This is a genomic window from Xanthomonas arboricola pv. populi, from assembly GCF_002939945.1.
Lineage (GTDB): Bacteria > Pseudomonadota > Gammaproteobacteria > Xanthomonadales > Xanthomonadaceae > Xanthomonas > Xanthomonas arboricola_A.
Genome location: NZ_MDEB01000001.1, coordinates 1,068,623 through 1,181,719, shown reverse-complemented (window position 1 = coordinate 1,181,719; position 113,097 = coordinate 1,068,623). Strand labels below are relative to the sequence as shown.

Here is a 113,097-nt window from a genome sequence, read left to right as displayed (position 1 = left end):
TCAACATCGCGGTGGCCCGGTGGCAGCGATGTTGCGGCCAGGGCCGGACTACTTTGCGCAGTTGCGCGCTGCGTTGCAGCTGCTGCACGAGGTGCCGTTATCGTATTCGTTGTCCGGCCTGGAGATGACCGACGATCCGGACTGGTTGCAGACCTTGCTGCAGACCTTGACGACGACGCCCACCGGACCACGCGTGGAGCAGCGCGTGCTGTACAGCAATGGCGCCGGCTTTGCGCGCGCGCAGGGAGCGCAGTTGCTCGATGCCCTGGTCGACTTCGGCCTGTCGTGGATCGAGCTGTCGCGTCACCACCCGCTGCAGGCCGGCAACGACGCGATCATGCGCTTTCGTCCCGGTGAGCCCATTGCCGATGCGGCCGTTTTCGCGCGTACGGCGCAACGCATCGCAGCGCGCCTGCCGGTGCGGCTGGTCTGCATCGTGCAGCGGGGCGGGGTGGACACTGCCGATGCCGTGGCGCAGTACCTCGCGTGGGCACGCAGCTGTGGCGCCACGCAGGTGATCTTTCGCGAGTTGTCGCGTCTGGACGATGCGTACCGCAGCAATGGCACCTGGCGCTATATCGTGCAGCATCGCATCGGCATGGAAAGCCTGTTGGCGGACTGCATGCAGCAGCCGTGGTGGTCGCGCTGGCAGGCGGACGGCATGACCGAGGGCTATTACTTCTGGAATCTGCGCATGCGCAGCGAAGACGGCCTGGACGTGGTGTTCGAAAGTGCCGACTACGCAGCCATGCACGCACGCCACGCGACCGGCGACCTTTACAAGCTGGTGTTCTTCGCCAACGGCCGCCTGTGCGCGGGCTGGGATCCGGATGCCGATGTGCTGTGGGAACCGGCCGATGGATGAACTCGATCAGCGCAGCTGGTGGATGCCGACACCGGATGAACCGTCCTGGACATTGCCCGAGGACCTGCGCGCGGCCGATCCGCTTGGCGGGCGCGACTGTGGCTGGGTCAACCAGATGCGCCCGTTCGTGCGGCACTTCAGCGTGCCGGGCGCGCAGGTATTCGACCCGTTCTGTGGATTCGGCAGCACGCTGCTGGCGGCGACGCTGGAAGGGCGTTGCGCGCATGGCATGGAGATCGATGCCGCACGTGCGCAACTGGCACGCACGCGCCTGCAACGGCACGGCATGCAGGCGCCGGTCGTGGTCGGCACGCTGGTCGACACCGCGCCCGCTGCGGCGATCGATCTGTGCCTGACCAACGTGCCGTATTTCGGTTGCCACTGGCGCGGTGAGGCGTTGCCGGGGCAGCTGTATGCCAGTGCCGATTACGCAGGCTATCTGTCCGGCATGCGCGCGGTGTTGCATGCGTTGCGCAAGCGGATGCGATCGGATGGCTTCGGCGTGGCGATGGTGGAAAACCTCGTCGTCGGCGGGCGGGTGATCCCGCAGGCGTGGGATGTGGGGCGGATCCTTGCCAGCCTGTTCACCCTGCGCGAGGAGCGGGTGCTGTGCTACCAGCGGCCGGGCGCAGCGCTGGCGCCGGCAGGCACGCACAGCAATCGCAGCCACGAGTACGCACTGATCTTCCAGCACTGCCGCGCGCGGTTGGACCTGCAGCAGGCAGCGCAGCTGCTGCAGGCGCTACGCGCAAACGGCCTGCCGGTGGATGTGCACGGCAGCTACGCTCGCTGGCTGCAGGCGCCGGCGTCGGTGCCTGAGGGGCCGGCGGATCTGGATCTGATCCTGCAGGCCGAGCAGCCGCCCTGGGACCGTCTCACTGCCTGGCTGCAGGCGCAGGGATTTGCCTTGAGCCTGTGGGGCGAGCCGTGCCGGGCGCCGGTTGCGCTGGCGGCGGTGCGTGCGCATCACTATCTGCGCGCCGAGCGCATCGGCGCAGACGGCAGCCGCCTGCAGCTGGACCTGCAGCTGCCAGCGGATGAACCGCCGCCGCCCTGAGCCGGCGGCGCGACGCCGCGCGCACATGGGTAGCGGCTATGCTCTATGCCGGTTTTGGATGCCGGAATGTCTCCATGTCTTGTTCTTCCCTGATTGCGCGCGGTGCCCTGCTTGGTGCGCTGGCAACCCTGGCCGGCTGCGGCGGCAGCAAGGGCGACACGATGCTGATGCGCGAGTCGTTCGATTCCGACGACACCTACTCGCGCAGCGTGGCGTCCACCTCGCCGCAGGCCTGCGAGGCCGCGCGCCGGGTGTTGTTGAGCCAGGGCTATGCGGTGACGCGTGCCGATGGCGCTGCGGTGGAAGGCAGCAAGAACTTCCAGCTCAAGGAAGCCGACCAGAGCGAACAACTCAATCTGCGCATTTCCTGCGCCACGCAGGACGGCGGCAAGGCGCAGGTGTTCGTCAGCGCCTTGCAGGACCGTTACGCGCTGAAGAAGAGTTCGACCTCGGCCAGCGTCGGTGTCGGCGTGCTCGGCTCGCTGTCGGTGCCGGTCGGCAGTAGCGGCGATTCGCTGGTGCGCGTGTCCAGTACCACGGTGCAGGACGCGGCCTTCTACAAGCGGTTCTTCGAGCGTCTGAATTCGTATCTGCCCAGGGTCACCGAGGCGGTGCCTGCAGCTGCTGCGCCGCCGCCAGCCCATGCGGTGTCATCTGCGCCGGCGACCTCCGTGCCCGCGGCAGCCGCGGGCGCTCAGACGGGCGAGGCGATCACGGCGCCCGCCACGCCGGCCACGGCGCCGCAACCGGCTTCAACACCGCTCGTGCAGCCACCGGTGGCACCGTTGCCGGCGGAAGCGCAAGACCCACCGCCGACGCCAGCCAAGGTGCCGCAAACCGAACCTGCAACATAGCCGTGACGGAGCGATTCAGGCTGCGCTCCAGAGCCTGAATAGCCGTTTGCGCGCTTCACGTTGCGTTCTCGAACGAGTGGTGAAAGTGGGGCCATGACTCGCCGAAGGGGCGAGATGGAGACTGACGATGAAGATGCGCAATTCCCTTGTGGGTATGTCCCTGATCGTGTTGATGGCGACGAGCACCTTGGCGCAGGCGCAAACGCGGTCGCATCAGCAGCGTTATACCGAGGCAGATGAAGGCCGCAAGTTCGGCGACGGTACGCGCGTGCGCTGCCGCAATGTCGAAGTGCAGAAGAACTCGACCGACCCCAATCGCATCGGCGGCACGGTGGCCGGCGCTGCCATCGGTGGCCTGCTGGGCAATCAGGTCGGCGGCGGTAACGGCAAGAAGCTGGCAACCGTGGCCGGTGCGGTCGCTGGTGGTGCAGCGGGCCGCACCATCCAGGGCAACCGCCAGCAAGCCAATGGCAATCGTCAGGTTGAACGCGTCTGCGAACGTCGCTGAAACTGATGCATTGAATCCTGCGAGCCCCGGTCATTCCGGGGCTTTCTACGTCTGAGGATGCAGCGCCTTGCTGCCGATCTGCATCACCTTGCATCGATGAGTGTTGTTCAGAGCTACCGCATGCGACTGCGGGCGGGATCCATACGGCTTGCCTCCGCATCTGCACCTGCCGCTGCGTCGCACAGACCGCGCGGCCGCATCTCGGTGCGTCTATGCGCCACGGCGTTGCTCGCTGTGCAGCTGCTGCAGGCCGCCTCGGCCACGCCGAGCGAGGCCGCGCGCGAGGCGTCGGTGGACTGCGTCGACGCCTTGCTGCGGCAGTTGGGTTGGGATATCCGCAACGCAGCGGCGAGTGCGCCGGCGATCCAGCGCGGCGAGCCCTGCACGCGCGCTTCGCTGGCTCAGGCGCGCGCGGCCGGCGATCTGCGGCTGACGCTGCCGGCCAGCTGGAACGCGCAACAACGCGCTGCCACGCTCGTGGCCTTGCTGGACGACACGGCCACGCAGTGCGCGTACGCGTTCGAAGTCGGTGCGGCCACGCGGCGTGCAGCCACACGGCTGCAGAACAACCCCGGTTATCGGTTTTCGGCGCTGCAACTGGGCTGGATCGGATTCGGCTGGCGTGGCGCGGCATCGCAGGGCTGGGGCGGCTTTCGCAGTTTCGGGCGTGGTTATCAGCCGCGTGGCAGCAATGCGCAGGCGCTGGACGCGTTCTATCGCGGCCAGGTGCGCTCCGAATGCGGTGTGGGGCGGCAGGTGGCCCAACTGGCCACGCAGCGTGAACTGTACGGCGATGCGGGGTTCGACCGGGTGTTCACCTCGGGCGAGTTGTCGATCGGCACGTTTCTGACCCTGCACGACACCGACAGCATCCTGCTGGGGACGCATGCCGGCGATTTCTTCGCCGACGGCAAGGCGGTCAGGACCGCGCAGTTGGGGCGGCAGGCCTTTGTCGGTGCGCCGGGGTTTATCGCGCATGTGTTCGACAAGTCGTCCCTGGACGACATCCACAACCAGGCCGAAAACTTCGTGGTGGTGGACGTCAGCGATGCGGCTGCGCAGGCGCTGGCGCTGCACGGCGGCTTTGCGCATTACGACGCGCGCAACCGGCAGATCTGGGAGCTGGCCAGGGACCTGCGCGGGCCGGGCAAGCGGCGCTTCGAGCGGCTGCTGTACGAACGCGATGCGCAGCTGCGCGCCACGCTCGACCCGCAGCAGCAGGCACGCCTGCAAACGCTGCAAGGCCTGTTGGATGACCCGTTCTACCAGGGCTTTCTGGTGTACGTGCATCCCAAAGGCATCAAGCCGATCGGGTACCACGTGGCACGCCTGCTCGATCGCAATCCGCGCACGCCGTATGCCATCGATATGACCTTGCACAATCTGCGCAGCACCTTGTACTGGCGCTGGATCGACTGGCAGCTGCAGCAGTGCGGCGCCGGCACCGCCGCGGAACAATCCATTGAGAATTCCGCCATGCCAGCGTATGCCGGGCGTGGCACCCTGCACTGATCAGATCATGAGGAGCGATTATGGAACTGGGTATGGTGGGTTTGGGCCGCATGGGCGCCAACATGGCCGAGCGCCTGGTGCACGGCGGACACCGCGTGCATGGCTACGATCCGGGCGAAGGCGCGCGTCGCAGTGCGCAGGCCAAGGGTATTGTCACCGCCGATGCGCTGGCCTCGCTGGTGTCCGCGCTGCCGAGCCCGCGCGTGGTGTGGTTGATGGTGCCGGCGGGCAAGATCGTCGACGACACCCTGGCGCAGTTGCTGCCGCTGTTGCAGGCTGGCGACATCGTCATCGACGGCGGCAATTCGTATTACAAGGATTCGCAACGCCGCGCCGCGTTGCTGCATGCCAGTGGTATCGCCTTTGTCGATTGCGGCACCAGCGGCGGCGTCTGGGGCCTGCAGGAAGGCTACAGCCTGATGGTCGGCGGCGACGAAGCGGCGGTGACCACGCTGCATCCGGTACTGGCCACGCTGGCGCCGGCAGCGGACAAGGGCTGGGGCCGCGTCGGCCCGAGCGGCGCCGGCCACTTCACCAAGATGGTCCACAACGGCATCGAGTACGGAATGATGCAGGCTTATGCCGAAGGCTTCGCGCTGATGCAGCACAAGAGCGACTTTGCGCTGGATCTGCACCAGGTCGCCGAGATCTGGCGCGATGGCAGCGTAGTGCGTTCGTGGTTGCTGGATCTCACTGCCGATGCGCTGGCGCACAATCCCACCATGGCCGGTATCGCTCCGTTCGTGGCCGACTCGGGCGAAGGGCGCTGGACGGTGGCCGAGGCGATCGATCTGGAAGTGTCGGCGCCGATCATCACCTTGTCGCTGATGGAGCGGCTGCGTTCGCGCGACAAGGATTCGTTCACCGACAAATTGCTGGCCGCGATGCGCAACCAGTTCGGTGGTCATGCGGTCAAGACCACGACAGGCGCAGCGCCGACGATCGGCAGCAAGGACGTCTGAGCGGTTGCGCCGACTCCTGCGCGCCTGTATGGCGGGCGCGCAGCGACGTGTCTTTCCATCGACTGCTGGCGTGCCCGCTGACGATGGCGGGCGCATCGATCCAGTGCCTGTACATGGCGCCGCAGGATGCGAGCACGCCATGCCGATGCCGAACATCGGCCCGGCGCCTGACACCGGCGCCCAGTCGTGCATCAGCCATGCATCAGCCGCGTGAGGCCGCGCTCGCGCCTTCCAGCCATTGCACCTGGCCCGAAGCCGCGCTGCGCTGCGCCAGCTCCAGCAGCTCCATCACCTGCACCGCTTCGGCGCCGCTGACCGGTGCCGGGCCGGCACCTGCCATGGCATCGCGAAACGCGGCGTAGCACTGACGGTAGTCGCCCGGCGTGGTATCGGGTTGATGGGTGTGCACGCGGCCTTCGTCGTCGACGCGGGTCAGCGTGCCCGGAAGCGGGTCCACGCCCCAACCGGCGGTACCCGGGCGGCGTCCGGCGCGTAGCTGGTCTTCCTGCGTATCCAGCCCGTGCTTGAGGTAGCTGCCACGGGTGCCGTGCACGGCAAAGCGCAGGCCACTGTCGGCCACCAGCGAGCCGGCATGCAGGATCACGCGCAGCCGCGGGTAACGCAGGGTGACGTGGAAATAGTCGTCGCTGCGCGCTTGGTTGCGCTGACGCTGCAGGTCTGCGTCGATCGCCTGCGGCGCGCCGAACAGCTGCAGCGCCTGATCGAGCAGATGTGGCCCCAGGTCGTACCAGAGGCCGGCGCCGGGGATGTCGCTTTCGCGCCAGCGGTCGCGCACCTGCGGCCGGAAACGGTCGAAATGCGAATGGAATTCCACCACCTCGCCCAACTGGCCTTCTTCGATCAGCCGGCGCACGGTCAGGAAGTCCGCATCCCAGCGCCGGTTCTGAAACACGCTGACGATGCGCCCGGCCGCTGCGGCGGCAGCCACCACCTCGCGCGCCTGCGTCGCGTCCAGCGCAAAAGGTTTGTCGACCAGCACATGCTTGCCGGCTGCCAGGGCCTGCAACGCGAACGGTGCGTGGGTCTGGTTGGGTGTGGCCAGCACCACCGCATCCAGCGCGGGATCGGCCAGTGCAGTCTCCAGATCGGCCAGCACGGCCACATCGGGGAAGTCGGCCTGTACCTGTTGGGGCTTGGACGACACGACGCTGTGCAGGGCCAGGCCCGGGGTGCCGACGAGCAGCGGGGCATGGAAGGTGCGGCCGACATAGCCATAGCCGACGACGGCCAGATTGAACGGTTTAGGCATTGAAAACGGTTCATCGCAACGATGGAGGACGCCTGCATGGTATTGCACACGCCCGTGTGCGCCGGGTTCACAGTCTCTGCATCCGGCAGTCACGCCTGCACGACGAGCGCGGCCGCAGACTTCAGCCACATTCAACTGGAGGAATATCGGATGAAGAACATGACGCAGGTACGTAAGTTGCTGGCCGTGGCGCTGTCGCTGGGTCTGACCGTGGGCGCTTCGCAGGCATTCGCCGCGCCGCAGGAACACACCGATCACAAGGATCATGCCGCCGGCATGAACGAGTCCAAGAAGCCTGTGACCGACACCTGGATCACCACCAAGGTGAAGGCCGATCTGCTGGCGACCGACAACGTGTCAGGCACCGACGTCAAGGTCGAGACCAAGAACGGCATCGTCACGCTGACCGGCACGGTTGCGACCAAGGCCGAGCACGACAAGGCCGTGGCGATTGCCAAGGGCATCGAAGGCGTCAAGAGCGTCAAGTCCACCGGCCTGAAGGTCGTTGCTGCGAAGATGTAATTGCAGCGGTAGCGAATGCCGGGCCAGCCGAGGCGAGGCGGCTGATCCGAGCACGAGGCGCACCCCCTGGGTGCGCCTTTTTTATTGCATGCGCAACGCAAGCGGGCCGACGGGCGGCGGGAGCTCGCGTTGTTTTCACATTTGCCGCATTTATCATATGCCCATTCAGCTATGTCGCCGTGGGAGTGATCCGGCTGAATCGTTAATCTCATCCTGAGCCTGATCGGAGACAATGCCGACTTGCCTTCGGGGCTTTGGCAGCGAGCGGATACAGACCTAGCAATGCAGACAACGGTCCAAGAAGACAGATGGGATCGCTGGCGCCTGCCATTACTGGCAGTTGCCGTGTTTCTGATTGTGGTGGTGCCGTCGTTGCTGTTGCAGCAGATGGCGCACAACGCCAACCAGGCTGCGATGTGGGTGTCGCATAGCCAGGAAGTGCAGGAGACCGCCCAGCGTCTGGAAGCGGCGATGCGCGATACCGAATCGGCGGCCTTGATGCGCTCGCACGGGGTGCAACGCCCGGCCTTGCTGGAGCGCATGCGGCGTGGCCGGCACGAGTCGCTGGCTGCGGTGCAGAGGTTGATCGTGCTGACCAAGGACAACCCCGCACAGCAGGTGCGGATGGGGCGCATCCAGAGCACGATCGAGCGGCGCCTGCTGCTGGCCGAGCGGATTGCGGTAACTACCGCGCCGGAGCAGATCCGTGTGCTGATCAACGACATGACCTTGAACAACCCGATCCGCGTGCTGATCGACGAGTTGCAGGATGCCGAAGGTAAGCTGCTGGAGCTGCGCAACGCGCGTGCCGACACCGAGCGCGCGCACTACACGGTGCTGAGCTGGGCCACGTTGGTGGTGCAGTTGCTGCTGCTGGGCACGGTGACCTGGTTGCTGCAGCGGCAGATCCGTCGCCGCCTGGCGGCCGAGCAGGAATACCTGCGCGCCAACGGCCGCGCGTCGTCGGTGCTGCAGACCGTGCGCGAGCCGATCGTGCTGCTGGACTCCAGTCAGCGCATCCTGCTGCATAACCCGGCGTTCGCCGAGTTGTACGGGCTGGAGGAGCGGGGCAACGAATCGATGGCGCTGGAGGACGTGGGCGAAGGGGTGTGGCGCGATGCGCAGATCCATCAGCGGCTGGCCGATGTGCTGCTGCGCGGCCGCGAGTTGTGGGATTACGAACACGAGCAGCGCGCCGCCGATGGCGTGCTGCGCACCATGTTGATCAACGCGCGGCGGATGCCGCTGCCGGACACCAGCGACGAAGACGTGGTACTGATGACGGTCAGCGACATCAGCCTGCAGAAGGCCTCGCAGCTGCGCATCCAGGAGCTCAACCGGCAGATGGAAGGCAAGGTGGAGCAGGTGTCGGAGGTCAATCGCGAGCTGGAGGCCTTCAGCTACTCGGTCTCGCACGACCTGCGCGCGCCGCTGCGCCATGTGGCCGGATTCTCCGACAAGCTGGCGCGCCATCTGGGCGATGCGGCGGACGAAAAGTCGCGTCACTACATGGAAGTGATCAGCAGCTCGGCGCGGCGCATGGCGTCGCTGATCGACGATCTGCTGGTGTACTCGCGCCTGGGCCGCAGCGCGCTGCGGTTGCAGGCGGTGGACATGCAGTCGCTGGTGTCGGAAACCCGCGCGATCCTGGATTCCAACGTGCAGAGCGAGAACACCGGCCACCGTGTGGACTGGCACATCGCGCCGTTGCCGGTGCTGGTGGCCGACGAGAACATGATGCGCCAGCTGTGGATGAACCTGCTCGGCAATGCGGTGAAATACAGCGCCAAGCGCGAAGTGGCCAGGATCGAGGTCACCTATACGCCGATGGCCGACGGCGGCCATCAGTTCAGCGTCCGCGACAACGGCGCCGGCTTCGACATGGAATACAGCGCCAAGTTGTTCGGTGTGTTCCAGCGCCTGCACAAGGCCAGCGAATACGCAGGCACCGGCATCGGCCTGGCCAGCGTGCGGCGCGTGCTGACGCGCCACGGCGGCCGGGTCTGGGCCGAAGGCGCAGTCGACGAAGGCGCCACGTTCTATTTTGTGCTTCCCCCTGCGCTTGAAGCGCCCAACCAAGAGTTCAGTGTATGACCGCCATCCGTACCATTCTTCTGGCAGAAGACAGCCCGGCCGATGCGGAAATGGCCGTCGATGCCTTGCGCGAAGCCCGCCTGGCCAATCCCATCGTGCACGTCGAGGACGGCGTGGAAACCATGGACTATCTGTTGCGTCGGGGCATCTTCGCCGATCGCGAGGAAGGCCTGCCGGCGGTGTTGCTGCTGGACATCAAGATGCCGCGCCTGGACGGGTTGGAAGTACTCAAGCAGATCCGCAGCGAGGAGTCGCTCAAGCGCCTGCCGGTGGTGATCCTGTCGTCCTCGCGCGAAGAGAGCGACCTGGCCCGCAGCTGGGACCTGGGCGTGAACGCCTATGTGGTCAAGCCGGTGGACGTGGATCAGTTCTTCAACGCAGTCAAGACGCTCGGTACCTTCTGGGCGGTCATCAATCAGGCACCGGAGCTGGACTGACCCATGCTGCATGAGGGGGGCAAACTGCAGCAGCTGAAGATCCTTCTGGTGGAAGATTCACCGGAAGACGCCGAGCTGTTGTCCGATCAGCTGCTCGATGCCGGGCTGGATGCGGCGTTCGAGCGCGTGGACAGCGAGCCGTCGCTGCGTGCGGCACTGGATGCATTCCAGCCGGACATCGTGCTGTCGGATCTGAGCATGCCCGGTTTTTCCGGTCATCAGGCGCTGCGTCTGGTGCGCCAGAGCGGCGCCACGCCCTTCATTTTCGTCTCCGGCACCATGGGCGAGGAGACCGCGGTCAAGGCGCTGCAGGATGGCGCCAACGACTACATCATCAAGCACAACCCGACCCGCCTGCCGAGCGCGGTGATCCGCGCGATCCGCGAGGCGCGGGCGGACCTGGAGCGGCAGCGCGTGGAGAGCGAGCTGATGCGCGCGCAGCGGCTGGAAAGCCTGGCGATGCTGGCGGCCGGGTTGAGCCACGACCTGCGCAATATCCTGCAGCCGTTGCTGATCGTGCCCGACCTGCTGGCCGGACGCACCGACGATCCGCAGCTGCGCCAGCTGGCCAACGTGGTGGCCGAGTGCGGCCGGCGCGGGCATGAGATGGCCGAGTCGATGCTCTCGTTCGTGCGTGGCTCCAACAAGCCGCGCGAGCAGGTGTCGATCGCCAGCCTGTTCCAGGCGGTGCAGATGTTGCTCAAGAGCAGCCTGCCCGATGGCGTGCGCCTGCAGATGGACACGATCCCGCTGGATCTGACCATCGAGGCCAACTACACCGAGCTGCAGCAGTGCCTGCTCAACCTGGGCTTGAACGCGATCCAGGCGATGCCGGGTGGCGGGATGTTGACCCTGTCGGCCGATCGCCACGACGGCACGCGCGTGCGCATGAGCGTGGCCGATACCGGCGTGGGCATGAGCGAGGACACCCGCGCACGCCTGTTCAGTCCCTTCTTCACCACCAAGGCCGATGGCACCGGCCTGGGGCTGATTTCCTGCAAGCGCATCGTGGAAAGCTACGGCGGCAACATCGTGGTCGACAGCCGCCTGGGCGAGGGCACGCGTTTCGACATGATCGTGCCGATGCGTGGGGCCGCGGTGACGGTTGCCGACACCGAGCCACCGCTGGCGTTGGGGCATGGGCAGCGCATCCTGCTGGTGGATGGCGAGGCCACACGCCTGTCGCTGCTGGGCAACGCCTTGTCCAGCCAGGGTTATCAACCGCAGCTGGCCACCGATGGTGCGGCGGCGCTGCAGCTGGTGCAGCAGCACGCGATGCCGGACCTGGTGATCATCGACAGCGACATCATCCAGCTCTCGGCAGTGAGCGTGTTGTTGAGCATGCAGGAGCTGGGCTATCACGGCCCGGCGATCGTGCTCGAAGATGTCGGCGCGCCGCTGCAACGTTCGCACTTCCCGCCGGATATCCCGGTGCATGTGCTGCGCAAACCGCTGGAGATGCGCCGGGTGTTCCGCGCTGTGGCGCATGCGCTGGAAGTGGCCTGAAGCCAGGGTTTGGCGCGCTGCGGGCGGGGGGCTCAGGTGCGGCACGATTGCAACAGTTGACGCCCACGCTGGCCGCATGCGCGAATACCGCATGACCACCGTGCTTCTCAGCCTCGGCAGCAACGTCCAGCCGACCCACTACCTGCGCCTGGCCGTCGACGCCTTGCGCGCGCGCTTTGGCCAACTTGCCATCTCCCCGGCGTATCGCACGCCGGCGGTAGGCTTCGACGGGCCGGACTTCGTCAACAACGCCGTGGCGCTGGACACGGACATGGACCTGGCTGCGCTGGACCACTGGCTACATGCGCTGGAAGATGCGCACGGCCGCGATCGCAGCGGCCCGCGTTTCAGCGACCGTACCCTGGATGTGGATGTGGTGTTCTTCGGCGATTGCATCGTCGAAGGCCCCGGGCATCTGCGCATCCCGCGGCCCGAGCTCAAGCATGCCTTCGTGTTGAAGCCGCTGGCCGATATCGCGCCCGACTTTGTCGACCCGCTGAGCGGGCAGACCCTGGCCGCGTTATGGCAGGCGCATCCGCAGTACGGCATCGCGTTTACGACGGTGGCGCTGGATGCGGCCCAGGCGCTGGATGTGGCGCGGTAGCGTCGTTGCAGCTCAACTGAGCTGGCGGCCGCCGTCCACATGCAGGGTGTGGCCGGTAACGAAGCCGGCGTCGTCCAGCAGCCAGCGCACCGCCTCGGCGATTTCCTCTGGCGTTCCGATGCGTGCCAGCGGCGTGCGCGCGAGCAGTGCCTGCTTGGCATCTGCGGATTTGCCCTCTTCCGGCCACAGAATCGCACCGGGCGCGACCGCGTTGACGCGGACCTCCGGTGCCAGCTCCAGTGCGAGCGAGCGGGTGAGCATTTCCAGCGCGCTCTTGGATGCGCCATACAGCGGGTGATTGCGCATCGGCTGCTGCGCGTGCAGGTCGGTGAGGTTGACGATGGCGCCGTGGTGCTGACGCAGCTGCGCGGCGGCGGCCTGGGCGATGAAAAACGGCGCGCGCGCGTTGACTGCGAACAACTCGTCCCACTGCGCCGCTGTCGCTGCGCCGAGCGCGGTGGGATAGAACGCGCAGGCATTGTTGACCACGCCATCCAGGCGGCCGAACGCGGCGATGCAGTCGGCAACCAGCTGCACCGGCGCCTCCGGCAAGCGCAGATCGGCATGCAAGGCCTGTGCGCTACCGGCGCGCTGGGCACACAACTGGGCTACGCGCGTGCCGATCGCCTCGCCGGAGCGGTGCGCGTGCAGGGCAACGCGGTAGCCGGCCGCATGCAGCGTGGTGGCGATCTGCGCGCCGATACGGCGACCTGCACCGGTGATCAACACCACCTTGGAACTGTCTGTCATGGCGTACTCGCTCGGCGTTGCAAAGGGCTCGGCTATCCTGTGCATTGTCCCCGCAACCGGTGCCCGCATGCACGCCGATCTTCCTACTCCCGATCCGGACGCCCTGGCGCACAGCGACCGGCTGGCCGCGCATCTGCGCGCCGAGATTGCCGCCGCCGGTGGTGCGATTCCGTTTTCGCGTTTCATGGAGCTGGCGTTGTATGCGCCAGGTCTGGGCTATTACAGCGCCGGCTCCAGCAAGTTCGGCGAGGCTGGCGATTTCGTCACCGCACCGGAGCTGGGCCCCTTGTTCGCGGCCACCGTGTCCGGCGCGCTGGCGCCGGTGCTGCAGCAGCTCGGGCCGCAGGCGCGCGTGCTGGAAGTGGGCGGCGGCAGCGGCGCATTCGCCGAAGTCACGCTCAAGCGCCTGCTCGAGCTGGATGCGTTACCGGAGCGTTACGCGATCCTGGAACCCAGCGCCGACCTGCGCGAGCGTCAGCGCGAGCGGTTGGGACGCAGCCTGATTCCGCCGGTCTTCGATCTGGTCGAGTGGCTGGATGGTCCGTTCCCGGACGATTGGGATGGCGTGCTGTTCGCCAACGAAGTGATCGATGCATTGCCCACGCCGCGCTTCACGCTGCGCGATGGCGAGGTGTATGAGGAAACCGTGGTGCTGGATGCCCAGCAGCAATTCGCGCGCGGCGAGCAGCCGGCCGATGCATTGCTGGGCGCGGCGGTGCGGCATCTGGGACGCTATCTGGAGCAGCCCTTCGCCGATGGTTATCGCTCCGAGTTGCTGCCGCAGTTGCCCTACTGGATCCAGGCAGTGGCTGGCGGTCTGAAGCGCGGTGCGATGTTGTTCGTCGACTACGGTTACCCGCGTGGCGAGTTCTATCGTGCGCAGCGCGAGGACGGCACCTTGCGCGCGTTCTATCGCCATCGCATGCATGAGGATGTGTATCGCTGGCCGGGCCTGCAGGATCTGACTGCATCGGTGGACTTCACCGCGTTGGCCGAGGCCGGCACCGGGGCCGGTTTCGAGCTGGCCGGCTACTGCACGCAAGCGAGTTTTCTGCTCGGCAACGGACTGGATGCGTTGCTGGCGCAGGCCGACACGCGCACCGACGAAGTAGGGCGCATGCGGTTGCGTGAGCAGATCAAGCGGCTGACCTTGCCCAGCGAAATGGGCGAGCGCTTCCAGGTGATGGGTTTTGCGCGCGATGTCGATTTTGCGCCGGCATTTCTGGCGGGCGATCTCACATGGCGGTTGTGAGCCCGGCGCTGCGTCCATTCCAGCGACCATGGTTGTGGCTAGGCCTGTGGATCGCCGCAATCCTGGCGGTGATTGCGGTGTGCATGGGGCCGCCGCCGGAGTTTCCGGAACTACCGTCCAACAGCGACAAGGCCGAGCATTTTTTGACGTTCGCGTTGTTGTGCTGGGGGGCGGTGCAGCTGTTCGCCACCCGCCGCGCGCTGTTGTCTGCAGCGTTCGGATTGGTGCTGCTGGGGATCGGCATCGAGATCGCGCAAGGCGCACTGACCACCAATCGCAGTGCGGATCCTTATGATGCGCTGGCCGATACGTTGGGCATCCTCGCCGGCCTGTGCCTGGCGTGGACGCCACTACGATTGGTGATGTTGCGGATGGACAAGCGCATGTTTGGGACGCGCTGGTAGATCTGTTGTAGAGCGGCTGGTCTGCGGCTTGGTTGCAGGGCCCGCCCGCCACCCTGGCAGGACACGCCGCAAGTACGTCCCTGTGGGCGCTTACGCGGCATCCATGCCGCGTAAGGTCCCGCGACGGTGAGCGGGCAAGGACCAGTCGAGATGGTCGGCGCGCGTGGTTTTCAACGAAACAACCGGCAACTGTCCGACGCTGTGTCCTCGCTGGTTGCAGGACTCTTGGCGGCATGGATGTCGCCACGGAGCCTCCAGCGCAAGTGCGGCTGGGTGTCGCTGCCAGCGTTGTCCGGATGTGGTGCTCGTCATTCAGGCCAGCGCAGACGTCCGACGTCCTGCCGCGCCAGCGGGGTGCAGTGCGGCGAGTGCGTGGTTGGCGTTCAACGGCGGTGAACGAAGGACGCATCGGCGGTACTGGTCCCTACGGCCAGGTCTTTTCAGCCAGCGATGTGGTGAACGCAGACCCAGGTCGCGCACAGGCTTGCGATGGTGCCCTCTCCCCGCTGCCTGCCAGGTCGCGGCCCGTCTGCGTGTTCGATGGCGCCCTCAGCTGGCAGCTTGCTCCGCTTCCCGGGAGCAGCAGTTAATGCGCTGTGGGAAAATTGGTACTATATTGGACCTAACGAATCCAAGTCGGTCCGGAGGACAGGCAATGGCCAAACCGAAAACCGAAGCCAGGACGGACACCGACCCCCGGATGGACGCGCTGGCGCTGGATGCCTCCGCGCCGACACCACTGTATCTGCAATTGGCGAGCAAGCTGGACGAGCAGATCCGCGGCGCGCAGTGGAAGGCCGGCGAAGCACTGCCGGCCGAGCGCCAGCTGTGCGAGCGGCTGCAGATCTCGCGGGTGACCCTGCGCCAGGCGGTGGACGTGCTGGTCGAACAGGGCCTGGTCTCGCGTCGGCAGGGCGCCGGCACCTTCGTCACCACGCAGATCCAGCACCAGCTCAGCGGCCTGACCAGTTTCAGCGAGACGCTGCGCATCAAGGGCTACGAGCCCGGCACGCGCTGGCTGGAGCGGCGGCTGCGCCCGGCACATGGCGAAGAGATCCTGCGGCTGGGGTTGTCGCCGGACGCGGCGGTCGCCTCGCTGACGCGCCTGCGCAGCGCCGACGCCCGGGTCATGGCCTACGAGCATGCGGTGTTGCCGCAGCGCATCGTCGCCGACCCGCAGCAGATCGGCGATTCGCTCTACAGCTATCTGGATGCGCAGGGCACCCCGGTGGTGCGCGCGCTCCAGTATTTCCGCGCGATCAATCTGCCCGCGCGCCTGGCCGAACACCTGCGCATGAAGACCGGCGAGGCGATCCTGCATGTGGTGCGCGTGGGCTATGCGCGCGACGGCAGCGCGATCGAATTGACCGACACCTATTGCCACAACGATTTCTACGATTTCGTCGCCGAACTGCGTCGCTGATCCAGCGCGGCGCCCCCCAACCGACAACTCAAGAGCCAGCCGATCCATGACTACCGCCAGGCCCGCAAATCCCGTTGTCTCGATCGCCATCGTCGGCGTGCTGTTCTTCATCATCGGCTTCTTCACCTGGATCAACGGGCCGCTGATCACCTTCGTGCGGCTGGCGTTCGACCTCAACGAGGTCAATGCCTTCCTGGTGCTGATGGTGTTCTACCTGTCGTATTTCTTCCTGGCGCTGCCGTCGTCGTGGATCCTCAAGCGCACCGGCATGAAGAAGGGGCTGGCGCTGAGTCTGGTGGTGATGGCGGTGGGCGCGGCCGGCTTCGGCCAGTTCGCCACCCAGCGCTGGTATCCAGGCGCATTGGGCGGGCTGTTCGTGATCGGCAGCGGCCTGGCGCTGCTGCAGACGGCGATCAATCCGTACATCAGCATTCTCGGGCCGATCGAAAGTGCCGCGCGGCGGATCGCGCTGATGGGCATCTGCAACAAGATCGCCGGCATCCTGGCGCCGATCCTGATCGGCACGCTGGTGCTGCACGGCATCGGCGATCTGTCCGCGCAGGTGGCCAGCGCCGATGCCGGCACCAAGGAACAACTGCTCACCGCCTTCGCCGCCAAGATCCACGCACCGTATCTGGTGATGTCCGGCGTGCTGCTGTTGCTGGCGATCGGCGTGCTGTTCTCGCCACTGCCGGAGCTGCGAGCGTCCGAGGCCAATGCCACGCCAGGCAGCGCGGCCGGCGTGCAGAAGTCCAGCATCTTCCAGTTCCCGCATCTGTGGCTTGGCGTGTTGTGCCTGTTCGTCTACGTGGGCGTGGAAGTGATGGCCGGCGATGCGATCGGCACCTACGGGCACGGTTTCGACCTGCCGCTGGACAGCACCAAGATCTTCACCTCCTACACGCTGGGCGCGATGCTGCTGGGCTATCTCGCCGGCCTGGTGCTGATCCCGCGGGTGATCTCGCAGGCGCGCTACCTGAGCGTGTCGGCGGTGCTGGGTGTGCTGTTCTCGCTGGGCGCGCTGCTGACCCACGGCTATGTGTCGGTGGGCTTCGTGGCCGCGCTCGGGTTTGCCAACGCGATGATGTGGCCGGCGATCTTTCCGCTGGCCATTCGCGGGCTCGGCCGCTTCACCGAGATCGGTTCGGCATTGCTGGTCATGGGCATTGCCGGCGGCGCGATCATTCCGCAGCTGTTCGCCATTCTCAAACAGCACTACGACTTCCAGGTCGTGTTCGCTGCGCTGATGGTGCCGTGCTATCTGTACATCCTGTTCTATTCGCTGCGCGGTTACCGTGTGGGCCTGCCGGCCCATGCCAAGTGAACCAGGCAGCATGATGCGTTCCGACGAACAAGGCATACCCATGCGCAGGCCCACCATCAAAGATGTCGCCGAGCGCGCCAAGGTCTCGTTGAAGACCGTGTCGCGCGTGATCAACAACGAACCTTCGGTGATGCAGGCCACGCGCGCGCGCGTGCTGCGCGCCATCGCCGATCTGGACTACGAACCCGACCCGTCCGCGCGCAACCTGCGCAGCGGCACGCCGTTCGTGATCGGTCTGGTCTACGACAATCCCAACCCGTATCACATCATCGGCATCCAGAACGGCGTGCTGGCCGCCTGCCGCGAGACCGGCTTCGGGCTGCAGATCCATCCCTGCGATTCCACCTCGCCATTGCTGGCCGACGAACTGGCCGAATGGGTGCAGCGCTCGCGGCTGGCCGGCGTGGTGCTGACCGCACCGATGTCCGAGCGCCCCGAGCTGATGGCCGGCCTGGCTGCGCGCGGCATCAAGAGCGTGCGCATCATCGCCGCCACCGACGATCCGGGCGATGGCCCCTGCGTGTATATCGACGACCGCGCTGCCGCCTACGAAATCACCGAGCATCTGGTGCAGTTGGGCCATCAGCGCATCGGGTTCCTGTGGGGCGGCCCGCAGCACCGCTCCAGCGGCGAGCGCTACGCCGGTTACGAAGCCGCGTTGAAGGACTACGGCATCACCCTGGACAAGCACCTGGTGATTCCCGGCGATTACACCTTCGACGACGGCTTCCGTGGCGCGCGCCGGCTGCTGTCGTTGCGCGAGCCGCCGACCGCCATCTTCGGCAGCAACGATGAAATCGCCGCAGGCGTGCTGGCGGCGGCCAAGTCCACCGGCATGAACGTGCCGTATCAATTGTCGATCGCCGGCTTCGAAGACAGCCCGTTCTCGCGCCAGTCGTGGCCGGCACTGACCACCGCCAAGCAGGCCACCGACGACATCGCGCGGCATGCCGCACGCCTGTTGATCAGCCAGTTGCGCAGCGATGCCTACGACGACCAGCCTGCGCAATTGCAGAACCGCGGCTTCGTGCCGCAGCTGGTGGTGCGCGGTTCCACTGCACCGGCGCAGACGCCGTCGGCCAAATCCCTTCCTCCCGAATCCGCCTGAGCCTGATGAGCCTTCCCACCGAAACCGAGACCTTGATGTTCCGCGAGGCGGCGCAGACCGCCGACGTGGTCGCCGCACAGTTCGCCCGTAACGCCGACACCGTCGCCGCCCTCGCGCAGTCGCTGCGCGACACGCCGCCGCCGTTCGTGGTGACCTGCGCGCGCGGCAGTTCCGATCACGCAGCGACCTACGCCAAGTATCTGTTCGAAACACAACTCGGCATCGTGACCGCCTCTGCATCGCCGTCGGTGGGTTCGGTCTACGCAGCGCCGCTGCAGTTGCGCGGCGCGCTGTACATCGTGATTTCGCAATCGGGCAAGAGCCCGGACCTGTTGCGCAATGCCGAGGCCGCCAAGGCGGCCGGCGCGCGCGTGGTCGCCCTGGTCAATGTGGAGGATTCGCCGCTGGCGCAACTGGCCGAGGTGGTGATTCCCCTGGGCGCAGGCCCGGAAAAAAGCGTCGCTGCCACCAAGAGTTATCTCGCCTCGCTGGCTGCGCTGCTGCACCTGGGCGCGGTGTGGAAGAACGACCCGGGCCTGCTCGCGGCGGTGGATGCATTGCCGCAACAGTTGCGCAACGCCTGGCAGGCCGACTGGTCCGCACTCACCACCGGCCTGGCGCCCGCGCACAACCTGTTCGTGCTCGGTCGCGGCCTGGGCCTGGGCGCCGCGCAGGAAGCGGCCCTGAAGTTCAAGGAAACCTGCGGCCTGCATGCCGAAGCCTACAGTTCGGCCGAGGTCAAACACGGCCCGATGGCACTGGTGGGACCGGGCTTCCCGGTGCTGGTGTTTGCGCAGCCGGATGAAACCGGCGCGGGCACGCGCGCGCTGGCCGAAGAGTTCCGCGCACGCGGCGCGCAGGTGTGGCTGGCCGCGCCCGACGGCGATCTGCCGCTTGTGGATGCGGCGCATCCGGCCAGCGCGCCGCTGTTGACCGTGCAGAGCTTCTATCGCGCGATCAACGCGCTGGCCCTGCAACGTGGCAACAATCCCGATCTGCCGCCGCATTTGAACAAGGTCACGGAAACCGTTTGAACATGGATGCTTCCCCGATTCAAGCGTTGTGCAATGCACGCGTGCTCACCGACGACGGCCTGCAGGATGGACTGGTCGTCCTGCTGGCCGGCACGCAGATCCACGCGGTGGTGACGGCCGACGATGCGCGCGTTGCGCAGGCGCATACGCGCATGGATCTGGGCGGCGCCATCTTGCTGCCCGGCTTCATCGACATCCAGGTCAATGGCGGTGGCGGCGTGTTGTTCAACAACGCGCGCGACCCGCAGGCACTGGCCACCATTGCTGCTGCACATCGCCGCTACGGCACCACCGGCATGCTGCCGACGCTGATCAGCGACACGGCCGAGGTCATGGCCGAGGCGATCGACGCCACGCGGCAGGCCATCGCGCAAGGCGTGCCCGGCGTGCTCGGCATCCATCTGGAAGGCCCGTACCTGAGCCCGGCGCGCAAGGGCACGCACGACGCGCACAAGTTCCGCCTGCCCGACGCGCACGAGATTGCGGTCGATACCTCGCTGGACAACGGCGTCACCCTGATCACGCTCGCGCCCGAGCGCGTGCCGCTGGACGACATCCGCGCCTTCGTCGCCGGTGGCGCAATCGTGTTTGCCGGCCACACCGCAGCCAGCTACGAGCAGGCACGCGACGGCATTGCCGCCGGCGTCAGCGGGTTCACCCATCTGTACAACGCGATGTCGCAACTAAGCGGGCGCGAGCCCAGCGCGGTGGGCGCCGCATTGGAAGACCCTGCTGTGTGGTGCGGCATCATCGTCGACGGCGTGCACGTGCATCCGGCCAGCCTGCGCCTGGCGCTGGCCGCCAAGCCGCGCGGCAAGCTGTTGCTGGTCACCGACGCCATGCCGATGGTCGGTGCCGACAGCCCCAGTTTCGACCTGTATGGCGAAACCATCACCGCCGTCGATGGCGTGGTGCGCAATGCCGACGGCGCCCTGGCCGGCTCGGCGCTGGACATGGCCACGGCCGTGCGCAACAGCGTGCAGTGGCTGGGCGTGGACCTGGCCGAAGCTGCACGCATGGCATCGACCTATCCTGCGCAATGCATCGGACTGGGTGAGCGGCTGGGGCGTATTGCACCGGGCTATCAGGCCGACCTGGTGCTGGTGGATGCCGATGTGCAGGTGCTTGGCACCTGGGTAGCCGGGCAGCGCGAGTAAGTCCGCACGCCGCCGCACGAACCCGTTCGTGCGGCGCGATGCGTTTGAAGCTTTGTTTGCATATTGCCAGCAGTGAACCGACATCGTCAGTGCGGTGACGCGTGACCGTGCGTGCGCGAGTGCAGGGCGTGCTTTCGCCAAGTTCCGGAAAGGAATCAGTGTCGAACGATGGAGCGGCCAAGAAGAACTCGGGCGCTTCCGACGTCACGCAACGCGTGGTGCAACCGACGCGCCGCCCGTTGCAGTAAACGCCCGGCGGCGACTGCAGCCGCATGCGCTTGCAGCACGTTCGCAGTGCAATCGCAGTCGTTTGGCAAGGCGTTGCGTACACCGTTCACCACATCAAAGCCTGCAACACACCCTGCATCGCAACATCCGGCTGCGCAACCTTGTGGCATCAGGTCGCTACGCGCAGTGGTCTGCTCATCGAAGCAAATGAATGCGGTCGCGATCGCGCTGTCATTCCAATATCTGCATCGAAGCTGCGGTTTCAGGCATAAAACCGGCGATGTGTGGCAGCGAGTTGACAGCCCCGGCCGCGAAAGGCACCTTCGCTGATAACGTTGTCAGCGAGCAGGAGCCACTTCTGAATTCTTGAAAACGTTGTCGTCCGGCCGCTGGCCGGACCGGCGCTGACCCGCATGCCGCCACGTCGGTGCGGGACGCTGCTCGCATCCGGCACAGGGGACGGAGTGCGGGCATGTCACGCGCATCGCGCGTTGTCGTGCAACCACCTGGTTGCCACCTGACATCCGTCAAGAGGTCTACGCAATGCCGTCTTCCCGTGTGTTCGAGTTGTCCCGTCACGTGTTCTGCCATGCGCATCCGCTACGTCGCACGCCGCTGAGTGCTGCAGTCCGCAGCCTGTTGATCGGTGGCGCTGCCCTGGCAGGTATTGCCGCGTTGCCTGCAGGTGCGCAGGAGCAGGCTGCAGCCTCGCAAGAACAGGCACCCGCGCAAACCAATCCCTCGGTGTCCACGCTGGACGAGGTCAAGGTCGTCGGCTATCAGGCCAGCCTCGGCAAGGCACTCAACGTCAAGCGTAATGCCGATGCGATCGTCGATGCGATCAGTGCCGAAGACATCGGCAAATTCCCCGATACCAACGTCGCCGAGTCGCTGTCGCGCCTGTCCGGCATCACCGTGGACCGGCAATTCGGTGAAGGCGAGAAGGTCAGCATCCTCGGCACCGATCCGGCGCTCAATCGTGTGCTGCTCAACGGCCAGACCATTGCCTCCACCAGTTGGGGTGGCGACCCCAACGACCCGGACAGCCGCTCGTTCAACTACAGCACGCTGGCGCCGGAAGTGGTCGGCCTGATGGAGGTCTACAAGACACCGGAGGCGCGCATCGACGAAGGTTCGATCGGCGGCACCGTAATCGTACACACGCGCAAGCCGCTGGATCTCGAGCGCAATACGCTGACCGGCACGGTGAGCTACGGCTACAACGACCGTTCCGACGAAGGCAAGCCGAACGCGTCAGCGCTATACAGCTGGAAGAACCAGGATGAAACGTTCGGTGTACTCACCTCGGTGATGCATTCGCAGCGCGTGCTGCGTCGCGATGGCGTGGAGATCTTCGGCTACGACGATGTGCAAGGTGCAGGGTTTCCGCCGGCCGTGATCGGCAATAACACCGGTGTGTTTCCAACCTCGATCAATACCGCCTTGTTTCAGCAGACGCGCAAACGCGATGGTGTCAGTGCCGCGTTGCAGTGGAAGCCGGATGCCGATTTCGAGCTCAACCTGACCGGCCTGTACGTCAAGGAAAGTTTCGACAACTACAACCAGAGCCGCTACGGGTACTGGGGCTCCAACCCTGGCGATGCGCAGGCGCTGGGCTTCGAGAACGGCGTGGCGACCTCGGGCACCTTCGGCGATCAGTCCACCACATTCCTGGATGGCTACCTGCGCAACAGCGATGTCAGCACCGGCAGCATCCATCTGCGTGCCGACTGGCACGGCGACGGCTGGAATGCGTCCAGCCAGGTGGGCTACACCAGTTCGCAAGGCGGCGCCGAGCGCATCTACGGCATCCAGTTCCGCAACCTGGCCGGTTACAGCTACAACATCGACGGGCGCCGCACCGCGATGGACTACAGCACCGACCCCACCAACGCGGCGGCGATGCAACTCAACAACGCCTCCGCCAGCCACAGCCCGCAGTACGACAAGGAGCGCTACCTGCAGCTGGACTTCGACCATGCGGTGGAGTGGGGGCCGTTCACGCAGATCCTGACCGGTATCAAGCTCACCAATCACGCCACCGGGCAGTCGGCGTACAGCCGCACCTGGACCCCGAACGACGGCAGCACGCTGGCCGCGTTCTCGCCGGGAACCACGCCGTCGGGCTATCTGGACGGCTTGTCGACCAGCGCCGACATGCAGCGCTGGTCGACCATCAACAGCGGCGCCATCAGCCAGTACATCGGCGGCCTGGAAGGCGATGACGGCTTGCCGATCAGCTACGCCGGCAACTACAGCATCGAGGAGCAGAACCGTGCCTGGTTCCTGCAGGGCAATTTCTCCGGCGAGCGCTATCGCGGCAACATCGGCGTGCGTTACGTGCACACGCGCGATTCCACCGATGGTTTCAGCTACGCGCCCGGCGGCGGCTACACGCCGGTCAACTTCCTCAACAGTTACGGCAAGTGGCTGCCGTCCTTCAACATCGCCTACGACCTGCGCGACGATCTGATGCTGCGCTTTGCTGCCTCCAAGGTGATCGCACGGCCGCGCTATACCAACATGACCCCGTACGTGGCCACCGACGACACCACGCTCACCGCGTCCACGGGTAATCCTGGATTGAGTCCGTACGAGTCCACCAACCTGGGCGCATCGCTGGAGTGGTACTTCTCCGACAGCAGCCTGCTCAGCGGCGAATTCTTCTCGCGCGATATCTCCAACTACATCCTGACTACCGTGGAAGACCGGGTGTTCTTCAACAATGCCACCGGCGGCTCCAGTACCTACCAGACCTCCGTGCCGACCAACGCCGGCGATGCCAAGGTGCGCGGCGTGGCGCTCAACCTGCAGCACAACTTCGGCAACGGCTTCGGCGTGGTGGCCAACTACACCTATTCCGATTCTAAAACCGATGGCGATTACAGCCTGCCGTACAACTCGCGCAACGCCTACAACATCAGCCCGTACTACGAGCAGGGCAAATGGAGTGCACGGGTGAACCTGGGCTGGCGCTCGGAATACTTCACCCAGATCGGCCGCCTCAACGGGCAGCAGATGACCGACGCGTTCACCCAGGTCGATGCCTCGTTCGGCTATCAGGCCACCGAGCGGCTGCGTGTGGCGCTGGAAGCCACCAATCTGCTGGACGAAACCTACTTCAGCTATATCGGCAACAAGAACCAGCCGTACTACATCTACAAGAACGGCCGCTCTTTCATGCTGAGTCTGAATTTCAAGCTGTGACGCCTGGCCGGGCGGCTGCTCGCGTGCAGCCGCCTTGTTGAATGGCAAACACCCCACGTGTGCCCTGCATCCCTGACGTCGCCCGGGATGGGTGTTCGCCAGCCCGGAGCGGTGCAGTCATATTTGCCTGGCGCTCTCGCATCTACGTTGCGTTGCTACAACGGTATGCGCGACGCCTCGGCTACGCGCTGGTCTTGCGCGCAGCCGCAATCGCCGCAATCCGTGCCTTCGCCAGTGCCTCGCCGATCTGCGGGCCTTGCAGGCCTTCTGCGGCCAGGTCGCGCGCATTGATGGCCAGCGCAGCCGCATGCAGGCGTTTGAGTTGTTCGCCCTGTGGATATGCGGCCTCTTCGCTGCCCAGCCGGCCACGCTTGTCGGCTTCGCAGACCAGCGCGAGTTGTGCGATGCGCTCGGGGCGGCGGAACGCGTCGCAGCGCACCAGCAGCTCGTGCACGGTGCGGTCGCGCAGTTCGGCCAGGCGGTGCACGTTCAGATGTTCGCGGCAGGCGGTGATGGCAAGATGGCGATAATCCTGCGGCACCTTGAGGCGCTCGCACAATGCCTGCAGCGGGGCGACACCGCGCTGTTCGTGCATGATGTGGCGCGGCCACTCCTCCGGCGGCGTGAGCGCCTTGCCCAGGTCGTGGGTCAGTGCGGCAAAGCCCGCCAGCGCATCGCCGGGCGCCAGTCGCGCGGCCATGTCGCTGACCATCTCCTGGTGAATGCCGGTATCCACCTCCGGATGGAACTCGGCACGTTGCGGCACGCCATACAGCGCGTCGATTTCGGGCAGGATGACACGCAACGCATCGGTGTCGTGCAGCGTGCGCAGAAATGCCGACGGCTGCGCACTCTCCAAAACGCGGCGTAATTCCTGCCACACACGTTCGGGGACCAGGCTGTCCAGTTCGCCGCTGGCGGCCATCTGACGCATCAGTGCTGCGGTCTCTGGCGCAATAGTGAAACCAAGCGGCGCCAGCCGCGCCATGAAGCGGGCAGCGCGCAACACACGCACGGGATCTTCGACAAAGGCCGGACCCACGTGCCGCAGCACGCGCGCTTGCAGATCGCGCGCGCCACCATACGGATCGAACAACTCGCCGGTGTCCTCGTCGCGCGCAATCGCATTGATGGTGAAGTCGCGGCGCAGCAGGTCTTCTTCCAGCGTCACCGACGGATCGGCATCCACCACAAAGCCGCGATAGCCGCGCCCGGACTTGCGCTCGGTACGCGCCAACGCATATTCCTCGCCGCTACGCGGGTGCAGGAACACCGGGAAATCTTTCCCCACCGGTTTGAAGCCCAGGCGTTCCATCTGCGCCTGACCGGCACCGACCACGACCCAGTCGCGGTCGCCAGCGGGTTGGCCAAGCAGGGCATCGCGGACTGCGCCGCCAACGAGATAGATCTTCATCGCAACATGATGCCCGATGCGGTGCGCGGGTCGAAACACCATGCATCAATTGCTGTGGGATTTCCGCGCAGCGTTTTGGAATGCCAGGTGACGCCAACATGCAAATCTCGGCAGCTGGTCCCGATTGGTCAATGCGGGTCATTCAGTCGTAGCGCTGAGAGCGGCGTATCTGCGGCTTGGCTGCAGGGCCCTCGCCCGCCCACCATCGCGGGACACGCCGTGAATCCGTCCATGGAGGCTCTTACGCGGCATCCATGCCGCGTAAGGTCCCGCGACGGTGGGCGGGCAAGGACCAGTCGAGATGGTCGGTGTGCATGGGGCAAGCACTGCCTGGAACGCGTTGTTCGGTAATGGCGCGCCCACCCAGCTCTCGCACCCGTGGCCGAGCGACAACCACCCCCAACCGCGCAAGCGCTACCACCTCATCCGGCGGTGGTGCTTGTCGGCTGACTTGAAGCTCAGTCCTGCGCCGCGTTAGTGGTCGTCTGGCCTGCCGTGCAGACCGGCTTCAGGCGCTTGTCCACCAGCTTGCCCATCAGGCGATCGCTCAGCGGCAGCATGTCGCCGTTGAGTTGCCAGTCGTAGATCACGCTGAAAGCCAGCACGCGTGCGACGTACTCGCGGGTTTCCTTGTAGCTGATGGTCTCGATCCAGAAATCCGGCTCGAAGTTGGGCCGTTGCGATTGCCAGCGCCCGGTCGGCCCCGGGCCGGCGTTGTAGGCGGCGATGGTGAGGTAGGGCACGCCGTAGGTATTGAGCAACTGGCGTAGATAAGCGGTGCCGATGGCGATGTTGGTGTCCGGCTCGTACAGGCTGTTTGCGCCCGCGTAACCCGGCAGGGCGATGCCCTTCGCCACGGCCGCGCCGGTGCCCGGCAAGACCTGCATCAGGCCCATCGCGTTGGCAGGCGAACGCGCGCGTGGATTGAAGATGCTTTCGGCACGGATCTCTGCTGCCACCCAGGCCGGATCGATCGCGTTCTTGGCCGCTTCGCGGCGAATGCTGTCGTCGTGATGCAGCGGAAAGCGCAGCGCATACAGGCGTTGTTCGTCCGGCTGCTTGCCGAGCGCGAACACTGCGCGATCGAACCAGCCGTTTTCGCTGGCCACCTGCACCGCCAGCCGCCGCTGGGTGTCGTCGAAGCGGCTCGCGGCATCGTTCCACTCGGCCACGGCCCAACCGGGGCGGTCGATCTGGAACAAGGCGATCGCGCGGATCAACGCCGGATCGCGCGCGACGGCGGCCTTGGCCTGCGGGTTGTCCTTGGGCTCCCACGGACACAGCCGATAGGGCTGCTGCAGGCGATCGGCGGCCAGGAAGCCGTGGAAGGTCGGCGATTGCGCGGCTGCGCGATACAGCGGCTGTGCGGCTGCGGCCGCGCCGGTCTTCTCGGCCAGGCGCGCTTCGAAATACTGCCAGCGCGAATCGCTGCGCTGGGTGGCCGGCATCTTGCGGATCGCCGCCAATGCAGCCGGCCAGTCGCCACGCGACATCGCTTCGCGCGCACGCCATTCGTGCAGGCGCTCGTCGTATGAGGCATCGGGGACCGCATTGAGGCGACGCGCCGAATCCGGCAGATACGAGGCCACCGTCCATAGCGCGATCTGGTACAGCACCTGCCCGCGCTGCGCCTCGCTGAAGCCGAGCGCGCTGGCCAGCTGCGGCAACTGCTGCTCGGCCGCGTCCGGATCGCTCTTGGCCAGCTTGGCCAGGCCGTCGACCACGATGCGACGGCTGCGCTCGGTCTTGGGCCAGCTCGATGCACGTGGATGCACCTTGTCCAGAAACGCGGCGTAATCGTTAGCCAGGGCCAGATCGGCCGCCGGCAGGCCGCGCGCGGCCGTGCGCATCACCGCAGGAAGCTGTGCATCGGCGGCCGCCTCCACGCGTTCCCAGCGCAGCGCCGGGGTGAGTTCGCCCCGCGCTTCCAGCCCGGCGACCACCGGATCGCAGGCGTCGGGCAGGCCCTTGCCGCCACGCCATAACGTCAACGCATCGCGGCTCCACTGTGCATCCAGCTTGCCGGTCGCCTGGCGCGCGGTCAGCTGCGCGCAGCGCAGGCCCAGGTTGTCGGTGGGCTTCCAGTTGGCCAGCAACGTGTTCCAGTCCTGGCGGCGCGCAACCGCCGGCAACCAGGTGCTGCGGAAGCTCTCGGCCACCGGCTGGCCCGCATAACGCTGCAGAAATCCCTGCGCCTGCGTGTTGGAGACGTTGTCGATGTTGCGCTTGAGCGTGGCAAATTCCAGCCAGCCGTAGAGCGGGTGGCGGTTCAACGCGCCGAGCTGACCGGCATCGGACTGCCCGCGCTCTGCAGCAGCGATGGCATCGCGCATGGCGGTCAATTGCGGGTCGAGGCTTTGGGCATGCAGCGCCGTGCTGCCAAGGCACAGCAGGCCGACGAAAACAGTGGCAAGACGGGGGGCGTAAGTCATTGCGCGATGATACCGAAGCGCGCCTGCGCGCCTGAGTGAATGCGCACCAGATCGGTACCAACCGACGCTGCCGGCAGCGACGGGCGTGCAATGCGATGCAAGTGCGTACCGCGCATGCGCACCCGTGGCCTGCCGCCGCAGCGCAATGCGGACCACTTCCCACTGCGGCAAGGCCGGCTTGCGGGGCGTTAAGGCTTCGTTTAAAAGTGGGGGCGGACCGCGGGGCACGGGGGCGTGCGGACACTCAAGAATCCTTCTGGAGAGAGAAAGGATGAAGCGTCTGATTGGCCCACCTCGGTCATGCCTGGCCGTGCCGTTGTCGTTGTGTCTGGTTCCCACACTCGCCTGGGCGCAACAGCCCGAGCCTGCCTCGAGTACGCGCACGCTCGACAGCGTGCAGGTCACCGGCACGCGCATCAAGACCGCAGAGTTGCAGGGCCAGGTGCCGATCCAGACGCTCAACCGCGCCGACATCGAACGCACCGGCCTGACCTCCATCGGCGAGGTGCTGCAGGAACTCACTGCATCGGGGTCGGCGCTCAACGCCAAGTTCAACTCGTCCGGCAACTTCGGCTTTCCGCCCGATGGCGGTGGTGTGGGCGCCGGCTCGGCGCAGGTGGATCTGCGCCATCTCGGCTCCAAGCGCGTGCTGGTCCTGGTGGATGGCATCCGCTGGGTGAACGAATCCTCGGCCTCCGGCGTGGGTTCCTCGACCGACCTCAACACCATTCCATTGGCCATCGTGGAGCGCATCGAGGTGCTCGAAGATGGCGCCTCGTCGCTGTACGGCTCTGATGCGATCGCCGGCGTGGTCAACATCATCACCCGGCGCAGCTTCGACGGTGCGCAGGTCACGCTCAACTACGGGCAATACGGCAAGGGCGACGGCGCCAACCAGGGCATGGATCTGGCCTGGGGCACCAGCGGCGAGGATTTCAGCCTGTTTCTGGGCGCCAGCTACGTCAAGCAGGAACCAATCTATGCGCGCGATCGCGCGCAGGCCCGCTTCCCGATACCGGGTACCGGGTTGACCTTCGCCAGCTCGGCAACGCCGGATGGTCGCTTCCAGTTCGTCGACCCCAATACCGGCGTGCGCCAGAACCTCACGCCCAACGCCGGCGTCGGCGCGCCGCAATACGACGGCAGTGCCGGCTGTACACGCAGCGACGATTACCACTGCTTCGGCACCGCGGACCGCTACAACTTTGCAGAACAGAATCTGTTGCTGACGCCGTCCGAGCGCAAGGGCGTGTTTGCGCAGTTCCGCTATTACTTCAACGACGACGTGCAGTGGTACGTCAAGGCGCTGGGCAACCGGCGCGAGTCGACCAACCAGGCAGCGCCGGAGCCGATCTTTCTCGGCCCCGATGCCGGTACCGGCAATCCGCTGGCCGACAACATCGTGATTTCCGCGCTCAATCCGTTCAATCCGTTCGGCTTTGAGTTGAATTCGGCCACCAACCTGATCCAGATCGGCCGCCGCCCGGTGGAAGGCGGGGCGCGCCGCTTCGAGCAACAGGTCGACACGCAGTATTTCGGCACCGGTCTGGTGGGCACCTTCGAAGGCGCGGCGCGCACCTGGTTCTGGGACATCAACGGCATGTACAGCAAGAACAAGGCCGAACAGACCAACTACGGCAGCTACAACCTCTACAACATCAATCTGGGCCTGGGCGATCCGGCCGCGTGTGCGGCGGTGGCCGGCTGCGTGCCGCTGGATATCTTCAGCGGCACCGGCAGCATCACGCCGGAGATGTTGCGCTGGATCCAGCCGGTGGTGCGCGACCGCAGCCAGAACGAGTTGAGCCTGTTCACCGCCAACCTGAGCAGCGAGTTGTTCCAGCTGCCCGGCGGTGCGGTGTCGTTCGCCACCGGCTACGAGTACCGCAAGTACGAAGGGTCGTACCAACCCGATCCGCTCACCGTGGCGGGACGCTACAACGGTGTGCCGTCGTTGCCGACCTCGGGCAGCTACGACGTCAACGAGGCCTATCTCGAACTCAATATCCCGATCTTCGCCAATTCGTCGTTGGGCGGCAGACTCGACCTGAACATCGCTGGCCGCTATTCGGACTACTCCACGTTCGGTGGCGAGTTCACGCCCAAATACGGCTTGCGTTGGCAGGTCACCGATGAGTTGGTGCTGCGCACCAGTTACGCGGAAGGCTTCCGTGCGCCGACCATCGGCGAGTTGTTCGGTTCGGCGGCGCGCGCCGATCTGCAGTTGTCCGATCCATGCTCGATCGGGTTGGGCGGCACCGCGCCGCGCGGCAGCGCCGCCAACTGCGCATCGCTCGGCGTACCGGCCGGGTATCAACAGGCCAACCAGCAGATCTCGGTCACCACCGGCGGCAATGAGCAACTGGATCCGGAGCGCTCGCGCAGCTTCAGCGCGGGCTTCGTGTTCAGCCCGGGCTTCGCCAGCAATGCCAGCTGGTCCGACCGCCTCGATCTGGAGATGACGTTCTATCGGCACCATGTCGATGGCGCGATCCAGGCGATCAATGCGCAAACGCAGCTGGACCTGTGCGTGGATACCTTGGACACGCTGTATTGCAATGGCATCGGGCGCGCGTCTACCGGCGGCATCAATGCGTTCAACAATCGGTTGACCAACCTGGGCTCGATCAAGACCGATGGTTGGGATGTGGATCTGTTCTGGACGTTGCCGGAGACGGCGTTTGGCCGTTTCACGTTGTCTTGGCAGAACACCTTCGTGGGCCGTTACGAGGCGCTCGGTGCGGCAGGACAGCGTCAGCCGCAGGGGCCAGGCATCGAAGTGGTCGACAGCGCAATTCCCGAATGGACCAGCAATGCAGTGCTGGATTGGTCGCTGGGTAATTGGACCGCCTCGTGGACGGCGCGCCACATTTCCAAACTCACCGAGCAATGCGGCGATGCGGTGGAATTCGCAGTGTGTTCCGATGCGACCGTGGGCACCAATCGCCTGGATGCGATCACTTATCACGATGCGCAGGTGGGTTATCGCGTCGATTGGCTCAAGGGTCTGCAACTCACGGCCGGTTTGAACAACGTGTTCGACAAGGATCCGCCGCTGTGCCTATCGTGCTCACTCAACGGCTATGACGCATCCACTTACGACATTCCCGGTGGGCGCTTCTGGTATGCGCGGGTGGATTTGAAGTTTTAGTCCATCAGGTCGGGTCGGTCGTAAAGCGGAGAGCGGCTGATCTGTGGCTTGGCTGCAGGGCCCTTGCCCGCCCACCATCGCGGGACACGCTGCAAGTACGTCCCTGTAAGCTCTTATGCGGCATCCATGTCGCATAAGGTCCCGCGACGGTGGGCGGGCAAGGACCAGTCGAGTTGGTCGGTGTGCATGGTTTTCAATAAAGCACCGACTAACTTCCTGGTGCGGTGTCCTTGCCGGTTGCGGGACCGTGTGGCGGCACGGATGCCGCCACCGAGCCCCCATGGACGGGTTTACGGCGTGTCCCGCAAGCGGTGAGGGCGCCGCGCCCTCGACGCTGCGCGTTGGCTGCGGGGCCCTTGCCCGCCCACCATCGCAGGACACGCCGCAAGTACGTCCTTGCAGGCTCTTACGCGGCATCCATGCCGCGTAAGGTCCCGCGACGGTGAGCGGGCAAGGACCATCGAAGATGGTCGGTGTGCATGGCTGCAAGCAGTGCATGACGTGCGTTGTTCGGTAATGGCGCATCCGATCAGCTCCGCAACGCAACGGGATCAGAAGACAGGCTTTCAATAAACAACCTGCAAACTTTCTGGTGCGGTGTCCTCACCGATTGCGGGACCGTGTGGCGGCATGGATGCCGCCACCGAGCCTACAAGGACGTCCTTGCGGCGTGTCCCGCGAGCGGTGAGGGCACCGCGCACTCGACTCAGGGTGGCGCACCGTGTTTTCTAGCATCACCCACGCACAGGCGCATCGCCAGCCACGTAGTAGTCCGCCGTGCTGCGCGGCAGTGGCGTGCGGCCGCGCATGCGATCGGCGATCTTCTCGGCGATCATGATGGTGGTGGCGTTGAGGTTGCCGGTGATGATGCGCGGCATGATCGATGCATCGATCACACGCAGGCCCTCCATGCCGTGCACACGGCCCTGTCCGTCGACCACCGCCATGTCATCGCTGCCCATCGCACAGGAGCAGGACGGGTGATACGCCGTCTCTGCGCGTGCGCGCACGAAGGCGTCCAGCTCGGCATCGGTCTTGCAGTCTGCGCTCGGGCTGATTTCTCGGCCGCGGTAGGCGTCCAGTGCGGGTTGGGCGATGATCTCGCGGGTGATGCGGATCGCATCGCGGAATTCCTGCCAGTCCTGATCGGTGGACTGGTAGTTGAACAGGATCGACGGATGCTGGCGCGGGTCGCGCGACTTGGCATGCACGCGCCCGCGGCTGGGGGTGCGCATCGACCCCACATGCGCCTGGAAGCCGTGTTCCTTCACCGCATTGCTGCCGTTGTAATTGATCGCAACGGGGAGGAAGTGGTACTGGATATTGGGCCAGTCGAATTCTTCGCGCGTGCGGATGAAGCCGCCGGCCTCGAACTGATTGCTGGCGCCGGTGCCGGTGCCGGCGAACAACCACTGCGCACCGATGGCCGGCTGGTTCCACCATTGCAGTGCCGGATACAACGACACCGGCTTGGTGCAGGCGTACTGGATGTAGACCTCCAGGTGATCCTGCAGGTTCTGGCCAACGCCGGGCAGGTCGTGCACCAACTGCACATCCAGTGCGCGCAATAGATCCGGCGCGCCGACACCGGAGCGTTGCAGCAGCTGCGGCGAGGCGATCGCGCCAGCGCACACCAGCACCTCGCGGCGCGCATGCGCATCGATGCCTTCGCTGCTGTTGCCGACCAGGTAGTGCACGCCGATCGCGCGCTTGCCGGCAAACAGGATGCGATCGGTGGTGGCATGGGTGACGATGTGCAGGCCATCGCGTGGACGCGCCATGTCCAGATAGCCGCGCGCCGTGCTTGCGCGACGCCCGTGCGGCGTCACCGTGCGATCCATCGGCCCGAAGCCTTCCTGCTGATAGCCATTGAGATCGTCGGTACGCGGGTAACCGGCCTGCACGCCGGCATCCACCATTGCATGGAACAGCACGTTGTTGTCGTTCTTCGGCGTGGCGACGCTGACCGGGCCTTCGCCGCCGTGATAATCGTTGGCACCGATGTCGCGCGTCTCGGCCTTGCGGAAATACGGCAACACATCGCGGTAGCTCCAGTCTTCCAGGCCCGGCCGCCTGGCCCAGTGGTCGAAATCCAGCGCGTTGCCGCGGATGTAGCACATGCCGTTGATCAACGACGAGCCGCCCAGCCCCTTGCCGCGCCCGCATTCCATGCGCCGGTTGTCCATATGCGGCTCCGGCTCGGTCTCGTAGGCCCAGTTGTAGCGACGGCCCTGCAGCGGGAAGGCCAGCGCCGCCGGCATCTGGGTGCGGAAGTCCAGCCGATAATCCGGTCCGCCCGCTTCCAGCAGCAACACGCTGACGCCCGGATCTTCGGTCAGGCGCGCGGCCAGCACGTTACCTGCCGAGCCGGCGCCGATGATGATGTAGTCGTATTCGCGTTGCATGAGTTTCTCCTTGTTGCGGTGCCGGTCGAAGCGGCTTCAAAACGATTGCGCAGTGGGCCGGCGGTCTTTGTTCGAAACGGCAGCCGTCGATCCGACAGCACGATTCGCAGGTAGCGGCTCGCGCGTGTTGCCGGTGGCGCTGTGCGACTGCCTGTCAGGGGGCGTCAGCCAGTCAGAATACCGACGCGTAGCGTTCCAGTTCGACCTGGATGGATTTGGTGCGGGTATAGGCCTGCAGCGTGGCCAGGCCGTTCTCGCGACCCACGCCGGATTGCTTGTAGCCGCCCACCGGCATCGGTGCTGGTGACTCGCCCCAGGTGTTGATCCAGCAGATGCCGGCTTGCAGGCGATGGATCAGGCGATGCGCGCGCGCCAGGTCCGGCGTCACCACACCTGCGGCCAGGCCGTACGTGGTGGCATTGGCACGCGCGATCGCTTCGTCTTCGTCGTCGTAGGTGAGCAGGCTCAGCACCGGCCCGAAGATCTCCTCGCGCACGATGGCCATCACGTCGGTGCAATCGCTGAAGATGGTCGGTGCGATATAGCAGCCCTGTGCCAGTGCGCCGTCGCGCAGACGTTCGCCGCCGCACAGCAGGCGTGCGCCCTCCGCCTTGCCCTGTTCGATGTAGTCGAGCACGCGTTGCATGTGCGCGGCGCTGACCATCGGGCCGAAGGTGGTGCGCTCGTCCAGCGGGTCGCCGATGTGGATGCGTTGCACGCGTGCCAGCAGCCGCGCCTCGAAGGCGTTGCGCAGCGCGCGTGGAACGAACACGCGCGTACCGTTGGTGCACACCTGCCCGGAGCTGTAGAAGTTGGCCATCATCGCGATGTCGGCGGCCAGATCCAGGTCGGCGTCGGCACAGACGATCAAGGGCGACTTGCCGCCCAGTTCCATGGTCACGTCCTTCAGCGACGAACTCGAGGCGCTCGCCATCACCTTGCGTCCGGTCGCAGTGCCGCCGGTGAAGCTGATCTTTTCGATCTGCGGGTGTTCGGTGAGCGCGGTGCCCACGCTTGCGCCGTCGCCGGGCAGCACGTTGAACACGCCATCGGGCAGGCCGGCTTCGGTGAAGAGTTCGGCCAGCTTGAGCGCTGTCAGCGGCGTCACCTCGCTGGGCTTGAAGATCATTGCGTTGCCGGCCGCCAGTGCGGGCGCGGCTTTCCACAGCGCAATCTGGATCGGGTAATTCCACGCGCCGATCGCGCCGACCACGCCCAGCGGCTCGTGCCGCGTGTAGAAGAAGCTGCCTTCGCGCAGCGGCAGCTGTGCGCCCTGCAGCGCCTGCGCCACCCCGGCGTAGTACTCCAGCACGTCCGCGCCGGTGACGATGTCCACGCTGCGGGTTTCGCTTAGCGGCTTGCCGGTGTTGAGCGTTTCCAGCTCGGCCAGCGCGTCGTTGCGCTCGCGCAGCAGCGCCACCGCACGCAGCAGGATGCGCGAGCGCTCCACCGTGGTCAGTGCCGCCCATTGCTGTTGGCCGGTCTTGGCGCTGTCGACGGCGGCATCCAGGTCGTCGGCACCGGCGTTGTGCACATTGGCCAGCACTTCGCCGGTGGCCGGGTTGACCACCTCGAAGGTGTGGCCGCCGCGGGCGGGAACATAACGGCCGCCGATGTACAGCAACTGGTCGGGAAAACGTGGCATGACAAACCTCCTGTGGGGCGCACGCGGCAGCGGTGGCACCTCAGCGCGTGAGATGCAGGAACTGCAGGTGACGCTCGTATTGATCGATGATGTCGTTGATGATCTGCTCGCGGCTGTAACCGACCAGGTCGTAGTCCTGGCTGCCTTCGTACAGATACACTTCGGCGCGGTAATAGCGTTGGTTGCGCAGGCGTTGCGCGGCGAAAGACGGGGTGAGGTAGCCGCGCATCACCACCTGGTAGCGGAAGCCCTGCTGCTCGCCGTGGTCGACACTGATTTCCATGTCGTCGTCGTCCAGCCGGCTGCTGACCTGCCAGCCTTCTTCCTGCAGCTGCGCGGTGACCGCTTCGATCGCCGGTCGCACCTGGTCGTGCATGAAACGATAGACCTCATCGCGCGCCGGGAAATGCATCGCCTGGCCCAGGCGCTGACGCCAGCCGCGGTGATGCCGCGATTGCCCGATCAGCGGGCTGGGGCTGTAGAGCTGCGCGCGCTTGCGCTGCGATTCTTCACTGAGGGCGCGCGACAATCCCCACGCCATCAGCAGCAACACCGCGGAGAACGGCAGTGAGGCCAGCACCACGGCCGATTTCAGCGCGTCCATGCTGCCAGCCAGCAGCAAGCCTGCAGTGACCACGGCGGTGAGTACGCCCCAGAACACGCGCAGCCAGCGCGGGCCATCGTCGTGCGGCTCTCCGCCATGCGAGGACAGCGTGGACAACACCACGGTGCCCGAATCGGCAGAGGTCACGAAGAACACGAAGCTGATCGCCACCGTCACCGTGATCACCGTGCGGCTCCACGGGTAGCCCTGCAGCAGCGAATACAACACCGTCTCCGGCGCATCGATGGCCTGCTGCGCCAGCGCACCCTGGCCGTGGTGCAGCAACTGGTCCAGCGCGCTGTTGCCGAAGATCGACAGCCACGCCAGGGTGAAGCCGAGCGGGATCAGCAGCACGCCGAGCACGAACTCGCGAATGGTGCGGCCGCGCGAAATACGCGCGATGAACAGGCCCACGAACGGTGCCCAGCCGATCCACCACGCCCAGTAGAACACCGTCCAGTTGCCCAGCCAGTCGCTGCGGCCGCCGTAGGCGTACACGTCGAAACTCTTGTTGACCACACTGCCCAGGTAGTCGCCCAGATTCTGGATCAGCGCGTTGAGCAGATACTGCGTGGGGCCGGCGAACAGCATGAACAGCAGCAGCGCGATCGCCAGCAGCATGTTGATGTCCGACATCCAGCGCACGCCTTTTTCCACGCCGGAGACCGCCACCACGATCGCCGCGCCCATCATCGCCACGATCAGCGCGACCTGCACCCAATGCGCGTGCGGCACGTCCATCAAGGTGCTCAGGCCGGCGTTGAGATGCAGCACGCCAAAGCCCATGTCCGCGCCCAGGCCGAACACGGTGGCCACGATGCCCAGCGCATCCACGGTGTAGCCGATCGGCCCGTTGATGCGCTTGCCGATCAGCGGATACAGCGCCGAGCGCAAGGCCAGCGGCAGATTGTGGCGGAATGCGAAATACGCCAGCGCCATCGCTGCCAGCGCGAACACGCCCCAGCCATGCAGGCCCCAATGCAGGAACAGCAGCTGCATCGCCTGCCGCGCGGAAGCTTCGCCGCTGCCGGTGCCGCCCTGCGGCGGTTGCAGGTAATGGGTGAGCGGTTCGGAGACGCAGAAGAAGAACAGCGTGATGCTGATGCCCGCAGCGAACAACATGCCGGCCCAGGAGAGATAGCTGAATTCCGGCTCGTCGTGATCGGCGCCGAGCTTGATGTTGCCGTAGCTGGACAAGGCCACGCCGAGCACGAACACCAGGTACACCGTCATCGCCAGCAGGTAGTACCAGCCGACATTGCGCGAGGCCCAGGTCTGCGCGCCCAGCAGCACACGGCCTGCATCCAGCGGAAACAACGACACCAGCAACGCAAACGTACACACCACGGTTGCCGCCAGCACGAACACCGGCCGCAGGGTGCGCACCGGCAACGTCTGGGACTCAACCGCACTCATGCCGACACACTCATATGACGCGTATCACGTGCTGTGCTCCCAACGAAAAACCGCCTGCGTTATCGCACAGGCGGCGTCGAGGGGGTGTCATCGGTCGAGTCCGCCAGTGCGAACCCGTAGCCACATAGACGTGCGTGTTAACGCAGCAGGTGCAGCGGCACGCGGATATCCATGCCGACCGCAAGATGGTCGGAGAACGCTGCGGGAATCGCTTCGATATGTTCGATGGTGAGGCTGTCGCTGACCAGGATATGGTCGATCGCCCGGTCCGGACGCCAGCTGGGAAACGTATGCACTTCGCAGCTCGGCGGCTGCAATCGCGTGTGCCGATACAGCGCCTGCATTTCCGGCCGGTCGGCCATGCAGTTGAAATCGCCCATCAACATCGCGTTGGGGTGCTCGGACAACAACTCGGCGATGAAGGCCAGCTGCGCCATGCGCGAGTTGGCGCCCAGCGACAGATGCGCCACCGCCACCGCCAGGCCTTCGCGACCTTGCCCGAACTTGGCCAGCAGGATGCCGCGCCCGCCGATCCGGCCGGGAAGGGCGTGGTCCTGCACTTCCAGCGGTTCCAGCTTGCTGAGCAAGCCGTTGGCGCTGGAGGCGACACCGCCCATGCGGCGGTTGGGCTGGTGGCTCCAGTAATGGAAGCCGGCGCGCTCGGCCAGATAGTGGGTCTGGTTGGTGAAACCCGAGCGCAGGCTGCCCGGGTCGGCTTCCTGCAGGCCGACGATGTCGCGCTCGCCGGCCAGTTTGGCGATGCTGTCCAGGCTGGTGCGCTTGCTGCCCAGCGGCAGCGCGTGCGACCAGCTGCGCGTGACGTAATCGCTGTAACGGCGGGTGCTGGAGCCGGCCTGGATATTGGCCGTCAGCACCCGCAGGGTGCGCGAATCCGAAGCGTTCACAGGGCGGCGATCGACAGGATCACTTGGCCAGCGTGGCGCGTTCGCGCGCAATCAGGTGATCGGCGATGCGCAGCATGTCCGGGAAGCTCTGGCCCTTGACCAGGTACTTGCCGTTGACGATCAGCGACGGGGTGCCGGAGAGCTTGCTGCGGGTGGCGAACTGCTTGGCGCGGTTGGTCTTGGCCGACACGCCGAAGCTGCTCATGGTATCGATGAAGGTCTTCTGGTCCACGCCGTACTTGGCGTAGAACGCGGCGATGTCCTGCACCGAATCCTTGCCGCGCTCGCCCTTGAGGGTCTGTTCGGTATGGATGGCCTTGTACAGCGCTTCGTGGGTCTTTTCCTGCACGCCCAGGGTTTCGGCGGCGTAGAACGCGCGGCCGTAGTCGTCCCACGGACCGCCGAACATCGCCGGCACGTAGACGAAATGAACGTCCGACGGCAGGCCGGCCTTCCACGGCCCGATCAGCGGCTGGAACGCGTTGCAGGCGGGGCAGACATAGCCGAAGACCTCGGCCACTTCGATCTTGCCGGCAGCCTGCTGGTACGGCTGGCCGCCTTCGATATCCAGATAGTCGGTGCCGGCGACCGGCTCGGGGCCGTTCGGCGCGCGCGGTGCGGCGCTGGGTGCGGCGGCCGGCGGGGTGCTGGCGCTCTCGCCAACCGCAGGCGGTGCGGCGGGGTCGGCGGCCGGCGTGGCAGCGGCCGGAGCAGGCGCCGTCTCGGCAGCCGGCGTGGTGGCCGCAGGTGCGGTGTCGGACGAGCCGTCCTGGGCCTTGCAGGCGACCAGGATCGGCAGCAGCGCCATCAGCGTCAGGGCGAAGCGGGTCTTCATCGGATTGGATCTCCAGCGTGGGGCGAGGAAAGGGCCGGACGGCCGCGGGGCGCATGATGCCACGGGCGGCCGTCGGTGGCGGTTACGCGGTTCAGCGCTTGGCAGGCGCGGCGTGTTCGCGGGCGATCAGGTAATCGGCCACGCGCAGCATGTCCGGGTAATTGCGCGCACCGATCAGATAGCGACCGTTGACGATGATGGCCGGGGTGCCGGGCAGCTTGCTGCGCTTGGCGAACTCGCGCGCGGCATCGAGCCTGGCGTCGACCGCCTGGCTCTTGTAGGTCTCGATGAAGCGCTGCTGCGGCACGCCGTAGCCGGCGTAGAACGTGGCCAGTTCCTCCGGGGCGACGTTCTGGGTCGGCACGGTCTGCTTCTCGTGGATCGCCTCGAACATGGCGCGATGGCTGCGCTTGGCCACGCCCAGGATGTCGGCGGCGAAGTAGGCGCGCGCGAAGGCATCCCAGAACCCGCCGAATGCCGCCGGCACCGGGGTGAAGCGCACATAGGACGGCTGCTTGGCCACCCAGGCTTCCAGGGTTGGCTCGAGGTGCGCGCAGTGCGGGCAGGTGTAGCCGAACACTTCGACCACTTCGACCTTGCCGGCCAGCGGCGCGTACGGCTGGCCGCCGTCGATGACGATGTAGTCGTCGCCTTCGACCGGCGGGGCGTTGTTGTCGGCGGCGCAGGCCGCCAGCGGCACCAACAGCAACAACAGCAGGGACAGGCGGGAAAACAGGTTCATGCGGGCTCCGTGGGGATGGGAAGGGGAGAGCGGGAAACGACGACGCCGGTCGCGGGACCGGCGTCGTGACACGGTGTGGCGGTTGCGGCGGTCAGCTCATGAGCGTGCGTGCGTTGCTGCGGGCGGTTGCGCGGCGGCGGCATCGTCGGCGCGGTCGTGCAGACCCTGCAGATAGCTGGCCAGCGCCTGGATCTCCTGCTCGGTCAGCGGGTGCGCCACCTGCGCCATGATATTGAACAGCGCCGGGTTGCGCTCCTGGGTGGTGCCGGCCTGGTATTCCTTCAGGCGCCGCGCAACGTACTCGGCATGCTGGCCGCCCAGGCGCGGATACGCCGGGCCCGGATTGCCGCTGCCGGACGGACCATGGCAGGCCATGCAGGCCGGCACGCCGCGCGCGATGTCGCCGCTGCGGTAGAGCTTTTCGCCGACTTCGTAGAACTTCAGGCCCTGGTACGGCCCCTCGTTGACCACCGCATCGTCGGCCACCCCGGCAGCGGCTTTTTGCGTGGCGAAGTAGGCGCCCAGGTCGCGCATGTCCTGCGCGGTGAGGTCCTTGACGAACGGCACCATCACCGCCGACATGCCGGTATTGCGCTCGCCGCTGGCGATCAGGGCGACCTGGTGCGCCACGTAGCGCTCGGTCTGGCCGGCGATGCGCGGGTACATGGCCACCGCCGGGTTGCCGTCCGGGCCATGGCAGGCCGCGCAGGCCGCGGCCTTGGTCTGGCCGGCCTTGGCATCGCCCCAGGTGGTCTTGGACAGGTCCACCTCCAGCGGGGCGATGCGCACCGGCGGCGGATCGGGGATCGGCGTGACCGCCGATTGCGCAAACGCCACGGCGGCGATGACCGGCACGGCGAGGGCGGCGAGGACAAGCACACGAGCATGGCGCATCAGCTAAAGCTCCGTATGGACCCGGCCCGCGCGCGTTGGGTGCTGGCTGTGGCAGGCGTGCTTCGATTATCGACACGCCTTTGCGCCAGGGTCAACGAACAGTGCAGCAAAACCGTCAGGCCCCGAACGTGCGATCCTAGGGAGATGTCGCTCCTTATCGAACAAGCCCGCTACCACCTGTCCGCCCATAACGCCCGGCAATTGCCCGACGATGGCGGCTACGAGGTCGCCTTCGCCGGCCGCTCCAACGCCGGAAAATCCAGCGCGCTCAACGCGCTGACCCGCCAGAACGCACTGGCCCGCGTGTCCAAGACTCCCGGCCGCACCCAGCAGCTGGTGTTCTTCCAGATCCAGCCCGAACGCTATCTGGTGGATCTGCCCGGTTACGGCTACGCCAAGGTGCCGCAGGACCTGCAGGCGCACTGGCAGGCCTTCATCGACCGTTATTTCCGCACCCGCGAGGCCCTGCGCGGGCTGGTGGTGGTGATGGACATCCGCCATCCGCTCAAGGATTACGATCTGCAGATGCTCGGCTATGCGGCCGAGCGCGGCCTGCCCGCGCATGGCTTGCTGACCAAGGCCGACAAGCTCGGCCGTGGCCAGCAGATGCAGACCCTGCAGAAGGTCAAGAAGGAAGTGACCTCGCGCTTCGGCGACAGCGTGACCGTGCAGACCTACTCGGGCGAGTCGCGCCAGGGCGTGGACGAACTGCGCGGCATCGTCGGCGGCTGGCTGGGCCTGGACGGCGCGCCGCCTGCCGCGGAGTGAGCCGGTGCGGGCCTGGCGCATGACGCCTGGCCCTTCAGACCGTCAGGACGGCGAGCCGGGGCTCGCCGTTTTTATTGCGGCACCGCGCCGAATTCGGTCGGTACCCAGGCGAACGCCTTGCCCTCGCGGCGCACATGACCCAGCCCCGGGAACGGCAGATGCGCGCCGGCCACCCACCAGCGGCCGTCGGCGGCCTGCGCCAGCAGGCGACGGCGTGAGGCGATCGCCTTGGTGCGATCGCTGTCGGCCTCGAACGAGGCGTCCGGCTGGGCAAACTGCACGGCGTGGTAGTGCAGCACGTCGCCCCATACCAGCACCGTGTTGCCGGTGCCGCCGTCGAAGCGATACGAGACGTGGCCGGGCGTGTGGCCCTGGCTGTCCAGCGCGGTGATGCCGGCCGGTAATGCGCTCCTGCCCGGCTGGAAGCGGCGCAGCCGACCCTGGGCCTGATACGGCGCGACGGCCGCGCGTGCCAGCGGGAGGGCGAACTGCAGCATCGGCGCGGCACCGGCCTCCGAAGCGGGATCCAGCCAGTACGCGGCATCGGCCTCGGACAGCCACACCGTGGCGTTGGGAAAGGCCGGCGTGCCCTGCGCATCAAGCAGCCCGCACAGGTGGTCCGGATGCGCGTGGGTGAGCAGCACATCGTCGACCTGGCCGGGGTCGTAACCGGCGGCGCGCAGGTTGCTCAGCACCTGACCGAGGCCGGGCCCCAGGCACTGCGCGGCGCCGGTATCGACCAGGCTGAGGTGGCTGCCGTCCTGGATCAGATAGGCGTTGACTGCCGTCTGCAGCCCCTTGCCGTCTTCGGGCACGTAGCCCTGCGCGAGCAGGCGGTCGCGTTCTGCCGGGGCCACGTTGGACAGCTGTTGACGCGTCAACGCCACGCTGCCGTCGAACAAGGCGGTGACGCGCAGCGTGCCGATGCGCTGCAGGTAGAAGCCGGGGACCTGTGCGTGCGTGGATGCGGGCGCAGCGGCGTGTGCCAGCGTGGCGCTTGCGGCGAGCAACAGCGGCGCAAGCGAACGCAGGGCGGAAAAAACAGACATGAGCAACTCCAGGACAGGCGGCAACCGCCGCGGTGTCGCCATGCTGGCCGCGGCGACCTGCGCGATTCGCTCATTGCGCTGCGCGAAGCGCTCGCGTCGGCGATCTAGCGGCTATTGCCGATGCTGGCCGGATCCAGCCCGTAGCGCTGCTGGAAGCGCTGACTGAAGCTGCGGGTAGAGCGATAGCCGGCACGCGCGGCCACGGTCTTGAGCGGCCAGCGCGTGCTGTAGAGCAAGGCCATGGCGTGTGCCAGCCGCGCGTCGGTGATCAGTTCGCGCAGCGAGCGGTGTTCGGCAGCCAGATGCCGGCGCAAGGTGGCGCCGCTGATACCCAGGCTGTCTTCGATGTCGCGCGAGCGCCACGCCCGCTGCGGTTGCGTGGTGATCAGCGTACGCACCTGCTCGGCAACGCTTGGCGCCGGCGGCAGCAGCAGGCCGCCGTGGCCGCGGCGGCAGAGGGTGACGACCAGTGCGGCCAGCGCCAGGCGTGCTTCGGTATACAGGCCGTGCTGCAGCGCATCGCGCCATTGCCACAGCGTCAGCGCGAAATCGATCACCGGCAGCCGCGCGATGTCGGCGCCGGCCTCGGGCAGCGGCTCGTTCCACAACACGCGCGCAGCAGCCAGCGCCTCTTCGCAGAGGGGAACCACCACGCTCAGGTAGAGCCCGGTCTGCGGGTCGGGCGTGTTGATTACATCGATCCGGCAACGGCGCGTCACCAGGAACAGGTCGCCTGGCACGAACTGCAGCGATTGGGTCGCGCTGCGCACCTGCTTGCGGCCCTGCAGCACAATCGCGAACTGCGCCTGGGTCAGATCCACCGAGCGTGCTCCGTGTTCGCGCCGCGCACTCACGCAGGCAAACCCCTCGGCGCGATCGCAATGCATCAGACTGGCCATCTGCGCGAGCAGGGCGTCGGTGGGTGTGGGGGCAACGGTCATGGCCGGGCGATGCTACAGGATCGCGGCTGCGCGGCTGGGGTGATCGAAAGGCGCGCATCGCCGCCGGTGGGAATTTGCGGGTATCCAGTTTCGGCGTGGACGGTTGCGGTCTGCCGTGCCCTCCGTCACGCCCGACATCGGGCGCCAGGGTTGCGCCAGCGCTTGCTGGCTGCGTCGGCCACGCCGTGCGCATGGATGGAAATCTCAGGCCCGGCCGATGGCGGCAATTCTTTCCATGCCCTGCGGTTATAGTGCGGGCCTTGCGGTGGCAGGGGAGGATCCCCACATCGTTCCCCTAAATTTTCCTGCGAGCCTGCCCTTGTCGAGTCCCAGCCACGTTGCCGAAACGCCGATCACCGAACGCGCGGAGCTGGTCCAGGTGCTGGCCTCCGGCGAGAAGCCCAGCGCTGACTGGCGGATCGGCACCGAGCACGAAAAGTTCGGCTTCCAGCTCGACGACCTGCGTGCGCCCACGTTCGAAGGCGAGCGCGGCATCCAGGCGCTGCTGACCGGGTTGACCCGCTTCGGCTGGGAGCCGGTGCAGGAAAACGGCCACACCATCGCGCTGCTGCGCGACGGCGCCTCGGTGACGCTGGAGCCGGCCGGCCAGCTGGAACTGTCCGGCGCGGCGGTGGAAACCCTGCACCACACCTGCGTGGAAACCGGCACCCATCTGGACGAAGTGGCCCAGGTCGCCGGCGAGTTGCAGTTGGGGTTCCTGGGCATGGGCTTCCAGCCCAAGTGGCGCCGCGATCAAATGCCGTGGATGCCCAAGGGCCGCTACCAGATCATGAAGAACTACATGCCCAAGGTCGGCTCGCTCGGCCTGGACATGATGACGCGCACCTGCACGGTGCAGGTCAATCTGGATTACGCCACCGAAGCGGACATGGTGAAGAAGTTCCGCGTGTCGCTGGCGTTGCAGCCGATCGCCACCGCGTTGTTCGCCGATTCGCCGTTCACCGAAGGCAAGCCGAACGGCTACCTGAGCTACCGCTCGCATATCTGGACCGACACCGACGCCGACCGCACCGGCATGCTGGATTTCGTGTTCGCAGACGGCTTCGGCTACGAGCGCTACGTCGATTACCTGCTCGATGTGCCGATGTATTTTTCGTACCGCGACGGCGTCTATGTCGATGCCAGCGGGCAGAGCTTCCGCGATTTCATGCAAGGCAGGTTGCCGGCACTGCCGGGCGCGCTGCCGACGCTGCGCGACTGGTCGGATCACATGACCACCGCGTTCCCGGAAGTGCGCCTGAAGAAGTATCTGGAAATGCGCGGCGCCGATGCCGGCCCGTGGGACCGCCTGTGTGCGCTGTCGGCGTTCTGGGTCGGGCTGCTGTACGACGACACCGCGCTGGATGCGGCCTGGGATCTGGTCAAGGATTTCAGCACCGCCGAGCGCCACGCGCTGCGCGACGGTGTGCCCCGGCACGCACTCGGCCTGCCGTTCCGTAACGGCACGGTGCGCGACCTGGCGGTGGAAGCGGTCAGGATCGCCCGCGAGGGCCTGCGTCGGCGTGCGCGCCTGAATGCCGACGGTCAGGACGAAACCGGCTTTGTGGACGTGATCGCCGAGATCGCCGAGAGCGGCGTGACGGCCGCCGAGCGCAAGCTGGCGCTGTATCACGGCGCATGGAACGGCGACATCGATCGCGTGTTCCGCGAGTTTGCTTACTGAGCGCTCGCTGCTTGCCGCCGTCGTAGCGCGTCGCCGGGCTGGCGCGCGGGTTGTTGTCTGCAGGCGTGGCCTCGGGCGCGCGACGGCATTACCGACCTCGCGTGCGAGCGCGCGCGCTCCAGCCCTAGTCCTAGCGCCGCTCCGGCATGCACGGCAGGCGCACCGTCACCCGCAGGCCGCCACCTGCCGCACGGTTGTCCAGGCGCAGGTCGCCGCCATGCGCCAGCACGATGCTGTGCGCCACCGACAAGCCGAGCCCGATGCCGCCGGTGTCGCGATTGCGCGAGGACTCGCCACGCACGAACGGCAGCAGCAACTGTTCGCGCTGGGTCGGGTCGATGCCGGGGCCGTCGTCGTCGATCCACAGCACGCCGTCTTCGCCATCGCGCTGCAGCTGCAGGCGCGCACGCTTGCCGTATTTCAGCGCGTTCTCCAGCAGGTTCATCACCGCGCGCCGCAAGGCCAGCGGGTCGCCATCCAGGGTGATGGCCGGGCCGGGCAGCAGTTCGGCATCGGCGCCGATGTCGGTGGCGTTGTCGACCACGCTTTCCACCAGCAGGCGCAGATCCAGCGGCGCGCGTTTGCCACGGTGGCGATCGTTCTGGATGAAATCCAGCGCGGCGGAAATCATCGCCTTCATCTCGTCGATGTCGGCCAGCGCCTTGTCGCGCAAGGGCGGCTGCAGGCCGTCCAGGCGGAACGACAGGCGCGCCAGCGGCGTGCGCAGGTCGTGCGCGATCGCCGCCACCATGTGGGTGCGTTCGTTGATCAGGCGGTTCAGGCGCGCCTGCATCGCATTGAACGAATCGGCCGCGCGCACGATCTCCGGCGGGCCGCTGCGTTGCAAGGCGGCGGCATCCGGGTTGCGGCCCAGCCGGTCGGCGGCCTCGGCAAAGCGCTTGATCGGCGCCGACAGCGCACGCGAGAACCACCACGCCAGCGGCACGTTGGCCAGCAGGCCGGCCAGGAACAGCAGCACCACGTGGGTCTTGAACTCGGCCGACAGCCGCCGCGGTGGCGATTCGACCGTGCGCCAGCGGCCATCGGGTTGCTGCAGCGCGGCGGTGAAGCCGTCCAGCAAGGGCACGCCCGGGGTCAGACGCTCGCTTTCCCAGGCACCGGGAGGAGCGTCCGGACGCAGCCCGTTGCCGAACGGCGGGGCGCCCGGGGGGCGATCGCGCGGCCAGTCGCCTGGCGCCGGCGGCGCGCGCTGCAAGGCGTCGCGGCGATTGCCCGCTGGGCTGGCATCGCCGTCATCGGCCCCGGATGCCTGCGGTTGGCCGGGCATGCGCGGCGGTGGAGACATGCCGATCCGCGGGCCCTGCCGATCGTCGGCGCTGCGGTAGAAGCGCACGCGCTGCTCGGGGACATCCAGCCAGTGGGCCAGCAGCATTTCGGCAAACCCATCGCGCACCTGGCCTGCCGGCGGCAGCGGGGCCCGGGCCGATTCGCGCACCGTCAAGGTCTGGGTGCCGGCCGGCATGCGCGTGGACAGCAGCGCGACCACCTCCGGCGGATGCACCGGAGGCTCGTAGACCGGGGTGCGCATCACCAGCAGGGCGATGCCGATGACCTGGGCGGTGAGCAGCGCCACCGCCAGCAATACGAAGGTACGGGCAAAGATCGACAGCCCGCGACGTGCCGGTTTGCTCACAGACGCGAAACGCCCGGCAGCAGCATGTAGCCCTCGTTACGCACGGTGCGGATCAACTCGGTATGCACGCGCTCGTTGATCTTGCGGCGCAGGCGGCTGATCTGGCTGTCGATGGCGCGGTCGTAGACATCGGTGTCGCGGCCGCGGGCGTAGTCCAGCAACTGGTCGCGGCTCAGCACCCGCTGCGGATGCTCGACGAAGGTGCGCAGCAGCGCGAATTCACCGTCGGACAGGTTGATGAAGATGCCGGTTGGGTCGCGAAGATCGCGGCGGACCACGTCCAGCCGCCAGCCGGCGAACTCGTAGACGTTGCCGCGGTGGTCGGCCTGCTCGCTGCTGGCCTGGCTGCGGCGCAGCAGGGCGCGTACCCGCGCCAGCAATTCGCGCGGATTGCAGGGTTTGGCCAGGTAATCGTCGGCGCCCACTTCCAGGCCGATGATGCGGTCGGTGTCGTTGCCCAGCGCACTGAGCATGATGACCGCAGGTGAACCGCGCTCGCTGGCCAGCGCCCGCGCCGCGCTCAGGCCGTCTTCTCCAGGCATCATCACGTCGAGTACGATGAGGTCCGGGCGGCGCTGCGCGATGCTCTTGCGCATCTCCGCCACGTTTTCGGCAACGTCCACCTGGTAGCCGTGGGCGTTGAGGAACTCGCCGATCAGCTTGCGCAGGTCCGGGTCGTCGTCGACCACAAGAACGCAGGGTTGTTGCATGTCCATGGAGATCATCGTCGGTGGCGCGGAGCTTGGCCCGCGCAGGGTGGTGGCTACCGGATACATGGTGCTCGCAGTTGCAGGGCTGGAGCACGCATCATAATGATTGAATTTGTCAACCTTTGGCACACGTGTGACGCAACATGACAGAACGGGACATCGCGCAGGAAACCGGGCCATCGACACTGTGCCGCTGCAATGGCGAGTGTACGCATGACAAGGCGTTTCCGATGATGCGGGTGATCAGCCGCGACAACGGCGTGGGCCTGACCCGGGACATGGAGCTGATGGCGCAGACGCTGCGTGCCGGTGGCATACCGGTCCAGGGAGTGGGCTTCACCAGTCAGCGGCTGCACGACACCGCGCGCGAAGCCCGTCTGTGGGCCAGTCGCGCACTGTTCGGGCGGGTGCCGGTGCAGATCTTTTCCGAGCGCGTGTATGCGCGCTGCCTGCCGCTGGGTCAGACCAACCTGCTGGTGCCCAATCCGGAGTGGTTGCTGCCCAAGTGGCTGCCGCGGCTGCCGCAGTTCGACGCAGTGCTGTGCAAGACCCATCACGCGGAGCGGATTTTTCGCGGCCTGGGCTGCACCACGCGGTTCATCGGCTTCACCAGCCCGGATCGCTACGACGCGCAGGTCGCCCGTCAACGTGCGTTCTTCCATCTGGCCGGGCGCAGTACCGCCAAGGGCACCCGCGTGCTGCTGGAGACCTGGCAACGGCATCCGGAGTGGCCGCTGCTGACGGTGGTGCAGAACCCGCGTACGGCCGGCAAGCCGGTGGTGGCGCCCAACATCGACCACCGCGTGCGCTATCTCGACGACGCCGAGCTGCGGCGGCTGCAGAACGCGCATCTGTTCCATCTGTGTCCATCCGAGGCCGAGGGCTTCGGGCATTACCTGATGGAAGCGCTGAGCGTGGGTGCGGTGACCTTGGCCACCGACGGTGAGCCGATGAACGAACTGGTCAGGCCCGAGCATGGCGTGCTGATTCCGGTGGCCGAGGTGCGCCAGCGGCGTCTGGCGTCGTACTACTACGTGGACGCCACGGGCATTGCGCAAGCGGTGGAAACCGCGCTGGCATTGCCGCAGGCGCAGCTGGATCAGCTGTCGGCCAACGCGCGGGCGTTCTACCAGGCCAACGATGCCGCATTCGCCGCGCGCTTTCGCAATGCGGTGCTGGCGTCGTTACCCGCACATGCGGCGGACCTCACCGCAAGCGTGGCCCCGGCGGTCGTCGAGAACTGATGCGTTAGCCAGGCTTTAACGCGTTCCCACGGTCAACGCGGGTTGCATGCAGCACACGGTGCTTGTGTGGTTCGGGGTCTTGCACGCAGCGTGACGGCGCACGCCAGCGATCGGCGCGCAGCGGCAAATGCACGACATATTGCGGTGCAACGCTCTCCCTGACCAGGCGGGTACAGCCCGCCATTGCCATGTGCGTGCGGTACGCGCATGCGCCATCCAGCCAGGGAGATCGACGATGGTCCAGACACGCTCCACAGCCGTTGCCATCAGTGCACTGCTAGCAGTACTCGGCCTGGGCGGCTGCGCCAGTTTCTGCGGCGCGCCTTCCGGCGGGCCACCGCCGCCGCCTGCGCCACCACAGGCGCAGCGTGGTCCGCCACCGCCACCGCCACCGCCACCGAGTGCGAGTGCGAGTGCGAGCGATCTGGCCGCGATGCAGGCGTGTGCTCAGGAGCAGGGAATGGCATCGCCCTGGCCGGCTGCGGCCACGCCGCATCACGATGCGCCCGCGCAGCGCGTGGATCGCCGTGCGTTTGACCGCTGTCTGGCCAACAAAGGCGTGACGTGGCCAACGCCGATGCCCGACGGCCCGGCGCCCGATGGCCTGCACGGGCCTGGCGAACCACATGGTCCGCCACCCCATGATCCCGACTTCGACGCCGCGTTGCAGGCCTGTGCCACTGCGCAAGGCATCGCATTGCCCGCGCCTGACGCGCCGCCTCTCGGCCCGCCACCGCCGGCACTGTCGCAATGCCTGGAGGCCGAAGGCTTCGGGCCGCCGCCCCGGCATGGCTGATCTTGCTGATCACGCCGACCGCCGTTTCCAGCTCGCGGCGATGCTGCAGCTGGGGTGACCTGCGCACAAGCGGCGGAAGAGGCGATCGGCCAGCACATCGAGATGACCTTCGTTGCCGAAGACCGCCTGACCGGCGTGCCGCAGCGCGAGATCGAACAGGCGTATTACACCGGCTACGTGCCGGGCCCGGACGGGGTGCGCTGCACCATCGAACTCCCGGTGTCGGAGAGCATGCGTCTGGACAGCGGCGACAGCTGAAGGTGCGTGCTGCGCTTGCACACGCCCGCCTACGGCGTGCTGCAGTGTGATGACAGCGGCGGCCGGCGCGCCGAATCCGCAGCACCTCAGTACACCGCGTCGACGACCTGCACACGCCTGGATGGACGTTCAGCGCCATGGCTGACGCGGATGTTGTTGCAGCTGGGCACGGATCCAGGCGGCCGCCGCCTGCGGCCTTCCTCATGGGCATGGCTTTTTCCGCGCGAATCCATATACTGCCCCCCAGTATCTGGCCGGAGCCGTCATGCCGCATTCGCCGCAGGAGAAAAAGCGGGCGCTAGCGCGCGTGCGACGCCTGCGCGGGCAGTGCGACGCGCTTGAGCGCGCGCTGGAGGCGGGCGCAGACTGTGCGCCTGTGCTGCAGCAGATCGCCGCGATCCGGGGTGCCGTCAATGGGCTGATGTCGCAGGTGCTCGAAGCGCATATCCGCGAAGACTTCGGCCACGCCGCCGCTTCCGACGCGCAGCGCGCCGAGCGGGTGCAGGAATTGCTCGGGCTGGTCCGGTCCTATCTCAAATGAACTCCCACCGGGCCGGCGCATGCCGTGCCCGTCCTTGAACCTCATCGTCAGGAGCGCCATCACATGAAATCCCGTGCAGCAGTTGCATTCGGACCCGGCAAGCCGCTGGAAATCGTCGAGATCGACGTCGCACCGCCACAGGCTGGCGAAGTGCTGGTCCGCATCACCCACACCGGCGTGTGCCACACCGACGCGTTCACGCTGTCTGGCGACGATCCGGAAGGCATCTTCCCGTCCGTGCTGGGCCACGAGGGCGGCGGCATTGTCGAGCAGGTCGGCGAGGGCGTGACCAGCGTCAAGGTCGGCGATCACGTGATCCCGCTGTACACCGCCGAATGCCGCAAGTGCAAATTCTGCCTGTCGGGCAAGACCAACCTCTGCCAGGCGGTGCGCGCCACCCAGGGCAAGGGCCTGATGCCGGACGGCACCACGCGCTTCTCCTACAACGGCGAGCCGATCTACCACTACATGGGCTGCTCGACGTTCAGCGAATACACCGTGGTGCCGGAGATTTCGCTGGCCGTGGTGAACCCGGATGCGCCGCTGGAAAAGGTCTGCCTGCTCGGTTGCGGCGTCACCACCGGCATCGGCGCGGTGCACAACACCGCCAAGGTCAAGCCGGGCGAAAGCGTGGCGGTGTTCGGCCTGGGCGGTATCGGTCTGGCGGTGATCCAGGGCGCGGTGCAGGCCAAGGCCGGGCGCATACTGGCCATCGACACCAACCCGGGCAAGTTCGATCTGGCGCGCAGCATGGGCGCCACCGACTGCATCAACCCCAAGGACTACGACAAGCCGATCCAGGAGGTCATCGTCGAGTTGACCGATGGCGGCGTGGACTTCAGCTTCGAGTGCATCGGCAACGTCAACGTGATGCGGTCGGCGCTGGAGTGTTGCCACAAGGGCTGGGGCGAGAGCGTCATCATCGGCGTGGCCGGTGCCGGCCAGGAAATCAGCACCCGTCCGTTCCAGCTGGTGACCGGCCGCGTGTGGCGCGGCTCGGCCTTCGGTGGTGTCAAGGGACGTACCCAGTTGCCGGGCATGGTGGAGCAGTCGATGAAGGGCGAGATCGATCTCGATCCGTTCATCACCCACACCATGCCGCTGGAAGAGATCAACGAGGCCTTCCACCTGATGCACGAAGGCAAGTCGATCCGTACCGTGATTCATTTCTGACCGTACGGCCAGGATCGGCGCGCGGCCGCTTCCGCGCACGTGGTACCCGATACTCCAGGAGGGGCATGATGACCAGCGTCTCGATTCATCCTTCGGTAGACAGTGGTATAGCGCGTGGAGGTGCAGAGAGTTTTCAGGGCGGAACCCTTGAATGCCACTGCGCCAGCGACAAGGTGACCGTGGACGTGGCTGCGCAGACCGCGCACAACCACGCCTGCGGCTGCAGTAAATGCTGGAAACCGGAAGGCGCGACATTTTCGGTGATTGCAGTGGCGCCGCGCGACAAGGTCACGGTGACCGCGCATGCGGAGAAGCTCAAGATCGTCGACGAAAGCGCGGCGATCCAGCGGCATGCGTGCACCGGCTGCGGTGTGCATATGTTCGGTCGTATCGAAGACAAGGAACACGCGTTTTACGGTCTGGACTTCATCCATACCGAGTTGTCGCAGCAGCCGGGCTGGTCGCCGCCGGGCTTTGCGGCGTTCGTGTCCTCCATCATCGAAACCGGCACGCCGCCGGCTGACATGGACGGAGTGCGCGCGCGTCTCAACGCGCTCGGCCTGACCCCGTACGACTGCCTGTCGCCGGGATTGATGGATGCACTGGCCGCCAATGTGGCACGCAAGAAGGGCGTGCTGCACTGATCGCCCAACCCCGCGGCCGGCGCTTGTGCCGGCCGCAGGTTTTTATCGAAGGAATCTCATGGAACGTATCGAACACCATGCCTGCTTCGGCGGCTGGCAAGACGTCTACCGGCACCAGTCGCAGAGCCTGGATTGCAGCATGCAGGTCGGCGTCTATCTGCCGCCGCAGGCCGCCGATGGTCCGCTGCCGGTGCTGTATTGGCTGAGCGGGCTGACCTGCACCGAACAGAACTTCATCGGCAAGGCCGGCGCGCAGCGGTACGCGGCCGAGCATGGCGTCATCCTCGTTGTGCCCGACACCAGCCCGCGTGGCGACGATGTGGCCGACGCGGACGGCTACGACATCGGCAAGGGCGCCGGTTTCTACGTCGATGCCACGCAGCAGCCGTGGGCCGCGCATTACCGCATGTACGACTATGTGGTGAACGAATTGCCGGCGTTGATCGAAGCGAATTTCGCCACCACCGGTGCGCGCGCGATCAGCGGCCACTCGATGGGCGGGCATGGCGCCTTGACCATCGCGTTGAAGAATCCTGGCCGCTACCGCAGCGTGTCGGCATTCTCGCCGATCGTCGCGCCCAGCCAGGTGCCGTGGGGCGAGAAGGCCTTTGGCCAGTATCTGGGGCCGGACCGCGCAGCGTGGCAAGCGTACGACGCCACTGCATTGATCGCACAGGCGCAGGAGCGCCTGCCGCTATTGATCGATCAGGGCGATGGCGACGAATTTCTCGAAAACCAGCTGAAAACAGCGCTGTTTGAACAGGCTGCCAAGACCGCCGGTTATCCGGTCACGGTGCGGCTGCAGCCTGGTTACGACCATAGCTATTACTTCATCGCCAGCTTTATCGGCGAGCATATCGCGCACCATGCTGCGGCGTTGCGTGGTTGATCGGTTGATCGGTTGGTCGAGTGCGCAGTAGGTGCGTGGCTTGGGATGGTGCATGGTGGTGCGTGTTGCGTTACGTTGCATTGCCGCGCTGCGTGGGCCGTGGCATGAGTAAAGCATCGAATTGACTCCCTTCTCCCCTCGGGAGAAGGTGCCCCGCAGGGGTGGATGAGGGTACGGACTCACGGGCGGATGAGGGACGGGCGAAGCCCGGTGGAGCGCGTAGGTTGGCCGTTAGAGCAGCCGATCTGGGCGTGGCTGCAGGGCCCTTGCCCGCCCACCATCGCGGGACACGCCGTGAATCCGTCCCTGGAGGCTCTTATGCGGCATCCATGCCGCATAAGGTCCCGCGACGGTAGGCGCACAAGGACCAGTCAGGATGGTCGGTGTGCGTGGCGCAAGCGGTGCCTTCTCGTATCTGGACGTCTGCGCCGATCAGCTGCGTCATACCATTGTCTCGTCGGACACAGCTATTGCCACCAACCGAGAGTGGCTAACGCGCCACCTGCGCCGCAAGCTTGCCCAATCGTCGCATCGCGCGCTCCAGCGTGTCGCTCCATGGCTGGCCGCAGGTCAGGCGCAGGTGATCTGCGTAGTCGCCACGGCTGGAGTACAGATGACCGGGCGAAGTGCCGATACGTTCTGCCAGTGCGGCCTCGAACAGGGCCTGGCCGCTGCCGCCGTCGGGCAGTTGCAGCCATAGTGATAACCCGCCGGCCGGGTGGCCCACGCGCGTGCCCTGCGGCCAATGCCGCACGATCGCATCGCGCAGACGCTGCCCGTTGTCGGCCAGGGTGCGGCGCAGCTTGCGCAGATGCCGTTCCAGATCGTGTTGCGCCAGATAATCGGCCAGTGCCAGCTGCGGCAGGCTGGCGCTGCCGACCGTGGAAAAATACTTGGCGCGCACCAGGGCGTCGGTCCAGTCGCCGCCCAGCAACCACCCCACACGCAAGCCGGGCGACAGCACCTTGGAGAACGAGCCGCAGGTGATCACGTTGGCATGGGTATCGAAATGGCGCAGCGGACGTGGACGTTGGCCCGACCAATCCAGTTCGCCGTAGATATCGTCTTCGATCACCACGGTGCCATGGCGTGCGCAGCTGTCGAGCAATGCGCGCTTGGTGCTGTCGGGAGTGAGGCTACCGTTTGGATTGTTGAAGTTGGGGACCAGCACTGCTGCACGCACCGGCGTGCGCTGCAGCAGGGCATCCAGACGCGCGACATCGATACCGTGACAGGGAAGGTTGGGGACTTCCAGCACCTTGAGGCGCAATGCGGCCACCGCCTGCAAGATGCCGTGATACGTGGGTGTCTCCACCAGCACCACATCGCCTGGTGCGGTCAGGGTGCGCAGCGCCAGGCTGATCGCTTCCATCGCGCCGGCGGTGATCACCACTTCTTCCGCGTCGACGGTGGTTGCGCAGTGTGCATAACGTTGGGCGATCTGGCGGCGCAGTGCGGCGTGGCCTTGCGGCGGTGCGTAATCCAATGCCGCCGAGCGCTGGCGGCGCAGCTGCCGCGACAGGGCCGCGGCCAGTTGCGCGGCGGGCAACAGTGCGGGCGCGGGCGTGGCGGTGTGCAGCGGCACCAGGTCGGTACGCGACAAGGTGTCGAGTACGCGCTGCAAGGCCGGGTTGTCGACCATGCCCGGTTTGCGCTGACGTGTAACGGGTGCTGCGGCCGGCAATGCAGGCGTCGTGCTGCGCACGAAGTAGCCGGAGCGCGGGCGCGCTTGCACGCGCCCTTCGCGTTCGAGTTGCAGACAGGCCTGCACGGCGGTGGCAGTGCTGATGCCATGGTTGGCAGCCAGTTGCCGGATCGAGGGCAGGCGCTCGCCGGCACGCAGGGTGCCGCCTTCGATCTGCTGTCGCAGCTGCGTGGCCAGCGATTCGTACAGAAGCATCTGCGGACACCTTTCATCTGTATTGGTCGATTTGCAGCGTATCTGAATCTGTCATGGTCGTGTGCCGCATTGCAGACTGGGCGTGCCCGGTGAGTTCGCCAGGTGTGGGTTCTCTTCTGTGAGGTTGGCCGTGCTGCTTCCTGTGTTTATCGTCGATGCGTTCACTACGGTGCGTTTCAAGGGCAACCCTGCAGCCGTTGTGCCGTTGCAGGCCTGGCTGCCGGAGCCGGTGATGCAGGCCATCGCCGGCGAACACAATCTTTCGGAGACCGCCTTCTTCGTGCCCGACGGCAGCGGGGTGTTCGACATCCGCTGGTTTTCGCCGCTCAAGGAGGTCGGCTTCTGCGGGCATGCGACATTGGCCAGCGCGTTCGTGCTCGCGACGCACCAGCACGCGGCGTTTCCACTTTGCTTGCGTGCGCCGGCTGTCGGTGAGATCGGGGTCGCCAGGGTGGACGAGCGCACCTTCGAGCTGCGCTTCCCCAACCAGTTGCCCTCGCTGGTGCGGCTGGTGCCGCAAGCGTTGTCGGAGTCGTTATCGATCGCGCCGCAGGCTGTCTATGCGAACGCGCAGGCCTATATCGCCGTCTATGCCGACCAAGCACAGGTGCGTGGGGTGACGCCCGATCTGTGCCGGATGCTGGCACTTGCGCCGCGCGATGTGGCGGTCACCGCACCAGGACTTGAGCATGATTTTGTCTCCCGCTATTTCTGGCCATCCAATGGCGGTAGCGAAGATCCGGTCACCGGATCGATTCATGCCGCGCTTGCACCGCTGTGGGCGCAGTGGCTGGGCAAGACGCAGCTCACCGCGCTGCAAGCCTCCGCGCGTGGCGGCGAACTGCAGTGCCGGGTCGAGCCGCAGCATGTCTACGTGCGTGGCAGCGCTGTCCAGTATCTGCAGGGAATCATTGCGCTATGAGCACTCCCTTGTCTATGCAAGCGGCGTCGGCCGGCGCTGGGCGACGCGCGATCTGGCAATTGCTGGTTGCCGAAGTCTTGATCGGTTCGGTCGGCGTGTTCGTCCACGAAAGCGGGCAGGATCCGGTGACGGCGGTGTTCTATCGCTGCCTGTTCGGGGCGCTGTTTCTTAGCGTGTGCGGCTTGGTTGGTGGACAGCTGAGGGGGCTATGGCGCGAGCGCGCGCTGTTGCGCGATGCCATCATCAGCGGTGTGCTGCTGGTACTGAATTGGGTGGCGTTGTTCGCCGGTATGGCACGCTCGTCGATCGGCGTGGCGACCATGGTCTACCACGTGTTTCCGTTCGTGATGTTGCTGCTGGCCGCGCTGTTGCAGGGCGAGCGCACGCGGCGTGTCGATCTGGGCTGGACGCTGCTGGCGTTCGTCGGCGTGGCCTGCTCGGCAGATCCGGCGCGGTTGTGGCAGGCGGCCGACCGTGGCTATCTGATCGGCATTGCGCTCACGCTGTTGGCGGCGCTGCTATGCGGTGGGTCGCTGCTGATGTCGCGCCGTATCAGCCGCGAACGGCCGCTGGCGGTGGTGACTGTGCAGTGTTGGGTCGGCACCTTCCTGCTGGCCGGATTTTCCAGCAGTGCTGCGTTGCATCCGGGTCTGCATTGGCTGTGGCTGGCGGGCCTGGGCGTGATCCACAGCGGTATCGTCTACGTGCTGTTCTATTCGTCCTATCGCCATCTGCATGTGGCCACGATTGCGGTGCTGGCGTTCGTGTATCCGCTCGTGACGCTACTGCTGGACTATCTGCTCTACGGCCACGCGTTGGTGCCGGTGCAGTGGCTGGGCCTGGCGCTGATCGTGGTGGGCACGCTGGCGGTGAACCTGAAGTGGCGCTGGCCGCGGCGCGCGGCAAACAACGCACTGACCTGAGGAAAGCTGCCGCCGCGCCGTACACGCGGCGGCAGTGGAATTCAACGCACGTCGCGTAGTTCCCAGTGGTGCCCGGCCAGGGCCTGCATGCGCTGCTTGAGCAGGTCGCCGGGGATGCTGGTGGTGGCGACCAGGTCGATACGCAGGTCGCCCTGCTTGCCGCTGACCGTGGCCGCTGGATCGGTGACGCCCAGGCTGGGGTCCACCGCGTCCGGGTCGGCCTGCAGCTGGCGCCAGCGATCGAACCAGGCCGGATCACGCAAGGCGGCCTGCAACTGTTCGGCAAAGGCCTCGGCACCATGGGCGCTGAAGCTCACGCTCGCATCGCCGCCACGGGCGAGCTTGGGGTCGGGCAGGCTGATCGAGTAGCTGACAGGCATGTGCAAGGACTCTGATGGATGACGCCGGCACGTTAGTGCAGCGGCGGTGAGTGTTCCGTCGACAGGCCGCAAACGTCGGAGTCTCCAGGTGCGGAGTCACAGCTTGTCGCGAGCGGAGAGGGCGCTGTGCGCTCGCTTGTCCAGGTTTCTGATGGCATCTGGTGAACAATGCTGCAACTCGGAATCCCGGTTGTCTTTGTGTCTTAGGACATTAGGGGAGTAGGTGGCGCGGATAGGTCTGCTGTAGAGCGGTTGATCTGCGGCTTTTTTGCACGGCCCTTGCCCGCCCACCATCGCAGGACACGCCGCAAGTACGTCCCTGTAGGCTCTTACGCGGCATCCATGCCGCGTAAGGTCCCGCGACGGTGAGCGGGCAAGGACCCAGTCCAGATGGTCGGTGTGCACGGGCGAGCAGGGCGTGGCATGCAGTGTTTGCAGCATGCCCAATCAGTTGCCCAAGACGAGCCGAGCAAGAAGCAGGCTTTCAGTGAAGCAACCTCAGCACATCCTGGCGCGGTGACCTTGCCGGTTCCGGGACCCTTGGCGGCAGGGATGCCGCCAAGGAGCCTCCATGGACGGATTCACGGCGTGTCCCGGAAGTGGTGAGGGCACCGTGCCCTCGACCAACGAGGCCTTGCTACGACTTCGTAACGCCCTGACTCAAGACGTGGTTGTCCTGGGCTGGGACCGGGCGACGTGGGTGAGGTCGAGATTGCCTGGAAACGCCTCATAGCGTGACTGCAGACGTCGCCACGCAGCATTTATGCGGAATTTACGCGGCGGCTATCGCAGGTCCATAGCGATTTTACGCAGCCCGGGAAGACACTGCGCAGGTTGGCGGAGCGGTTCCGCCGGGGACGATCCCGATGCATTCCTTGACCTGTCTGCTCCATCGCCGCTGCGCGCGCGGTGCGGCAGCGCTTTGCCTTGTCGGCCTGCAGACGCTGCATGCGCCGTCGCATATCGCATCCATCGCGCCGCGTTGCGCGCGTCTCGGGGAGTAGCCGACATGCCTGCCTGGTTGTCCCTGTTGTGCGGCGTGGCCGTACTCGTTGCCGCTGCGTACCTGTTGTACGTGGTCCTGCGCCCCGAAGACTTCTGATGCGAGTGCGCTCCAATGATTGAGACTTTCCTTGTCTACGCGCTGGCCATCGTGCTGGCCTGGCCGCTGGGCCGTTATCTGGCGGCGGTGATGCGCGGCGCCCCGATGCGTGGCGACGCGCTGTTCGGCTGGATCGAACGGCCGCTGTATGCATTGCTCGGCACCCGCCCGCAGCAGGGCATGTCGTGGCGCGGCTATGCGGTGGCGTTCCTGCTCAGCAACCTGGTTGTCGGCCTGCTGACCTGGGCCGTGTTCATGACCCAGGCGTGGCTGCCGTTCAACCCGGACGCCATTGCGAACATGCGCTGGGATACCGCGCTGCACACCATGGTGTCGTTCGTCACCAACACCAACCAGCAGCATTACTCGGGCCAGGCGCAGTTGTCGTATCTGGCGCAGATGACCGGCATTGTCGGCCTGCAGGTGGTGACGCCGATGATGGGTCTGGCGTTGGCGGTGGCGACCTTGCGTGCATTGTTCGGTGGGCGAGCTGTCGCAACGGTGTCCGATTCGCTGCTATCCAATGCGACGGCGGGCGCCGAGCTGCGGGTGGCTGGGTCGGACGATGCGGAGATCGTCATGCCGCGCCAGGGACGGCAGCAGTCGAGTCCCGGCGTGGAGGCCCTGCCCGACGCGGACGTCGGCAATTACTGGGCCGACGTGATCCGCGCCAGCGTGCGCGTCTTGCTGCCGCTGTGCCTGCTGTGGACCGTGCTGCTTGGCTGGCAAGGCGTGCCTTCCACGCTGCAGGGTGCGGCCACTGCCGCACCGCTGGACAGCAGCGCCGGCATGTCCAAGCAGACCATTCCGGTCGGGCCGGTTGCGGCGATGGTCGCGGTCAAGCAGCTCGGCACCAACGGTGGCGGCTGGTACGGCCCCAACAGTTCGGTGGCGCTGGAAAATCCCACGCCGCTGAGCAGCCTGCTGGAGACCTTGGCGCTGGTGCTGTTGCCGATGAGCGTGGTGTTCATGGTTGGCTATCTGACCGGGCGCAAACGTCTCACCGCCCTGGTATTGGGCACCATGCTGACGATGTCGGTCGCATCCACCGCGCTGCTGCTGTGGTCCGAAGCGCATTCGGCCAGCGCCGGCTCGGCTGCCTTGATGGAAGGCAAGGAGGTGCGTGTCGGCGCGGATGCGTCTGCGTTGTGGGCGGCCTTGACCACGCAGACCTCCAACGGCTCGGTCAATGCGATGCACGATTCGCTGGCGCCGTTGAGTGGCCTGGTCACGCTGGTGGACATGCTGATCAATGCCATCTGGGGCGGCATCGGCTGCGGTTTGCAGCAGTTCGTGGTGTATCTGCTGCTGAGCGTGTTTCTGGCCGGTTTGATGACCGGGCGCACGCCGGAGTTGTTCGGCCGCAAGATCGAAGCGCGCGAGGTGCAGTTGCTTGCGCTGCTGATCCTGCTGCAGCCATTGGTGGTGTTGGGCTTCACCGCGGTGGCGTTGGCGGTGCCTGCATTGACGGCCAATTCCAATCCCGGCTTCCACGGCATCAGCCAGGTGTTCTACGAGTACACCTCGGCCTTCGCCAACAATGGTTCGGGTTTCGAAGGACTGGGCGATGCCACCTACTGGTGGAATCTGAGCTGCTCGGTGGTGCTGGCGTTGGGCCGCTACCCGGCGTTGATCCTGCCGTTGATGGTGGCGGCGCGCATGGCAGTGAAACGGCGTGCGCCCGAGTCGGCCGGCAGCCTGCAGGTCGAAACGCCGACCTTCGCGCTGACCCTGATGGCGATCGTGCTGGTGCTCACCGTGCTGCAGTTCATGCCGGCACTGGTGCTGGGTCCTATCGCTGAACACCTCGCCCTGGCGGCGTCCTGAGAGTTTGAGCAATGTCTACGATCGATACGACTGAAAAACGCGCGCGCGGTGACGCGGCGTTGTTCGACGCCGCCGTGCTGGTGGCGGCAATGCGCGCGGCCTTCCTCAAGTTGGCGCCGCGGCACCTGCTGCGCAGCCCGGTGATGGCGGTGGTGATGGGGGGCACGCTGCTGGCGGCGGTGATCACCGCCAGCGGGTATGGCAATGCCGGGTTCGGCTGGGCGGTGACGGCGATCCTGTTTGTCACCGTGCTGTTCGGCAATTTCGCCGAGGCCATCGCCGAGGCGCGCGGGCGTGGGCAGGCCGCATCGCTGCGCCGTGCGCGCAAGGATCTGGTCGCGCGCCGGGTGGAAACCGCACTCGGCGGCCGCGAGACCCGCGTGCCGGCGGCGGAGCTGCGCCCGGGCGACTACGTACTGGTGTCCGAAGGCGAATTCGTCCCGGCCGATGGCGAGATCGTGCGCGGCGTTGCGACGATCAACGAAGCGGCGGTGACCGGCGAATCGGCACCGGTGCTGCGCGAAGCCGGCACCGATCGCAGTGGCGTGATTGGCGGAACGCGCGTGCTCTCCGACGAGATCGTGTTCAAGGTCACCGCCGAGCCGGGACAGAGTTTTCTGGATCGCATGATCGCCTTGGTGGAAGGCGCCAACCGGCAGAAGACGCCGAACGAAATCGCGCTCACCCTGTTGCTGGCGGCGATGACGCTGACCTTCCTGATCGTGGTGGCCTCGCTGCCGGCAATTGCCGGTTTCGTCGGGGTCACGCTGGATCCGCTGCTGCTGATCGCGCTGCTGGTGTGCCTGATCCCGACCACCATCGGCGGGCTGTTGCCGGCGATCGGCATTGCCGGCATGAACCGCGCGCTGTCTGCCAATGTGCTGGCCAAATCCGGCAAGGCGGTGGAAGTGGCCGGCGACGTGGACGTGTTGTTGCTCGACAAGACCGGCACCATCACCTACGGCGACCGGCAGGCCACCGCGTTCCATCCGCTGGCCGGCATCGACCGTACGCAACTGCGCGATGCGGCGATGCTGGCCTCGCTGGCCGACCCGACGCCGGAAGGCAAGTCCATCGTCAAGCTGGCACGCCAGCAGGGTGCCGTTGCAGTCGAGCCGGAGGGCGCGCATTTCATCGCCTTCACCGCGCAAACTCGCATGTCCGGCGTGGATCTGGCCGGGCGCAGCATCCGCAAGGGTGCCGGCGACGCGATCGTGGCCTATGTGCAGGCGCAGGGCGCCACGGTGTCGCCGGAATTGAACGGGCGCATCGAGGAAGTCGCACGCGGCGGCGCCACCCCGCTGGTGGTGGCCGAAGGCCGTCACGTGCTGGGCGTGGTCGAGCTGAGCGACGTGGTCAAGCAAGGCATCAAGGAAAAGTTCGCGCAGCTGCGTGCGATGGGCATCAAGACGGTGATGATCACCGGCGACAACCCGCTCACCGCGGCCGCGATTGCCGCCGAAGCCGGCGTGGACGATTACATCGCCCAGGCGCGCCCGGAAGACAAGCTGGCCCGCATCCGCGCCGAGCAGGCCGGTGGACGGCTGGTGGCGATGGTCGGCGACGGCACCAACGACGCACCGGCGCTGGCCCAGGCCGATGTGGGCCTGGCAATGAACTCCGGCACGCAGGCGGCCAAGGAGGCCGGCAACATGGTGGACCTGGATTCGGATCCGGCCAAGCTGCTGGCGGTGGTCGAAGTGGGCAAGCAGCAGCTGATCACGCGCGGTGCGCTGACCACGTTCTCGTTGGCCAACGACGTGTCCAAGTATTTCGCGATCCTGCCGGCATTGTTTGCCGCGGCGATCCCGTCGATGGCCGCGCTCAACGTGATGCAGTTGTCCAACCCGCGGCATGCGGTGCTGGCGGCGTTGATCTTCAATGCGCTGATCATCCCGGCATTGATCCCGCTGGCGTTGCGCGGCGTGCGCTTTCGTCCGTCCAGCGCCACGGCCCTGTTGCGCCGGAACATGCTGATGTACGGCGTGGGCGGCGTGTTGCTGCCGTTTGCCGCGATCAAGTTGATCGACCTGGCGCTTGTCGCCACCCTGGGGAACTGAGTCATGACGATTTCTTCGAAGACCGACACATCCACGTTGCAGCCGCTGCGCGACGACGGCGCCTTGCGCGGGGCGGTGGTGCTCGCGTTGTTCATCCTGCTCGGCCTGGGTCTTAGCTATTCGCTGATCGCCACCGGTATCACCGGCGCGTTGTTTCCCACGCAGGCGCATGGCTCGCTATTGCGCGTAGACGCCCGTGTCGTTGGCTCGTCGCTGGTCGCCCAGCCGTTTGCCGATGTGCGCTATTTCCAGCCACGTCCCTCGGCGGCCAAGTACGACCCGACCGCGGCGGCCGGCAGCAACCAGGCGCGTTCCAATTCCGACCTGCAAACCCGCATCGCCGCCACGCGTGCCGAGGTGGCGGCGCGCGACGGCATCGCACCGGAGGCAGTTCCCGGCGAATTGCTCACCCAATCCGGCAGTGGCCTGGACCCGCATCTGAGCCCGGCTGCGGTGCAGGTGCAACTGCGCCGCGTCGCCACCGCACGCGGCTGGCCGGAACAACGCGTCGCCGCGCTGGTACAGGCCGCCACCGAACAGCCACAGTTCGGCCTGCTTGGGCAGCCGCGGGTGAATGTGCTGGCGCTGAACCTGGCGCTGGACCGCGCCGGGAATGGGGAGGCGGGAATCGGGAATGGGGTGAAGCAAAAGCACTAAGCTCATCGGGCAGCTGTAGGCTTTGCGATTCCCCATTCCCCATTCCCCATTCCCGATGATTGACGCCCGCACCCAACAAGCCGACGCGCTGATCGGTGAACTGCAGCGCGAACACGGCGGGCGTCTGACCGTTTTTCTGGGCGCCGCGCCGGGCGTGGGCAAGACCTACGCCATGTTGTCGCGCGCGCGCGAGCGCCTGCGCCAGGGCATGGACGTGGTGGCCGGAGTGGTGGAAACCCATGGCCGCAGCGAGACCGCCGCACTGCTGGACGGCCTGCCATTGCTGCCGCGTACCCGCATCAGCTACCAGGGCCGGGAGCTGGAAGAGCTCGACCTGGACGCCTTGCTCGCGCGCAAGCCAACGCTGGCCCTGATCGACGAGCTGGCCCATCGCAACGTGCCGGGAAGCCGGCACGAGCGGCGCTGGCAGGACATCGTCGAACTGCTCGACGCCGGCATCGATGTCTACACCACGGTCAACATCCAGCATCTGGAAAGCCTCAACGACATCGTGCTGCGCATCACCGGCGTGCGCGTGTCCGAGACCGTGCCCGATGCGGTGTTCGACCGCCTGCGCGACATCGTGCTGGTGGATCTGCCGCCACGCGAACTGATCGAGCGCCTGCAGCAAGGCAAGGTGTATCTGCCCGAGCAGGCGACGCAGGCCTTGCAGGCATTTTTCTCGCCCTCCAACCTCACCGCGTTGCGCGAGCTGGCGATGCAGACCGCGGTCGACCGCGTCGACAGCGATCTGCGCGACACTCAGGCCGCACGCGGCTTGCCCGGCACCGCCGCCTTGCGTCGCCGCGTGGTGGTGGCCATCGATGGGCGTGGCAGCTCCGATTATCTGGTGCGGGTGGCGCGGCGGTTGTCCGAGCGACGCGATGCGCCGTGGACGGTGGTCACCGTGCAGACACGCACCGTGGCCGACGCCGCCTGGCAGCTGGAGATCGACCGCGCGTTCGCACTGACACGCCGCCTGGGTGGCGATACCGCGCTGCTGCATGGCGCCAACGTCGCCGAGGCATTGCTGGATTTCGCTGCGCAAAACGGCGTGTCCACGCTGGTGCTGGGGCGCACGCGCGAACGCCCGCTCGCGCGCATGTTCAACCGCACGCTGACCCAGCAACTGCTGCAGCGTGGCGCGCATTACGAACTGGTCATCGTCAGCTCCGCCGATGCGCGCGCACGCGCACGCCAGCGTTGGCGCAATCCGCGCCAGTGGCTGCAGCGTTACGACCTGGCGTTCGCGGCGATCGCCGCCGCTGCCGCGGTTGCGGTGGCGTGGGTGATCCAGCGCTGGACCGACATCGACGACCTGTCGATGGTGTTCATCGTCGCGGTGGTGCTGGTGGCCTCGCGCACGCGCATGGCTGCCGCGGTGATCGCCGCGTTGCTGAGTTTTGTCGCCTACAACTTCTTCTTCATCGAACCGCGCTTCACCCTGCACATCAGCGCGCGCCAGGGCGTGGTGACGGTGTGCCTGTTCCTGATCGCCGCCCTGGTCGCCGGCCGCCTGGCCTCGCGCTTGCGCAGCCAGGTGCTGGCCTTGCGCGCCGCCAACGCGCATGCCAATGCGCTGCAGACGCTGGCCCGCGAGCTCAGCACCGCTGCCGATCTGGGGCAGGTGCTGGAAGCCGGCCGTCGCGCGCTGGGCACTGCACTGGATGCCGAGGCCTGGTTGCGTCTGGAGCAACGCGAAAGCGATGCACCGGCCAGCTTCGGCGCACTCGAGCGCAGCGCGGCGGACTGGACCCAGCGCCACGGTCAGCCGGCCGGCCGCTTCACCGATACGCTGGCCGGCGCGCAGTGGTGGTGCCTGCCGGTGCGGCATGAACGTGGCAGCCTGGGGGTGGCCGCGCTGCGCTTTCGTCAGAGCGTGCAGCGGCCCGGTCTGGAGGAGCGTCGGCTGGCCGAAGCGATGGTGGAAGACATCGGCCAGGCGGCGCTGCGCACGCGGCTGGTCGCCGATCTGGAAGGCGCACGCGTCAGTGGCGAAACCGAGCGCCTGCGCTCGGCGTTGCTGTCTTCGGTCTCGCACGATCTGCGCTCGCCGCTGGCCTCGATGATCGGCTCGGCCAGCAGCCTGGCCAGCTACGGCGATGCGATGGACGCGCAGGACCGCCACAGCCTGCTCGACACCATCCAGCTCGAAGGCGAGCGGCTGGATCGCTACATCCAGAACCTGCTCGACATGACCCGGCTCGGCCACACCGGGCTGACCTTGAAGCGCGACTGGATCGGCGTGGACGAGTTGATCGGCTCGGCCACGCGGCGGCTGCAGCGCTACCAGCCGGCAGTACGGCTGCAACTGGAGCTGGCCGCCGACCTGCCGGCGATCTGGGTGCATCCGGCACTGGTGGAACAGGCCATCTTCAACGTGCTGGAGAATGCGGCGAAATTTTCGCCAGCCGGCGTGGCCGTCACCGTGCAGGCGCGGCTGCAGGCCGGCGCCCTGCAGGTCGATATCGGCGACCAGGGCCCCGGCATTCCCGAGGACGAGCGCGCGCGCATCTTCGACATGTTCTACAGCGTGGAGCGTGGCGACCGCGGCCGTCACGGCACCGGGCTGGGCCTGACCATCTGCCAGGGCATGATCGGCGCGCATGGCGGCGGCGTGGAGGCACTGGCCGGTGCCGATGGTCACGGCACCACGATCCGCATTACGCTGCCGTTGCTCGTTCCCGCCGCGCCACCTCGCCCCGATGCCGACTGACCCCGCTGCCATCCCGCCTGCCCGCGTGCTGATCGTCGACGACGAGCCGCAGATCCGCCGGTTTCTCGACATCAGCCTGCGCGCGCAGGGGTATCGCGTGCTGCAGGCCGGCACCGCCGAAGAAGGTCTGGCCACGCTGGCCGGGCAGGGCGCCGAGCTGGTGGTGCTGGACATCGGCCTGCCCGATCGCGATGGACATGAGGTGCTGCGCGAGATCCGCCAGTGGTCCAGCGTGCCGGTGATCATGCTCACCGTGCGTGCCGGCGAAACCGAAAAGGTCGCCGCGCTCGATGCCGGCGCCAACGACTACGTCACCAAGCCGTTCGGCGTGCAGGAACTGATGGCGCGCATCCGCGCGCTGCTGCGCCAGGCCGGCGCCGGCAGCACGGTGGAGGAGAGCGTGTTCGACGACGGCCGCCTGCACATCCATCTGGGTCTGCGCGAGGTCACGCTCGATGGCGAAGCGGTGCCCTTGAGTCGCAAGGAATACGCCTTGCTCGCGTTGCTGCTCAAGCACGCCGGCCGGGTGGTCACCCAGCCGCAATTGCTGCGCGAGGTGTGGGGCCCCACCCACGAAGAAGACACCCATTACCTGCGCATCCTGGTCGGCAAGCTGCGCCAGAAACTGCACGACGATGCCGCCGACCCGCATTACATCGTCACCGAACCGGGCGTGGGCCTGCGCTTTATCGGGGTGATGCGCTGATCAGCGCCGCGCAGCTGTCTTTGTGACCACGGCGCGGACAGCTTGAGCGGGATCCGGTTGTCCCGGACGGTGCAAAGCCGGGTGGGGCGTTCGCTCGCGCGATGCGGGAGTCCGCATGCACGTGGCTTGCAATGCGGCAATGAGCTCGCCCTCGGGGATATGACGTAGAACGAGACCAGGGGTTCGTTCAATGACATGGTCTGTAAGGCGTTGCAGGTGCTTTCACGCCGCTGCCAACGGCATGCCAACATGCGCGGCGCAGCATGCGTCGGCATTTGGAAGAGGTGAGTGACATGCGGTATCGGTTCGGTGCGTTGTGGCTGTTGTCGGGTTGGCTATTGTTGGTCGGCTGCGCGTTTGCACAAACCGTGCCGACGCCTGCGCAGATCATGCAGCTGCGCAGCGTGGGCGACCCCCAGATCAGTCCGGATGGTCGCCGCATCGCCTACACCGTCGCCACCCCGCAGGCGCAGGGCAAGCCGCCGCTCAGCAAGATCTGGCAGATACCCGCACGCGGTAGCGCTGCCGCGGTGTCGATGCCCTCAACCGATGAGGCCAACGACCAGCATCCACGCTGGTCTGCCGATGGCCGCCGGCTGCTCTTCCTGTCGACGCGTCCATTGCCGGACAACGCCACCGGCCGCGAGCAACTGGCGCCAACCCAGGTCTGGCAACAGACAGCAGATGCCGCACCGCAGCCGCTGACGCGTTCGGCAGGGGAGGTCAGCGGGTTCTCGCTGTCGCCCGATGCGCGGCAGATCGCGTACCTGGCGCTGGATCCGCCCACCGCGCAGGCAACGGCCGATGCGGACGCAAAGCGCGATGCCGTGCAGACCGAGCGGCCAACCCGGTTTTCACGGGTGTGGGTGCGTGATCTGCAAAGCGGCCAGACGCGTGCGCTGACACCGCCCGGTCTGCAGGTGCACGACCTGGCCTGGTCGCCGGACGGCCGGCAACTGGCGCTGCGCGTGTCCGACGGCACCACGCTCAACGACTACTGGTACGCATCGCGCGTGCAGCTGTTGTCGCTGCAGGACGGCGTGCTTGGTGCGGTGCTCGAGCCGCATGCCTCGGCATTGCCATTGCAATGGTCGCCGGATGGCAGCCGGCTGCTGTATGGGCAACTTGGCGAGCACGGCATGGTGGCGCATCTGGTCGTGTACCAGCTGCGCAATCAGCAGCGTGTGGTGCTGGCGCAGGACTGGCCCGGCACTTTGTGGCTGGCGCGCTGGCAGAACGACAGCAGCTTGATCGGCGAAGGGCTGCAAGGCGTACGCGGTGCCTTTCTGCGCATCGATGCCGGCAGCGGGCGCTGGAAGCCGCTTGCCCGGCCGCAGATTCCGTATCAGGCATTCACCGTTGCGCGCAATGGCGAGATCGCCTATCTCGGCCTGCGTGATGACCAGCCCGCGGAGGTCTGGACGCTGCGCGCTGGTCAGCTCGCGCAGCGCAGCAGCACCAATCCGCAGGTCGCCGCCTGGGCGCATGGCCAGCTGCACGACTTGAGCTGGACTTCCTCGCGCGATGGGCGATCGATCGCGGGCGTATTGGTCACGCCGCCCGGCTGGAAGGCGGGAACGCCGCTGCCTACCTTGGTACAGATCCACGGGGGACCGGGAGCTGCCTGGGCGTCCGGCTGGTTGGGCTCCTGGCATGACTGGGCGCAACTGCTGTCCACCCATGGCTACGCGGTGCTGTTGCCCAACCCGCGCGGTTCCGAAGGGCAGGGTGCGGCGTTCACCGAGCTGGCGCGCCACGACTGGGGCGGTGCGGATTTTCAGGATGTGCTCGACGGCGTGGACCAACTCGAACGCGAGGGCGTGATCGATCCTGCGCGTCTGGCCATCGGCGGCTGGAGTTATGGCGGTTATCTGTCTGCATGGGCGGTGACGCAATCCTCGCGCTTCAGGACCGCCGTCGTTGGCGCAGGCGTGGTCGATATCGGCGCCATGGCGTTGACCACCGATGTACCCGATTACCTGCCGGGCTATTTCGGCGACCCGGTGCGTCACCGTGCCGAATACGACGCACGCTCGCCGATTCGCTACGCAGAAAAGGTGCGTGTGCCGGTGCTGATCCTGCACGGGCAAGCCGACCAACGCGTACCGCCATCGCAAGGCGACATGTTGTACCGCGCGCTGAAACTGCAGGGCACAGCGGTCGAGCAGGTGACCTATCCGCGTGGCCCGCACTGGTTTTACGAAACCGAGCATGGTGTGGATGTGCAACAACGCGTGTTGGATTGGCTGGATGCGCAGTTGCGTTGAGTTGCGGCGGTGCTGATCCGCAGGTCATCGCTGCTGCGGGGGACACTCTCTCGACTTTGACTTTGACTTTGACTTTGACTTCGACTTCGACGCCGATGATCGTGCCATCGGCGCACTGCGCTCTTCGATGCCAGAAACGAGCCAGGCCAGCGCAGCGTTCACCGGATCACGTTCGGCAATCCAGTTGCAACGCTGCAAGCGGGTCACTCAACGGGTGGCAGCACCTTGCCCGGATTCAAGATCCCGTCCGGATCCAGCGCGGCCTTGATCGCGCGCATCGCCGCCAGCGTCGGCGCGCTGAAGGCCTGGTCCATGAAATCGCGCTTGGCCACGCCGATGCCGTGCTCGCCGGAGAGCGTGCCTTCCAGCGACAGCACCAGCGCAAACAGGCGCGGCAATGCGGCATGTGCGCGTGCGTCTTCGTCGGCATCGGCCGGGTCGTACATGATGTTGACATGCAGGTTGCCGTTGCCGGCATGGCCGAAGGCGACAATGGGCGACGCGAATTCGGCGGCAAGCGCTTCCACGCCGGCCACCAGGTCGGGAATGCGCGAGACCGGCACCACCACGTCCTCGTTGATCTTGCCCGGCTTGATCGTGCGCAGCGCCGGCGACAGTGCGCGGCGTGCCGCCCACAGCTTGTCGCGCGCGCTGCCATCGGCGGCCACGTCCAGGCTCAACACGCCCTCGCCCTCGGCCGCAGCGTGCAAGGCCTGCAATGCGTAGGGCAGGGTGTCGTGATCGCCATCGGCTTCGATCAGCAGCATCGCGCCGGCCTCGGGCACGTCGCTGCCGTTGCGGCGCAGTAATGCAATCGCACTGGCATCCATGAATTCCAGCATCGTCGGCGTGGTTGGTTGCGCCATGATGCGCGACACCGCCGCTGCGGCACTGGCCGCATCGCGATACAGCACGCGCAAACCGGCTTGTGCGATCGCACGCGGTGTCAGTTTCAAGGTCGCCTCGACGATGATCGCCAGGGTACCTTCGCTGCCGACCAGCAGATGCGTCAGGTCGTAGCCGGTGGAATTTTTCGTATACGCACCGCCGCAACGGATCACCTCGCCGGTGCCGGTCACTGCGACCAGGCCGAGGACGTTGTCGCGGGTGGCGCCGTACTTCACCGCGCGCGGGCCCCCGGCATTGGTGGCCAGATTGCCGCCGACGCTGCAGATGTCCGCACTGGACGGATCCGGCGGCCAGAACAGGCCATGCGGCTGCAACGCCTGTTGCAGCTCGCCATTGAGCAGGCCGGGTTGCACCACGGCGCAGCGATCTGCCGGACGCAGCGCAAGGATGCGGTTCATGCGCACCATCGACACCACCACGCCGCCGGAAAACGGCACTGCCGCACCGGTGGTACCGGTACCGGCGCCGCGCGCCACGATCGGCACGCCATGCGCGCGACACGCCCGCACGATCGCCACCACATCCTCGGTATCGCGCGGCAAGGCGACGGCGGCGGGCAATGCCCAGCGGCGCGAATCGTCCTCGCCGTAGCGGCGACGCGCGTCGGCGCCGGTCAACCAGCCATCGGGGCCAAGCCGTGCGGCCAGCAACTCGGCCAGGGCAGTGGGAAGCACATCGGTCATGACGGGTGATCCTGTGGTGCCGCGCGCTGGATGCATTTCCATCCCAGCACGGCGACGGTGAGCGGCAGCCAGATCCAGCGCAGCTCGGAGAGCAGCGTGGCCAGGCCGCGCGCATTGAAGAAACCGTTGGCGAAGGGCGACACGCGGATCGGCCGCCACGGCGCGAACCAGCGCGCCGCGCTCCATGGCCAGGCCAGCGCAACGCCCAATCCGCCGGAGGTCATCGCATCCAGCAGCGGATGCGACGCGGTGCAGACGAACAGGAACGCTGCAGCCTGCAGCGCGTCCGCACGCAACAGGCGATGCGCACCACCACCCAGCAGCGCGATCGCCCCGGCGAACAGCAGCGAGTGGCTGGCGCCGCGATGGCCGAACGCATCCGCGTACGGAACATGCAACGCGAACGCCAGCACATCGGCATCCGGCAACATCGCCGCGACGATGCCGGCACCGAGCAGGCGCGGCGACAGGCGGCCACGCTCACTGGCGCACCAGAGCGCCAGCGGCACCGCAGCATGGGTGATGATGGTGGGCATCGCGCGTGGGTCGTTGTCAGCAATCGTCGGCGCGGAAGGCGTCGCGGATCCAGTTCAGCACCGGCGGCTCGCCGCTGGCTTCCACCACATCGAAGCGGCACGGCAAGGTCGCCAGTGCCGGGTGATAGGCAAGGAACAATTGCGCGGCCAGCACCAGCTTGCGGCGCTTGCGCCGGTCTACCGATGCCGCGCCGCCGCCGAAGCGGTTGTCGCGGCGATAACGCACTTCCACGAACACCAGCGCCTGCCCGTCGCGCATCACCAGATCCAGTTCGCCGCCGCGGTAGCTGGCATTGCCCACCACCAGCCGCAGCCCCGCCTGCTCCAGCAGCGCGCGTGCGGCCGCTTCCACCGCCGCACCACGCTGCTGACGCGCTGCCGGCATGGCGTCAGCGGCCGTCGGCGATCGGCACCGGGCGGCCACCGTTGAAGGTGGACCAGGCCGGGGTGCGCAGCACGTTGCCGAAGCCGTCCAGATGCAGGGTGCCGGTGGCGCCGCGCAGGCCGCCGTCGGTGCCGGTGGCGAGTTTTTCCAGATACGCGCTGATCTTCCAGGCGTCGTAGCCGAACGCGAACAGGCGCGCCCCCGGCCCGCGTGCGCTGGGCAACGTGCTGGCGACCTGGGTAGAGGCCGGCAGGCCGGACACGCCCAGGGCGGTCCAGGTTTCGCTCGGGTAGACGATGCCGTCCAGGGCCAGGTCGTCCTCGACCTTGCCGGTGCCGGCCACCAATTGCGAGGTACCCACGCGCGATTTGCCGGCGAATCCGCTCAAGGCCAATTGCGGCGCCAGCGCGCGCGCGGTGTTGCCACGCACCGCCAGGAACACCGCATCGGCGGTGCCGTAATTGCGCAGTTGCGCACCGATGTCGCCCGGCACCTCGGCCACGCTGATGCTGCCGGCGACGGTGCCGCCACGTTCGCTGAAACGGTCGCGGAAGGCCTTGATGGTGCGCTTGCCGTTGTCGTCGCTGGTGCCGACGATCAGCACGTTGCGGCGCTCGCGCGAAAGCAGGTATTCGGCGGCCATGATGCCGTCGTCTTCCGGCGCCAGCGAGAAGCCGGCGCTGCCGCTGGGCGGTGCCTTGTTGTCGGTGGGGCGGTTGAGCGCCAGCACCGGCACCGCCAGCTGGCTGCGTGCGAACACGGCGCTGACTTCGTCGCGCCCCAACGGGCCGACCACGTAGTCGACCCCGGCGCTCACTGCCTTGTCGTAGGCGGCATTGGCGCCGGCGGCGGTGCCGGCGGTGTCGAAGAAGCGCAGTTCCGGGCGGCGGCGGGTTTCGGCGTAGTAGCCGGCCAACAGACCGTCGCGCACCGGCGCCGAGGCGGTCGCCAGGTTGCCGCTGAGCGGCAGCAGCACGCCCAGCTTGATCGGCGGGCGATAGCCATCGCGTTCGGCCGGCGGGCGCTTGCTGGTGTCAAAGCCCCATTGCGCGTCGCGATCGAACGCGCGCGGCAGCGCCAGTCCGCGGCTGATCAAGGCGCGGCCGGCGAAGTTGTACAGCGGATCGCCCGCCGGCAGCGCCGCGGTGCGCCCCTTCAGCGTGGCGTCGTCGAGTGCGGCCAGCAGGCGCACGATCGCGCGCTGGTTCTCGCTGCGCGGGATGCCGGTCAGGCTGGCGTCGGCGCGTGCGCGGTCGGCGGCGGCCCCGAACAGGTCGCCGGTGCCTTCCAATGCGGCGGCGCGCGCCAGCAGCCAGCGGGTCTGCAGCGGCTGGGGCAGGCCTTGCGGGCTCTCGCCCAGGGCCTGCAGCGCCTGCGCGGCCTGCTTGTCGATCACCGCCAGCTCGCCGGTCAGCAGCTCGAATCTGGCGCGGTCCTCGCCGCTGAGATGACGCGCGGTGACCTGCGCGAGCAGCGTGCGCGCACGTGCGTCATCGCCGGCGTCGTGCCAGCCGAACGCGGACGCGGCCAGCAGGCGGCTGCGCTGCGCACCGCTGGCGCCTGCGGCCTCGGCTTCCAGTTGCTGCGCCGCCTCGCGCGGCTTGCCCTGGTCCAGCAACGCCAGCGCCGCGCTCTGGGTCGGCGAGGCGGTCTGGGTGACGCTGCTGGTGGCGCAACCGGCGGCCAGCATCACCATCAGCGACAGGGCGGAGATCCTTGCAACACGCTTGTTCATTTCAGATCCATTGGACGGGGCCCGCCGGGGCGGACCGTTAAAAACGCTACGATTCTACCCTTTGCCCTACGGAATACCGTTGATGACCTGCCCTGGAACCCTGCACGTGGTCGCCACGCCGATCGGCAACCTGGCCGATCTGTCGCCGCGTGCGCAGGAGGTGCTGCGTGGCGTGGCCGCGATCTGCGCCGAAGACACCCGCCATACCCGCCAGCTGCTCGGCCATTTCGGCATCGACCGCCCGCTGCTGGCCCTGCACGACCACAACGAAGACGCCATGTCCGAGCGCATCGTCGCGCGCCTGCGCGAGGGCGAGTCGCTGGCCATCGTCAGCGATGCCGGCACCCCGCTGGTCAGCGACCCCGGCTTCAAGCTGGTGCGCGCCGCCCGCGCCGCCGGGATCCGGGTCAGTCCGGTTCCCGGCGCCTGCGCGGCGATCGCTGCGCTCAGCGTGGCCGGCCTGCCCAGCGACCGCTTCGGCTTCGAAGGGTTTTTGCCGGCCAAGAGCGCCGCGCGCCGCGAGCGCCTGGCGCACTTGGCTGGCGAAACCCGCACCCTGGTGTTCTACGAGTCCTCGCACCGCATCGTCGAGTCGCTGGCCGACTTGCGCTTGGCCTTCGGCGACGACCGCCAGGCGGTGATTGCCCGCGAGCTGACCAAGCTGTTCGAAACCGTGCTCGACGGCACCCTGGCGCAGTTGCAGGCCAAGGTCGAAGCCGACGACAACCAGCGCAAGGGCGAGTTCGTGGTGATGGTGCAGGGCGCCGCCGACGCCGCCGAAGGCCAACTGGCCGAAGGCCGCCGCGTCTACGCCAAACTCGCCGAACACCTGTCGCCGTCCACCGCCGCCAAGTTGGCTGCCGAGCTGACCGGTGCGCCGCGCAAGGCGTTGTATGGCGGCTAGGTGTGCTGTTGCAGGAGCACGTTGACGTGCACTGGGATTTTTCTCGGTAAGGCCTCTCGCGCCCGGGTGCGCTCCTACGGGCAATTGCGCTCCTGCCGGCGATGGCGGGGCTGGCGTCGCGGCGCCGTTGTGCAAGGTGGCGATAGCGTATAGTGCGCCCCGGCGGAGTCGGCCAGACAGTCGCGTCACTCGCAAGAGTGCCGAGGAAAGTCCGGGCTCCATAGGGCAAGGTGCCAGGTAACGCCTGGGCGGCGCGAGCCGACGGAAAGTGCAACAGAAAGATACCGCCTACGTCCCTCGTCACCCCTCTGCCGCCACTGAAGCGTGTCGGCGATGCGCAGCATCGCCAAGTGCGTTCGGAGGCTGCAGAGGGGTGGCGAGGGGCCGGTAAGGGTGAAATGGTGCGGTAAGAGCGCACCGCGAGTCCGGTAACGGACCGGCACGGCAAACCCCACCTGGAGCAAGACCAAATAGGGATCCATTGGCGTGGCCCGCGCTGGATCCGGGTAGGTTGCTTGAGCGCTGCGGTGACGTAGCGCCTAGACGAATGACTGTCCACGACAGAACCCGGCTTACCGGCCGGCTCCGCCACCTTTTTGGGCGTAGGCCCAAAAAAGGCGCCCGCGCTTTGTACCGCTTTCGGCGGTACAAACCGCGGGTCCCGCTCCGCGCATGCCACACCCCCGCGGCTGTCGCCGCGCCCCCTTGACTCAAGGGGGCTTGCACTCGGGTGCACTGCTGGAGCGTCGGGTCGTCTGCCATCGATGGAACTGCTGTCGATGGAATTGCCTGGTAATCACTGTTGCGTCCTTCTCCCGGCTTGCGGAGGGGAACGGGCGGGTCCAGATCTTTTTTGCCTTCCACCGCTTGCGGGGGAAGGTGCCCGAAGGGCGGATGGGGGCAGCGCGGGAATACGTGGCGGATCCCACCCTCATCCGGCGCTGGGCGCCACCTTCTCCCGCAGGCGGGAGAAGGGGTGCGAGGCGGTCTGCGTCCTCCCGGCTTGCGGGAAGGGGAAGAGCGGTCCCGGAGATATCTGCCTTCCACCGCTTGCGGGGGAAGGTGCCCGAAGGGCGGATGGGGGCGCCGTGGGGACGGTTTGCCCATCCCCTCATCAGGCGCTGCGCGCCACCTTCTCCCGCAGGCGGGAGAAGTGGTGCTGGGCAATCTGCATTTGCCCGGCCTACGGGGGCGATGCGTGGGCCAGGCCCGGTGTTTCTTGCCTCATCGTCCCGCCAAGCAGTTCCGGTGTCTCTAAATGTCCAGCCGCGTCCCGCCCTGGAAGATGCCGTTCGGGCCGAAGCGGCGTTCGTGGATGAAGCCGCTGCCCTGGCGATCCACCGCGACGATGGTACTGGCGCGGGTGCCGTAGCTGGGTCCGTCGATGAAGGCGGCCGAGAGCAGGCGTTCGGTGGGCAAGTCCACGCCGGTGTGGGGCAGGGCGGCGTCGGGCGCGATGGCGTGGTTGCCCAGGGCGGTCCACAGCGGTTGCAGGTCGTCGCTGCCTGCAGCGCACCAATCGTGCAGGACCGCAGTCAGTGCAGCGGTCTTTGGCCAGTGCGCATCCAGCGGGCCGTTGGACATGCCGTGGATGCCGGGCGCCAACGTGCGTGCCAACGGCGGGTGATTGCTGAGGTGCTCGCAGCGCTCGGCGTCGCACAGCAATAGATTGAATGGCGGGAATTCGTGCGCGGCCGCTGCCAGGTCTCTGGCGTAAACGGCCGCGTCCAGGCTGCCGGCCAGGTAATCGGCAATGAGATGTCCGCGCGAGCGGCCGGATGCGGTGGCGAGCGGGTCGCGCACGTTGGTCACGACCGCGGCGCGCCCGTCGCTGCCCAGACCCACCCAACTGCCGCCCGAGCGCAGGTCGCGGCCTGCCAGCACGCCGTCGGCGGGTGCTGGCCAGCGCGCCAGCGCAGCGGTCGGGCGCTCGTGGAGTTCATCGCGGTTGCCCGCCAGCAGCAGGCGCCAGCGCGGGTGGGTTTTCCAGGCAAGAGCGACCAGGCACATGCCGCCGATTGTCGCCTGTTTGCGCATTGACCATGTGCAGCTGGCGCAGCGTGAAGTGAGACTGCGGTCGGGTTTACATGGCCTTCACGCCCCTGAATTTTTGTTCAATCTCAAAATCTGAGATGAAACAGCAACTTGTGGATAACCTTTGAACAAGTCTCTAAAGAGTGCCGCAACTCATTGATGCGACTGGCGATTTGCGACCTTCAAAGTTGTTGACAACCTTTGGCGCGCTGCTAAGGTGGGCAACGGAGGGAAAACCAGGTGTTTTGTGGTTTTTCGTGGTTCAATGATCCCCCAGCGGGTATTCGAGGTTGCATTCGGTGTTTCAGGGCGAGACTGCCATCACGGTGGACGACAAGGGGCGTATGGCGGTGCCAACCGCGTATCGCGACCTGGTCACGCGCGTGAGCGGCAATCGCCTGGTGCTCACCTACAACCCGTTCGAGGCCGGATGCCTGTGGCTATATGCGGAAAAGGAGTGGGAACGGGTGCGTGACGATGTGATGTCAAAGCCCAATACCCAGCGCGTGATCCGCACGCTGCAGCAGAAACTGGTGGGTTCTTCCGCAGTGCTGGAGCTGGACGCCAATGGGCGTCTGAGCATCCCGGCCAGTCACCGCAATGCGGTTGGCATCGAGAAGAAGGCCGTGCTGCTCGGCATGGGCGACAAATTCGAACTCTGGAGCGAGCAGGCACATCGCGCACTGATCCAGCAGACATTGTCTGACGGGGATCTGGGCGATGAATTGCTCGATCTCAGGTTGTGAGCCGGGGTGCCCGGATGCGCGGTGAAGCGCAGCCCGGTCACCCGGTGTCGCAGCCACCGGCGGCCCACGTGCCGGTGCTGTACACGCAGGTTCTGGACGGCCTGCAGGTGATCGAAAACGGAACCTATCTCGATGGCACGTTCGGGCGTGGCGGACACGCCCGTGGCGTGCTGCAACACCTTGGCCCGGGAGGTCGACTGCTGGTGATGGACAAGGACCCCGACGCGATCGCCGTGGCCGAACAGTCGTTCGGTGGGGATGCGCGCGTGTCCATCCATCGCGGCAGCTTTGCCGGGCTCGGCCAGGTGGTGGCTGCGGCAACCGTCGACGGCATTCTGCTGGATCTGGGCGTGTCCTCGCCGCAGCTGGATGTGGCCGGGCGCGGTTTCAGTTTCGGCAAGGACGGCCCACTGGACATGCGCATGGACCCGGACGCCGGCCAGAGCGCGGCCGAGTGGCTGGCGCAGGCCAGCGACCGCGACATCGCCGACGTGTTGTGGACCTATGGCGAAGAACGCCAGAGCCGCCGCATCGCGCGCGCCATCGTGGCGCGCCGCGCCGAACAGCCGCTGCTGCGTACCGCGCAATTGGCCGAGCTGATTGCCTCGGTGATGCCGCGCGGCGACAGCAAGACCCATCCGGCCACGCGCAGCTTTCAGGCGATCCGCATCTACATCAACCGCGAGCTGGACGATCTGGAGGCCGGCCTGGATGCCGCCCTGGGCGCGCTCAAGCCCGGCGGCCGCCTGGCGGTGATCAGCTTCCATTCGCTGGAAGACCGCATCGTCAAGCAGTTCATGGCCCGCTACGCCAAGGCCCCGCCGAGCAACCGCCGCCTGCCCGAAGCCCAGCCGTTCGTGCCGACGCTGCAACTGATCAGCGGCGCCATCAAGGCCGACGACGCCGAGCTGAGCGTCAACCCGCGCGCGCGTAGCGCGGTGTTGCGGGTGGCCGAGAAGCTGGGAATGGGGAATGGGGAATCGGGAATGGGCAAAGGCAACAGCGACGCTGCTTCCCGATTCCCGGCGTCTCCGAACGGAGACGCTGCATGAGCCGCCTGCTGCTCATCGTGCTGCTCGCCTGCAGCATCGCCTCGGCGATCGGGGTCGTGTACATGCGCCACATGCATCGCAAGCTGTTCGTGCAGCTGTCCAAGCTCGAACACACACGCGATGAATTGAATATCGAATTCGGCCGGCTGCAGCTGGAGCAGGCCACCTGGGCGGAAAGCAATCGCGTGGATCAGGTCGCGCGTGCGCGCATCGGGATGAAGTTCCCGGAGACCAACGACATCGTGGTGGTGCGCCCATGACGATGCCGCAGGACAGCCGTTTTGCACGGCGAAGCCGCCCGCAGGGTGGCGCACATGTAAGTGTTGCGCCCATGACAAAACGGCAGGACAGCCGTTTTGCACGGCGAAGCCGCCCGCAGGGTGGCGCACACGGAGGTGCGCCATGAAGGCCGGCCGCAACCGCGCGCGCAGCAATTTCAACCTGCGTGGCCGCCTGATGCTGGTCGGCATCGCGCTGGGCCTGTGCTCGGTGACGCTGATCGGCCGGGCGGCGTTCGTGCAGCTGGTCAACCGCGATTTCTACCAGCGCCAGGGCGAAGCGCGCTACCTGCGCGAGCTGCCGATCGCCACCTCGCGCGGCATGATCACCGACCGCAACGGCGAGCCGCTGGCGGTGTCCACGCCGGTGGAATCGATCTGGGTCAATCCGCAGGAACTGTTGCGCAACCCGGATCGCATTCCCGAGCTGGCCAAGGCGCTCGGCCAGCCGCTGGACGAGTTGAACGCCAAACTGGCGCAGAAGGCCGGCAAGGAATTCATGTACCTGCAGCGCCGGATCAACCCGGACAAGGCGCATGCGATTGTCGATCTGAAGATCCCCGGTGTGTTCTCGCAGCGCGAGTTCCGTCGCTTCTATCCGCAAGGCGAGGCGATGGCCCACGTGCTGGGCTTCACCAATATCGACGACCGCGGCCAGGAAGGCCTGGAGCTGGCCTTCGACGAATGGCTGCGCGGCAAGCCGGGCTCCAAGAAGGTGGTGCGCGATGCGCGCGGCGCGATCGTGGAGAGCGTGGATCTGGTGCGTCCGGCGCAGCCGGGCAAGGACCTGACGCTGAGCATCGACCGCCGCATCCAGTTCCTGGCCTACAAGGAACTGCGCAACGCGCTGGTCGAAAACAATGCTGCCGGCGGTTCGATGGTGGTGATGGATGTGGCCACCGGCGAAGTGCTGGCGATGGTCAACCTGCCCACCTACAACCCGAATTCGGTCACCGGCATCAATCCCTCGGCGCGCCGCAACCGCGCGGTCACCGATCTGGTCGAGCCGGGCTCGACGATGAAGCCGCTGACCGTGGCCACGGCGCTGACCGCCGGCGTGGTGACCAAGGACACCGTCATCGACACCAACCCCGGCTACATGTCGGTGGGACGCTTCACCATCCGCGATGTGCCGCGCAACAACGGCGTGCTCAACGTCACCGGCGTGATCACCCGCAGCTCCAATATCGGCGCGGCCAAGATCGCGGCCAAGGTGCCGGACCAGACCTTCTATCAGTCGATTCGCAACTTCGGTTATGGCGCTGCGCCGCATAGCGGGTTTCCTGGCGAATCGGCCGGTGTGGTGCTGCAGCCGGCACGCTGGAGCGGCCCGTCCAAGACCACGATGTCGTACGGCTACGGCCTGTCGGTGACGCCGCTGCAGATCGCGCAGGCGTACGCCACGCTGGGCAATGGCGGCAAGCTGACTCCGCCGACCTTCGTGCGCGGCCAGCACAACGAAACCCGCCAGGTGGTCACCCCCGACGTGGCGCGCCAGGTCATCGACATGATGGAAACGGTGGTCACCCAGGGCGGCGCCAAGGGCGCGGCGATCCTGGGCTATCACGTGGCCGGCAAGACCGGTACCGCGCGCAAGAACGGCGCCAACGGGTACGAGCGCGGGCATTACAACGCGCTGTTCGCCGGGCTGGTGCCGGCCACGCGTCCGCGCTTTGCCACCGTCATCGTGATCAACGATCCGCAGGGCAAGGTGTATTACGGCGGCCTGGTGTCGGCGCCGGTGTTCCACAGGGTGATGGAAGGCGCGTTGCGGCTGATGGACGTGCCGCCGGACGACATCCAGTCGTGGCTGGCCGCGCAGGCCGCCGGCAAGACCGGGCAGCCGGTCGTCAAGCCGCAGCCGGCCGATCTGGACCCGGCGTTGGTGCCGGATCCGGTGGACGAAGTGTCTGCCGGCATTCCCACCGCCGTTGCGCCGGCTGCGCTGCCCGCACCCGCCCAGCCTGCTCCATTGCAGGAGAGCCGCCAGTGAGCCGCAGCATGCCGCTGTCGCAGCTGTTGCCGGACGTGCCGCTTGCGCACGATGTGCAGGTGTCGGGCCTGGTGATGGACAGCCGTGCGGTGCGTGCGGGCGATGCCTTCGTGGCGATCGCCGGTTTCGGTGCGCATGGCCTGGGCTTCGTCGACCAGGCGCGCGCCAATGGCGCGGCGGCGCTGTTGTTCGAGCCGCCGGCGCCGGCCGATCTGCCGGCACCGGCCGACGCGATCGCCGTGCCCGGTTTGCGTGCGCGCCTGGGCGCGATGGCCGATCAGTTCCACGGCCAGCCCTCGCAGGCGATGCGGATGGTCGGCGTCACCGGCACCAACGGCAAGACCTCGACCGTGCAATTGCTGGCGCAGGCCCTGACGCTGCTCGGCACCCCTGCCGGCACGCTCGGCACCCTGGGCGTCGGCCTGTATGGCAGCGCCGTGCCGACCGGTTTCACCACGCCGCTGGTGCTGCAGACGCATGCGTTGCTGGCGCAGTTGCGCGACGAGGGCGCGCAGGCCGTGGCGATGGAAGTCAGCTCGCATGCGCTGGACCAGGGCCGCGTGGATGCGGTGCATCTCGACGTGGCGGTGTTCACCAATCTCACCCGCGACCATCTCGATTACCACGGCGACATGGCGCAATACGGCGCGGCCAAGGCCAGGCTGTTCACGCGCGCCGGATTGAAGGCCGCCGTGGTGAATCTGGACGATGACTTCGGCCGCACGCTGCTGGCCTCGCTCGACCCCGCGCTGCGCGCGATCGGCGTCAGCTCGCGCGCGCAGACCCAGGCAAGCGTGCGTGCGCAGGCACTGCAGCTGGATCACAACGGCATCAATTTCGCGCTGCATCTCGGCGGCCAGGTGCATCCGGTGCACTCGCCGCTGCTGGGCCGCTTCAACGTGGACAACCTGCTGGCCGTGGCCGGCGCGTTGGCTGCGCTGGACATCGCGCCGGCACGGATTGCCGAGGCGCTCGGTCGGTTGCAGCCGATCCATGGCCGCATGAACCGCTTGGGTGGTGCACACGGCGCACCGTTGGTGGTCGTCGACTACGCACACACGCCCGACGCGCTGCAACAGGCATTGGCCAGCCTGCGCGCGCATGCGCAGGACCGGCTGATCTGCGTGTTCGGCTGCGGTGGCGAGCGCGACACCGGCAAGCGCCCGCTGATGGCGGCCATTGCCGAGGTCAATGCCGACGTGGCGATCGTCACCGACGACAATCCGCGTGGCGAAGATGGCGATGTGATCGTGGCCGATATCCTGCGCGGCTTTGCGCGCCCGGATGCTGCGATCGTGCAGCGCGATCGCGCCGCGGCGATCCATCAGGCCATCAGCATGGCCGGTGCCTCCGACATCGTGCTGATCGCCGGCAAGGGCCACGAGCCGTATCAGGAAATCGCCGGTGTGCGGCATGCCTTCGACGACGCCATCGTGGCGGCGCAGGCCTTGTTGCCGCGTACCGTACTGGGAGTGCGCGCATGAAGCTCACTCCGCTGTCGTTGATCGCCCACTGGGCCGGCGGCGAGCTGCATGGCGACGACGCCATGATCGACGCCGTCGGCAACGACACCCGCACGTTGGCCAACGGCAGCCTGTATGTGGCGCTGCGCGGCGAGCGTTTCGACGGACACGACTTTGCCGCGGACGCGGTGGCGCATGGCGCCAGCGGCTTGCTGGTCGATCGCCTGCTGCCGGCGCTGAGCGTGCCGCAGGTACTGGTGGAAAATACCGAACTGGCCCTGGCGCGTATCGCTGCCGGCATGCAGCGCGACCGCGCCACGCGGGTGATCGCCTTGACCGGCTCCAACGGCAAGACCAGCGTCAAGGCCGTGCTGCTGGCCATCCTGACCGAGGCCGGGCGTGTCGACGGCACCACCGTGTACGCCACGCCGGGCAACCGCAACAACGAGATCGGCCTGCCGCTTGCGGTGATCGCAGCGCCGGACGATGCGGATCTGGCGATCTACGAAATGGGCGCCGGCAAGCCGGGCGATATCGCCTATCTCACCGAGATCGCGCAGCCGCACGTGGCCCTGGTCAACAACATCGCGCCCGCACATCTGGAACGCCTGGGCAGCCTGCTCGGCGTCGCCCGCACCAAGGGCGCCATCTACGCCGCATTGCCGGCCGATGGCGTGGCGGTGATCAATGCCGACGATGCCTTCGGTGCCTGGTTCGAGCAGCAACTGCATGCGCACCCGGTGCAGGGCCGTCGCGTGTTGCGTTACGGCCTGCAGGCCAGTGCCGACATCACCGCGCATGGCTTGCGGCTGCAGGCCAGTGGCGCGCAATTCACCCTGGTGACCCCGCAAGGCCAGGCGCAGATCGCGCTGCCGTTGCCGGGCCGCCACAACGTGCTCAACGCGCTGGCTGCGGCCGGCCTGGCGTTGGGTGCGGGCATCGCCTTGCCGATCATCGCCGCCGGTCTGGCGCAGGCGCGCCCGGTGGCTGGTCGCCAGATCACCCACACCCTGCCCAGTGGCGCGGTGCTGATCGACGACAGCTACAACGCCAATCCCGGTTCGCTGGATGCCGCCATCGACACCCTCGCCGCTGCTGCTGGCGAGGGCTGGCTGGTGCTCGGTGACATGCGTGAACTCGGCCCGGAAGGCGCGGCCTTGCATGCCGCCGCCGGACGTCGCGCGCGCGCGGCCAAGCTGCAGCGCCTGTACGCGCTGGGCGAGCTCAGTGCCGCCGCCGCACAGGCGTTCGGCGAGGGCGGCCGCGTGTTCGCCACCCATGCCGCGTTGATCGCGGCCTTGCAGGCGGATCTGGCGCAGCTCGCCGTTTCGCCGACTCAAACGCAGGAATCTTCTTCGATGCACGAACACACCGGTGCGGCGGCGCAGGCTGCCGCCACCACGGCGCAAAACCCGCCCACGCTGCTGGTGAAAGGCTCCCGTGGCAGCGCCATGGACCGCATCGTCGCCGCGCTGCGCGCACCGGCGGAGGACGCATCCCATGCTGCTTGAGCTGGCGCGTTGGCTGCAGCAACTGGAGAGCCTGTTCGGGCTGTTCAACTATCTGACCTTCCGCGGCATCCTGGCCGCGCTGACCGCGCTGTTCCTGTCGCTGTGGATGGGCCCGGCGGTGATCCGCAAGCTGGCCCAGTTCAAGGGTGGCCAGCCGATCCGCCAGGACGGCCCGCAGACGCATTTCTCCAAGGCCGGCACCCCGACCATGGGCGGTTCGCTGATCCTGCTGGCGGTGACCTTGTCGGTGCTGCTGTGGGGCGACCTGCGCAACCGTTACGTGTGGTTGGTGCTGGCGGTGATGATCTGTTTCGGCGCGATCGGCTGGTACGACGACTGGATCAAGATCGTGCGCCGCGATCCCAACGGCCTGAAGTCGCGCTGGAAGTACCTGCTGCAGTCGATCTTCGGCCTGGCCGCAGGGTTGTTCCTGTACTACACCGCCGACGTGCCGGCCGCGATCACCTTCTACATCCCGATGTTCAAGTCGATCGCGCTGCCGCTGGCCGGCGTGAGCTTCGTGGTGATCGCCTATTTCTGGATCGTGGGCTTCTCCAATGCGGTGAACCTCACCGACGGCCTGGACGGTCTGGCGATCATGCCGACCGTGCTGGTGGCCTGCGCGCTGGGCGTGTTCGCCTACGCCTCGGGCAATGTGGTGTTTGCCGAATACCTGAAGATCCCGCTGATTCCCGGGGCCGGCGAGCTGATCATCATCTGCTCGGCGATCGCCGGCGCAGGCCTGGGCTTTCTGTGGTTCAACACCTATCCGGCCATGGTGTTCATGGGCGACATCGGCGCGCTGTCGCTGGGCGCGGTGCTCGGCACCATCGCGGTGATCGTGCGCCAGGAACTGGTGCTGGTGATCATGGGCGGCGTGTTCGTGATCGAGACGCTATCGGTGATGATCCAGGTCGCCAGCTTCAAGCTGACCGGCAAGCGCGTGTTCCGCATGGCGCCGATCCATCACCATTTCGAACTCAAGGGCTGGCCGGAGCCGCGCGTGATCGTGCGCTTCTGGATCATTTCGGTGGTGCTGGTGCTGATCGGCCTTGCCACGTTGAAGGTGCGCTGATGAACGACATGTCCCGCCAGGCCACGCGACTGGACGCCATCGGCGGCCGCTACGACCCGTGGCTGCTCGGGGCCGCGGCCACGCTCGCCTCGCTGGGCGTGGTGATGGTGGCGTCCAGCTCGATCGAGCTGTCCGACAACCCGTTCTATTACCTGACCCGCCACCTGCTGTTCCTGGGCATCGGCGTGGGCCTGGCGTTCTGGGCGATGCGTACCGAGCTCAAGACCATCGAGCAGTACAACCAGGTGTTGCTGCTGGCCTGCTTCGGCCTGCTGATGGTGGTGTTCGTGCCCGGCTTGGGCAGCAGCGTCAACGGCGCCAAGCGCTGGATCAACCTGGGCGTGTCGAAGTTCCAGACCGTCGAAGCGGTCAAGGTGCTCTACATCGTGTGGCTGTCCAGCTATCTGGTGCGCTTTCGCGACGAGGTCAACGCCACCTGGCCGGCGATGCTCAAGCCACTGGGTGTGGCGATCGCACTGGTCGGCCTGCTGCTGATGCAGCCGGACTTCGGCTCGTCCACCCTGTTGCTGGCGATCACCGCCGGCATGCTGGTGCTGGGCGGGGTGAACCTGCCGCGCATGTCGATGCCGATCGTGTTCGGCCTGCCGGTGTTCGCCTTCATCGCGATCCTGGAGCCGTACCGGCTGCGTCGCATCACCTCGTTCCTGGACCCGTGGGCCGACCAGCTTGGCTCCGGCTATCAGCTGTCCAACGCCTTGATGGCGGTCGGCCGTGGCCAGTGGACCGGCGTGGGCCTGGGCGCCTCGGTGCAGAAGCTCAACTACCTGCCCGAAGCGCATACGGACTTCATCTTCTCGGTCATCGCCGAAGAACTCGGCTTTGTCGGCGTGTGCGGGGTGATCTCGCTGTATGCGCTGCTGGTCGGTCGGGCGTTCTGGCTGGGCATGCGTTGCGTGGAAATGAAGCGTCACTTCTCCGGCTACATCGCCTTCGGCATCGGGTTGTGGATCAGCCTGCAGAGCTTCGTCTCGGTCGGCGTGAACCTGGGCATCCTGCCGACCAAGGGCCTGACCCTGCCGCTGATTTCCTCCGGCGGTTCGTCGGTGTTGATGACCTGCGTGGCGATGGGCCTGCTGCTGCGCGTGTCCTACGAGATGGATCGTGCCGAGCGCCTGCGCAGCAAGTTGTCGCCGCAGGGCGCGGGCGCGCCATCGGCCGAGCCGGCCGAACCGGTGGTCGAATCGGTCGCGCCAGCCTATGCGCCGGCGCACAAGCCGCAGCGTGACCCGGTTGCCGCCGCACCCGCAGCCGCACCGGTCGCTGCAGCATCGGTGGCACCGGCGTCGGCCATCCTGCGCGGCACCAGCCGCATGCAGTCGCGTGTGGAACCGACCTTCGGGAGGATTGCATGAGTGCTCATGCGAATCCCTCGCAAACACCCGAACATCCATGTGCGGGGAGTCGACCAGTGATGATTCTGGCTGGCGGCACCGGCGGGCACATCTTCCCGGGTCTGGCCGTGGCCAAGGTGCTGCGCGCGCGTGGCGTGCCGGTGACCTGGCTGGGTGCCGATGGCGCGATGGAAACCCGGCTGGTGCCGCAGCACGCCATTCCACTGGACACGCTGGCCATCAGCGGCCTGCGTGGCAAGGGCCTGATGAAATTGCTCGGTGCACCGGTGCGGGTGATGCGCGCAGTGCGCGCCGCCGGTTTCGTGCTGCGCAAGCGCCAGCCGCGTGCGGTGATCAGTTTCGGCGGCTTCGCGGCCGGGCCGGGTGGCCTGGCGGCGCGGCTGCTCGGCGCGCCGCTGCTGGTGCACGAACAGAACCGCGCCCCCGGCATGACCAACAAGGTGTTGTCGCGGTTTGCGCGCCGTGTGCTGACCGGTTTCCCAGGCAGCTTTGCCGGCGAAGAAGCGGTGGGCAATCCGGTGCGCGCGGAAATCGCAGCGCTTCCGGCGCCGGCCGCACGTCTGGTCGGCCGTGGCGGTGCCGTGCGTGTACTGGTGCTCGGTGGCAGCCAGGGCGCGCGCGCATTGAATCAGGCCGTGCCGGCGGCACTGGCCGCGCTTGGCCACCCGGATGTGGACGTGCGCCACCAGTGCGGTGAAAAGCTGCGCGCCGAAGCAGAGGCGGCATACGCGCAGGCGGGCGTCAACGCCAGCGTCGAACCGTTCATCGCCGACATGGCCGCCGCCTACGCCTGGGCCGATCTGGTCGTGTGCCGCGCCGGTGCATCGACGCTGGCCGAACTGTGCGCCGCCGGCATCGGCAGCGTGCTGGTGCCCTTCGCCGCAGCAGTGGACGACCACCAGACCCGCAATGCCGAATACCTGGTCGGCGCCGACGCCGCCGTGCTGCTCAAGCAGGACGACACCCTGGCCGTGCGGTTGCAGCAGGTCTTGCAGACCCTGCTGACCGACCCCGCCCGCCGCTTGGCGATGGCCCAGGCCGCCCGCACCCTGGCCAAGCCGGATGCCGCCGAACGCATCGCCGACATCATTCTGCAGGAAGCCGGGAGTGGGGAATCGGGAATGGGGAATGGGCAAAGCTCAGAACAATTGCAGGAACACACATTGATGCACGCAGACAAGCGCACCGACCAAGTATCCGTCGCTGCAGGCGCTCCGCTCCACACGATTCCCGATTCCCGATTCCCGATTCGCACCTCCACCGGAGGTGCCGCGTGATCCGCCGTCTGCAGGACAGCGGCGATCTGGTGCGCGCGTTTCCGCGCGTACATTTCGTCGGTATCGGCGGCACCGGCATGAGCGGCATTGCCGAGGTGATGCTGACGCTGGGCTATGAAGTCTCCGGCTCGGACAACTCCGATAACGTGGCGACGCGGCGGCTGGCCAAGCTGGGTGCGCGGGTGATGCGGGGGCATTCTGCTGCCAACGTGCTCGGCACCGATTGCGTGGTGGTGTCCAGCGCGATCCGCGAAGACAACCCCGAGTTGATGGAAGCGCGCAGCCAGCGCATTCCGATCATGCCGCGTGCGGCGATGCTGGCCGAGCTGATGCGGTTCCGTCGCGGCATCGCGGTGGCCGGCACGCATGGCAAGACCACCACCACCAGCCTGGCCGCAGCGGTGCTGAGCGAGGGCGGGCTGGATCCGACCTTCGTCATCGGCGGGCAGTTGCTGGCCGCCGGTGCCAACGCCAAGCTCGGCGGCGGCCAGTGGCTGGTGGCCGAGGCCGACGAAAGCGATGGCAGCTTCCTGCGTCTGAATCCGCTGATGGCGGTGATCACCAATATCGATTCGGATCACCTGGAAAATTACGGCAACGATTTCGCACGCATCCAGGCGGCATTCGCCGAATTCCTGCAGCGCCTGCCGTTCTATGGCCTGGCGGTGCTGTGCATCGACGACCCGGAAGTGGCCGCGCTGGCGGGCAAGACGCCGCGCCACGTGATGAGCTACGGCATGAGCGAAAACGCCGATGTGCGCGCCGAAGACGTGGTGCAGGACGGCCCGCGCATGCGCTTCACGCTGCGTCTGCCCGAAGGCACCACCACACCGGTGACGCTCGCCTTGCCGGGGCGTCACAACGTGCTCAACGCACTGGCAGCCGCCGCGATCGGCTGGCAGCTGGGCGTGGCACCGGAGACCATTGCACGGGCGCTGGAAAATTTCGCCGGCATCGGCCGCCGCTTCAACGACCTGGGCGAAGTCACCACCACCACCGGTGCGCGCGTACGCGTGGTCGACGATTACGGCCACCATCCGCGTGAGCTGGAAGCGGTGTTCGCCGCCGCCCGCGGCGGCTGGCCGGACAAGCGGCTGGTGGTGGCATTCCAGCCGCATCGCTACAGCCGCACCCGCGATCAGTTCGACGCCTTCGCCGCGGTGCTGAGCACCGTCGATGCGCTGGTGCTGAGCGAGGTCTATCCGGCCGGCGAAGCGCCGATTCCGGGCGCCGATGCGCGTGCACTGGCGCGCGCCATCCGTGCACGCGGCCGCAGCGAACCGGTGGTGGTCGGGCAGATTTCCGGCCTGGCCGAAGTGTTGCCGGACGTGCTGCAGGACGGCGACCTGTTGCTGATGATGGGGGCCGGCGATATCGGCTATGTCGCACAGCACATCATCAACAACGGTTTCACCGGAGCGAGCGCATGAGCGCGGTGATTCCCAACGCACGCATCAGCGACCCGGCCGCGTTCGGCCGCGTCGCCGTGCTGCTCGGCGGGACTTCGTCCGAGCGCGAGGTGTCGTTGAATTCCGGCAGCAACGTGCTCGATGCTCTGCGCGCGCGGGGTGTCGACGCGCAGCCGGTCGACGGCATTCCGGCCTTGGCGCAGGCCCTGGTCGCGCAGCGCTTCGATCGCGTCTTCAACGTGCTGCACGGCCATAACGGCGGCGGCGAAGACGGCATCGTGCAAGGCCTGATGGAAGCCTTCAAGGTGCCGTATACCGGCTCCGACGTGCTGGGCTCGGCGTTGAGCATGGACAAGATCCGCACCAAGCAGGTGTGGCTGTCGCTGGGCCTGTCCACGCCGCGCTATGCGCGCCTGGCCGCCGGTGCCAGCGCCGACGACATCCATGCTGCCGCACGGCAGATCGGCTTGCCGGTGATCGTCAAGCCGGCCAACGAAGGCTCCAGCGTCGGCATCAGCCGCGTGTTCGATCAGGCCCAGCTCGAACAAGCCGTGGGGCTGGCGGCGCGCTACGACGGCGCGCTGCTGATGGAGCAGCTGATCGAGGGCGACGAACTCACCGTGGCCGTGCTCGGCGAGGTCGCATTGCCGTCGATCCGCATCGTGCCCAAGGGTCAGTGGTACGACTACAACGCCAAGTACCTGGCCGACGACACCCAGTACCTGTGCCCGGGCCTGGACGGCGATGCCGAGACGCAGATCCGCCAGCTCGCGCTCGATGCCTTCCGCGCTGCCGGCGCCCGCGGCTGGGGTCGCGTCGATGTGATGCGTGACCGCGCCAGCGGGCAGCTGTATCTGCTCGAAGTCAACACGGCCCCCGGCATGACCAGCCACTCGCTGGTGCCCAAGGCCGCGCGCCAGCTCGGCATCGATTTCGAAGAACTGGTCTGGCGCGTGCTGGAGCAGACGCTATGACGCCGGGAATGGGGAATCGGGAATCGGGAATCGCAAAAGCGACAGCCGGCAGTGCGCCGCTGTTGACGATTCCCTATTCCCGATTCCCCATTCCCGCGCGCGGAGCGCGCGCATGAACGCCACCCTGCGCATCCTGGCGTGGTTGCTGGCGGTGGCGCTGGTCGCGTTGCCGGTGGTGGCTGTGCTCAATGGTTGGGTCGGTGCCGAGCGTTGGCCGTTGGCGCGGTTGCGGGTGTCGGGCGACTTCAAGCGGGTGCCGGCCGAAGAGTTGCGTGCAGTGGTCTTGCCGTATGCGCGCTCGGGCTTTTTTGCGGTGAAGTTGCAGAATGCGCAGGACGCCATCGCGCGCTTGCCGTGGGTGGAAAGTGCGCAGGTGCGCAAGCGTTGGCCGGACGTGCTGGAAGTGCACGTCACCGAGCACAAGCCGTTCGCGCGCTGGGGCACCGACCGCATGTTGTCCGAGCAGGGCCGGTTGTTCCGCACTCCGCCGTCGTTGAAGGATTTCAAGTTGCCGCAACTCGGCGGCCCGGACAGCAAGACGCAGGATGTGGTGGCGCTCTACAACGAATCGCGCGCGCTGTTCGCACCGACCGGGCTGGATGTGGAGCGTCTGGAAATGGATGCGCGCGGCAGCTGGTCGCTGGGCCTGAGCAACGGCGTGCAGATCGTGATCGGGCGCGACGACGCCCGCGCCCGCCTGCAGCGTTTCGCCCGCGTGCTGCCGCAGCTGGCCGACCCGCAACGCCCGATCGCCCGCGCCGACCTGCGCTACACCAACGGCTTTACGGTGGAACGGCGAATGGAGAATGGGGAGTCGGGAACGGATAAAAAGCCGAAGCCAGTGACGCCCGCTGCGCCGCACACGTTTGTCCTGAACTCTCCCCGCATCCGTGCACCGCTGTTGACCATTCCCCATTCGCTATTCCCTATTCCCGGCTTTAAGACATGAACCGCAAAGGCGACAAATCCCTCATCGTTGGACTGGACATCGGCACCTCCAAGGTCGTCGCGCTGGTCGGCGAGTATTCGCCCGGCAATCCGATCGAAGTGATCGGCATCGGTTCGCATGAATCGCGCGGTCTCAAGCGCGGCGTGGTGGTGGACATCGAATCCACCGTGCAGTCGATCCAGCGCGCGGTGGAAGAGGCCGAGCTGATGGCCGGCTGCGAAATCCGCTCGGTGTACGCGTCGATTTCCGGCAACCACGTGCAGTGCAAGAACTCGCCCGGCATCGTGCCGATCCGCGACGGCGAAGTGACCTGGAGCGATCTGGAGCGCGTGCTGGATGCGGCCAAGGCCGTGGCCATTCCCGCCGACCAGCGCATCCTGCATGCGATCCCGCGCGAGTACGTGCTGGACGATTCGCAGGAAGGCATCCGCAATCCGGTCGGCATGACCGGCGTGCGCCTGGAGGTGCATGCGCATCTGGTGGTGTGCGCGCAGTCGGCCGCGGCCAACATCACCAAGTGCGTGCAGAAGTGCGGCCTGCAGGTGGACGACCTGGTGCTGTCCTCGCTGGCCTCCAGTGTGGCGGTGTTGACCGCCGACGAGCGCGAACTGGGCGTGGTGCTGGTGGATATCGGCGCCGGCACCACCGACCTGGCGGTCTACGTGCAGGGCGCGATCTGCCACACCGCATCGCTACCCATCGCCGGCGACCACGTCACCAACGACATCGCGCACATGCTGCGCACGCCGACCCCGGAAGCCGAGCAGATCAAGGTGCGCTATGCCTGCGCGCTGGCGCAGCTGGCCACCGCCGAGGAAAGCATCCAGGTGCCGTCGGTGGGCGACCGCCCGCCGCGTCGCATGCCGCGGCATGCGCTCGCGCAGGCGGTGCAGGGCCGTTACGAGGAAATCTTCGAAATGGTGCAGGCCGAATTGCGCCGCTCCGGTTTCGAGGAAATGGTGCGCGCCGGCATGGTGCTCACCGGCGGTGCCTCGAAGATGGAAGGCGTGGTCGAACTGGCCGAAGAGATGTTGCAGATGCCGGTGCGTGTGGGCATTCCCCAGCACGTCACCGGCCTGGGCGAAGTCGTCGGCAACCCGGTGCACGCCTCCGGCGTGGGCCTGTTGCTGATGGGCAGCCAGATCGAACACCCGCGTCGCCCGTCGATCCCGACCGGACGGGCCGGGAGTTTGTTTAAAAAATTGAAGAATTGGTATCGCGGGGAATTCTGAAGAATCGGGAATCGGGATTCGAGAATTGGTTGAAGCAAAGGCAAAGCGGTTGCGGCAGGTTTGCGTGGAGAGCGGTGAGAGCGGGCAGGGCGTAGTTTTTTTTGTGGTTCCGCCGAGGAAGCAGTGGTTGGCGTGGAGGTGATTCGCTGTTGCGATTCCCCATTCCCAACCTCCCATTCCCGGCATTCAAACAACAACATTCGCCGACATGCGGGTGTTGGGCTGGCGAACGGAGCAATCCGATTCCCCATTCCCGATTCCCCATTCACGGCATCTAAAGAGGACACTGACATGGCACATTTTGAACTGATCGAAAAGATGGCTCCCAATGCGGTAATCAAGGTCGTTGGCGTGGGCGGCGGCGGCGGCAACGCGGTCGCGCACATGGTCAACACCAATGTCGATGGCGTGGAGTTCATCACCGCCAACACCGACTCGCAGGCGATCAAGAACTGCGGCGCCAAGTTGCAGCTGCAGCTCGGCACCAACGTGACCAAGGGCCTGGGCGCCGGCGCCAATCCGGAAGTCGGCCGTCAGGCTGCGCTGGAAGATCGCGAACGCATCATGGACGCGCTGCAGGGTGCGGACATGGTGTTCATCACCGCCGGCATGGGCGGCGGCACCGGTACCGGCGCGGCGCCGGTGGTGGCGCAGCTGGCCAAGGAAATGGGCATCCTGACCGTTGCCGTGGTCACCAAGCCGTTCCCGTTCGAAGGCCGTCGCCGCATGCAGGTCGCGCTGAAGGGCATCGAGGAACTGAGCCAGCATTGCGACTCGCTGATCACCATCCCCAATGAAAAGCTGATCACCGTACTCGGCCGCAATGCGACCATGATCCAGGCCTTCCGCGCTGCCAACGACGTGCTGCAGGGCGCCGTGCAGGGCATCGCCGATCTGATCGTGCGTCCGGGTCTGATCAACGTCGACTTCGCCGACGTGCGCACCGTGATGTCGGAAATGGGACTGGCCATGATGGGCACCGGGTCGGCACGCGGCGACGATCGCGCGCAGGCCGCTGCCGAAGCCGCCATCCAGAACCCGCTGCTGGACGACGTCAACCTGGCCGGTGCCAACGGCATCCTGGTCAACATCACCGCCGGCCCGGACTTCACCATGTCCGAGTTCGACGAGATCGGCCGCACCATCGAGGCGTTCGCCTCGGAAGATGCGACCGTGGTCGTCGGTACCGTGCTTGATCCGGACATGCAGGACGAAGTGCGCGTCACCGTGGTGGCCACGGGCCTGAACCGTGCGGTTGCACGCCAGACCCAGCGTCCGGACCAGCGCGCGCCGATCAAGTTGGTGCGCAACGCCACCACCGGCCAGCCGGAGTTCGGCGATTTCGACACCAGCGGCGGCGATGCGGTGTCCAAGGCCGTCGGCGGCAGCATGGGCCTGGGCCTGCGTCGTCCGAGCAGCGACTCGGCCGGCAACGGCAGCAACAACGGCGGCGGTTCCGCTGCGCCGGCCGCAGAGCTGCCCAACGACTACCTGGATATCCCGGCGTTCCTGCGCCGCCAGGCCGACTGAGGATCGTCGGTCGCGTCGCTACGGCGGCGCGGCCCGTCCTGCCCCGGGGTTCGCCTCGGGGGTGCTGTGCCATGTCCTTTCTGCCGGATCGGCCACGATCCGGCAGCTTTTGCAGTTGCGTGACCCGGGAATTACAGTTCCCGTCACGCGCGACTTGTTAAAATTCGGATAATCTCAACGGATTAGACAGCCGGTTCAGCGTCTGTCTGCATCGTTCATCCAGACTTCGCATATGACCCAGCAACGCACTCTCAAGAACACCATTCGCGCCACCGGCGTCGGCCTGCACAGTGGCGACAAGGTGTACATGACGCTACGACCGGCTCCGGTCGATCATGGCGTGGTGTTCCGGCGCGTGGATCTGGAGCCGATCGTCGAAGTCCCCGCCGATGCCGAACTGGTCACCGAGACCACGCTGTGCACCGGCCTGACCTGCAATGGGGCCAAGATCCAGACCGTCGAGCACCTGATGTCGGCGCTGGCCGGTCTGGGTGTGGACAACGTCATCGTCGAACTGTCGTCGGCCGAGCTGCCGATCATGGACGGCTCCTCCGGCCCGTTCGTGTTCCTGCTGCAGTCGGCGGGCATCGTCGAGCAGAACAAGGCCAAGCGCTTCATCCGCATCACGCAGACGGTGGAAGTGCGCGAGGGCGACAAGGTCGCGCGCTTCGAGCCATACGAAGGCTACAAGCTCGGCTTCACCATCGAATTCAATCACCCGATGATCCCGGCCAAGCAGTCGCGCCAGGAAATCGAGTTCTCCACCTCGGCTTACGTCAAGGAAATCTCGCGCGCCCGGACCTTCGGCTTCATGCGCGACCTCGAATACATGCGCGAGCGCAATCTGGGCCTGGGCGGGTCGATGGACAACGCCATCGTGCTGGACGAGTTCCGCGTGCTCAACGAGGACGGCCTGCGTTACACCAACGAATTCGTGCGGCACAAGATCCTGGACGCCATCGGCGACCTGTATCTGGCCGGCGGCGCCATCCTGGGCGCCTACGAAGGCTTCAAATCCGGCCACGCGCTCAACAACAAGCTGGTGCGCGCGCTGCTGGCGGATCAGGCCGCCTGGGAATGGGTCAGCTTCCCCGATGGCACCGTACAACCGCCGGTCACCTACGCCAGCCCCGTCTACGCCTGATGTCGGGGAATGCCGCAGTTGGCGTTCGAAGTGTGAACTCCATCGAATTTCCGGCCCATTCTTAACTTTTATTTAAGAATTCTCTAACTCCTGCGTGGCTGGGGCCCGCTAGGATGCGTCGGGTCGTGCGCGGTCTTCGCAATTCTTTCACGCTGCGACGGCCGCTTCGCACAGGCGGTACGGACCTCACCGTTTGGTGGGTGGGACGTCCTGCAGGGAGGCCAGTGCATCGCGCAGACCTCTGTGCGTGGCCTCCGACACGGGGCGTGGCCGCTCGCGATTCTGCTGCATTGGGGAATGCAGCGGGGTGGTGATGGTCTTGATGGTCACTGCGGTGGCCTTCAGTCCGATGGATCGGGCGGCATCCAGTAATTGGGTCTCGGCAAGTCGCAGCTTGGCATGCCAGACAGGTGAATCAACCAGAAAAACCAGCTGTTCGTCTCGGACATTGGCCAGCCGGCAACGGGTGACCAGATGAGGCGGTAACAGGGGGCGCAACTGCCGGTCCAGCGCATCGAGCCACAAGGCGCGGCGCAAGGGGTCGCCAGCCTTTTCACCCAACGCGGCCTCGATGGCCGGTTGTGGAACGGAAGGGTTGCGTGCGTTGGACTTGGGCTTGGACATGACACTCATATGGCGTTGAAGAAAGTTGTAATCAAATCTCGCGAAACCCGGGCGCAACGGTTGGCCCGACAGTTCCAGGGCTTTGCCGCGGATCGACCGATGGTAGTCCTCGGCGCCGTGCTTGGGCTGGGCATGTTGATCGGCGTCGGTGCCAGCACGGCCACCGGCATGGTGACCAATTCCGCGTTGCAGGCCAAGGTTGCCCGGCAACAGGCCGAGCTGGCCCAGGCGCAGCGCGCCTCGCAGGCGCAGGTCAACGCACTGGCCGCGCGCATGGGCGAGCTGCAGGCGCAGGCCACCCGTCTCAATGCACTGGGCGAGCGGCTGACCGAGATGGGCAAGCTGAAGGACGGCGAGTTCGACTTCGACGCGCCGGTCGGCGTCGGTGGCGGCGATGAGCCGGTCAGCGACATGCCGGTCGAGTCGCTCAAGCAGACGCTGGGGCAGGTCGAACAGCAGTTCTCCGCCTCCGGCCAGCAACTGAACGTGCTGGCCGCGCTGATGTTCGATCATCAGCTCGAACAGAATTCGGTGCCCTCTCGGGTGCCGATCCGCAACACCTACATCACCTCCGGCTTCGGCGGTCGCGCCGATCCGTTCGACGGTGGTTCGGCCTTCCACAAGGGGGTGGACTTCCACGCCAACGTGGGCGACCCGGTGATGTCGGTCGCCGATGGCGTGGTCAGCTATGCCGGCGTGCGCGGTGGCTACGGCAACGTGGTCGAAGTGGATCACGGCAACGGCTACGTGACCCGCTATGCGCACAATTCGCGCCTGGTGGTGAAGGTGGGCGACCTGGTGCGCGCCGGCCAGCAGGTGGCCAGGGCCGGATCCAGCGGCCGCTCCACCGGCGCGCACGTGCATTTCGAGGTGTGGGCGGACGGGCGGGTGGTCAACCCGCGCAAGTTCCTCGGCGATACCAACACGCCGGTGGGCCGGCGCGGGCGCGGTTGACGACGGCGCGGGTGGTGCTTGATTCGTGAAGGCCCGCCCCAAGCTACAATAGGGTGTTGCCATCGACAGGGCGCAGTGCGCCCTGTTTCGTTTACGGCGGCCGGGTCTTGGGGACCGGCGTCGGTCAAACCGTTCCTTTTCAACCGGTTTCTTCAATGATCAACAGTCTGCTTACCCGTGTCTTTGGCAGTCGTAACGAACGCCAGCTGCGCCAGCTCAACCGCCTCGTCACCCAGATCAATGCGCTGGAGCCGACGATCGAGAAGCTCTCCGACGCCGAGCTGCAAGCCAAGACCCCGGAGTTCAAGCAGCGACTTGCCGCCGGCGAGTCCCTGGACAAGATCCTTCCCGAAGCCTTTGCGGTGTGCCGCGAGGCCAGCCGCCGCGTGCTCGGCATGCGCCATTACGACGTGCAGCTGATCGGCGGCATGGTGCTGCACCTGGGCAAGATCGCCGAGATGCGCACCGGCGAAGGCAAGACGCTGGTCGCCACGCTGCCGGTGTACCTCAACGCGCTGCAGGGCAAGGGCGTGCATGTGGTCACGGTCAACGACTACCTGGCGCGCCGCGACGCCGCACAGATGGGCAAGTTGTACAACTGGCTGGGCCTGAGCGTGGGCGTGGTGTATCCGGGCATGCCGCATAGCGACAAGCGCGAGGCCTACGGCAGCGACATCACCTACGGCACCAACAACGAGTTCGGTTTCGATTACCTGCGCGACAACATGGCGCTGTCCAAGGCCGACCGTTACCAGCGCAATCTGCATTACGCGATCGTCGACGAGGTCGACTCGATCCTGATCGACGAGGCGCGCACCCCGCTGATCATCTCCGGCCCGGCCGACGAATCGCCGGAGCTGTACATCCGCGTCAACCGCATCGTGCCTCAGCTGACCAAGCAGGAAAGCGAAGAGGGCGAAGGCGATTTCTGGATCGACGAGAAGGGCAAGCAGGTGCACCTGTCCGAGGCGGGCATGGGCCACGCCGAAGAACTGCTGATGCAGGCCGGCATTCTCGAAAATGCCGAGGATGGCCTGTATGCCGCGCAGAACCTGAGCGTGGTGCATCACCTCAACGCCGCGTTGCGCGCGCATGCCATCTACCAGCGCGACGTGGACTACATCGTGCGCGATGGCGAGGTGGTGATCGTCGACGAATTCACCGGCCGCACCCTGTCCGGGCGTCGCTGGTCCGACGGTCTGCATCAGGCGGTCGAGGCCAAGGAAGGCGTGCCGGTGCAGCGCGAGAACCAGACGCTGGCCAGCATCACCTTCCAGAACCTGTTCCGCATGTACAAGAAGCTGTCCGGTATGACCGGTACGGCCGACACCGAAGCCTACGAATTCCAGAGCATCTACGGCCTGGAGGTGGTGGTGATTCCGACCAACCGCCCGACCGTGCGCAAGGACCATCCGGACCAGGTGTTCCTCAACCGCAAGGGCAAGTTCAACGCGGTGCTGGCCGACATCGAAGACTGCGCCAAGCGCGGCCAGCCGGTGCTGGTGGGTACCACCTCGATCGAGACCTCGGAGATGCTGTCCGAGCATCTGCGCAAGGCCGGGGTGGAGCACGAAGTGCTCAACGCCAAGCAGCATGAGCGCGAAGCCACCATCGTGGCCAACGCCGGCCAGCCGGGCGCGGTGACCATCGCCACCAACATGGCCGGCCGCGGTACCGACATCGTGCTGGGCGGTTCGCTGGAAACCGAGCTGCATGGCATGGGCGAAGACATCAGCGACGAGCAGCGCCTTGCGGCCAAGACCGAATGGCAGCGGCGTCACGACGCGGTCAAGGCGGCCGGCGGCCTGCACATCATCGGTACCGAGCGGCATGAGTCGCGTCGTATCGACAACCAGCTGCGCGGCCGTGCCGGTCGTCAGGGCGACCCGGGTTCGTCGCGCTTCTATCTGTCGCTGGAAGACAACCTGATGCGCATCTTCGCCTCGGACTGGGTCCAGAAGGCGATGCGCATGATGGGCATGAAGGAAGACGACGTCATCGAAGATCGCCTGGTCAGCCGGCAGATCGAAAAGGCGCAGCGCAAGGTGGAAGCGCACAACTTCGACATCCGCAAGAACCTGCTGGACTTCGACGACGTCAACAACGATCAGCGCAAGGTGATCTACGCCCAGCGCGACGAATTGCTGGATGCCGAATCGGTCAAGGACAACGTCGACGGCATCCGTGGCGATGTGATCTACGACCTGGTCGCACGCTTCGTGCCGCCCAATTCGGTCGACGAGCAGTGGGACCTGAAGGGTCTGGAGGCCACGCTGGAATCGGAGCTGGGCATGCCGCTGGCGCTGAGCGAGATGGCACGCACGCAGGAAGAACTGGACGCCGAGCAGATTGCGGCCAAGGTGCAGGCGGCGGTGGATGCGCACTTTGCCGAGAAGGAAGCGGCGGTGGGCAACGACACCATGCGCGCATTGGAGAAGCACGTGATGCTGACCGTGCTCGATCAGGGCTGGAAGGAGCATCTGGCCAAGATGGATTACCTGCGCCAGGGCATCTATCTGCGCGGGTATGCGCAGAAGCAGCCCAAGCAGGAATACAAGAAGGAAGCCTTCGAGCTGTTCTCCGAGATGCTGGAGAACGTCAAGCGCGAAGTGATCAACCTGCTGGCGCGCGTGCGTATCCGCAGCGAAGAGGAAGTGGCCGAACTGGAAGAGCAGGAGCGTCGCCAGGCCGAAGCGCGCCTGATGGCCTCGCAGTTCCAACACCAGGATGCCGGCGGCTACGGTGCCGACGAGGAAGTGGAGCAGATGCAGGCCGGCAACGCGCCGGTCCCGGTCTCGCAGGTCACCCGCGACGAACCCAAGGTCGGCCGCAACGATCCCTGCCCCTGCGGCAGCGGCAAGAAGTACAAGCACTGCCACGGTCAACTCAGCTGAGCTGAGTTGACCGTGGTGCAGCCCGCGAAGCGGGCTGCACACCAAGGATCCGCATGGCGGACCCTTGGTGCACGGCACTCCTCCGATCCCCGCGCCTTTGGCGCGCCCCTTACCAAGGGGGCTCTGCTTACGGATCGGATCCCTATGGGGTCCTGAGAAGCAGGAAAGGGGATGTTGCCGGCCGGATGCGAGGCCACGCTCAGATTCCGTTTGCCTTTGGCCAGCTTCCTGCCAATGGCCTCCCTGTCAACGGCATTGCTTGCATGGTCGCCAGGCAACCTCTGGAAACCATGGCATAGACGCCAGAAGAGTTCGCGACCAGCTCGGCGAGCTCTTTCCGGGTGAGCCTTGGCCTGGCAGGTTTGCCACACGCTTGTCCATCGCGCACGGGCGCCAACTGGGCCCGCTGCACGCAGGCTTCCCCGCCTGCGCCACTGCGGGGCGTATGCTCGATCCACGTCCTGCGGGGAGTGCGGTCATGGCGCTGCTGTCCAGCCAGCAATTGAAGGTGTTCGTGCCTGCGCGCGACTACGCGCTGTCGCAGCGGTTCTACCGCGCGCTGGGCTTCGTGCAGGAAGACGAGGTGGGCAATGTCACCTGCTTCCGGCATGGCACGCATTGCGCGTTTCTGCTGCAGGATTTCTACCTGCGCGAATTGGCCGAGAACCTGATGCTGCACTTGTGGGTGGACGATGCCGACGGCTGGTGGCAGCACGTGCACGACACCGGCCTGGACGAGCGGTTCGGGGTGACGTGCAGCGTGCCGGAAGATCGGCCATGGGGCGCACGCGATTTCACCCTGCACGATCCCAGTGGAGTGCTGTGGCGCATCGGGCATCCGCTGTAGGCGTGAATCGGGAATCGGGAATCGGGAATCGGGAATGGGGAATCGGGAATGGGGAATTGCAAAGGCGGGCATGGTGTGTGCTTCAACCGATTCCCGATTCCCGAATCTCCATTCCCCGCCCTCAAGCGATTGCGCTGAACGGCTCACTCGCGGCACTCTTGTGCCCATGCCCGATTCTCTGAGATCCATCCACGTCGTTGCCGGCGTGATCACCGACGCCCGCGGCCGCATCCTGCTGACCCGCCGTACCGAAACCCGCGACATGCCCGGCCTGTGGGAATTTCCGGGCGGCAAGCGCGAACCTGGCGAAACCTCCGAACAGGCGCTGGTGCGGGAACTCAACGAAGAGCTCGGTATCGAGGCGCAGGTCGGCGGGTGGCTGATGGACGTGCCGCAGTTGTACCCGGACAAGCGGCTGCGCCTGGAAGTGCGCAACATCACCGCATGGAAAGGCAGCCCGCGCGGCCGCGAAGGCCAGGCGATGACCTGGGTGGCCGCAGACAAGCTGGCCCGTTATTCGATGCCGCCGGCCGACGTGCCGGTGGTCGGTGTGCTGCGCCAGCCCGACCGCTATCTGATCACGCCCGAGCCGGACGATGACGCGCTGTGGCTGGAAGGCCTGGAGCGTGCGCTGCAGGACGGCATCACGCGCATCCAGTTGCGTGCGCGGCAGGTCGAACCGGCGCGCTGGCAGGCCTTACTGCAACAGGCGATGCGCCTGCGCGGCCGTACCCGCGCGCAGCTGTTGCTCAACCGCGACATCGCACTGGCCGGCGAACTCGGCATCGGCGTGCATCTGGGCTCGGAGCAATTGGCCTGCCTGCAGGAGCGCCCGTTGCCGGCAGAACATCTGGTCGCCGCTTCGTGTCATGGGCTGGAAGACCTGCGCCACGCCCAGCGTCTTGGCTGCGATTTCGCGGTGCTGGGGCCGGTGCAGGCGACCGCCTCGCACCCGGGTGCGACACCGTTGGGATGGGACGGGTTCGAACGCTTGCGCGAGCAGGTCTGCTTACCGATCTACGCACTCGGCGGCATGCAGGTCGACGACCTGCGCGAAGCACGTTCGCATGGCGCGCAAGGCATCGCGGCGATTCGCGCGCTGTGGCCGCAGTGACCGTACAGTCAGCGATCTTGGTGGTGTTCGGCGGATTGCCAGGCGTCGGCAAGAGTTCCATTGCCCAGGCGCTACTGACGCAATGCACCGCGTTTTACTTGCGCATCGATACGATCGAGCAGTCACTACGCGACAGTGGTGCACTCGCCAACGACGTCGGACCCGCCGGCTACATGACCGCTTACGCGCTTGCCGAGGCCAATCTGCAGCAGGGCCACGTGGTGGTCGCCGACTGCGTGAACCCATTGCCGGTCACCCGTGAAGCGTGGCGTGATGTGGCTCGTCGCGCACGCAGCCGCTTGCTGGAGATCGAGGTAGTGTGCAGCGATCGCAATGCGCATCGGCAGCGCGTGGAATCGCGGCAGAGCGAGGTGCCCGGATTGCGCGTGCCGGATTGGTCCTCCGTGCTCGTGCATGACTACGTGGCGTGGACCGAGCCGCATTGGGTGATCGACAGCGCCGTGCTGAGCCCGCAGCAGGCGGTCACGCAGATCATGGGCCGGCTTGCCGCGTAGCTTGCAGGCGTCACCTAGGAGGCGCGTGGCCCAGGATCCTCGGAGACGATACGGCTCATTGCCTCGCAGCCAATGCAGGCACGTTGCCGCTGCAATCGGATGAAGAGCGGCTAATAAAACTAGCGGGCGGTGTCAGGTGAGTGCGGGCGCCGCGCTCAGGACCGGAGCGTACGCGTGGTACATGCCGTTCCGGGCACCGACCGCGCTCGCCTGGCGGCCGCGCAGCAGGTTTGTTAGCCGCTCTAAGCCGGGCGCTGCGCTAGAACGTCACCCAGAAGCAGTTGTACTGCCGACGCAGCCGCAACACGCTGCGTGCAGGCGTACCGCTGGTGAGGTTCTGTTCCAGGCGCAGGCCCCAGGGCCGCGGGCGGCTTGGGGCTGCCGGGAGTGGGGCGTCGATTGCGCTGCCGTCCAATGATGGAGCCGCTGCCGTGCTGGCATCGGCTTCCCAGGTCGGCAGATCGCTTTGCGGGTACATCGGGACGATGTCCAGCAACGGGCGTTGCACGATCGCTTCCAGCCGGCTCAGCAGCTGGTTGGCGGCGGCGTCGGACTGGCCGCTCCACAGGTAAAGGCTGGAGAGCCGGTTGACGTCGCGGCTGTCCACCGCAAGTTGCAGCAACGACACCAGTTCGCTCAGCCGGCGCGGGCAGCCGTAGCGATACAGGGCGGTGTTGCCTTGCGTGCGCGTGGGCGGCGGTGGGCGCGATGCGGCGCCGACATCTTCGCAGCGGCGGTCGGTGAACATGGTCTGCCCATCTGCTGTCACGCAGCGGCGGATCTCCTGCGCCTGCACTTGCATGGCCGGGCAAAGGCAGAACGACAGCAGCAACGGCAGCAGGAGGCGAGGCACCGGCGCAGCGTAACGGGCCGTGCGTGAGCCGGCGCGCAACGCGCCGAGACCGCGACCGCCTGGATGGTGCTTGCGCATCACACGCGCGCTTGCCGATGAAGTGCCCGCGCAGACAGGCCTGCCAAGAACGGCGTGGCACCGGTGGCGTGGTTCAGCGCCCGAGCAGCTGCAGCACCTGCGTGGTCGGCTTGGCCAGGTTGAGCGTGTAGAAGTGCAGGGCAGGCGCGTCGCCGGCGATCAGGCGCTCGCACACGGTGGCCACCACTTCCGCACCGAAGGCGCGCACTGCATCGGCGTCGTCGCCGTAGGACTGCATCTTCTTGCCGATCCAGCGCGGAATTTCCGCACCGCACTGCTCGGAAAAGCGCCGCAGCTGCGAGAAATTGGAGATCGGCATGATGCCGGGGATGATCGGGATCTCCACGCCCATGCGCTGCACGGTGTCGCGGAAATGAAAGTACGCATCGGCGTTGTAGAAATACTGGGTGATCGCGGCATCGGCGCCGGCATCGACCTTGGCCTTGAAGTAACGCAGATCGCTCAGTGCATCGGTCGCCTGCGGATGGGTTTCCGGATACGCACCGACTTCGATGCGGAACGCATCGCCGTGCTCGGCGCGGATGAAGGCGATCAGGTCCGAGGCATAGCGCAGGTCGCCCGGATGGCCCATGCCTGACGGCAGGTCGCCGCGCAGCGCGACGATGCGGGTACAGCCGATTGCGCGATACAGCTTGAGCAGCTCGCGGATCTCCTGGCGGCTTCCGCCGACGCAGGACAGATGCGGGGCGGCTTCGAAACCGTGTTTCTGCTTGAGGTGACGTACCGTCTCGGAGGTGTAGCTGAGCGTGGAGCCGCCGGCGCCGAAGGTACACGACACATACTCCGGCGCGTAGCCCTTCAACCTGGCGGCCGTGCGATCCAGCTGTGCGCGCTGGTCGTCGGTCTTGGGCGGGTAGAACTCGAAACTGAGATGCGTCATCGCGGTGGGTCCGGCGGATCGTGTCGGCATAATATCGCTTCATCGCGATGAATGCATATTCAGTCGCGGGCGTCCCGCATTCCTCGCGTGGAGGTCGCGCGGGTCCGCGCCATGCGCACATGGTTGGGGCCGCTTGGTGCCGGTCTAGTAGGTCGCGTACGCGGTAAGCTGCCGACTACCCCACGCCACTTGATTGGAGCGCGACATGCAAGAACAGGAAATGGATGTAATCGCCGAATCGCTGGGCCGCATCTGGGTTGCGTTGGCGCGCAGCGTCGGCGATCTGGCGCTTGCCCTTGCCGAGCAACCCGGCGTGGATGGCGACAAGTTGCTGAGGGACTTCGCCGCACGCCTGCCTTCGGATCAGGATGACGGCACCTCCAAGGTGTTCGAGGCGATCCGCCAGTACATCGACCAGGATGCCGCTCCCGGCGCGGAGTGATTGGTTGCCACGTGCGTCTGCCATGCAGGCGCGCGTGGTGATGCGTTGTGGCCTTGCAATGCGCTTGCCGAGGCGCTGTCTGCGGGCCTGCCGGCGGGCGCCGCGCGGAGACTCGCGCCGGCCAGATGGATCGCTGCCGTTGCAGCAGCGGTTCAACGCGTGATGCCGATTATCGCGTCGCTGCTTGCCCCGAGTGGGCAGAGAGCGTGGTTACTCTGCGCTTGCGTGACGTGTCGGACCGGGCGTGCGCCAGGCGTTGACGCAGGGATCCCTACACTGGGCGCACTTTCTAAGGAGTGCTGCGCATGAGCGATACCACGATGACTGCAATCGCCATCCGCGATGGCAAGGGCGATGCGGATGCACTGTACGCCAGCGAGCAGCCGCGCCTGCGCCCCGCGCCGGGGCAGGTGCTGATTCGCGTGCATGCGGCCGGCATCAATCGCCCCGATCTGCTGCAACGTGCCGGCCATTATCCGCCGCCGCCCGGCGCGCCGCAGACGCTCGGGCTGGAAATCGCCGGCGAGATCGTGGAGCCGGCCGGTCGCTGGAAGGTCGGCGATCGTGTGTGTGCACTGCTGGGCGGTGGCGGTTACGCACAGTACGCAGCGGTCGACGCGCGGCATGTGCTGCCGGTTCCGCCGGGCATGGATCTGGCGCATGCCGCGGCACTGCCGGAAACCATCTTTACCGCGTACACCAATCTGTTCGAGCATGGCCGGCTTGCGGCCGGGGAATGGCTGCTGTTGCATGGCGCCACGTCCGGGATCGGTGTGACTGCGATCCAGATGGCAAAGGCCGCCGGTGCGAATGTGTTGGCCACCGCGCGTTCGGCGGGCAAGGCGGCGCAAGCGCGCGAACTGGGCGCCGATGTGGCGATCGACTCCACCACCGAATCGTTTGTCGCCGTGGCCAAGGCGCACGGCGGTGTGGATGTGTCGTTGGACATGGTGGGCGCTGCGGTGTTCGCCGACACCCTGGAAGCGCTCAATCCGCGCGGGCGCATCGTCTACATCGCCTCGCAGGCCGGCTCGACCATCGAGGTGCCGATCCCGCTGCTGATGCGCAAGCAGGCCATTCTCACCGGCTCGACGCTGCGTCCGCGCAGCGCCGACGAAAAGGCGCGTCTGGCGGCGGAAGTGGAGCGTGTGGTGTGGCCGTGGATCGCGCAGGGCAAGCTGCGCGTGCTGCTCGACAAGCGCTTCCCGCTGAGCGAAGCCGCTGCAGCGCATCGCTATCTGGAGCAGGGCAGCCACCTGGGCAAGGTCGTGCTGGAGATGTGAGTGCATACGGTTGCCTGCCTGCCTGACATGCGCGTGCGTGTCGGGCAGGTGGCGACTACTGTCGCGGCGTGATGTTGCCGGCGACCAGCCACGCCGCCGCCCCACCGCAACGGTGCCGCAATGGCCGCTGCTGCGCGGCCACCGGGCGGCATAGGTATAGCAAAACAAGCAGGAGCGATGTCTCGCAGCGAACTGCGCCCTGACCGTACACTGCGCCGCTGCGTGCGCTTGTGCATCGCGCCGCTGCCGCAGCGTCCGTGTACAAGCGCCCGAATCGGGCGATCGCGCGGGTCCCGCCACTTCACTATCAGCCCGAAGGTTTCGATGAAGCATCCAGACGCATTGCGCATTGCCCTTGTCGGCATCGGCAAGATCGCCCGCGACCAGCACGTGCCCACCATCGCCGCGCGCGCCGATGTGCAACTGGTGGCCACCGTGAGCCGGCATGGCACGGTCGACGGGGTGCCGGCCTATCACTCCCTGGAAGAGGCCTTCGCAGCGCATCCGCAGATTGAAGCGGTCGCGCTGTGCACGCCACCGGTCGGGCGGCATGCGCAGGCACAGGCCGCGCTGGCCGCCGGGCGTCATGTGTTCCTGGAAAAACCCCCGGCTGCCACCCTGGCCGAGATCGACGATCTGCGCGCGTTGGCGCAGCGTGCGCAACGCAGCCTGTTCACCAGCTGGCATTCGCGCTGCGCCGCTGCCGTGGAACCTGCGCGGACGTGGCTGGCCGACAAGCAGATCCTGCGCGCGCATATCACCTGGAAGGAAGACATTCGCCATTGGCACCCGGGCCAGGACTGGATCCTGGAGCCGGGTGGCATGGGCGTGTTCGACCCCGGCATCAATGCGCTGTCCATCGTCACGCATCTGTTGCCGCGCCCTTTCGCGCTGCGCGAAGCGGAGCTGCACACGCCGGAAAACCGTCAGGCGCCGCTGTACGCCAGGCTCGACTTTGTCGATACCGCAGGTGTGCCGGTGACGGCGGAACTGGATTTTCTGCAGACCGGCCATCAGCACTGGGAGATCGAAGTGGACACCACCGATGGCCTGCTCGTGCTCAGCGAGGGCGGTGCCAGGCTGAGTATCGATGGTCAGCCGCAAACGGTGGAGGCGGCCGGCGAGTACGACGGTTTGTACCGCCGTTTCGTGCAGTTGGTGCGCGCCGGCGAATCGGAGGTGGACGTCACCCCGTTCGTGCACGTGGCCGATGCGTTCATGCTCGGCGCGCGCAAGGTCACCGCGCCGTTTGCCTGGTAGCCGGCCGCGCCATCCAACTCATTGCAGTATCCAGAACACCGGCGATGAGCCGGTGTTGTTCTGGGTCGGATACCTCTCAGCGGCGCCACATGCGTGCCCCGCGCGCCGGCAGGGTGAACGTGTAGGAGCCGCTGGAAATGCGCACCACGCTGCCCGAGCCCAGTGCATCCACATAATCCGCGTTCCAGTACAGCACGCTGCCATTCATCGCCACGGTGGTGTTGACCGGATTGCCGCACTTGTTGATGCCGACGATGCCCAGACTTCCGCGCCGGAACAGCACATGGCAGGAACTGGACGACAGCACCTGCATGTCGCTGCCTTGCACGCCGTTGTGGAAACCGATCATGCGGCGCAGGTCGTCGCGCAGATAGGCGTCGACCCAGCGGTTGTCGCCGCTTTCGTTGTTGTCGGTATAGACCATCGGCATGCCGCCGTTGCGGCCGATCAGATACGCGTACGCCAGCGTCTCGTCGACGGGGTCGAGGATGGCGTAGCGGAAACCGGCATTGTTGGGGATGTCGTGGGTGACGGCGAAGGTCACCGCGCGATTGCCTGGCAAGGCCTGTCCGGTGGACGCGGGATCCACCAACTGCTGCAGGCTGGCGCCGGCGGCGAATGCATTGCGCACCGCGTTGAACAACGGGAAGTCGTAGGCAGCATGCGGCGTGGACTGCAGATACGGCGCCAGGAACTGGTCGTAATCGCCGTTGCCGGTACCGCCGCCGGTGATCACTTCGCCGAACACATACACGCCGGAACGAATGCCAGAATCGAAGACCCGATTGAGATGATCGAAGCTCATATGCTTGGCCGCATCGACACGGAAGCCGGTCACACCCAGGCCCTTCAGCGCTTGCAGATAGGCGCGCTGCTGCTGCACCACCCAATCGTTGCCGACCAGGTCCGGCAGGCCCGGATCGCTGCCGCCGCCGCAGATGCGATAGGTGCGCACCTGGTAGGCGTCGTTGTAGTTGGTGATGCACTGGGCCGGGCCGAAATCGCTGGCGCCCAGAAAGTTCGATTGCAAGGTGCCGAACAGACGCAACGTATCGTAACGGCCCGGATTTGCGGCGTATTGCGCGAGCACGGCGCTGCCGGGGTAATTGAGATCCGAACGTGTTGCCGCCTCGTTGGCCATGTGGTTGAGCACCACATCGGCATAGGTTTCCACACCGTTGTCGGCCAGCGCCTGCACCATGCGCGAGAACGCGGCGGTGTCGCCCAGCGGGCCATCGATCACGCGCAGATCCTGCGGTTGATAGCGCGCCCACCACGCGCTGCCCTGCGAGCGATAGGCAGGAGCGACCAATACCTTGCGATAACCGGCGTCGGCAATCTGCCTGGCGCGTGCTTCCACGGTGGCATACGGCCAATTGAACGCATGCAGGATCACCTCGGCCTGCACATTGGTTGTGGTCAGCAGCAGCACCAGCGCGGCGAGCAAGCGCCGCGAGCTGCGTTGAAACAGCGATGGTGGGGACGGAGTGTGTGGATCGCGCATCGGATGGATCTCCAGTCGGTAAGCGCGAGCACACGCATGCTGTGCGCTGCCCGCATCCAGCCCTCCGGCCCCTGTTCCGGAAAGCGCGCGCACGACGTGCAGCGCGCGGTGATGCTAAGCGTGCATCGCGGCGCAACATCGCTGTTGTGCATACGTATTCAATGCAGCCGGATGCGAAAACCCCGGTGCAGGTCGCGGTGTGAGGGGTGCGTCGTCGCAGAACCCGGGGGCTCGCTCATGCGAAGAGCGGCCCGGAAGAAGCGGCTCAAGCCGACAGGTCGCTATCTGTAAATCGGGGCCTGCGCGGATCGCGTATAGCGCTACGTCACCGTTTGCGTCTGCTGGCTTGGTAACGCCTCGTCGGCGTCAGGGCGTGCGACGATGCCGCCCCGACATGTGCGGCTTGCGCTGCAGCATTGGTGCCACAGCGCAAGCCGGTGGTCATTGCCTATTGGCGGTGCACGTGATGCAGAGCGTCATCGGCATGCAGCTGTTGCAGCTTGGTCCGCGCAACCTCGGTGCGGTCGGTGCTGTAGTACACCGGTTGTCGTGCTGCCGCGCCACGCGCATCGCGTTCGGCGCCTTTCCACTTGCTGTAGCCCTTGTTCGGGATCGCCAGCGTCACGCTCTGGTCGCTGACCCGTTCCACCTGCACCACGCCGTAGGCATGTCCGTCGAAGGCACCGGGCGCCACCGCTTCGAGATCCACGGTATACAAATCGCCCTTCCGAGGCTGGGCCAGCAGCGCGTTGTCCTGCTTGGCCGCTTGCGACGCGCTGTACGCGCCGAAGGCCACCATCACCGCGATCAGGCCGAGCAGCACCAGACCGCCAAAGCGGCGATAGGCCGGAATCGGCGATTTGTCCAGGCTCGCCTCCACGGTCTTGGTGTCCAGCGGCGTGCTGTGATTGCATGCCTCGCACACGCGCAGATACTGCTTCCTGGTCACCCAGCTGAACAGGTACCACAGATGCGCGTAGCGGTAGTGCAGCACGTTGCGGAAGCTGCGTTCCTGAGCGCAGTGGTCGCAGTGCGCGGTGTTGGCCGAGCCCAGCGCGATGGCATCGCCACCCGATCCCCAGATGATCATGTCGTCGTCCTTGATGTAAATAAGGCCCGTTATGGTAGGGCGGGAACGGCGAGATGGGTAGGTCGCCGCATGGTGTTGCGCCTCAGCCGGTGGCAGGCTCGGGCAGTCAGGCCGTGTGGGGCGGGGCGCGTTAAACTGGGCGGACATTCACCGGTGCCCTTCCCATGCGCAATCCGCTGCAAGAACAACTGCTCAAGGCCGGCCTGGTCAAGAAGGCCCAGGTGGACAAGGTTGCGCGCGAGCAGAACAGGCAGCGTCATGCCAAGGGCGCCGCCGTGGCACCGACCGAAGTCGACAAGGTGGACGCGGCGCGGCTACAGGCCGAGCGCGCCGAGCGCGATCGCGCGCTGGCCGAAGAACGCAAGCTGCAGCTGCGGCGGCAGGAAGCGCTGGCCCAGGTCCGGCAGATCGTGGAGACCAACAAGGTCAAGCGCGATGGCGAGATCGACTACCGCTTCAACGATGGCAGCGTCATCCGCAGCGTGCTGGTCAACCCAGCGCTCCGCAGCCAGCTGGCCAGCGGGGCGCTGGTGATCGTGCGGCATGGCGATGGCTTCGAGCTGATTCCGCGCGCCGCCGCCGACAAGGTCTACAGCCGCGATGCGGACACCGTGGTGCTGGATCATGGCCGTAGCAGCACACCATCGGCGCCGGACAGCGATGACGACTATTACAGCCAGTTCAAGGTGCCGGACGATCTGATCTGGTAAGTGGTCGCGTAGCAGGGCTGCAGGCTACCCTGGCGTTCTTTGTCGCCTTCAACACTGTCATGTCGATCGTTCTAACGCCGTTCGCCCGCACCCGTTTGTTCCCGCGCGGTGGTCGCGGTAACGCCATCCAGGATTGCACGCCCGAGCAGTTCATCCAGCGGCTCAATGAAGAGACGCCGGTCCGCGTGATCGAAGGCTATGCGCCGTTCTGCCAGCTGCATGTGCACCGCAACTGGACCTCGACGCGCTGCCTCACCATCCCCATCAACGACGAGAACCGCCATCGGCTGCGCTCCGGTTACGAGGCGCGCAGCTCGCAGGAATTGGCGGTATTGGTGCGCTGGTTCGAGGGCGTCCAAGCGCCGGTAGCCGAGTACCTGATACCCATCCTCTACAGCCGCGATCAGCTGGCCAAAGAAGGTTCGCCCATCGATGCCGATTGGGGCGTGGTCGGTTGCCTGTACACGACCGAGCCGGACGAAATTCCGATGGCACCGATCACCATGGTGCGTAATGCGCTAGGCGTGGAGGAGGGCGGCTCGGGCGTGCCGCTCGACCGCGAGGCCTATCGGCGCAGCGTGGAGTTCTGGCAGCGCAACGCGAATTGGCGACCGTAGCAGGCGGATAGCCACAGCGTATCGTGCAATTCTTCCGCGCGGGCAAGCACAAGCACCGCGCTTGAGCTCAGGCGTGTAGGCGGTGCAGCATCGCGTCGCCGCCGCAAGCGCGTCTTTTCGCTGGGCATGACGTGATTGCTGGTCGGGCTGTAGAGTCGAGCTGCGTCTGCTATTTTCAGACGCACCGCAGCTCGACATTCCGATGACTGTCAGAACCGGTACTCGGCATTCACCGAAGCCATGTCGGTGCTCAGATCGACATCGAATTTTTTTGGCGTTGTAACGGTCGTAGTTGGCGCCGATGCTGAAGTGCTCGCCCAGGTTGTCGCCCACGCCGGCGCTGCATACCACGAGAGCTTGTCCAGGTCGGAGCGGTCCGACACGGTGCCATTGCTCGGGGCCTGGCCCTTCCAGCCATAGAGCCCGCCACGCATGCTCGCATACCACTTGTCGCTCAGTGCGAAGCGATGGTTCAACCCAACCGTCCAGCCACGCAGCTGGCTCTCGTCTTTCACGACCGCCTGACCGTTGAACAGATTTTTCGCCTGGATATTGCCAAGATCGTTGTAGCCAGCCTCCAGGCCAATCGATAGTTACGGAAACAACACGTTCCAGCGATATCCGGCGGAGACGTTGTAGCCGGTATCGCTGCCATCGTAGGGTCCACTCCTGAGCGAGGTGCGGCCGACCCCGCCATTGACGAACCAGCCCGTACTGTCGCCGGATGCGGACTGCGCCAACACATCGGGTGCAGCCGTCAATGCCAGCGCCGAAAGGGTCAGCGCGACCAGGGTGTGTTTCATGGGCATGTCTCTTCAGAGCGCGATGACGAGGAGTGATGCACGCAGTCGTCCCGTGAAACGGTATGAGCGTGGCATCGCGACGTTATCCAGCAGAGTTTGGAAAGTTGTTAGCCGCAGCCGCATGAGTGCAGCCGCGTTGTCGCAATGTCGTCCGAGGATGCACACTGCGCAGTCAGTCGCCCGACGATGCGCGTCCGCACGCGATCGTCGGCGGCTCCGCCCTGATCATTGCAAGGGGGAGTGCGGGCAAGGCTCGGCCCGCTTCCTGCCCCTGCTGATAAGCGATGACTGCAGCGCGCAGCGACTCCTCCAGCGGCGCCTTGCCCATCACCGAGCAATCATCGCCGGTGTTGATGGGGTGATTGGATGGCGTGGAGCTGTCGATCCGTCATGCCGATCCCGGGTTGCCCAGTCGCGAGCCAGTGCCAAGCGCTGGTTGGTCGGGGCGGCTCCAGGTGATGGTGCGTATCGGTCCGTGGACCAAGCCTGCGTCACGCAGCTGGCAAAAAAACCGACGCTGGTGCCCAGCCGCCCGGCGCGTCGCCGAATGGCAGGTGCAGCGATTGCAGATGGCTTAGCGCCGCCGCAAGGGTCTGCTTTGACGTGTAGGCAATGGCAACCCCATCATCGGTTGTTGTCCCCACCGCGAGAAGTTGCTTGCGCACATGGCCGGTCGAACACACGACACGGACGTAGTCATCGAGGATGGCGTCTACGTGCTCCAGACGGGCTTTCAACGAAAACTCCACTGCTGCGGTGAGTGATGCCAATCCTACCGTCTCTGAAGTGGCGTCGACCCTATGATGGACTCGAACCCCTGCTGTCGCCGGTGAATCCTGCTGCTGAAGATGCGACGTATGCAAGCACCGATCGCGAAGCATCGTGCATGTGCCGATGCGTTATGAATCGACGGGCCGACGCCCATCCGTCAATCGGCGATCCATTGCCACCAGGGGTAATGATATTCGCGGTCGGTGGCACGCCAGTGGCGGCCGCAGCGGGTGCAGGCGACGTGGTGGCACTCGCCCCAGCCATCGTTGGCTGCTTCCAGCCCGAGCAGCTGCATCTGCTTCTGGTCGATCAAGTGGCGGGGGTCGAAAAACAGGTAACCGGGGTTGAGCGTGCACAGGCAGCCCGCCCGGGCGTGCCAGAAGCGCAGGCGCCGCACGGCGGCGATGAGGTGCACGCTGTTGCTGATCAGCATGCCGCCGAACTGCAGGCCCTGGCTGCTTCGCTCTATCCGCTCCCCATGCGCTGCCAGCGCATCCAGCACCGTTGTGTCGAACATCTGCGCGACCTTGTGCGCGGCATCGGTGATGCGCGCACCGTCACGTGACAGCAGGGCCTGCAGCAGGGCATCGGCCTGTGTATCGGCCAGGCGGGGAGCAGGGGCGGACCAGGGCCAGCGCATCAGCGCGGTTTGCCGATCGGCGCGCAATGGCCGGCGGTCAGGCGCAGCAGGTCGGCCGACGCCCAGTCCACTCCCATGCGGCGCCGCACGGCGCCGACATGCCGGTGCTTCTGCTGCCGCAGTGGAGCGACGCTGTCGAGCAGATAACCGGTGGCGCGCGGCGCGGCAGCATCTGCGTCCATCGCACACTTCTTGAACCCTGTCGTGTCGGTCAGTGCCTTTATGCCCCGCCACCTCGCCGCTGCCACGATCGCTGCCAGCAGTTCATGGGGTTGGCTGTTGCCCAGCAGGATCTTGAATACCTGCAGCCGATCCAGGCTCCGGTTTTCCACGGCTTCGCCTCGCGTAGGACTCGGCGTGGGCGTTGTGCATGTAGCTGCGCACGGCGTGGGAGATCTTTTCGCGCTGGACCAATGTGATTTCGGGGGCATGGGCGCATTTTAACGCAGCGTCTTGGGCGTCTAGGCTGAGTCTCTAGCCGGTCTGCAACGGACCTCTTGTCTGGCCCACCGATGGACCTACGCATCGCGATTGCCGCGCCACTGCGATAATGGCCCCAGATCCTGCCTGGAACCCGAGCATGCGTGCTCCTCAACGTCTTCATGGCCTGACGCTGGACATCGCCGTCTGCGCAGGTCCCTATCCGCCACAGGGCTTCTGGACGATTGCCGAAGGCGCGCTCGGCAACGGTGATTGTTTCGGTCTGTATTGGCCGTTGGGCTGCGAAGGCAAAGCACCAGTGGTCTGCGAAATGTTTCATGATGAAGGGCGCCTGGTGTTCAGCCATTCGTCGCTGGATGTATTCGCGCAATGGCTGGACATCAACCATGCGCTGGACGAGCAGGCCTGGGACGACGAGGGTTGGGAGCCACGCGCGCATGATGTTCCGGATGTGGATTCGCCGTTGCCGTTGATCGAACGCGCGCAGGTGCATGTGCAGGCGGGAAAGCCGTCCGAGGCGATCGAACTGCTGCAGGCGGCATGCCGCCGCTTCCCCGAGCTGCAGCGGGCGTGGATGATGCTGGCAGTGCAGCACAGGCGTCTGGGGCAGCACGAGGCTGCGGTGGCTGCGGCACGTGCGGCGATCCTGGCCAACTGGGCGTTCGGTATTCCCGATCCAAGCGTGCTGCGTCTGCTGCGCGCGGCCGACGCAGGCAATGATCCGGTGCTGATGATGGTCCAGCAGATGGAGTTTGCGTTCGGCGGCGCCAAGACCAACCCGGACTATGCATCCATGCAGGTCTGCATCGACCGTTGCTGGGAGGCGGGTGATCACTTGACTGCATTGCGCTTGACGCAGAATCGCTGCTACGCATTGCGCGGCGAAACTGTTTCGTTCCAGCAGCGCGAGGGGTTTGACTTGGCGTCCTGGCAGCGTGACTTCGTCGCGCAGTGCCGCAGTGCGCTGCGCGACGACCGGCAGGGCATGTAACGATGTACCGGGGACGCATCCCCGCATGGCACGCGGCGCAAATGCAGAACGGGCGGCCGAAGGCGCCCATCCTGAATCCATTGAGGACTCGCGTGGTCAGCGCGATAGCGACTGCTGGGTCTGCACCTGTTCCCGCGCATGCCGCTGCGAAAGGTCGGCATCCAGCGCCTGGCTCTGCTGCGTGCTCGACTGCAGGTCCCGGTTCACCGCCTGGGAGAGGTCGATGTAGGTGCGGTAGGCG

The 113,097-nt window shown here is 66.4% G+C and carries 98 protein-coding genes and 2 other RNA genes (2 of these 100 only partly in view); 66 read left to right on the top strand and 34 right to left on the bottom strand.

Going from position 1 to position 113,097, the window contains the following annotated elements; genetic code table 11:
* From XaplCFBP3123_RS05720 to gnd, 6 genes are all read left to right on the top strand, one after another.
* Positions 1-865, top strand: partial view of a hypothetical protein gene (locus tag XaplCFBP3123_RS05720; RefSeq protein ID WP_104533302.1) — the 3' portion only. 236 nt of this gene lie to the left of the window's left edge; the window shows 865 of its 1,101 coding nt (coding positions 237-1,101); its start codon lies off the left edge, out of view; its stop codon occupies positions 863-865.
* Positions 858-1,922, top strand: coding sequence for a DNA methyltransferase (locus XaplCFBP3123_RS05715; protein ID WP_104533112.1), 1,065 nt, complete (start codon positions 858-860; stop codon positions 1,920-1,922). The genes XaplCFBP3123_RS05720 and XaplCFBP3123_RS05715 overlap by 8 nt, the downstream gene beginning before the upstream one ends.
* Positions 1,923-1,996: 74 nt before the next feature.
* Positions 1,997-2,776 carry a DUF2242 domain-containing protein gene (locus tag XaplCFBP3123_RS05710; RefSeq protein WP_172453087.1) on the top strand — a complete coding sequence of 260 codons (780 nt, stop codon included), beginning with the start codon at positions 1,997-1,999 and terminating at the stop codon, positions 2,774-2,776.
* A gap of 127 nt (positions 2,777-2,903) precedes the next feature.
* Entirely contained in the window at positions 2,904-3,284 is a 381-nt protein-coding gene (locus tag XaplCFBP3123_RS05705; RefSeq protein WP_104533110.1) for a glycine zipper 2TM domain-containing protein, read from the top strand.
* A gap of 198 nt (positions 3,285-3,482) precedes the next feature.
* Positions 3,483-4,796: a hypothetical protein gene (locus XaplCFBP3123_RS05700; protein ID WP_253254149.1), complete on the top strand. Its 1,314-nt coding sequence runs from the start codon at positions 3,483-3,485 to the stop codon at positions 4,794-4,796.
* Positions 4,797-4,816: 20 nt separating this feature from the next.
* Positions 4,817-5,758, top strand: coding sequence for a phosphogluconate dehydrogenase (NAD(+)-dependent, decarboxylating) (gene gnd / locus XaplCFBP3123_RS05695; protein WP_104533108.1), 942 nt, complete (start codon positions 4,817-4,819; stop codon positions 5,756-5,758).
* Between the two features lie 202 nt (positions 5,759-5,960).
* Here gnd and XaplCFBP3123_RS05690 read toward each other — a convergent pair whose 3' ends face one another.
* Entirely contained in the window at positions 5,961-7,028 is a 1,068-nt protein-coding gene (locus tag XaplCFBP3123_RS05690; protein ID WP_104533107.1) for an oxidoreductase, read from the bottom strand.
* Between the two features lie 150 nt (positions 7,029-7,178).
* On the opposite strand from XaplCFBP3123_RS05690, the gene XaplCFBP3123_RS05685 reads away from it, so the two are divergent.
* From XaplCFBP3123_RS05685 to folK, 5 genes are all read left to right on the top strand, one after another.
* Entirely contained in the window at positions 7,179-7,550 is a 372-nt protein-coding gene (locus tag XaplCFBP3123_RS05685; protein ID WP_172453086.1) for a BON domain-containing protein, read from the top strand.
* Positions 7,551-7,832: 282 nt separating this feature from the next.
* Positions 7,833-9,644, top strand: a complete 1,812-nt coding sequence (locus XaplCFBP3123_RS05680; protein ID WP_104533106.1) for a sensor histidine kinase — start codon at positions 7,833-7,835, stop codon at positions 9,642-9,644.
* Positions 9,641-10,081 (top strand): response regulator, encoded by a 441-nt coding sequence (locus XaplCFBP3123_RS05675; RefSeq protein ID WP_016900854.1) that lies wholly within the window; start codon positions 9,641-9,643, stop codon positions 10,079-10,081. Before XaplCFBP3123_RS05680 ends, XaplCFBP3123_RS05675 begins: the two co-directional genes overlap by 4 nt.
* 3 nt (positions 10,082-10,084) lie before the next feature.
* Positions 10,085-11,587 (top strand): ATP-binding response regulator, encoded by a 1,503-nt coding sequence (locus tag XaplCFBP3123_RS05670; RefSeq protein WP_104533105.1) that lies wholly within the window; start codon positions 10,085-10,087, stop codon positions 11,585-11,587.
* A 91-nt stretch (positions 11,588-11,678) separates the two neighbouring features.
* On the top strand, positions 11,679-12,191 hold the full coding sequence (folK, locus tag XaplCFBP3123_RS05665) for a 2-amino-4-hydroxy-6-hydroxymethyldihydropteridine diphosphokinase (RefSeq protein ID WP_104533300.1): 513 nt from the start codon (positions 11,679-11,681) through the stop codon (positions 12,189-12,191).
* 12 nt (positions 12,192-12,203) lie between these two features.
* On the opposite strand, the gene XaplCFBP3123_RS05660 is transcribed toward folK, so the two are convergent.
* Positions 12,204-12,941, bottom strand: coding sequence for a pteridine reductase (locus XaplCFBP3123_RS05660; RefSeq protein ID WP_104533104.1), 738 nt, complete (start codon positions 12,939-12,941; stop codon positions 12,204-12,206).
* Here XaplCFBP3123_RS05660 and XaplCFBP3123_RS05655 point away from each other — a divergent pair.
* The 8 genes from XaplCFBP3123_RS05655 (at position 12,940) to XaplCFBP3123_RS05620 (ending at position 24,078) form a co-directional block, all read left to right on the top strand.
* Complete coding sequence (locus XaplCFBP3123_RS05655; protein WP_172453085.1) at positions 12,940-14,193, top strand: class I SAM-dependent methyltransferase; 1,254 nt, start codon at positions 12,940-12,942, stop codon at positions 14,191-14,193. The genes XaplCFBP3123_RS05660 and XaplCFBP3123_RS05655 overlap by 2 nt on opposite strands.
* Positions 14,181-14,597 (top strand): VanZ family protein, encoded by a 417-nt coding sequence (locus XaplCFBP3123_RS05650; RefSeq protein WP_104533102.1) that lies wholly within the window; start codon positions 14,181-14,183, stop codon positions 14,595-14,597. The genes XaplCFBP3123_RS05655 and XaplCFBP3123_RS05650 overlap by 13 nt, the downstream gene beginning before the upstream one ends.
* A 700-nt stretch (positions 14,598-15,297) precedes the next feature.
* Positions 15,298-16,020: a GntR family transcriptional regulator gene (locus tag XaplCFBP3123_RS05645; RefSeq protein WP_172453120.1), complete on the top strand. Its 723-nt coding sequence runs from the start codon at positions 15,298-15,300 to the stop codon at positions 16,018-16,020.
* Positions 16,021-16,066: 46 nt separating this feature from the next.
* Complete coding sequence (locus XaplCFBP3123_RS05640) at positions 16,067-17,344, top strand: sugar MFS transporter (RefSeq protein ID WP_104533100.1); 1,278 nt, start codon at positions 16,067-16,069, stop codon at positions 17,342-17,344.
* 40 nt (positions 17,345-17,384) lie between these two features.
* Positions 17,385-18,452 (top strand): LacI family DNA-binding transcriptional regulator, encoded by a 1,068-nt coding sequence (locus XaplCFBP3123_RS05635; RefSeq protein WP_104533299.1) that lies wholly within the window; start codon positions 17,385-17,387, stop codon positions 18,450-18,452.
* A 5-nt stretch (positions 18,453-18,457) separates the two neighbouring features.
* Entirely contained in the window at positions 18,458-19,486 is a 1,029-nt protein-coding gene (locus XaplCFBP3123_RS05630) for an SIS domain-containing protein (protein ID WP_104533099.1), read from the top strand.
* Between the two features lie 2 nt (positions 19,487-19,488).
* Positions 19,489-20,643 carry an N-acetylglucosamine-6-phosphate deacetylase gene (gene nagA / locus XaplCFBP3123_RS05625; protein ID WP_104533098.1) on the top strand — a complete coding sequence of 385 codons (1,155 nt, stop codon included), beginning with the start codon at positions 19,489-19,491 and terminating at the stop codon, positions 20,641-20,643.
* A gap of 771 nt (positions 20,644-21,414) precedes the next feature.
* Complete coding sequence (locus XaplCFBP3123_RS05620; RefSeq protein WP_172453084.1) at positions 21,415-24,078, top strand: TonB-dependent receptor; 2,664 nt, start codon at positions 21,415-21,417, stop codon at positions 24,076-24,078.
* A gap of 181 nt (positions 24,079-24,259) precedes the next feature.
* Here the strand turns inward: XaplCFBP3123_RS05620 and XaplCFBP3123_RS05615 are convergent, their stop codons facing one another.
* Positions 24,260-25,492, bottom strand: a complete 1,233-nt coding sequence (locus tag XaplCFBP3123_RS05615; RefSeq protein WP_104533097.1) for a multifunctional CCA addition/repair protein — start codon at positions 25,490-25,492, stop codon at positions 24,260-24,262.
* Positions 25,493-25,950: 458 nt separating this feature from the next.
* The gene (locus XaplCFBP3123_RS05610; protein WP_104533096.1) at positions 25,951-27,924 is read right to left on the bottom strand and encodes a transglycosylase SLT domain-containing protein; all 1,974 of its coding nucleotides are present in this window, start codon (positions 27,922-27,924) and stop codon (positions 25,951-25,953) included.
* A 271-nt stretch (positions 27,925-28,195) separates the two neighbouring features.
* On the opposite strand from XaplCFBP3123_RS05610, the gene XaplCFBP3123_RS05605 reads away from it, so the two are divergent.
* Entirely contained in the window at positions 28,196-31,075 is a 2,880-nt protein-coding gene (locus tag XaplCFBP3123_RS05605) for a TonB-dependent receptor (RefSeq protein WP_104533095.1), read from the top strand.
* A 734-nt stretch (positions 31,076-31,809) separates the two neighbouring features.
* Here the strand turns inward: XaplCFBP3123_RS05605 and betA are convergent.
* The 7 genes from betA to XaplCFBP3123_RS05560 all read right to left on the bottom strand — a co-directional run bounded on the left by betA (position 31,810) and on the right by XaplCFBP3123_RS05560 (position 40,521).
* Positions 31,810-33,480 (bottom strand): choline dehydrogenase, encoded by a 1,671-nt coding sequence (gene betA, locus XaplCFBP3123_RS05590; RefSeq protein WP_104533094.1) that lies wholly within the window; start codon positions 33,478-33,480, stop codon positions 31,810-31,812.
* A 172-nt stretch (positions 33,481-33,652) separates the two neighbouring features.
* Positions 33,653-35,125 carry a betaine-aldehyde dehydrogenase gene (gene betB / locus XaplCFBP3123_RS05585; RefSeq protein WP_104533093.1) on the bottom strand — a complete coding sequence of 491 codons (1,473 nt, stop codon included), beginning with the start codon at positions 35,123-35,125 and terminating at the stop codon, positions 33,653-33,655.
* Positions 35,126-35,165: 40 nt separating this feature from the next.
* Positions 35,166-37,145 (bottom strand): choline BCCT transporter BetT, encoded by a 1,980-nt coding sequence (gene betT, locus XaplCFBP3123_RS05580; RefSeq protein ID WP_104533092.1) that lies wholly within the window; start codon positions 37,143-37,145, stop codon positions 35,166-35,168.
* 137 nt (positions 37,146-37,282) lie between these two features.
* Complete coding sequence (locus XaplCFBP3123_RS05575) at positions 37,283-38,020, bottom strand: endonuclease/exonuclease/phosphatase family protein (RefSeq protein WP_104533297.1); 738 nt, start codon at positions 38,018-38,020, stop codon at positions 37,283-37,285.
* Positions 38,021-38,069: 49 nt separating this feature from the next.
* The gene (locus XaplCFBP3123_RS05570) at positions 38,070-38,885 is read right to left on the bottom strand and encodes a thiol:disulfide interchange protein DsbA/DsbL (RefSeq protein ID WP_104533091.1); all 816 of its coding nucleotides are present in this window, start codon (positions 38,883-38,885) and stop codon (positions 38,070-38,072) included.
* A gap of 91 nt (positions 38,886-38,976) precedes the next feature.
* Positions 38,977-39,627, bottom strand: coding sequence for a thiol:disulfide interchange protein DsbA/DsbL (locus XaplCFBP3123_RS05565; RefSeq protein ID WP_104533090.1), 651 nt, complete (start codon positions 39,625-39,627; stop codon positions 38,977-38,979).
* Positions 39,628-39,723: 96 nt separating this feature from the next.
* Positions 39,724-40,521: a c-type cytochrome gene (locus tag XaplCFBP3123_RS05560; protein ID WP_172453083.1), complete on the bottom strand. Its 798-nt coding sequence runs from the start codon at positions 40,519-40,521 to the stop codon at positions 39,724-39,726.
* A 144-nt stretch (positions 40,522-40,665) separates the two neighbouring features.
* Here XaplCFBP3123_RS05560 and yihA point away from each other — a divergent pair, with 144 nt between their 5' ends.
* A complete protein-coding gene (gene yihA / locus XaplCFBP3123_RS05555; RefSeq protein ID WP_104533089.1) occupies positions 40,666-41,289 on the top strand; it encodes a ribosome biogenesis GTP-binding protein YihA/YsxC in 624 nt (207 codons plus the stop codon).
* Between the two features lie 71 nt (positions 41,290-41,360).
* Here yihA and XaplCFBP3123_RS05550 read toward each other — a convergent pair whose 3' ends face one another.
* Together XaplCFBP3123_RS05550 and XaplCFBP3123_RS05545 are read right to left on the bottom strand one after the other, a co-directional pair.
* Positions 41,361-42,338 (bottom strand): MBL fold metallo-hydrolase, encoded by a 978-nt coding sequence (locus tag XaplCFBP3123_RS05550; RefSeq protein ID WP_104533295.1) that lies wholly within the window; start codon positions 42,336-42,338, stop codon positions 41,361-41,363.
* 104 nt (positions 42,339-42,442) lie between these two features.
* On the bottom strand, positions 42,443-43,279 hold the full coding sequence (locus XaplCFBP3123_RS05545; RefSeq protein WP_104533088.1) for a helix-turn-helix transcriptional regulator: 837 nt from the start codon (positions 43,277-43,279) through the stop codon (positions 42,443-42,445).
* A 319-nt stretch (positions 43,280-43,598) separates the two neighbouring features.
* On the opposite strand from XaplCFBP3123_RS05545, the gene XaplCFBP3123_RS05535 reads away from it, so the two are divergent.
* Positions 43,599-44,963, top strand: coding sequence for a glutamate--cysteine ligase (locus tag XaplCFBP3123_RS05535; protein ID WP_104533087.1), 1,365 nt, complete (start codon positions 43,599-43,601; stop codon positions 44,961-44,963).
* Between the two features lie 130 nt (positions 44,964-45,093).
* Here the strand turns inward: XaplCFBP3123_RS05535 and XaplCFBP3123_RS05530 are convergent, their stop codons facing one another.
* Positions 45,094-46,617: an ATP-binding protein gene (locus XaplCFBP3123_RS05530; protein ID WP_104533086.1), complete on the bottom strand. Its 1,524-nt coding sequence runs from the start codon at positions 46,615-46,617 to the stop codon at positions 45,094-45,096.
* Positions 46,614-47,333, bottom strand: a complete 720-nt coding sequence (locus tag XaplCFBP3123_RS05525; RefSeq protein WP_104533085.1) for a response regulator — start codon at positions 47,331-47,333, stop codon at positions 46,614-46,616. The genes XaplCFBP3123_RS05530 and XaplCFBP3123_RS05525 overlap by 4 nt, the downstream gene beginning before the upstream one ends.
* Positions 47,334-47,470: 137 nt before the next feature.
* Between XaplCFBP3123_RS05525 and XaplCFBP3123_RS05520 the strand changes: the two genes are divergently transcribed.
* From XaplCFBP3123_RS05520 to fghA, 7 genes are all read left to right on the top strand, one after another.
* Positions 47,471-48,571 (top strand): glycosyltransferase, encoded by a 1,101-nt coding sequence (locus XaplCFBP3123_RS05520; protein WP_104533084.1) that lies wholly within the window; start codon positions 47,471-47,473, stop codon positions 48,569-48,571.
* A 460-nt stretch (positions 48,572-49,031) separates the two neighbouring features.
* The gene (locus tag XaplCFBP3123_RS05515; protein ID WP_104533083.1) at positions 49,032-49,367 is read left to right on the top strand and encodes a hypothetical protein; all 336 of its coding nucleotides are present in this window, start codon (positions 49,032-49,034) and stop codon (positions 49,365-49,367) included.
* Between the two features lie 54 nt (positions 49,368-49,421).
* Complete coding sequence (locus XaplCFBP3123_RS05510) at positions 49,422-49,625, top strand: hypothetical protein (RefSeq protein ID WP_104533082.1); 204 nt, start codon at positions 49,422-49,424, stop codon at positions 49,623-49,625.
* Between the two features lie 265 nt (positions 49,626-49,890).
* Complete coding sequence (gene frmR / locus XaplCFBP3123_RS05505) at positions 49,891-50,166, top strand: formaldehyde-responsive transcriptional repressor FrmR (RefSeq protein ID WP_016902624.1); 276 nt, start codon at positions 49,891-49,893, stop codon at positions 50,164-50,166.
* 63 nt (positions 50,167-50,229) lie between these two features.
* Entirely contained in the window at positions 50,230-51,339 is a 1,110-nt protein-coding gene (locus XaplCFBP3123_RS05500) for an S-(hydroxymethyl)glutathione dehydrogenase/class III alcohol dehydrogenase (protein ID WP_104533081.1), read from the top strand.
* 68 nt (positions 51,340-51,407) lie between these two features.
* Positions 51,408-51,983: an S-(hydroxymethyl)glutathione synthase gene (gfa, locus tag XaplCFBP3123_RS05495; RefSeq protein ID WP_104533294.1), complete on the top strand. Its 576-nt coding sequence runs from the start codon at positions 51,408-51,410 to the stop codon at positions 51,981-51,983.
* Positions 51,984-52,041: 58 nt separating this feature from the next.
* The gene (gene fghA, locus XaplCFBP3123_RS05490; protein WP_104533080.1) at positions 52,042-52,872 is read left to right on the top strand and encodes an S-formylglutathione hydrolase; all 831 of its coding nucleotides are present in this window, start codon (positions 52,042-52,044) and stop codon (positions 52,870-52,872) included.
* A 490-nt stretch (positions 52,873-53,362) separates the two neighbouring features.
* Here fghA and XaplCFBP3123_RS05485 read toward each other — a convergent pair whose 3' ends face one another.
* Positions 53,363-54,772 carry a PLP-dependent aminotransferase family protein gene (locus XaplCFBP3123_RS05485; protein WP_104533079.1) on the bottom strand — a complete coding sequence of 470 codons (1,410 nt, stop codon included), beginning with the start codon at positions 54,770-54,772 and terminating at the stop codon, positions 53,363-53,365.
* 130 nt (positions 54,773-54,902) lie between these two features.
* Here XaplCFBP3123_RS05485 and XaplCFBP3123_RS05480 point away from each other — a divergent pair, with 130 nt between their 5' ends.
* Positions 54,903-55,694 carry a PhzF family phenazine biosynthesis protein gene (locus XaplCFBP3123_RS05480; RefSeq protein ID WP_104533293.1) on the top strand — a complete coding sequence of 264 codons (792 nt, stop codon included), beginning with the start codon at positions 54,903-54,905 and terminating at the stop codon, positions 55,692-55,694.
* A gap of 14 nt (positions 55,695-55,708) precedes the next feature.
* Positions 55,709-56,617, top strand: coding sequence for a DMT family transporter (locus XaplCFBP3123_RS05475; protein ID WP_172453119.1), 909 nt, complete (start codon positions 55,709-55,711; stop codon positions 56,615-56,617).
* Positions 56,618-56,658: 41 nt separating this feature from the next.
* Here the strand turns inward: XaplCFBP3123_RS05475 and XaplCFBP3123_RS05470 are convergent, their stop codons facing one another.
* Complete coding sequence (locus tag XaplCFBP3123_RS05470) at positions 56,659-56,997, bottom strand: hypothetical protein (RefSeq protein ID WP_172453081.1); 339 nt, start codon at positions 56,995-56,997, stop codon at positions 56,659-56,661.
* A gap of 1,009 nt (positions 56,998-58,006) precedes the next feature.
* On the opposite strand from XaplCFBP3123_RS05470, the gene XaplCFBP3123_RS05455 reads away from it, so the two are divergent.
* The 7 genes from XaplCFBP3123_RS05455 to XaplCFBP3123_RS05425 all read left to right on the top strand — a co-directional run bounded on the left by XaplCFBP3123_RS05455 (position 58,007) and on the right by XaplCFBP3123_RS05425 (position 68,332).
* Positions 58,007-58,099, top strand: coding sequence for a potassium-transporting ATPase subunit F (locus tag XaplCFBP3123_RS05455; protein ID WP_006452907.1), 93 nt, complete (start codon positions 58,007-58,009; stop codon positions 58,097-58,099).
* A gap of 15 nt (positions 58,100-58,114) precedes the next feature.
* Complete coding sequence (kdpA, locus tag XaplCFBP3123_RS05450) at positions 58,115-59,926, top strand: potassium-transporting ATPase subunit KdpA (RefSeq protein ID WP_104533076.1); 1,812 nt, start codon at positions 58,115-58,117, stop codon at positions 59,924-59,926.
* A gap of 11 nt (positions 59,927-59,937) precedes the next feature.
* Positions 59,938-61,986, top strand: coding sequence for a potassium-transporting ATPase subunit KdpB (gene kdpB / locus XaplCFBP3123_RS05445; RefSeq protein WP_104533075.1), 2,049 nt, complete (start codon positions 59,938-59,940; stop codon positions 61,984-61,986).
* Positions 61,987-61,989: 3 nt separating this feature from the next.
* A complete protein-coding gene (gene kdpC, locus XaplCFBP3123_RS05440; RefSeq protein WP_104533074.1) occupies positions 61,990-62,643 on the top strand; it encodes a potassium-transporting ATPase subunit KdpC in 654 nt (217 codons plus the stop codon).
* Between the two features lie 55 nt (positions 62,644-62,698).
* A complete protein-coding gene (locus XaplCFBP3123_RS05435) occupies positions 62,699-65,359 on the top strand; it encodes a sensor histidine kinase (RefSeq protein WP_104533073.1) in 2,661 nt (886 codons plus the stop codon).
* The gene (locus tag XaplCFBP3123_RS05430) at positions 65,349-66,065 is read left to right on the top strand and encodes a response regulator (RefSeq protein WP_104533072.1); all 717 of its coding nucleotides are present in this window, start codon (positions 65,349-65,351) and stop codon (positions 66,063-66,065) included. The genes XaplCFBP3123_RS05435 and XaplCFBP3123_RS05430 overlap by 11 nt, the downstream gene beginning before the upstream one ends.
* Positions 66,066-66,358: 293 nt before the next feature.
* Positions 66,359-68,332, top strand: a complete 1,974-nt coding sequence (locus XaplCFBP3123_RS05425; protein WP_104533071.1) for an alpha/beta hydrolase family protein — start codon at positions 66,359-66,361, stop codon at positions 68,330-68,332.
* Positions 68,333-68,535: 203 nt separating this feature from the next.
* On the opposite strand, the gene XaplCFBP3123_RS05420 is transcribed toward XaplCFBP3123_RS05425, so the two are convergent.
* Genes XaplCFBP3123_RS05420 through XaplCFBP3123_RS05405 form a run of 4 tightly spaced genes read right to left on the bottom strand, consistent with a single transcriptional unit; the run spans position 68,536 to position 72,580 of the window.
* Positions 68,536-69,924: an FAD-binding oxidoreductase gene (locus tag XaplCFBP3123_RS05420; protein ID WP_104533070.1), complete on the bottom strand. Its 1,389-nt coding sequence runs from the start codon at positions 69,922-69,924 to the stop codon at positions 68,536-68,538.
* Positions 69,921-70,460: a metal-dependent hydrolase gene (locus XaplCFBP3123_RS05415; RefSeq protein WP_104533069.1), complete on the bottom strand. Its 540-nt coding sequence runs from the start codon at positions 70,458-70,460 to the stop codon at positions 69,921-69,923. The genes XaplCFBP3123_RS05420 and XaplCFBP3123_RS05415 overlap by 4 nt, the downstream gene beginning before the upstream one ends.
* A gap of 16 nt (positions 70,461-70,476) precedes the next feature.
* Entirely contained in the window at positions 70,477-70,845 is a 369-nt protein-coding gene (locus XaplCFBP3123_RS05410; RefSeq protein WP_104533068.1) for a YraN family protein, read from the bottom strand.
* Positions 70,846-70,849: 4 nt separating this feature from the next.
* A complete protein-coding gene (locus tag XaplCFBP3123_RS05405; protein WP_104533067.1) occupies positions 70,850-72,580 on the bottom strand; it encodes a penicillin-binding protein activator in 1,731 nt (576 codons plus the stop codon).
* Positions 72,581-72,662: 82 nt separating this feature from the next.
* Here XaplCFBP3123_RS05405 and rsmI point away from each other — a divergent pair, with 82 nt between their 5' ends.
* Both rsmI and rnpB read left to right on the top strand, forming a co-directional pair.
* A complete protein-coding gene (gene rsmI / locus XaplCFBP3123_RS05400) occupies positions 72,663-73,484 on the top strand; it encodes a 16S rRNA (cytidine(1402)-2'-O)-methyltransferase (RefSeq protein WP_104533066.1) in 822 nt (273 codons plus the stop codon).
* Positions 73,485-73,648: 164 nt separating this feature from the next.
* An RNA gene (rnpB, locus tag XaplCFBP3123_RS05395) (RNase P RNA component class A) lies at positions 73,649-74,075 on the top strand.
* Positions 74,076-74,738: 663 nt separating this feature from the next.
* Here the strand turns inward: rnpB and XaplCFBP3123_RS05390 are convergent.
* Complete coding sequence (locus XaplCFBP3123_RS05390) at positions 74,739-75,494, bottom strand: NRDE family protein (protein ID WP_104533291.1); 756 nt, start codon at positions 75,492-75,494, stop codon at positions 74,739-74,741.
* Positions 75,495-75,808: 314 nt separating this feature from the next.
* Between XaplCFBP3123_RS05390 and mraZ the strand changes: the two genes are divergently transcribed.
* From mraZ to lpxC, 15 genes are all read left to right on the top strand, one after another.
* Positions 75,809-76,264: a division/cell wall cluster transcriptional repressor MraZ gene (gene mraZ / locus XaplCFBP3123_RS05385; protein WP_011260238.1), complete on the top strand. Its 456-nt coding sequence runs from the start codon at positions 75,809-75,811 to the stop codon at positions 76,262-76,264.
* A 14-nt stretch (positions 76,265-76,278) separates the two neighbouring features.
* Positions 76,279-77,316, top strand: a complete 1,038-nt coding sequence (rsmH, locus tag XaplCFBP3123_RS05380; RefSeq protein ID WP_172453117.1) for a 16S rRNA (cytosine(1402)-N(4))-methyltransferase RsmH — start codon at positions 76,279-76,281, stop codon at positions 77,314-77,316.
* Positions 77,313-77,576, top strand: coding sequence for a cell division protein FtsL (gene ftsL, locus XaplCFBP3123_RS05375; RefSeq protein ID WP_005991913.1), 264 nt, complete (start codon positions 77,313-77,315; stop codon positions 77,574-77,576). Before rsmH ends, ftsL begins: the two co-directional genes overlap by 4 nt.
* Before the next feature lie 142 nt (positions 77,577-77,718).
* Positions 77,719-79,587, top strand: coding sequence for a peptidoglycan D,D-transpeptidase FtsI family protein (locus XaplCFBP3123_RS05370; protein ID WP_104533065.1), 1,869 nt, complete (start codon positions 77,719-77,721; stop codon positions 79,585-79,587).
* An 8-nt stretch (positions 79,588-79,595) separates the two neighbouring features.
* A complete protein-coding gene (locus XaplCFBP3123_RS05365; RefSeq protein ID WP_172453116.1) occupies positions 79,596-81,071 on the top strand; it encodes a UDP-N-acetylmuramoyl-L-alanyl-D-glutamate--2,6-diaminopimelate ligase in 1,476 nt (491 codons plus the stop codon).
* Entirely contained in the window at positions 81,068-82,561 is a 1,494-nt protein-coding gene (locus XaplCFBP3123_RS05360; RefSeq protein WP_104533063.1) for a UDP-N-acetylmuramoyl-tripeptide--D-alanyl-D-alanine ligase, read from the top strand. Before XaplCFBP3123_RS05365 ends, XaplCFBP3123_RS05360 begins: the two co-directional genes overlap by 4 nt.
* Positions 82,551-83,636, top strand: coding sequence for a phospho-N-acetylmuramoyl-pentapeptide-transferase (mraY, locus tag XaplCFBP3123_RS05355; protein ID WP_104533062.1), 1,086 nt, complete (start codon positions 82,551-82,553; stop codon positions 83,634-83,636). The genes XaplCFBP3123_RS05360 and mraY overlap by 11 nt, the downstream gene beginning before the upstream one ends.
* Entirely contained in the window at positions 83,636-85,009 is a 1,374-nt protein-coding gene (ftsW, locus tag XaplCFBP3123_RS05350) for a putative lipid II flippase FtsW (protein WP_104533061.1), read from the top strand. The genes mraY and ftsW overlap by 1 nt, the downstream gene beginning before the upstream one ends.
* Positions 85,006-86,286, top strand: a complete 1,281-nt coding sequence (gene murG / locus XaplCFBP3123_RS05345) for an undecaprenyldiphospho-muramoylpentapeptide beta-N-acetylglucosaminyltransferase (RefSeq protein WP_104533060.1) — start codon at positions 85,006-85,008, stop codon at positions 86,284-86,286. Before ftsW ends, murG begins: the two co-directional genes overlap by 4 nt.
* Positions 86,283-87,716, top strand: coding sequence for a UDP-N-acetylmuramate--L-alanine ligase (murC, locus tag XaplCFBP3123_RS05340; RefSeq protein WP_104533059.1), 1,434 nt, complete (start codon positions 86,283-86,285; stop codon positions 87,714-87,716). The genes murG and murC overlap by 4 nt, the downstream gene beginning before the upstream one ends.
* Positions 87,713-88,669, top strand: a complete 957-nt coding sequence (locus XaplCFBP3123_RS05335; RefSeq protein ID WP_104533058.1) for a D-alanine--D-alanine ligase — start codon at positions 87,713-87,715, stop codon at positions 88,667-88,669. The genes murC and XaplCFBP3123_RS05335 overlap by 4 nt, the downstream gene beginning before the upstream one ends.
* A gap of 112 nt (positions 88,670-88,781) precedes the next feature.
* Positions 88,782-89,618, top strand: a complete 837-nt coding sequence (locus XaplCFBP3123_RS05330; protein ID WP_104533057.1) for a cell division protein FtsQ/DivIB — start codon at positions 88,782-88,784, stop codon at positions 89,616-89,618.
* Complete coding sequence (gene ftsA / locus XaplCFBP3123_RS05325; protein ID WP_003485272.1) at positions 89,615-90,850, top strand: cell division protein FtsA; 1,236 nt, start codon at positions 89,615-89,617, stop codon at positions 90,848-90,850. Before XaplCFBP3123_RS05330 ends, ftsA begins: the two co-directional genes overlap by 4 nt.
* Before the next feature lie 291 nt (positions 90,851-91,141).
* The gene (gene ftsZ / locus XaplCFBP3123_RS05320) at positions 91,142-92,380 is read left to right on the top strand and encodes a cell division protein FtsZ (RefSeq protein WP_104533056.1); all 1,239 of its coding nucleotides are present in this window, start codon (positions 91,142-91,144) and stop codon (positions 92,378-92,380) included.
* A 232-nt stretch (positions 92,381-92,612) separates the two neighbouring features.
* On the top strand, positions 92,613-93,524 hold the full coding sequence (lpxC, locus tag XaplCFBP3123_RS05315) for a UDP-3-O-acyl-N-acetylglucosamine deacetylase (RefSeq protein WP_104533055.1): 912 nt from the start codon (positions 92,613-92,615) through the stop codon (positions 93,522-93,524).
* A 186-nt stretch (positions 93,525-93,710) separates the two neighbouring features.
* Here the strand turns inward: lpxC and XaplCFBP3123_RS05310 are convergent, their stop codons facing one another.
* Positions 93,711-94,157, bottom strand: a complete 447-nt coding sequence (locus XaplCFBP3123_RS05310; protein WP_104533054.1) for a DUF721 domain-containing protein — start codon at positions 94,155-94,157, stop codon at positions 93,711-93,713.
* Here XaplCFBP3123_RS05310 and XaplCFBP3123_RS05305 point away from each other — a divergent pair, their 5' ends adjacent.
* The 5 genes from XaplCFBP3123_RS05305 to XaplCFBP3123_RS05285 all read left to right on the top strand — a co-directional run bounded on the left by XaplCFBP3123_RS05305 (position 94,158) and on the right by XaplCFBP3123_RS05285 (position 100,472).
* Entirely contained in the window at positions 94,158-95,102 is a 945-nt protein-coding gene (locus tag XaplCFBP3123_RS05305) for a M23 family metallopeptidase (protein WP_104533053.1), read from the top strand.
* Between the two features lie 155 nt (positions 95,103-95,257).
* On the top strand, positions 95,258-97,996 hold the full coding sequence (secA, locus tag XaplCFBP3123_RS05300) for a preprotein translocase subunit SecA (protein WP_104533052.1): 2,739 nt from the start codon (positions 95,258-95,260) through the stop codon (positions 97,994-97,996).
* Positions 97,997-98,474: 478 nt separating this feature from the next.
* Positions 98,475-98,843 carry a VOC family protein gene (locus XaplCFBP3123_RS05295; RefSeq protein WP_104533051.1) on the top strand — a complete coding sequence of 123 codons (369 nt, stop codon included), beginning with the start codon at positions 98,475-98,477 and terminating at the stop codon, positions 98,841-98,843.
* Positions 98,844-99,009: 166 nt separating this feature from the next.
* Entirely contained in the window at positions 99,010-99,957 is a 948-nt protein-coding gene (locus XaplCFBP3123_RS05290) for a Nudix family hydrolase (RefSeq protein ID WP_104533289.1), read from the top strand.
* Complete coding sequence (locus XaplCFBP3123_RS05285; RefSeq protein WP_104533050.1) at positions 99,945-100,472, top strand: AAA family ATPase; 528 nt, start codon at positions 99,945-99,947, stop codon at positions 100,470-100,472. Before XaplCFBP3123_RS05290 ends, XaplCFBP3123_RS05285 begins: the two co-directional genes overlap by 13 nt.
* 108 nt (positions 100,473-100,580) lie before the next feature.
* Here XaplCFBP3123_RS05285 and XaplCFBP3123_RS05280 read toward each other — a convergent pair.
* The 3 genes from XaplCFBP3123_RS05280 to metF all read right to left on the bottom strand — a co-directional run bounded on the left by XaplCFBP3123_RS05280 (position 100,581) and on the right by metF (position 102,304).
* Positions 100,581-100,655, bottom strand: a non-coding RNA gene (locus tag XaplCFBP3123_RS05280) — sX9 sRNA.
* 76 nt (positions 100,656-100,731) lie between these two features.
* Entirely contained in the window at positions 100,732-101,403 is a 672-nt protein-coding gene (locus XaplCFBP3123_RS05275) for a hypothetical protein (protein ID WP_253254136.1), read from the bottom strand.
* Between the two features lie 73 nt (positions 101,404-101,476).
* Positions 101,477-102,304, bottom strand: coding sequence for a methylenetetrahydrofolate reductase [NAD(P)H] (gene metF / locus XaplCFBP3123_RS05270; RefSeq protein ID WP_104533049.1), 828 nt, complete (start codon positions 102,302-102,304; stop codon positions 101,477-101,479).
* Between the two features lie 205 nt (positions 102,305-102,509).
* Here metF and XaplCFBP3123_RS05265 point away from each other — a divergent pair, with 205 nt between their 5' ends.
* The 3 genes from XaplCFBP3123_RS05265 (at position 102,510) to XaplCFBP3123_RS05255 (ending at position 105,289) form a co-directional block, all read left to right on the top strand.
* Entirely contained in the window at positions 102,510-102,746 is a 237-nt protein-coding gene (locus XaplCFBP3123_RS05265; RefSeq protein ID WP_104533048.1) for a hypothetical protein, read from the top strand.
* 305 nt (positions 102,747-103,051) lie between these two features.
* Positions 103,052-104,029 (top strand): NAD(P)H-quinone oxidoreductase, encoded by a 978-nt coding sequence (locus XaplCFBP3123_RS05260; protein ID WP_104533047.1) that lies wholly within the window; start codon positions 103,052-103,054, stop codon positions 104,027-104,029.
* Between the two features lie 324 nt (positions 104,030-104,353).
* Positions 104,354-105,289 (top strand): Gfo/Idh/MocA family protein, encoded by a 936-nt coding sequence (locus XaplCFBP3123_RS05255; RefSeq protein WP_104533046.1) that lies wholly within the window; start codon positions 104,354-104,356, stop codon positions 105,287-105,289.
* Between the two features lie 76 nt (positions 105,290-105,365).
* On the opposite strand, the gene XaplCFBP3123_RS05250 is transcribed toward XaplCFBP3123_RS05255, so the two are convergent.
* Together XaplCFBP3123_RS05250 and XaplCFBP3123_RS05245 are read right to left on the bottom strand one after the other, a co-directional pair.
* Positions 105,366-106,736 carry an alpha-amylase family protein gene (locus XaplCFBP3123_RS05250; RefSeq protein WP_172453115.1) on the bottom strand — a complete coding sequence of 457 codons (1,371 nt, stop codon included), beginning with the start codon at positions 106,734-106,736 and terminating at the stop codon, positions 105,366-105,368.
* 505 nt (positions 106,737-107,241) lie between these two features.
* On the bottom strand, positions 107,242-107,883 hold the full coding sequence (locus XaplCFBP3123_RS05245) for a hypothetical protein (protein WP_104533044.1): 642 nt from the start codon (positions 107,881-107,883) through the stop codon (positions 107,242-107,244).
* Positions 107,884-108,047: 164 nt separating this feature from the next.
* On the opposite strand from XaplCFBP3123_RS05245, the gene XaplCFBP3123_RS05240 reads away from it, so the two are divergent.
* Complete coding sequence (locus XaplCFBP3123_RS05240; RefSeq protein WP_104533043.1) at positions 108,048-108,593, top strand: DUF2058 domain-containing protein; 546 nt, start codon at positions 108,048-108,050, stop codon at positions 108,591-108,593.
* Between the two features lie 59 nt (positions 108,594-108,652).
* Positions 108,653-109,210 (top strand): DUF3228 family protein, encoded by a 558-nt coding sequence (locus XaplCFBP3123_RS05235; RefSeq protein WP_104533042.1) that lies wholly within the window; start codon positions 108,653-108,655, stop codon positions 109,208-109,210.
* 209 nt (positions 109,211-109,419) lie between these two features.
* Here XaplCFBP3123_RS05235 and XaplCFBP3123_RS21830 read toward each other — a convergent pair whose 3' ends face one another.
* The 5 genes from XaplCFBP3123_RS21830 to XaplCFBP3123_RS21650 form a co-directional block, all read right to left on the bottom strand.
* Complete coding sequence (locus tag XaplCFBP3123_RS21830; protein ID WP_343125483.1) at positions 109,420-109,725, bottom strand: hypothetical protein; 306 nt, start codon at positions 109,723-109,725, stop codon at positions 109,420-109,422.
* 78 nt (positions 109,726-109,803) lie between these two features.
* On the bottom strand, positions 109,804-110,013 hold the full coding sequence (locus XaplCFBP3123_RS21825; RefSeq protein ID WP_343125482.1) for a hypothetical protein: 210 nt from the start codon (positions 110,011-110,013) through the stop codon (positions 109,804-109,806).
* 491 nt (positions 110,014-110,504) lie between these two features.
* Positions 110,505-110,750: a hypothetical protein gene (locus XaplCFBP3123_RS05225; protein ID WP_253254135.1), complete on the bottom strand. Its 246-nt coding sequence runs from the start codon at positions 110,748-110,750 to the stop codon at positions 110,505-110,507.
* Between the two features lie 191 nt (positions 110,751-110,941).
* A complete protein-coding gene (locus tag XaplCFBP3123_RS05220) occupies positions 110,942-111,424 on the bottom strand; it encodes a hypothetical protein (protein ID WP_104533041.1) in 483 nt (160 codons plus the stop codon).
* Positions 111,424-111,606: a hypothetical protein gene (locus XaplCFBP3123_RS21650; protein WP_253254134.1), complete on the bottom strand. Its 183-nt coding sequence runs from the start codon at positions 111,604-111,606 to the stop codon at positions 111,424-111,426. The genes XaplCFBP3123_RS05220 and XaplCFBP3123_RS21650 overlap by 1 nt, the downstream gene beginning before the upstream one ends.
* Positions 111,607-112,004: 398 nt before the next feature.
* On the opposite strand from XaplCFBP3123_RS21650, the gene XaplCFBP3123_RS05210 reads away from it, so the two are divergent.
* Entirely contained in the window at positions 112,005-112,856 is an 852-nt protein-coding gene (locus XaplCFBP3123_RS05210; RefSeq protein ID WP_172453080.1) for a tetratricopeptide repeat protein, read from the top strand.
* A gap of 96 nt (positions 112,857-112,952) precedes the next feature.
* Here XaplCFBP3123_RS05210 and XaplCFBP3123_RS05205 read toward each other — a convergent pair whose 3' ends face one another.
* Positions 112,953-113,097 carry the 3' end of a peptidoglycan-binding domain-containing protein gene (locus XaplCFBP3123_RS05205; RefSeq protein WP_104533039.1) on the bottom strand. The gene runs 1,217 nt beyond the window's last position, so only the last 145 of its 1,362 coding nucleotides appear in the window; its start codon lies off the right edge, out of view; its stop codon occupies positions 112,953-112,955.

Excerpts from the sequence above, each read along its gene's own strand:
- XaplCFBP3123_RS05715 (WP_104533112.1), top strand. The coding sequence starts at position 858 with ATGGATGAACTCGATCAGCGCAGCTGGTGGATGCCGACACCGGATGAA.
- XaplCFBP3123_RS05710 (WP_172453087.1), top strand. The coding sequence starts at position 1,997 with ATGTCTTGTTCTTCCCTGATTGCGCGCGGTGCCCTGCTTGGTGCGCTG.
- XaplCFBP3123_RS05705 (WP_104533110.1), top strand. The coding sequence starts at position 2,904 with ATGAAGATGCGCAATTCCCTTGTGGGTATGTCCCTGATCGTGTTGATG.
- gnd (WP_104533108.1), top strand. The coding sequence starts at position 4,817 with ATGGAACTGGGTATGGTGGGTTTGGGCCGCATGGGCGCCAACATGGCC.
- XaplCFBP3123_RS05690 (WP_104533107.1), bottom strand. The coding sequence starts at position 7,028 with ATGCCTAAACCGTTCAATCTGGCCGTCGTCGGCTATGGCTATGTCGGC.
- XaplCFBP3123_RS05685 (WP_172453086.1), top strand. The coding sequence starts at position 7,179 with ATGAAGAACATGACGCAGGTACGTAAGTTGCTGGCCGTGGCGCTGTCG.
- XaplCFBP3123_RS05680 (WP_104533106.1), top strand. The coding sequence starts at position 7,833 with ATGCAGACAACGGTCCAAGAAGACAGATGGGATCGCTGGCGCCTGCCA.
- XaplCFBP3123_RS05675 (WP_016900854.1), top strand. The coding sequence starts at position 9,641 with ATGACCGCCATCCGTACCATTCTTCTGGCAGAAGACAGCCCGGCCGAT.
- XaplCFBP3123_RS05670 (WP_104533105.1), top strand. The coding sequence starts at position 10,085 with ATGCTGCATGAGGGGGGCAAACTGCAGCAGCTGAAGATCCTTCTGGTG.
- folK (WP_104533300.1), top strand. The coding sequence starts at position 11,679 with ATGACCACCGTGCTTCTCAGCCTCGGCAGCAACGTCCAGCCGACCCAC.
- XaplCFBP3123_RS05655 (WP_172453085.1), top strand. The coding sequence starts at position 12,940 with ATGGCGTACTCGCTCGGCGTTGCAAAGGGCTCGGCTATCCTGTGCATT.
- XaplCFBP3123_RS05660 (WP_104533104.1), bottom strand. The coding sequence starts at position 12,941 with ATGACAGACAGTTCCAAGGTGGTGTTGATCACCGGTGCAGGTCGCCGT.
- XaplCFBP3123_RS05650 (WP_104533102.1), top strand. The coding sequence starts at position 14,181 with ATGGCGGTTGTGAGCCCGGCGCTGCGTCCATTCCAGCGACCATGGTTG.
- XaplCFBP3123_RS05645 (WP_172453120.1), top strand. The coding sequence starts at position 15,298 with ATGGACGCGCTGGCGCTGGATGCCTCCGCGCCGACACCACTGTATCTG.
- XaplCFBP3123_RS05640 (WP_104533100.1), top strand. The coding sequence starts at position 16,067 with ATGACTACCGCCAGGCCCGCAAATCCCGTTGTCTCGATCGCCATCGTC.
- XaplCFBP3123_RS05635 (WP_104533299.1), top strand. The coding sequence starts at position 17,385 with ATGCGCAGGCCCACCATCAAAGATGTCGCCGAGCGCGCCAAGGTCTCG.
- XaplCFBP3123_RS05630 (WP_104533099.1), top strand. The coding sequence starts at position 18,458 with ATGAGCCTTCCCACCGAAACCGAGACCTTGATGTTCCGCGAGGCGGCG.
- nagA (WP_104533098.1), top strand. The coding sequence starts at position 19,489 with ATGGATGCTTCCCCGATTCAAGCGTTGTGCAATGCACGCGTGCTCACC.
- XaplCFBP3123_RS05620 (WP_172453084.1), top strand. The coding sequence starts at position 21,415 with ATGCCGTCTTCCCGTGTGTTCGAGTTGTCCCGTCACGTGTTCTGCCAT.
- XaplCFBP3123_RS05615 (WP_104533097.1), bottom strand. The coding sequence starts at position 25,492 with ATGAAGATCTATCTCGTTGGCGGCGCAGTCCGCGATGCCCTGCTTGGC.
- XaplCFBP3123_RS05610 (WP_104533096.1), bottom strand. The coding sequence starts at position 27,924 with ATGACTTACGCCCCCCGTCTTGCCACTGTTTTCGTCGGCCTGCTGTGC.
- XaplCFBP3123_RS05605 (WP_104533095.1), top strand. The coding sequence starts at position 28,196 with ATGAAGCGTCTGATTGGCCCACCTCGGTCATGCCTGGCCGTGCCGTTG.
- betA (WP_104533094.1), bottom strand. The coding sequence starts at position 33,480 with ATGCAACGCGAATACGACTACATCATCATCGGCGCCGGCTCGGCAGGT.
- betB (WP_104533093.1), bottom strand. The coding sequence starts at position 35,125 with ATGCCACGTTTTCCCGACCAGTTGCTGTACATCGGCGGCCGTTATGTT.
- betT (WP_104533092.1), bottom strand. The coding sequence starts at position 37,145 with ATGAGTGCGGTTGAGTCCCAGACGTTGCCGGTGCGCACCCTGCGGCCG.
- XaplCFBP3123_RS05570 (WP_104533091.1), bottom strand. The coding sequence starts at position 38,885 with ATGAAGACCCGCTTCGCCCTGACGCTGATGGCGCTGCTGCCGATCCTG.
- XaplCFBP3123_RS05565 (WP_104533090.1), bottom strand. The coding sequence starts at position 39,627 with ATGAACCTGTTTTCCCGCCTGTCCCTGCTGTTGTTGCTGTTGGTGCCG.
- XaplCFBP3123_RS05560 (WP_172453083.1), bottom strand. The coding sequence starts at position 40,521 with ATGCGCCATGCTCGTGTGCTTGTCCTCGCCGCCCTCGCCGTGCCGGTC.
- yihA (WP_104533089.1), top strand. The coding sequence starts at position 40,666 with ATGTCGCTCCTTATCGAACAAGCCCGCTACCACCTGTCCGCCCATAAC.
- XaplCFBP3123_RS05550 (WP_104533295.1), bottom strand. The coding sequence starts at position 42,338 with ATGTCTGTTTTTTCCGCCCTGCGTTCGCTTGCGCCGCTGTTGCTCGCC.
- XaplCFBP3123_RS05545 (WP_104533088.1), bottom strand. The coding sequence starts at position 43,279 with ATGACCGTTGCCCCCACACCCACCGACGCCCTGCTCGCGCAGATGGCC.
- XaplCFBP3123_RS05525 (WP_104533085.1), bottom strand. The coding sequence starts at position 47,333 with ATGGACATGCAACAACCCTGCGTTCTTGTGGTCGACGACGACCCGGAC.
- XaplCFBP3123_RS05520 (WP_104533084.1), top strand. The coding sequence starts at position 47,471 with ATGACAGAACGGGACATCGCGCAGGAAACCGGGCCATCGACACTGTGC.
- XaplCFBP3123_RS05515 (WP_104533083.1), top strand. The coding sequence starts at position 49,032 with ATGGCATCGCCCTGGCCGGCTGCGGCCACGCCGCATCACGATGCGCCC.
- frmR (WP_016902624.1), top strand. The coding sequence starts at position 49,891 with ATGCCGCATTCGCCGCAGGAGAAAAAGCGGGCGCTAGCGCGCGTGCGA.
- XaplCFBP3123_RS05500 (WP_104533081.1), top strand. The coding sequence starts at position 50,230 with ATGAAATCCCGTGCAGCAGTTGCATTCGGACCCGGCAAGCCGCTGGAA.
- gfa (WP_104533294.1), top strand. The coding sequence starts at position 51,408 with ATGACCAGCGTCTCGATTCATCCTTCGGTAGACAGTGGTATAGCGCGT.
- fghA (WP_104533080.1), top strand. The coding sequence starts at position 52,042 with ATGGAACGTATCGAACACCATGCCTGCTTCGGCGGCTGGCAAGACGTC.
- XaplCFBP3123_RS05485 (WP_104533079.1), bottom strand. The coding sequence starts at position 54,772 with ATGCTTCTGTACGAATCGCTGGCCACGCAGCTGCGACAGCAGATCGAA.
- XaplCFBP3123_RS05475 (WP_172453119.1), top strand. The coding sequence starts at position 55,709 with ATGCAAGCGGCGTCGGCCGGCGCTGGGCGACGCGCGATCTGGCAATTG.
- XaplCFBP3123_RS05470 (WP_172453081.1), bottom strand. The coding sequence starts at position 56,997 with ATGCCTGTCAGCTACTCGATCAGCCTGCCCGACCCCAAGCTCGCCCGT.
- XaplCFBP3123_RS05455 (WP_006452907.1), top strand. The coding sequence starts at position 58,007 with ATGCCTGCCTGGTTGTCCCTGTTGTGCGGCGTGGCCGTACTCGTTGCC.
- kdpA (WP_104533076.1), top strand. The coding sequence starts at position 58,115 with ATGATTGAGACTTTCCTTGTCTACGCGCTGGCCATCGTGCTGGCCTGG.
- kdpB (WP_104533075.1), top strand. The coding sequence starts at position 59,938 with ATGTCTACGATCGATACGACTGAAAAACGCGCGCGCGGTGACGCGGCG.
- kdpC (WP_104533074.1), top strand. The coding sequence starts at position 61,990 with ATGACGATTTCTTCGAAGACCGACACATCCACGTTGCAGCCGCTGCGC.
- XaplCFBP3123_RS05435 (WP_104533073.1), top strand. The coding sequence starts at position 62,699 with ATGATTGACGCCCGCACCCAACAAGCCGACGCGCTGATCGGTGAACTG.
- XaplCFBP3123_RS05430 (WP_104533072.1), top strand. The coding sequence starts at position 65,349 with ATGCCGACTGACCCCGCTGCCATCCCGCCTGCCCGCGTGCTGATCGTC.
- XaplCFBP3123_RS05425 (WP_104533071.1), top strand. The coding sequence starts at position 66,359 with ATGCGGTATCGGTTCGGTGCGTTGTGGCTGTTGTCGGGTTGGCTATTG.
- XaplCFBP3123_RS05420 (WP_104533070.1), bottom strand. The coding sequence starts at position 69,924 with ATGACCGATGTGCTTCCCACTGCCCTGGCCGAGTTGCTGGCCGCACGG.
- XaplCFBP3123_RS05415 (WP_104533069.1), bottom strand. The coding sequence starts at position 70,460 with ATGCCCACCATCATCACCCATGCTGCGGTGCCGCTGGCGCTCTGGTGC.
- XaplCFBP3123_RS05410 (WP_104533068.1), bottom strand. The coding sequence starts at position 70,845 with ATGCCGGCAGCGCGTCAGCAGCGTGGTGCGGCGGTGGAAGCGGCCGCA.
- XaplCFBP3123_RS05405 (WP_104533067.1), bottom strand. The coding sequence starts at position 72,580 with ATGAACAAGCGTGTTGCAAGGATCTCCGCCCTGTCGCTGATGGTGATG.
- rsmI (WP_104533066.1), top strand. The coding sequence starts at position 72,663 with ATGACCTGCCCTGGAACCCTGCACGTGGTCGCCACGCCGATCGGCAAC.
- XaplCFBP3123_RS05390 (WP_104533291.1), bottom strand. The coding sequence starts at position 75,494 with ATGTGCCTGGTCGCTCTTGCCTGGAAAACCCACCCGCGCTGGCGCCTG.
- rsmH (WP_172453117.1), top strand. The coding sequence starts at position 76,279 with ATGCGCGGTGAAGCGCAGCCCGGTCACCCGGTGTCGCAGCCACCGGCG.
- ftsL (WP_005991913.1), top strand. The coding sequence starts at position 77,313 with ATGAGCCGCCTGCTGCTCATCGTGCTGCTCGCCTGCAGCATCGCCTCG.
- XaplCFBP3123_RS05370 (WP_104533065.1), top strand. The coding sequence starts at position 77,719 with ATGAAGGCCGGCCGCAACCGCGCGCGCAGCAATTTCAACCTGCGTGGC.
- XaplCFBP3123_RS05365 (WP_172453116.1), top strand. The coding sequence starts at position 79,596 with ATGCCGCTGTCGCAGCTGTTGCCGGACGTGCCGCTTGCGCACGATGTG.
- XaplCFBP3123_RS05360 (WP_104533063.1), top strand. The coding sequence starts at position 81,068 with ATGAAGCTCACTCCGCTGTCGTTGATCGCCCACTGGGCCGGCGGCGAG.
- mraY (WP_104533062.1), top strand. The coding sequence starts at position 82,551 with ATGCTGCTTGAGCTGGCGCGTTGGCTGCAGCAACTGGAGAGCCTGTTC.
- ftsW (WP_104533061.1), top strand. The coding sequence starts at position 83,636 with ATGAACGACATGTCCCGCCAGGCCACGCGACTGGACGCCATCGGCGGC.
- murG (WP_104533060.1), top strand. The coding sequence starts at position 85,006 with ATGAGTGCTCATGCGAATCCCTCGCAAACACCCGAACATCCATGTGCG.
- XaplCFBP3123_RS05335 (WP_104533058.1), top strand. The coding sequence starts at position 87,713 with ATGAGCGCGGTGATTCCCAACGCACGCATCAGCGACCCGGCCGCGTTC.
- XaplCFBP3123_RS05330 (WP_104533057.1), top strand. The coding sequence starts at position 88,782 with ATGAACGCCACCCTGCGCATCCTGGCGTGGTTGCTGGCGGTGGCGCTG.
- ftsA (WP_003485272.1), top strand. The coding sequence starts at position 89,615 with ATGAACCGCAAAGGCGACAAATCCCTCATCGTTGGACTGGACATCGGC.
- ftsZ (WP_104533056.1), top strand. The coding sequence starts at position 91,142 with ATGGCACATTTTGAACTGATCGAAAAGATGGCTCCCAATGCGGTAATC.
- lpxC (WP_104533055.1), top strand. The coding sequence starts at position 92,613 with ATGACCCAGCAACGCACTCTCAAGAACACCATTCGCGCCACCGGCGTC.
- XaplCFBP3123_RS05310 (WP_104533054.1), bottom strand. The coding sequence starts at position 94,157 with ATGAGTGTCATGTCCAAGCCCAAGTCCAACGCACGCAACCCTTCCGTT.
- XaplCFBP3123_RS05305 (WP_104533053.1), top strand. The coding sequence starts at position 94,158 with ATGGCGTTGAAGAAAGTTGTAATCAAATCTCGCGAAACCCGGGCGCAA.
- secA (WP_104533052.1), top strand. The coding sequence starts at position 95,258 with ATGATCAACAGTCTGCTTACCCGTGTCTTTGGCAGTCGTAACGAACGC.
- XaplCFBP3123_RS05295 (WP_104533051.1), top strand. The coding sequence starts at position 98,475 with ATGGCGCTGCTGTCCAGCCAGCAATTGAAGGTGTTCGTGCCTGCGCGC.
- XaplCFBP3123_RS05290 (WP_104533289.1), top strand. The coding sequence starts at position 99,010 with ATGCCCGATTCTCTGAGATCCATCCACGTCGTTGCCGGCGTGATCACC.
- XaplCFBP3123_RS05275 (WP_253254136.1), bottom strand. The coding sequence starts at position 101,403 with ATGCGCAAGCACCATCCAGGCGGTCGCGGTCTCGGCGCGTTGCGCGCC.
- metF (WP_104533049.1), bottom strand. The coding sequence starts at position 102,304 with ATGACGCATCTCAGTTTCGAGTTCTACCCGCCCAAGACCGACGACCAG.
- XaplCFBP3123_RS05265 (WP_104533048.1), top strand. The coding sequence starts at position 102,510 with ATGCAAGAACAGGAAATGGATGTAATCGCCGAATCGCTGGGCCGCATC.
- XaplCFBP3123_RS05260 (WP_104533047.1), top strand. The coding sequence starts at position 103,052 with ATGAGCGATACCACGATGACTGCAATCGCCATCCGCGATGGCAAGGGC.
- XaplCFBP3123_RS05255 (WP_104533046.1), top strand. The coding sequence starts at position 104,354 with ATGAAGCATCCAGACGCATTGCGCATTGCCCTTGTCGGCATCGGCAAG.
- XaplCFBP3123_RS05245 (WP_104533044.1), bottom strand. The coding sequence starts at position 107,883 with ATGATCATCTGGGGATCGGGTGGCGATGCCATCGCGCTGGGCTCGGCC.
- XaplCFBP3123_RS05240 (WP_104533043.1), top strand. The coding sequence starts at position 108,048 with ATGCGCAATCCGCTGCAAGAACAACTGCTCAAGGCCGGCCTGGTCAAG.
- XaplCFBP3123_RS05235 (WP_104533042.1), top strand. The coding sequence starts at position 108,653 with ATGTCGATCGTTCTAACGCCGTTCGCCCGCACCCGTTTGTTCCCGCGC.
- XaplCFBP3123_RS21825 (WP_343125482.1), bottom strand. The coding sequence starts at position 110,013 with ATGAAACACACCCTGGTCGCGCTGACCCTTTCGGCGCTGGCATTGACG.
- XaplCFBP3123_RS05220 (WP_104533041.1), bottom strand. The coding sequence starts at position 111,424 with ATGCGCTGGCCCTGGTCCGCCCCTGCTCCCCGCCTGGCCGATACACAG.
- XaplCFBP3123_RS21650 (WP_253254134.1), bottom strand. The coding sequence starts at position 111,606 with ATGGACGCAGATGCTGCCGCGCCGCGCGCCACCGGTTATCTGCTCGAC.
- XaplCFBP3123_RS05210 (WP_172453080.1), top strand. The coding sequence starts at position 112,005 with ATGCGTGCTCCTCAACGTCTTCATGGCCTGACGCTGGACATCGCCGTC.